Source organism: Corynebacterium sp. HMSC068G04 (genome assembly GCF_001814885.1).
Taxonomy (GTDB): domain Bacteria; phylum Actinomycetota; class Actinomycetes; order Mycobacteriales; family Mycobacteriaceae; genus Corynebacterium; species Corynebacterium hiratae.
Window position 1 is genome coordinate 56,120 of the sequence record NZ_KV818333.1, and the last position, 115,022, is coordinate 171,141.

Genomic DNA, 115,022 nt, shown 5'->3' on the forward strand with positions numbered 1-115,022 from the left:
TCCTCTTGTTCGAGTTCTTTCAAACGATCCATCTTGTTAGCCGAGCGCTCCAGAATCTCCCGGTTCTGGGTGTCGCGTCCCAGCGTGGAGAAAGCGTGGTCAATGGTGTTGTCATCCACCGGCTCAACAACATCCGTGTCGTCGTTCGCGCCCATCGCTGCCATGGTCAGCAGGATGGTCGAGGTAGCCATGGAAATCACCACGGCGGTCAGCACAAAGGCCTGCGGCAGCGGGTCCGCCATCTGGTCCATGCCCACCTGCGATGGAAAGGACTCCCCGCGGTAGGAGTACACGCCGGTGGCCAGGAGCATGAGGTTGGCACCGTGGCCGAAGGCCATCATGCCCAGCACGATGTGCACAAGGCCGCGCTGCTGGATGAGGTAGACGGCGCTACCGATGAGCAAAGCAATGGTCAGTGCGAGGATCATGAGTTCTTCTCCTCTTGAGCCGAGATTCGGTGGGACGAGGACGCACGGTGGCGTGCCTCGGAGTCATTGAGCAACGCCGTTGGGTCCGAAGACGGGTTGATGGACTCGGGATACGGGTCGTCGACATCCTCCATGACCACGCGCGGGGTATTCGGCAGCGCGGAATCATCGTCATGAACCCACGGCAAGTAGTCCCGCTCGGTGCCCGGGCGCAGGTAGCCACCCAAGGCGTTGATGGCCATGGTGAGCATGCCCAACACCGCGAGGTAAATGCCGAGGTCGAAGATGAGCGACGTCGTCCAGTGCTGCCCCAGGGCGTGGCCATGGATGGCGGTGAGGAAACCACCGGAGCTATGCGACGTCGGGATGTAGCCGATGAAGCCTGCCACCAGCGCCACGATAATGCCCACGCCGGTGAGGTGAATCGGAGTCATGCGCCCGAAGACAATCTCATCGGTACCGCGGGACAGATAGGTCAGGCCGATGGCAGCACCCATGATGAGCGCCGCTGGGAAGCCGCCGCCGGAAGCCTGGTGGCCGCGGTAGAAGACAATGAAGGACATGACCACCAGGATTGGGATGGCCACGGCAATGCCCTTGCGCAGCGGCACCGAGTTGAGCTGCGACTGACCGAACGGAGCCGGGCGTGTGCCGGAGGTGAACGGGAAGCGCGGCAGCGTCGAGGTGACCGCTGCGATAACCACGGCGGCCATGCCCAACACCGAAAGCTCGCCCAGGGTATCGAGTGCACGGAACTCCACGATGATGGTGGCCACCACGTTGTCGCCACCAGTGATATCCGGGGCGTTGTTGAGGTACCACATGGCCAGATCCGAGCGCTCGTGACGGCCCATCAGCGCCCACACGCCCAGGAATGCGGTGAGCCCAGCGAGCACGGCCACCACAATGGAACCCACCTTGCGGTTGTTGTTTTGTACTGGGTGGAATTTCTCCGGCAGGTAGCGCAGGACCATCATCATGACGATGACGGACAGCGCCTCCACCGTGAACTGCGTCAGGGCCACGTCGGGTGCGCCGAGCAAGAACATCTGCAAGGTCACGCCGGTTCCCGCGGTACCAATCATGACCGCACCGGTGAGGCGGTTGCGTGTACGCACCAGACCAAACATGGACAGCGCCACGATGCCCAGCGGCAACAGGTCCCACGGATTATCAAGGCCATCCACGCGCGGGTTGAGAGCCACACCGTCGACACCCGTGGACACCAGAGTGGAGCCCGCAAGGATGATGACTAGGAGGATGATCGGCAGGATCAGCTTCGACGGGTTGTGGGTATCGGACATGCGGCCAACGAAACGGCCGAAGGCTGCGCACACATCCTGGATCCACTTCAGAATCTGGTTACCGGTGCGCGGCAGGAGCTGGCGCTCCTCCATCGCGGTCCACAGCGGCCCGCGGAAGAACAACGCGATGATGCCAGCGATCAGCACCACCACAGAAATAAGCAGCGGGACGTTCAGCCCGTGCCACAGCGCGAGGTGGGAATGGCCCTCCATACCGATGGCCGCCACGATGTTATCGAGCGGCTTATCGAGCGCTCCCATGACGAAAATGATCGGCACCGACATCACACCCGGCAGAGCCGCGGGCAGCCACAACCGCACCGGTGCCTCATGGACATGCGACATGTTGCGCGGGCCATCGAAAAAGGCGCCGAAGATGATCTTGGCGGAGTAAGTAAACGTGAAGAACGCACCCACGCTGGCGACGATGAGCAGCAGCGCCTGGCCGGTAGAACCAATTGGTGCCTCCTCGAAGGCGGTGAGCATTCCTTCCTTCGACACGAATCCGAACAGCGGCGGGACCGCCGCCATCGAGGCAGCACCGATAAGCATGGAGCCAAAGGTCCACGGCATCTTGTTCCACAGCACGCCGAGGCGGCGGATGTCACGTGAACCAGCCTCATGGTCGATAACACCAATGAGCATGAAGATGGAGGACTTAAACAGCGCGTGCGCCAGCGTGTGCACGAGCGCCGCCGCAATGGCGAAAGGCGTGCCCACACCAATCGTGGCCACGATCCATCCCAGGTGGGACACGGTGGAATAAGCCGTGAGCTTTTTCAGGTCCGTCTTCTGCACCGCAAAGACCGCCGACATCACGGCGGTACCCATACCGGCGATAATGAGCAGCCAATTCCACACGGCAACATCGTGGAAGATGGTGGAGAAACGAATCAAGAGGTAGACACCGGCCTTGACCACTGCTGCCGCGTGCAGGAAGGCCGAGACCGGCGTCGCGGCCGCCATGGCTTCCGGCAGCCAGAAGTGGAAGGGGAACTGTGCAGACTTGGTAAATGCCGATACCGCAATGAGCACGGCAACCCCGGCGGTCAGGCCTGGGCGCTCCGCCCACACGTCGGAGGCCAAGATGCCCTCAAGGTTCGTCGTCCCCGCTGCGGTTGCAGCAATCGCCACGCCCGATAGCAGAGTGAGGCCGCCAACGAAGGTAAGGATCAACGTGCGCTGCGAACCCGCCTCACCTGACTTACCGCTGCGCGCAATGAGCATGAACGACGCCAGCGATACCAGCTCCCAGGCAAGGAAGAGCACCACGACGTCGTTAGCGAGCACGAGCAGGAGGATCGACAGCGTAAACGCGGTCATCAGGACATAAAAACTGACGTTTCCTTTTCCTTTAGGCAAGTAAGCCGCAGAATAAGTAAACACCACCGCACCGATGACGAGAGCCAGCATGGCGAAGAAGATGCCGAGTGCATCGCCGCGGAAGGCGAGGTTGACATCAACACCGGGCGCGATCACATCGCGCACCCACGTCACGGAATAGGTCAGTTCTTCGCCACGGGCAAGCGCCGGAAATTCTTTAGCCAACAGTGCCGCGGCGACAATAAAAATGCCGGCTAGCGGGTAGCCGGCTGCGCGATCAGCAACCTTGACGGCTACTGGTGCAAGCGCCACTGCGACAGCTGCGAGGAGGACAACATACAGGAGTGTCACGGAAGAGTAGCCTCACGAACCGTTGTTAGGGCTGTTTAATCAGCCTCACATAGACAGGACTTTCCCAGAGTATCATTGTGACCTCCCCCAAAGCACATCTTTAATGGGACGAAAACGACGAAAGCGCCCCACAAAGGAGGCGCTACGTCTCGAAAGAACTTAGGTCTAGCCCAGGGATCTATAAGGACTTACTTCTCCCCCAGCAAGGCATCAACAAATCCTTCAACCTCAAACGGCGCGAGGTCATCTGCACCCTCGCCGAGGCCCACGAGCTTGACCGGCACGCCCAGTTCCTCCTGCACCTGGAAGACGATGCCGCCCTTGGCGGTGCCATCCAGCTTCGTGAGGACAACGCCGGTGATATCAACAACATCACGGAAGATACGGGCCTGGGTCAGGCCGTTCTGCCCCACCGTCGCATCCAGTACAAGCAGGACCTCATCAACCTCGGTCTTCTTCTCCACCACGCGCTTGACCTTGCCCAGCTGGTCCATGAGGTCCACGGAGGTGTGCAGACGGCCAGCGGTGTCAACGAGAACAACGTCGACGCCCTGGTCAACGCCAGCGGCCACGGCATCAAAGGCCACGGAGGCCGGGTCCGCGCCTTCCTTGCCGCGGACAGTCGTAGCGCCCACGCGACGGCCCCAGGTCTCCAGCTGGTCCGCAGCCGCTGCACGGAAAGTATCCGCCGCGCCGAGCAAGACGTTGTGCCCCATGGACACGAGCACGCGGGCCAGCTTGCCGGTCGTGGTGGTCTTGCCGGTGCCGTTGACGCCGACGACCATAATGACGGCCGGCTTGCCTTCATTCGGCATGGCCTTGATAGAACGGTCCATCTCCGGGTGGCCCACCTCGATGAGGGCCTCGCGCAGCATCGCACGCGCTTCGGCCTCAGAACTGACTCCGCGCTCTGCAATCTTGTCACGCAGGGAGTCGGTAACTTGCATGGTGGACTTCGTACCCAGATCCGCCATGATGAGGGTGTCTTCGATTTCCTCCCAGGCATCATCATCAAGGTCACCAGCAGAAAGAATGCCCATGAGGCCTTGGCCAATGGCGTTCTGCGAGCGCGACAGACGCCCGCGCAGCTTGCCCAAGCGGCCGGCAGCCGGCGCAATGTCCTCCTGCGGCTGGGCTGCCGGGGCCTCGACAACCTCGGCGTCGTCGGATACTTCGAGCTCCTCCGGCTCAGCCTCGAGTGCCGCGCTTGCCGACGCCGCCTGCGCCCCCGCTGCCGCGGCGGCCTCCTCTGCTTCGGCTTCCTTAGACTCGGCCGGTGCTTCTGGTTCAGGCTGTGCTTCTACCTCTACCGCTGCCTCTTCTTCGGCTTCAAACTGAGCAGAAGGCTCCTCCTCGGCCGGAGCCTCAGGTACCTCCGGTTCCTCCTCTACCTTCGGAGTTTCAACTACCGGCTCCGGTTCAGCAATCTCTTGTTCGGTGGCCGGGACATCCTCTTCCGTGTCCTCGTCATCCTTGTCAACAGCAGCGGCGCCGGATACGGCAGCACCAGCGGCGGCAGCGCCCGCAGCTCCTGCAGCGGCTACACCAGCGGAAGAATCCTTATCCTCGTCTTCCTTTGCCGGTTCGTTCTGCGCAGCCGGTTCCGGCTCGCTCACCGGCTTCGCGTCTGCGACGGGTTCCGGCTTGGGCTCTGCCTGAGGCTTCGGTTCCGCCGCAGGCTTCGCTGCCTTCGGGGTCTCCTCGTCACCCTTGAGCTGAGCATTCGCCAGCTCAGTGGCATCACGCTGCTCCGCCTGCGGCTCAGGCTTGGGCTCAGCCGGGGCCTGCGCGGGCTGCTCGGCAACTGGCTGCTGCGGCGCCGGCTGCTCGGGCTTCGAGGCGGTGACAGGCTCCTTAGCTGCACCGCCGCCAGCAGGGGCAAAGTTAAAGCCAGACTTGGCTTGGTAGTTGCCGGATTTCTGCTGCTGGGTCAGCTCCTTCGGCTCCTCCACGGGCTTTTCAAAGGAGACCTTCTTTGATTCGCCGCGCTTCTTGCCTAGGACAACGAACAAGACCACGAGCAGAATCAGGACGATGACTGCTATCGCAATCCACATAAAAGTAGTATTCATGCCTTCCATAGTGCCAGGGTTGTCCACGTACGGCACGACAAGGAGGATGAAAAGTGCTGGGCGCAAGCCCTACCCTAGCGCGCGGCATCGACGCCGAGGCGCGTGGCATCCTCCGCCGCCTGTGCTGTGCCCGGCGCCTCACCGGCGCGGGACATGCGCTGCGAAATCACGCGCGTCACACCATCGCCGCGCATCGTGACGCCATAGAGCACGTTGGCCACGTCCATCGTCGGCTTCTGGTGGGTGATGACGATGAGCTGAGAATCCTTACGCAGCTCCTCGAAAAGGGCGATGAGACGGCGCAGGTTGACGTCGTCAAGCGCGGCTTCCACCTCGTCCATGACGTAGAACGGTGAGGGGCGCGCGCGGAAAATCGCCACGAGCATGGCCAGGGCTGTCAAGGACTTCTCGCCGCCAGACAACAGCGACAAGCGCTTCACCTTCTTACCCGGCGGGCGGGCCTCCACCTCGATGCCGGTGGCCAGCATGTCATCCGGCTCCGTGAGGATGAGGCGACCCTCGCCTCCGGGGAACAGCGTCTGGAAGACCTTGGGAAACTCCGCTTCCACGTCGTGCCAGGCATCCGTGAACAGCTGCAGGATCTGCGCGTCCACATCTTCGATAACGCCAGTCAGATCCTTGCGCGCTTGGATGACATCGTCCAGCTGCGTGGACAGGAAGCTGTAGCGCTCCTCCAGTGCCTTGTACTCCTCCAAGGCCAGCGGGTTGACCTTACCCAGGGAGTTGAGGTCCTTCTCGGCTTGCTTCAACCGCTTAGTTTCGGCGGAACGATCGAAATCCTCCCCCGGGGTGTAGTCCTTGAGCAGGTCGGGAATCGCAATGCCGAGCTGCTCCACGATTTTTTCCTCGGCCTCATCCACGCGCACCTGCGCTTGGCTGCGGGCGATCTCGGAGTTATGCGCGGAGTCGGTCAGGCGATCCAGCTGCTGGCGGGTCGAGGAGACCGCTTGCTTCGCCGATTGTGCACGGCCTTGCAGCACGCCGCGCTGGGTGACCAGCTCATCGCGTTCCTCGGCGGCCCGCTCGAGTGCCTGCGCGGTCCGGGCGGCCAAATCTTGGGCATGCTTGTCGACGGCCCCCGCCAACCTCGCCTGCGCTTGCCGGCGGGCCATGGCCTGATCGTGGCGAGCTTTGGCCTGGCGCTCGTGCTGGGCTTGGCGCCGCAGAGCCTCTCCCCTACCCGCTGCCTGGCCAACCTTCTCTTCGGCGCTGCGGGCCGCCAGCTGGGCCTCCACTTCCATGGCCTTGACCTGTTCCAGGGCCGTCGAGGCAGCATCGCGTTCCACCGAGGAGGGTTCATCAGCCTGCTCTTCAGCGTCTACGCGCGACAAGCGGTCACGCGCCTCCGCCAATTCTTCGCGCAGGCGGGCCAACTGCACCTCGATATCCGTGGCGCGGGCGGCGGCCTTTTCGTGCTCAGCCTTGTTCGCCTCGTATTGCTTGAGCAAGCGCTGGTGATCGCGCTTCCACGCCTCTAACTCGTGATCGTGTTCCCGTAGCGCGGCCTTGGCGCTCGCCGCACCCACGCGCGCATCGTCCGCCGCCAGCTTCGCGCCTTCCAGCGTGCCGGATAGTTCTTCCAGCTCATGGGTGGCGGTCTCCAGCTGTTGCTCGGCCTCCGCAATCTGGCCGCTCACCTCCACCGTCGAGGCAGCTCCAGTTCCGGCCTCTACCCAACCTTCGCCGACGAGCAGGCCCTCAGGGGTCACAGCTCGCAGGCGCGGATCCTCCGCGATGAGCTCGCGGGCTGCGGCATAGTCATCGACGAGGACCACGTCGGAGAGCAAGCGCGTCACCGCCGCTGAGACTTCTGGAACCAAGACCATCTGGTCTAGCAGCCAGCTCGCCCCGGAGGGCAAGTCCGCGTCAAGGCGCCAGGCTGAACCGGTGGGTTCCGCGGCGACGTCGATAAGCGGCGTGCGGCTCGCCGCAGCGAGTTCGCGCACGATGTCCCCGCTCACCGCGCCGGCTTGGGCTTCGGCAAAGGAGCCGAGTGCTGCCGCAACGGCCGTCTCATAACGCGTGGAGATGAACTCCGCGAGAGGTTTAAAGCCCTCACCGAGATCCAGTGCTTCTGGAACGGTCTGGCCCAGGGTATCGATCCGAGCGCGCAAACTGTACACGCTGCGCTCGTGTTGCCGCTGTGCGTCACGCAGCTGTTCCAAGCGTTTATCGGCCGCTGCAGATTCGCTGGCCGCGCGCACATGCGCTTCCTCCAGTGGCTCACGCTCGGCGGCCAGGTGCTCCAGCTTGTCCGCCACCTCATCAGCTTCCGCCTGTGCCCCCCTGGTACGGGATTTAGTGTTCGCCAGCGTCTCTTCCTGTCGCGCCAACTCGGACTCCGCGGAACTTACTTGACCGGCTAAGTTCTCCTCAGCGGCGATGAGGCGAACCACGCCTTCGCGGCGATCCGCAATGGCGCGCAGCTGCGCCATGTGTTCCTTATCGGCGGCCTCGAAGGCTTCCCGGCGCTCAGCCACTTCCTCCCGGATCGATTCCAGACGCTCCGCCGCCTCCTCGGCCGCGGCCAGCAACTCATCATGCTCCTCGTCGGCCCGCTGGGCGCGTGCCTCCAACTCATCCGGATCCTGGCCCGCGTAGGCGACCTGTGAGCCAACGTTGCTGGCGCGCTCGGCCGCGATGCGCTGCGTGGCGGAGATACGCTCCGACAGCGTCGAGAGCTCGAACCACAGCTTCTGCGCGGCCTCCGCGCGCGGAGTGACATCCCCCAACTCGGCTTCTACCTCGAGCTGGATTTCGGTCGCCTCTTCCAGCTGGGCTGTCATTTCCTCGACCTGCTCGGCGAGCACCGCCGCGCGCTTTTCAGCGTCGTCGAATGTCGCGCGCAACCGCACTACGCGGTCGCCGGCAAGACGCAGGCGGGCATCCCGCAAATCCGCCTGCACGGTTGCTGCGCGCTGGGCGGCCTCCGCTTGGCGCGCCAAGGGCTTGAGTTGTTTGCCCAGCTCATCGGTCAAGTCCTGCAGGCGATCCAGGTTGGCCTGCATGCCGGTCAGCTTGCGCTGCGCTTTTTCCTTGCGGCGGCGGTGTTTCAGCACGCCCGCGGCTTCTTCGATATAGGCGCGGCGATCCTCCGGGCGGGATTCCAGAATCTCCGCCAGCTTTCCCTGGCCCACGATGATGTGCATCTCCCGGCCAATGCCGGAATCAGACAGCAGCTCTTGAATATCCATGAGGCGCGCCTTCGCCCCGTTGATCTCATATTCGCTCGCGCCATCCCGGAACATGCGGCGGGTGACGGAGACCTCCGAATACTCGATGGGCAAGGCGCCATCGGAATTGTCAATCGTCAGCGTAACCTCGGCGCGGCCGAGGGCCTTGCGGTCCCCGGCGCCGGCAAAGATGACGTCCTGCATCTTGCCGCCGCGCAGCGTCTTGGCGCTGCCTTCACCCATGACCCACGCGAGCGCATCGACGACGTTCGATTTACCCGAGCCATTTGGGCCCACCACGGCGCAGATGCCGGGCTCGAATTTCAGGTTCGTCGCGGACGCGAAGGACTTGAATCCTTTGAGCGTGAGCGATTTGAGGTGCATTCGGTTTAGTTTAGCGCTCGATGAAGCCCGACTCACCGCGCGGTGCGGCCCACTGCTCCACCACGGCGTTCACTACGCCTGGGCGGTGGGTGGTCGACGGTTCTTCACGCAGCAAGGCCAGCAGCTTCTCGCAATCAGCACGCGGCCCTTCAGCAACCACCTGGACGCGGCCATCCTGCAGGTTCGTCGCGTGTCCTGCCAGCCCTAGTTCGAGTGCCCGGGAACGCGTCCACCAGCGAAAGCCCACGCCTTGGACGTGGCCATGGACGAAAGCCGTGAGCCGCTCATTCCCTGTGGCCGCTGCCTGCTGCGTCATCTAGTACTCCCTCAAGTTCGTGCGGTCACCCAAGTCGTGCTCGTGCTTGAGACGGCGGCGGTCCTCCGCGCTGCGGCGGGTTACCGGATCCGTGCCATCCCAGCACTCGACGTTCTGCAGTTCCGGCAGCATATCACGGTGGAAGACCGGATCCAGGCCCTTGCGGCGCTGCTCGTTGTAGTTCTTCAACAGCTTGATGGCCACGCCCGACAGCGGCACGATGGCGCACACGTTGAGCAGAACCATGATGGCAGCGCCGGTATCGGCCAGGTCGAACACCGTGCCCAGCGGGGCCACTGCACCGTAGAAGACGAAGGCCAACACGATAAGACGGAAGATCCACAGCACCGACTTCTTCTCAGAGAGGTACTCCACGTTGGACTCGGCAAGGTAGTAGTTGCCCAGAATCGAGGAGAAGGCGAGGAAGAAGAGGATGAAGGTGACGAAGTGGATGCCCCACTCACCCACCACGCCGGAGAGCGCATTCTGGGTCAGGGTTACACCCTCAATCGCATCGGAACCGAAACGCTCGAAATCAGTACCCAGCAGGATGATGAAGGCGGTAATCGTACACACCACCAGGGTGTCGAAGTACACGCCGAGGGTCTGTACGAGGCCCTGCTTGACTGGGTGGGACACCGTCGCGGTAGCTGCTGCGTTCGGTGCAGAACCTTCACCCGCTTCGTTGGAGAACAAACCACGCTGGATACCCTTGAGCATCGCCATGCCCACGGTCGCACCGGCGGCCTCGCGGAAGCCGAACGCAGAGCCAATGATGTAGGCAAGCATGTCCGGCACCTTGTCAAAGTTCAGGACCACTACGATGATGCCCATGATGAGGTAAGCACCGGCCATGAAGGGCACGATGAACTGAGTCATCGAGGCGATGCGCTGCACGCCACCGATGATGATGAGACCGGACACTGCAACGACGGCGATGCCCACGCCTGCCTTGAAAGCACTGGAATCCTGCCCGAAGGAGGCCGCCAAGGAATCGGAGATAGCGTTGGTCTGGAAAGCGTTGTAGAACCAGCCAAAAGTAATGGCGATGGCGACGGAGAAGATGGTCGCCAGAGGCTTCCAGCCCAAGCCGCGGGACATGTAGTAGGCGGGGCCACCACGGTAGGTATCCCCTTCACGCATCTTCCATAGCTGCGCCAAAGTGGACTCGACGAATGCAGTCGCACCACCAAGGATGGCGATGAGCCACATCCAGAACACCGCACCGGGTCCGCCCACGGAGATGGCCACGGCCACGCCCGCGACGTTGCCGGTGCCCACGCGGGAGGCTGCCGAAATGGTGAATGCCTTGAAGGCGGAGATTCCGCCATAGTCGGCATCCTCATCGGCGCCGACGCCCTTGGGCTTTTCGACGACCGCCTTGAACATGTCCGGCACCATACGGATCTGCACCAAGACGGTGCGGATGCCGAAGAAGAGGCCCGCGGCAATGAGCAGCCATGGCAGGACATAAGACCACAGACTGTCGTTAATGACACCGATCACGGTGCTGAAGATTTCTTGCATGCGTTACACATTAATAACTCACACCAGAATCGTCCTAGTTGGCCGCGGGCAGCCTCCCCTCTCCGCGGCGCTGACAGGACGGGCAGTAGTGGGTCCCACGCCCACCAAGCACGGTTCTCACGATTTCCTCACCGCAGCGATCGCAGGGCTGGCCACCCCTGCCATAGGCATGTAAGGAACGGTCAAAATATCCGGATTCACCGTTGACGTTGACGTACAACGCGTCAAAGCTAGTTCCGCCAACGGCAAGCGCCGCGCGCATGACATCACCGGCCGCGGATATCACCGCGACGGCATCGCGCTGCCGCAGGGCGCTAGCCTTCTTGAGCGGAGAAATCTGGGCCGCCCACAACGCCTCATCGGCATAGATATTGCCCACCCCGCTGAGCACCGTTTGGTCGAGCAGAGCTACCTTGACCGCGGTGCGTTTCGCGCGCAGGCGCCGCCCTGCCGCTGTGAGATCGAAGTCTGTTTCGAGAGGATCGGGAGCGATATGCGCCATGGTCAGCCACGGCCCGAGACGCCAATAGCCGAAGGTGCGCTGGTCCACGAAGCTGAGGCGGGTGGCGTCGTCAAGCACGGCGGCGATACGCACATGCGGCGAATCTACCTCACCGATCCGCACCTGCCCCGACATACCGAGGTGGATGAAGAGCACATCGCGTGCCGGGTCAGTGTGGTCCTCGTCGGCGAACTCCAGCCACATGAACTTGCCGCGGCGCGCCACCGCGGCAATCTTCCTGCCCACCAGCAGCGCGGACAGCGGCACTTCCTGGCCCCGGTTAGCGCGCGGGTGGTGAACCTCTACTGCTGCGAAGGAGCGCCCCACAACATAGGGCTCGAGCCCGCGGCGGACGGACTCAACTTCGGGAAGTTCTGGCATCGAGTCCTCGTGTTTTAGCTTTCTTTGCCGGCGGTGCCCTGCACCAGCAACGGCGTCTCACGCAAGGTTTGGCACGCTTCCTCCGCCGCCTGCTGCTCAGCGAGCTTCTTGTTGTGGCCCGTCCCCCGGCCGACGGTCAAACCGGCCACGGTGGCCACGGCGTTGAAGGTTTGATCGTGCTCAGGACCCGTCGACGTGGCTGAATAGACCGGCATCGCGGCCTTCAACTCAGCGCACAGCTCCTGCAAGGTCGTCTTCCAGTCCATGTGCCGACCGGACACCACGGCGTTGTCGATCTTGGCGGCGAACAGCTTCAGCACCACCCCGCGGGCGACCTCGAAGCCATGTTGACGGTAAATAGCGCCCAGGATGGCCTCGGTGGTATCGGCCAAGATGGAATCCTTGTCGCGTCCTCCAGTGGCTTGCTCGCCTTTGCCCAACAAGATGTGGTCGCCCACGCCAATCTCACGGGCCACGTCAGACAACCCGTAGCGCGACACGATGGACGCGCGCATCTTGGAAATATCCGACTCGGGGCGCGAGGGGTACTTGTCGTAGAGCTTGGCCGCGACGGACAAGCCCAAGACCGCGTCCCCCAGGAACTCCAAGCGCTCATTGTTGGGAAGGTGCCCGTTCTCATTAGCAAAGGAGCGGTGTGTCAGCGCCAAACACAGCAGCTCATCGCTGAGCTCCACGCCGAGTGCTTTCAGCAACGGGGCGTGGTCTACCTCCGCGAATGCTGCGGCAAGGGCCTGCTCACCGGTCAGTTTCTTCTTCTTGCTCATAGGAATTTCTCCAGCCCGGACCACCGCGGATCAACGCGTTCTTCTTCCCCGGATACCCCCGTGGTCACACCTTCGGGCACGTCCACCTCGCAGCCGCCTTCGCACGTTGGGGCAAACGGAAGGGACAAACCTGCCTCATCGATCACGGTCTGCAGGAGGTCAAGAATCCCGTCCTGAATCTCGGGTACCTCATCGCCCGAACCGCGATCCTCCTCCTCGATCTCATCCCCGCCGACGAAGGATTCGTCTGCGGAAAACACCTGGGACACGTGGAGATCCATCTCTGGGTGTAGCTCAGCCAAGCAGCGTGCGCATTCGCCGCTGAGGGTGCCGGTGACATCAGCGTCCACCAACACGCCGGAGCCCAACGGGGTCAAGGTGGCTTCCACCGTGACTTCAGCGCCTTCCGGGATGCCGATCATTTCCACGCCGATGCGCTCTGGCGCGGGTCCGGTCTGCACGCGGTGCTCAGGCAGCGCCTCGGTTCCTTGGCTGCGGAGCAATTCCGTCACGTCGAACTTCAATGGTGATTTCATAGCGCCCACCAGCTTACCCTGTGCTGCCCCCTGTGCCCTAGACTGGCAAGGACCTGAACGCAGGGTCATAGCCACTTAAGCACTTGCGCAAAAGCCTCGATTCTTCTGCTTCAGGCTTTTAGCCTAAAGGCCCATGAGCTACACCGCTACGGGCACGGCGCCTCTGGCCGCCACGGCACGCGACCTCGCACTCAGCTTTCCGCTACAGTGCCTTGTCCCCGCCGTAGCACTGGCCGTTGCCGGGGTGGCGTGCCGCCACGTCATCACTCGACACCGCCCCAGCATCTTTGGCGATGCCGGCCTTTCCTTGCACCGCGTGGCTCTCGCCAGTGCCCTCGCAGGTGTGATCGTCGGCGCCGTGTCTCTTCTCCCCCTGCACTTTGGGCCAATTGTCATTATTTCTTCAGCGCTGTTCTCGCTTTTTGCTGCGCTCATCGCGTGGGGCGCGCGGGAGTCCTTTTCGGCCGCCAGCATGGGGATTGGATTGATGATGCTCACCGTCGGGGCGGTGGATGTGTTGCTGATGCTTGCCGACGCCGCCTGGGGCCCTCTCTCAGAACCCCACGCCGTAGACACGAATTTCGGCATCATGTGGCTGCTCTATGCACTCCCAGGCCTCATCTCCGCCGGACTTGCCGCGGCACTGAGCACCATGTCAGCTAAGGAAGCCGCCCGTATCCGCCGCGCGGAGGAGGCACGCGCGTTAGTTCACGTTAGTAGTCGCGCGGCGCGCGGGGTGCACGGCGCCCCGGCTCGCGGTGTTCGCGCGCACTAGTGCGCCCCTCGCCGCGGGACTCCCCGCGGGAGCGCACACCGGCGCCTCGCCGCAGGGCAGAGCGATCGTTGTTGACGGTGCGCAGGAGATCCGACAAGGTGGTTTCGAATTCCGCCAGCTTGGCGTCGACGAATTCATCGCACTCGGTGCGCAGTCGGTTGGATTCGGAGTGGGCGGATTCCACGATGCGGTGCGCTTCGTCGTCGGCGCGGCGCACAACTTCGGATTCAGAGACCAAACGGTCCTGCTCAGCTTGGCCCGCAGCAACGGTGCGCTGGTACTCCTCATCTGCCTGGGCGCGGGTGCGCTCGGCATCAGAGCGCGCGTTTTCTACGAGGTTGGTGGCCTCATCTTCTGCCTGGGCCACCATGGTGGTGGCGCGGTGCTGGGCGTCAGCCAGCATGGCGTCGGAGTCCTCGCGCGCACGGGTAACGGTGTCATCGGCTTCTGCGTTGGCATCGGAGATGATTTGGTTCGCGCGTTCCTCGGCACCCTGCAGGATCTCATCCTGCTTGTCCAGAACATCTTGGGCATCATCCATTTCAACGGGGAGGGCGTTGCGGAGATCGTCGAGAAGCGCCAGCATCTCGTGGCGCGGAACCATGCAATTGGAGGTCATGGGAACGGCATAGGCCTGTTCCAGGTTGCGAACAAGTTCATCGAGGGACTCAAATACGCGGTACATGGCACCAGACTATCCAAGCAAGAGCGCACCACCACGTATCCCACGCGGGCAAAACGGCGAAAACCTCCCCGCTAGGCGGGGAGGCTCAACCTGGCAATAGAGGACAGGAGCGGGGCTAGATAACGCCCTGTGCCAGCATGGCGTCGGCCACCTTCTTGAAGCCTGCGATGTTGGCGCCGGCAACGTAGTCGCCCTCCAAGCCATATTCCTTGGAGGTCTTGTCAATGTTGCGGAAGATGTTGGACATGATCTCGTGCAGGCGCTGGTCGGTGTATTCGAAGGACCAGGAGTCACGGGACGCATTCTGCTGCATCTCTAGCGCGGAGGTCGCCACGCCGCCCGCATTCGCGGCCTTACCCGGCGCGAAGGCGATGCCGCTTTCCACAAAGTAGTGCGCTGCCTCCGGGGTACAGGGCATGTTCGCGCCTTCGGCAACATAGCGGACCTGATTCTTCACCAGAAGCTTGGCATCGTCACCGTCAAGTTCGTTTTGGGTAGCGCACGGCAGGGCAACGTCGGCGCTCACCTCCCATACGTTGCCGCCTTCGTGGTACTCCACGCCCGCACCCGCTTCGCCGGCGTAGGTGGAAATACGCTCGCGGCGGACTTCTTTAATCTCCTTGAGCAGCTCCAGGTCCACACCGTTCGGGGTGGTGATGTAGCCGGAGGAGTCAGACATCGCGACGACGGTACCGCCGAGCTGTTGCACCTTTTCAGCAGCGTAGATGGCGACGTTGCCGGAGCCGGAGACAATAACCTTGGCACCGTCGAAGGACTCACCATGGGTCTTCATCATTTCCGAGGTCAGATACACCAGGCCGTAACCGGTAGCCTCGGTACGCACGAGGGAGCCACCCCAGGACAGACCCTTGCCGGTAAGAACGCCAGACTCATGCTTGCCTTCCAGCCGGCGGTACTGCCCGAACAGGAAACCGATTTCGCGGCCGCCCACGCCGATATCGCCGGCCGGGACATCGCGGTATTCGCCGATGTGGTTGTGTAGCTCCGTCATGAAGGACTGGCAGAAGCGCATGACCTCGGCATCGGACTTACCCTTCGGGTCGAAGTCGGAACCGCCCTTGCCACCACCGATAGGCAGGCCGGTCAGGGAGTTCTTAAAAATCTGCTCGAAGCCGAGGAACTTGATGATGCCCAAGTTCACACTCGGGTGGAAGCGCAGGCCGCCCTTGTAGGGGCCGAGGGCGGAGTTAAACTGCACGCGGAAGCCACGGTTAACCTGAATCTGGCCGCTGTCATCTACCCATGGAACGCGGAAGATGAGCTGGCGCTCGGGTTCGCATAGACGCTCGACCAGGCCGTAATCAGCATAGTGCGGGTCCTTGTTGAGGACGATCTTCAGGGAGTCAAGCACCTCAGCGAGCGCCTGGTGGAATTCCGGTTCGCCCGCATTACGCTTGAGGAGCTTGCTGTAATAGTCGGAGATTTGCTGGTCGATGGACATGGCTATCCTTTCATTCGACACCGTGCCTCGCGGTCGGTGCGTCATCCATTGAACAAACGATAGTTTTCTATCAATTGACCTAAATTGCAAGACGTCCGTACTGCGGCGCGCCTTAAAGGCTGGTCAGAGCGCGAAAATTTTTTCTCACATCTCTGCCATATACTCGTGAACATGCGCATTCTTGTTGCCCCCGATTCCTTTAAAGGCACCGCCACCGCCGCCGAAGCCGCTGCTGCCATTGCACTCGGCGCGCGCCGCGCGCTGAGCTCCTCCCCGTATGCCGACACGGCGAAGGTACATGCCCTTCCCACGGCCGATGGTGGCGAGGGAACCGCGGAGGTTCTCGCTAGTGCCGCCGTGGCTCGCCACGGCACTGCGGGCCAGACCATTACGCTGCCAACTACCGATGCTGTTGGACGCCTCACCGAGGCCAGCTATCAGCTCGTCGGCGATACAGCCTTCATCGACGTCGCCGCCGCCACTGGGCTGCCTGCTGTCTCCGATGCCCTCGACCCGCTGCATGCGGACTCCTATGGCACGGGCGTGTTGGTGGCCGATGCCGAATCGCGCGGCGCCAAGCACATCGTTCTCGGCCTCGGCGGTAGCGCCAGCATCGACGGCGGGCTCGGCATCCTCGCCGCACTCGGCGCCGCCGCACACGATGCCCGCGGCTATGCCCTCCCCAAAGGGGGTGCTCCGCTGGTCAACCTCGACCACATCGACACGGCGCAACTAAACATGAAGGCGGCCATGTTGGACTACACTTTGGTCACCGATACCCGCGCCGTGCCCATCCAGGCCGCAACAATGTATGGGCCGCAGAAGGGGGCCAAGGGCGACCAGGTCGCGCTCCTGGCCGGCGCGATGCTGCGATTGTGCGAGGTCACGGACACCGATCCGGAGGCCGAGTTCTTTGGTGCCGCCGGCGGTATCCCCATCGCCCTGAGCTGGCTTTCGCGCACACTCTGGGGCACCTCGGAGCACTGCCGCATCGTGCCGGGCGGCCGCTATGTAGCTGAGGCCCTCGATCTTCCCGCCCGCATCGCCGAGGCGGACCTCGTCCTGACCGGCGAAGGCCGCTTCGACGAACAATCACTCACCGGAAAGGTGGTAGGCACGCTGGCCGAGCTCACTGGACCGCCCACTCTCGGCATCATCGCCGGCTCCGCTACCGCCCCGGCACCGCAGGGAACGCTACTCGAAGAGCTCGACGGCGACACGCACGCTAGCGTGGCCGAGCAACTTAGCGCCGCGGCCGAGCGCCTAGTGCTGAACTTCCTCCAGAATTAGAGCTTTCTGCGGGACTAAGGGGCGACCTGCACCGCCCACGGGAAGATAGCCGGGCGCTCGTGGGCGAGCTCATCTTCCAGCAACACATGATCCTTCGGCAGCACCGCATGCGGGGTCAGCAGGCGCGCGAGGACCATCGTCAGCTGGTTAACAGACCCCGTCACGCCATCGACGGCGATGGCGTAGCGATACACGCTCGCCCCCTCTAGGTCCCGCTCTTCGTGCTCCTCACGGTAAGTCTGGCGCAGCTGCTCTTCCAACCCCTCTGGGAATACAGCCTCAGGCACACGAGTAACCTCTGCAGAGGCCAGCGAGTTGTTTTCCACCAACTTACGGGTGGCAGTGCTAAAGATTTCGGCCACACGCTCCGCTTGGGCATCCGGCACCAGAACATCAAAGTGAATCATTGGCATGTAGGTAACCCTACCCAAACTTCAAGGACGGTAACTATGGCAGATCCCACACTTTCCACGCTGACTGCACTCCTTTCGGAGGACGCCGTTGATCTCAGCTGGCAACGCGCCTTCTACGAAGATCTGCATGCCCATCCAGAGCTGTCCCACGAAGAGGAACGCACCGCCGGGCGTATCCTCGACCAACTAGAGAACTACAACTGCGAGCTCGTCACCGGCATCGGCGGCCACGGCATCGTCGCCATTTTTCGCAATGGCGACGGCCCCACCGCCCTCATGCGTGCCGACTTTGATGCCCTCCCCGTGGCCGAGGAAACCGGCGTGCCCTTCGCCGCCACCAACGGGGCAATGCACGCGTGCGGGCACGATGTACACGCCACCGCACTGCTCGGTGCGTGCGCGATTCTCGACGCCCACCGTGCGGCCTGGCGCGGCACCTTCCTAGCACTATTCCAGCCGGCGGAGGAATCATCCATGGGCGCCAAGTACATGATTGCTGACGGACTCACCGACCGAGTCCCCACCCCGGATGTTTGCCTAGGACAACACGTCATGCCCGGTCCCGCCGGCCAAGTGCAGTCCACCGCCGGCCCCATCCTGGCCGGTTGCGACTCCCTCCGCATCCGCATCACGGGGCGCTCCGCGCACGCCTCCATGCCGCATGAGGCCATCGATCCGTCCTACGTGGCCGCCATGGTGGTGACCCGCCTGCAAGCCATCGTCGGCCGCGAAGTACCTCCCCATGACTTCTTCGTCATCTCGGTAGGCGAGCTGCACTCGGGCGATAAGAACAACATCATTCCGGGCAGCGCCGAGCTGGTGCTCAACACCCGTTACTACAAGCCGGAGTTGGCCAAGCGAGTCTACGCCTCCCTCGAGCGCATGGTGCGCGCTGAATGTGAAGCAAGCGGATGCCCCGCTGAACCTACCTTCGAGTATTTCGCCCACGGCGAAGTCACCGACAACGACGCCGCCGCACATGAAACCGTTCGCTCGGCCTTCGACGCGGTCTTCGGTGATCTCTCCGTCACTGCCACGCCCTCCACCGTGTCCGAGGATTTCTGCTACCTCCCGCAGGCCTGGGGCGTGCCGTACTACTTCTGGTTCATCGGTTCCACGCCGGAGGACCTCCTAGGCAACCCGCCGGTCAACCATCAGTCCACGTTCCTCCCGGACTATGAGCCCACCATGCGCTCAGCTACCCGCGCTGGGGCTGCCTCCGTGCTGTCTTTCCTTGGGCACTAGTTTTCCGTACTCAACGCGGTCTGCGAGTGAGTACGGAACTGGTTAAGCTTGGGAGTTGGTATTTTTCCGCATTTTTTATGCCTAAGGTGAAGGATTCTCATGAGTCAACCCCAGCACTCCGATTTTCAGACCGCAGTTCCCGGACACGTCCGCGCCGCCGCCGGCGTCTCCCCCACCGCTGCCACCAACCGCAAGTTCTGGTCCGGCCTGTCCTCCTCGGTAATGGAGCAGATTGCGGACAACTGGGAAGCCACCCGCAGCGCCTACGCCGCCATCCGCCAGCAGCACTACTTCTCGGCTGAATTCCTGCAGGGTCGAGCCCTGCTCAACAACCTCACCAACATCGGCCTCGTCGACGAGGCCCGCGCCGCCACCCAGGCCACCGGCCACGAATTGGTCGATGTCCTCGAGGCCGAGCACGATGCCGCGCTAGGAAACGGCGGTTTGGGCCGCCTGGCTGCCTGCTTCCTCGACTCCGCTGTCACCCAAGACTTCCCCGTCACCGGCTACGGTCTGCTCTACCGCTACGGCCTGTTCCGTCAGTCCTTTGACAACGGCTTCCAGCGCGAAGAGCCGGATGCGTGGATGGAGAATGGCTATGACTTCATCATTCGCCGCGCCTCCGAGCAGCGCCTGGTCCATTTCGATGACATGGATGTCCGCGCTATCCCCTATGACATGCCGATTACCGGCTATGGAACCGACAACGTGGGCACGCTGCGCTTGTGGAAGTCCGAACCCATCGATGAGTTCGATTACGACGCCTTCAACTCGCAGCGCTTCACCGAGGCCATCGTGGAGCGCGAGCGAGTCATGGATATCTGCCGTGTCCTCTACCCCAACGACACCACCTACGAGGGCAAGGTTCTGCGCGTTCGCCAGCAGTACTTCTTCGTGTCCGCCTCGCTGCAGCAGATGATCGACAATTACATCGAACACCACGGCGAGGATCTCACCGGCTTCGCCGAGTACAACTGCATCCAGCTCAATGACACCCACCCGGTGCTTGCCATTCCAGAGCTGCTCCGCCTGCTTCTCGACGAACACGGAATGGGCTGGGACGAGGCATGGAAGGTCGTCACCGAGACCTTTGCCTACACCAACCACACGGTGCTGGCAGAGGCCCTGGAAAGCTGGGAGATCTCCATCTTCCAGAAGCTCTTCTGGCGCATCTGGGAGCTCGTGGAAGAGATTGACCGCCGTTTCCGCGAGGACATGGCCCAGCGTGGCCTCGACCAGGGCCGCATCGATTACATGGCCCCGGTGTCCGACGGTCACGTCCACATGGCATGGATTGCTTGCTACGCCGCTTACTCCATCAACGGCGTGGCGGCGCTGCACACCGAGATCATCAAGGCAGACACGCTGTCTGAGTGGTACGAACTGTGGCCGGAGAAGTTCAACAACAAGACCAACGGCGTCACCCCGCGCCGCTGGCTGCGCATGTGCAACCCGCGCCTGTCCGACCTGCTCACTGAGCAGGCTGGTTCCGATGCCTGGGTCACCGATCTGACTGAGCTGGCCAAACTGGATTCCTTGGCCGAGGACGAGAAGGTGCTGCGCCAGCTCATCAACATCAAGCGCGCTAACAAGCAGGACTTTGCCGCATGGATCGAAGCACACCAAGGCGCCACGGTGGATCCGGATTCGATCTTCGACGTCCAGATCAAGCGCCTGCACGAGTACAAGCGCCAGCTGATGAACGCTCTGTACATTCTGGACCTGTACTTCCGTATCAAGGTCGACGGCGAAACCGTTCCGAAGCGCACCTTCATTTTCGGCGCGAAGGCCGCCCCGGGCTACGTTCGCGCAAAGGCCATCATCAAGCTCATCAACACCATCGGTGACTTGGTCAACAACGACCCGGCCACTAAGGACGTGCTCAACGTGGTCTTTGTGGAGAACTACAACGTCTCCCCTGCCGAGCACATCATCCCTGCCGCCGATGTCTCCGAGCAGATCTCCGTGGCCGGCAAGGAAGCCTCCGGCACCTCCAACATGAAGTTCATGATGAACGGTGCACTGACCCTGGGCACGATGGATGGCGCCAACGTCGAGATCGTCGAGGCAGTGGGCGAAGAGAATGCCTACATCTTCGGCGCCCGCAACGAGGAGATCCCGCAGCTTCGCGCCGAGTACAACCCGGGCGAGCTCTACAACACTGTTCCGGGCCTGTCCCGCGTCCTCGATGCCTTTACCGATGGCACGTTGGGCTCTGAAAATGCCGGGATGTTTGGGGATCTGCGCTCCTCACTGCTCGATGGCTTTGGTGAGCACGCTCAGGACACCTACTACGTCCTCGGAGATTTCGCAGACTACCGCGAGACCCGTGACCGCATGGCTGCCGACTATGACGCTGACGAGATGGCATGGGCCAAGAAGGCTTGGCTCAACATCTGCTACTCTGGCCGCTTCTCTTCCGACCGCACCATCGCTGACTATGCCAACGAGGTGTGGAAGCTGGCTCCGACCCCCATTTCCAACGTCTAGACAAAAACGTCTAGACAAAAAAGGGGTTAATAGACGCACTGTTGCCTATTAACCCTCGACGGGCTTTCCTCACAGACAAAGCGCCGCCTCACCACCGTTCCTCCTTCCCACTTAGTGGGTAAGGAAGCAACCGGGGTGAGGCGGCGCTGTCTGCTTATCTGCGACAGTATTACTTATCGCGCAGGGTCTGACCCAGTTCGTGGACCTGAATCATATTCGTGTTACCGGAGATTCCAGGAGGGGTACCGGCGATGACGATGATCATATCGCCCTCCTTGTACTTATCCATTCCCAGCAGCGCCCCATCGATGGCGGCCATCATGTCATCGGTGGACTCAACCGCGTCACTCAAGAAGGTCTCCGCGCCCCACGTCAAGGCCAGCTGCGAGCGCACCGCCGGGTGCGGGGTAAAGGCCAAGAGCGGCAACGGGGAGTGCAGACGAGCCACGCGCTTAGCGGTATCACCGGACGTCGTAAAGGCCACGATAGCCTTCGCGTTAAGGCGCTCAGCAATATCGCGTGCGGAGTAAGACACAACACCGCGCTTGGTGCGCGGGACGTGCGTCAGCGGAGGAACCTGGCCGCCCTGCTCAGCATTCATCACGATCCGGGACATCGTGCGCACAACATTGTGGGGGTCGATGCCGACGGAGGTCTCACCGGAGAGCATGACCGCATCGGCGCCATCGAGCACTGCGTTGGCAACGTCGGAGGCCTCCGCACGAGTCGGGCGCAGGTTGGAGATCATGGAATCGAGCATCTGCGTTGCCACGATCACCGGCTTGGCATTCTCACGAGCGATCTGGATAGCGCGCTTCTGGAACAGCGGAACCTGTTCCAGCGGAACCTCGACGCCGAGGTCACCGCGGGCGATCATGATCGCATCGAAGGCTAGGACGATGGACTCGAGGGCGTCGACTGCCTCCGGCTTCTCGAGCTTGGCGATGACCGGAACGCGGCGGCCTTCCTCATCCATGATCTCGTGGACCTTGTCCACGTCAGCCGGGGAGCGCACGAAGGACAAGGCGACCATGTCTACGCCGAGCTTCAAGGCGAAGCGAAGATCTGCGATGTCCTTTTCCGACAGCGCCGGAACAGAAATGTCCATTCCCGGCAGGGACACGCCCTTGTTATTCGAGACCGGTCCGCCCTCGGTAACCTCGCAGACAACGTCGTTGCCGTCGACTTCCTTGCACACGACGGCGACCTTGCCATCGTCGATCAGCAGGCGGTCACCCGGCTTCGCGTCCTGTGCCAGGTTCTTGTAGGTGGTGGACACGCGGTCGTGTGTGCCTTCGACGTCATCAACGGTGATGCGGACGATTTCGCCGTCCTTCCACATCTCTTCACCGTTGACGAAACGGCCTAGGCGAATCTTCGGGCCTTGCAGGTCCGCCAAGACGCCGACTGCGTGGCCGGTCTCATCGGTGGCCTCGCGAACCCAGCGGTAGTTCGCCTCGTGGTCCGCATGCTCGCCGTGGGACATGTTCAGACGCGCCACGTTCATGCCTGCTTCAACAAGCCCAAGGATTCCTTCCTTGCTTGCGACTGCAGGACCCAACGTACAAACGATTTTGGTTCTTCTATCCAACATGGAGTGCCTTATTCACATCGGGAGTTTCTAACGGTTCCTAAACTACCCCCGTTTACTGGTCTCGGCCACCACGAACGAAGCTCATGCCGGGTTTTCGACCCGTAACGCCGGTATTCCAAGCGGAAAATGCGACGCCCACATTGCAGCTACAAACGGTAATAACCGGGCACATCCGGGCATTTCAGTTCCGCCGCACCGGTCTTTAGGTTGCCGTGTTAGGCACCGCAAAAGCCACGTGTGATCCCGGCTACTCCACAGAATCTCAGGGCTTTGCTCCGGTGGGCACTACCCGCACCGTCACCATTTAGACTCACCGGGGGCTACCCTCGGCAGCACTGCCCACCGCAGTCTCGGTGGTGCGGGTGGGATCGACTTCCTCCGGCGATTCCTGCCCGCGCGGCAACCGGAAATACACGATAAGCGCCACGACAAAGCAGACCACGGAAACGATGACGTTGACCCGGAGGCCGAAGATGTGCGTGGCGTCGTCCGCACGCATGTTTTCCACGACGAAGCGGCCCGCGGTGTACCCGGCAACATACAGCGCGAAGACACGACCATGGCCAAGCTTGAACGCCTTGTGCGCCCAAAGCAGGAACACGCATACCGCCACGTTCCACACAAGCTCATAGAGAAAGGTCGGATGCACAGAGGCCACTACTTCCCCAGTCGAGCGGCCGCTGATGGGCGCATACTCACCGCTTTCATTAACTCGGTAGTAGATGTCGAGGGCCCACGGGACAGTGGTCTCACGGCCATACAGTTCCTGGTTAAACCAATTACCCAACCGGCCGATGGCCTGGGCCAAGATAAGCCCTGGGGCGACGGCATCAGCAAAGGGCCCCAACGGAATACCCTTAATCTGGAACATGATCCACAGAGCCACCGCCCCCAGTGCGACAGCTCCCCAGATACCGAGCCCCCCGTTGGTGATTTTCACTGCATCGATCGGATCACACGTGGAGCAAAAGTACTTATCGTAATCCGTAATCACGTGATAGAGGCGCCCGCCAATGATGCCCGCCGGGATCACCACCAGGGCAGCATCCCACACCACGTCAGGGTTGCCTCCGCGAGCGGTATAACGGCGCAGCGTCATCCACATCGCGACGAGAATGCCGACGATGATGCACATGGCATAAGCACGAATCGGGACCGGGCCGAGATGCCACACGCCTTGTGGCGGGGAAGGAATATTGGCGAGGGTGTAGATCTGCACGGGAAACAGTGTGCCTGAAAATGACGGCCGCTACAACGCGCTTAGCTTCTACGCGAAGGGCACGCAGGATGTTGGCCTGCGGCCACCAAGGAACGGGCCAGGGTCATCGGGTCCTGGGCAGCCATGATGGACTCACCAACGAGGATGGCATCAGCACCTTGCGAGGCATAAGACAGCACGTTGCGCGGGCTATTAACACCGCCCACCGCGATACGAGTGATGCTCTCAGGAAGACCGGGCGAAATAGCAGAAAAGGCCTCCCGATTAATAGCATCGGAGGCCAATGACCACGCGTTGATCGCCACGACAGTTCCCCCTGCCTTGATAACGCGATCCACCTCGGCACAGGTGCGGACTTCCAGGATGGCGGTCATCCCGAGGGATTCCACGCGATCGAGAAGTGACTCGAGGCGAGCTTGGCTGAGCAGCTCCACCTGCAAGGGAATCGCGTCTGCCCCATAGCACCGCGCCTCATGAATCTGATAGGGATCAACGATGGTGTCGCGGCACAGCATCGGTAAGTCGACGGCCGCGCGGGCGACCCGCATGTCCTCGAGTGACCCGTGGAAGCGGCGACGATCTGTCTGACAGGCCATCACATGAACCCCTGCTTCCTCCAGGCTATGTGCCAGTTCTGCCACCGACTTCGGGCTATCCAAGTGGGCAATTTCACCGCCATAGGGCACGGCGCGCTTGATTTCGGTGATGATAGAGCATCCCGGGCGCAGCAGAGCTTTCGCGGCATCGCGCGGAGCGTCCATGTCGCGGGACCTTGCTTTAATTTCCTTGAACGGGACACGGGCCTCCCGCGCGGCTACATCAGCCAGCACTCCGGCCACGAGATGATCGACGGCGATCGGGGTAGGCATGATTCCACCTCCCTTCCCCGAAGGAGACTCAAAGAAAGAAACAGGGGCGTTCGAGATCACATTTAGGCTAGCGCGCCCCCACCTCTAACTAGAAATCCGGGGCACCCGTTCCCCGCAACAGGGCCTTTCTCACCAGGCTCTCCGTCACTAGGCTCGCCATCACGCTGCGAGTGTTTAGGAGGAACGGGGAATTTAGGAGGAGCGGGGATCTGTGGGATCAATATCAGCATCCAGCGCGTCCCACATCACGCGGCCGGAATCTTGGGAGGTTTCGAGTTCTTCCTGCAGGCGCTCCTGCCGTACCGCCGGGGTTTCGTATTTGGCTGTGCGGGGTTTATCAGCACCCGGGTTGCTCGCCACCAGCACCGCCCCAAAGAGCGCCAGGGCGGCGCCGACGAGCGCGAGAACTGGGCCCGCAGTCGACGCGTCCGCGGTGAGGACGACGGCCCAATCGGAAATAGTCGTCGTATCCACGGAGGTATCGTTGGTCCCGCCTTGCAGAAGCTCCTGGGCACGCTCCGCCTCGGAGCCGGCGGTCAACAGCGCCACCGGACGCCATCCCGCAGCCGCAGCAGCGAGGGCGGTGATGACGGAGACGATGCGCCGGCCAGTCCGCCGGAGAGCGAAGGCAGCCACGCCACCGGCCAGGACCACCACGCTCAGCGCGATGAGCTCAAGGGACCATAAGGAGCCGGATAGCTCCACCACGCTCGATCCGGCCTTATCGTCTTCGACCGCCGCTTTCACCCACGTCATGCGGGAGGATAGCCACAACAAGATGGCGCCGACCAACATCAGTATGGGTCCGCCGCGCTTAGCCATGATCTTCCTCCCCAAGGAGGTTTCGAGCGTCGAAACAGGTCCGGTCGCCGGTATGGCATGCCCCGCCGCGCTGACGCACGGTGAGCAAAATAGTGTCACCATCGCAATCTAGGCGCGCACCCACTACCTCTTGGGTATTGCCGGACGTCAGCCCTTTAATCCAATACTCTTGACGCGAGCGTGAGTAGTAGGTCCCGCGGCGCGTCGCCAGCGTGTAAGCCAGCGCGTGGTCATCCATCCACGCCAGCATGAGTACCTCACCTCGTTCCGACTGCACGATAGCCGGGACTAGGCCCGCCTCATTGCGCTTGAGCTGCAGGGCAATGTCGTCGCTCAGCTCATAGTCCCCGACGTTCGTGGTGCTGGCGGAGTTAGTGCTGTCCTCTGTCATTGACGGACCTCCTTTCCTGCAGCAGCTAATGCCTGCTTGACCTCGGAAATCTCCACCTCGCCGAAGTGGAAGATACTAGCCGCGAGCACGGCATCCGCTCCGGCGTCGATAGCCGGTGGAAAGTGCTCGGCCTTCCCGGCCCCACCCGAGGCGATGATCGGCACCGAAACCGCTGCACGCACGGCCTCAATCAATTCGAGGTCGAAGCCTGCCTTGGTTCCGTCACCATCCATGGAGTTCAGTAGAATCTCGCCGACCCCCAATTCCTCGCCGCGCTTGGCCCATTCCACAGCGTCGATCCCCGCGGAGCGTGTGCCGCCATGCGTGGTGACCTCAAATCCGCTGGGAAAGCCCGCCGCACGGCGAGCATCGACGGACAACACGATGCACTGAGAACCAAACACATCCGCGAGCTCTCGCAACAACTCGGGGCGCGCAATGGCGGAAGAATTAACGGACACCTTATCGGCACCAGCCCGCAATAGCTCACGAACGTCCTCCACCGACCGCACGCCGCCGCCGACGGTTAGTGGGATGAACACCTGATCCGCCGTGCGGCGAACGACGTCGAGCATGGTGCCGCGGCCGTCCTTGGACGCGGAGACATCCAAGAATGTCAGCTCATCAGCGCCCAGCTGACCATAGCGAGCGGCCAGCTCCACTGGGTCGCCGGCATCACGCAGGTTTTCAAAGTTGACGCCTTTGACCACGCGGCCATTATCAACGTCCAGACACGGGATCACGCGCACGGCAAGCGCCATGGTGACAATCCTCCTCATAGCTAAAGGTGAGATAAACAGCAGTCCACTCGGGACCACCGAACGGTGATGAACATAGTAGGAAAACGGTAAAACGTTAAAGAATAAGTCCGGGATTCAGCGCCAGTGCTGAGCACCGGTTTCAGCCCCGGGACGGGGCCTATTTAGCGGTCCCCACGCGGATTTCGAGCAATGGCCTCCAAAATCGTGGCATGCACCTGCGGGGTCCCGCCCACGAAACCCTTCGAGTGTGCAGTCCACTCATTGCCCTCGGGGTCGCTCACACGGCCACCGGCAGCCTTAATGATGAGCGCGCCCGCCGCGTTATCCCACGGGTGCGGCGAGAAATTCACTGCACCGTCGAACACGCCCTGAGCGACAAAAGCGTTGTCCAGCCCCACCGACCCAGTCATGCGGGGCCGCAACCCGGTCTCCCGTAGGTCGTTGAATAGGCTCGTGGGCAGGTGCGAGGAGCAGCCCACGTGTCCGCGCGCTTCGTCGAATCCGAGAGCCTCCTCTCCTCCCCCGAACCCGGTCGCCGGGCCGCCGGTCGTACGCAGCGGCATCCCTTGCGCCGCAACAACACGGCGGTTCAACAATGGAAAGTCGGCGACGGCGACGACCGGCTTTGCATCGTGCAGGAGCGAAACAAGAATGCCGCAGCACGGATTCCCAGCCGAGTAGTTCGCGGTTCCGTCTACCGGATCCACAACCCACACCGTCTCCTCCAAGTTGCCACCGGACTCTTCACCGAACACCGGAATGCCGGTGAGCTGGCCCAATGTCTGGCGCAACTGCTGTTCGATGAGCAGATCCACCTCGGTAGCAAAGTCTCCTTCGCCTTTGAAACGCGCGGGTGCCGCGCCGAGGCCCCTGCGGAAGAGATCATCAACCTGGTCCACCGCGGCTTCCGCAAAGGCAACAAGTTCGCGCGGATCCGACGCTGAAGTTCCTGTCATCGGGGCCATAGGCCTACTTCTCCTCGATCGGGTCGATGTATTCCTCTCCCGGCAGCGGGGTAACCTCCGCAACGGCTGCAAGAGCCTCCTCCAAGGTGAAGCGCTCTTCGTAGAGTGCTTTACCGATGATGGCGGAATCGATCCCCTCGTTCTCGTAAAGAGCCAACTCGCGCAGATCGTCGAGAGTGGAAATGCCGCCGGAAGCAGTCACCTTGGCGTCCGTGGCGGCCGCCACCTCACGCAGCAGCTCGATATTGGGCCCCTGGAGCGTGCCATCCTTCGACACATCCGTCACCACGAAACGGGTGCAGCCAGCTGCGTCAAGGCGCTCGAGCACCTCCCAGAGGTCTCCGCCATCGGATACCCAGCCGTGACCGCGTGTGCGCCACTCACCATCCACCATCCGGACGGCGAGGTCCACTGCAATGCGGTCGCCATGCTCTGCGAGGACCTTGGCAATCCATTCTGGGTTTTCCAGCGCCGCGGTTCCAATATTGACGCGGCGGGCACCAGTGGCCAGTGCGCGCGCCAAGGAATCGTCGTCCCGGATGCCTCCGGTCAATTCCACGTCTAGGTCCACGCTCGTCGTAATTTCAGCGAGCAGCTCGTGATTGGAGCCACGACCGAAGGCGGCGTCCAAATCCACCGCGTGCAACCACTGCGCGCCTTGGGCCTGCCATTTGAGGGCGGCCTCCCGCGGCGATCCATAGGACTTTTCGGTTCCTGCTTCTCCTTGGTCGAGGCGTACTGCCTGACCATCAACGACGTCAACCGCGGGCAACAGTGTAAAGCTCATGGTGGGTAGTCTACCTTTCACGCGGGCTCTTTAAAGCGTTCCAATCCAGTTCTTTAGCAGCTGCGAGCCCACATCACCCGATTTCTCCGGATGGAACTGAGTGGCCCACAACGCACCGTTTTCTACCGCGGCGACAAAGCGGTCACCGCCATACTCAGACCACGCCACCTTCGGTGGCTCAGTAATCTCGGTCTCGAGCTCCCAGCTGCGCGCGGCATAGGAGTGCACGAAATAGAAGCGGTCATCCGCGCTCACGCCTTCAAACATGCAGCTACCGCTGGGAAGCTCCACGGTGTTCCATCCCATGTGGGGGAGGACGGGAGCCTGCAAGCGGGTGACCTCCCCGGGCCACTCGCCGCAACCTTCGGTGTGCACGCCGTGTTCAGTGCCTGACTCAAAAAGAATCTGCATACCCACACAGATTCCCAGGACGGGGCGCCCGCCAGCCAAGCGTTGGCCGATAATCCGTGGTCCCTGCGCGGCGCGCAGCCCCTCCATGCAGGCAGCGAAGGCGCCCACGCCGGGGACTAGGAGGCCATCGGCCTCCACGGCGGTCTTGGGGTCCGCGGTGACCGTCACGGTAGCGCCGACCCGCTCCAGCGCGCGCACTGCCGACCGGACATTGCCAGCGCCATAATCCAGGACTACTACGTCGTATGAGCTCATCGTGGCTCCTTTCCGGGCCTCCTCGGCCTTCTAATCATGCGCAGGCGAGTCTGAATATCATTCAGCTCGCTCACACGGGTCTTGCCCAAAGCGCGGTCAGCCACGGACATGAGCAGGCCAACCGCGATGATGGCGGCACCAGCCGCGAAGGCGCCATCGTATCCGGACATAGCCACGACGGCGCCGAGAACCGTCGAACCAAGTCCAGTTCCACCGTCGTAGAAGATATTCCACACCGCAGAACCTTCGGACAGGCGCTCGCGAGGGAGGCGGTCGAACATCGACAACAAAGCCTCGTTCTGGACGATGCCGAAACCCGCACCATAGATGACAGTGCCGAACACGAGCAGCCATACTGACCATTCTTGCCACAGCACGGCGGCGATTAGACCCACGCCAAAGACTGAGAAAGCCTGGGCTGGAATCATCAACGTGCCTGGCTGGCCCACGCGGTCCGCCACGACACCGGCGACATAGCGTGAAATCATGGCCGCGCCACCGATCACGGACAGCATGAGGCCACCCAGGACAGCGCCACGCTCAGGATCCAGCTCGCGCACCGCCGGGGAAATGAAATTGGAGGCGACGCCGTAGCTCACGGAGAAACTGGTCAAAGCGAGCGCTGGGACGAGCACAAGCTTCCACATTGGTGCCCGCGGAGTGGTATCCGTTGGGTCCGGCAACCCCACTGGAGCTGCCTTGATTTGCGGTACCAAAATGCAGGTAAAGAATCCCAGCAGGCCAAGGCCAGCGGCTAGGAGATACACCGTGTTGTAGTTAAAGGCTGAAGCCACTGCGAGACCCAAAGGCAAGAACGCCATCTGGGCTGCACCGATGAACAAACCGAAGATACCGGTGGCCTTGCCCAGCAAACGCCGCGGCGTAATTTCTGCGATGAGAGCGTTCTCCGCCACTGTGAGAGCGCCAAAACCGATGCCGCGCAGGGCGGAGAATCCCAGGGCGATCGGGGCGGCATCGCCCAGCATGTGCCCCAATGCCGGCAGCCCCAGCAACAGTGCCGAGGCCGCCATGATCGGACGGTACCCAAAGATGCGCAGCAGCATCGGAGTCGCCATCTGGGTAAGCACCGTCGCTAACATGAACACGCCGGTGGTGGCGCCAGCCAACGTGGCGGAGCCACCGGAGTCCAGCACGGCCAGGGGCACCACTGGAAGCAGGACCGACCAGGCACCGAAGGCGGAAACCACCGCGATCATGGTTTCCTTAAAGCCGGCGACCTTCCATACGCTCTGAGGGGTCTTTTCCGTCACTTCGCTGCCACCCCCGCTGAGAAGATGTCAAGCATCCAGGCCAGCGCCGCGATCGCGGAGACCGCCGCGAGCGCACCCGCGACCACGGTCATCAGCACCGAGCCATTCTGATACGCCGCCCACGCGCCGCCGACGAGCAAACCGGTGACCAGAAAGAGAATGAGAACCAACAAGTTCATAACGGCTTAGAGGGCTCCCTTCGTCGAAGGAACTCCGGTCACGCGCGGATCCCGCTCAGTAGCCTGGCGCAGGGCGCGGGCCACCGCCTTGTACTCAGCCTCCGTGATGTGGTGCGGATCGCGGCCGTACCGCACGTTGACATGCAGAGTCGTCGCCGAGTGCGTGGCAAAGGTTTCGAAGAAGTGACGGTTGATCACCGTGGCGTAGTGCCCGCCGATGACCTGCCACTCCATGTTTTCCGGTTCGCCATTCATCACGAAGTAGGGGCGCCCAGAAATGTCGACGACGGCCTCCACCAGTGCCTCATCCATGGGCAGCAGCTGGGACCCGAAACGGCGGATACCGGACTTGTCCCCCAATGCTTCCAGGAAGGCACGGCCGAGAACAATCGCGGTGTCTTCGACGGTGTGGTGGGCATCGATGTCGATATCGCCGTCGGCGTGGACGCGAAGGTCGAAGGAGCCGTGGGTGCACACAGCATTCAGCATGTGATCAAAGAACGGCAGCCCCGTCGAAATATCCGCTTGGCCGGTGCCATCGAGGTTGATTTCTACAGAGATTTTTGTCTCCCCAGTAACGCGCTCGGCGCGGCCAATGCGGTCGCCGCCATCGCGGCGTGCAGCTTCATCAGCGCTCATCGTCCCCACGCTCCTCCTTCAAATCGTGCCCCATAGGAGGGGCTCAGTTAATCATCTCTACTGTATCTGCCAAGTCCTCTGCGGCCGAAAGGAAGGCATCATTCTCTTCAGGCAGGCCAATCGTGGCGCGCAGGAGTCCCGGTACGCCGTTATCTCGGATCAAGACATCGCGGTCCAGGAACCCCTGCCACACCGCGTGCTGATCGGCAAAGCGTCCGAAGGACACGAAGTTGGATTCGCTCGGCACCACGTAGTACCCGAGCTCCTGGAGCCGTGCGACAACCCGGTCCCGCTCCGCCGACAGCTTCGCCACGGTGCCCAAAGTCTCCTCCTTGTGTGTCAGAGCCACGGTGGCCGCGATCTGGGAGAGGACAGAGAGGTGATAGGGCAGGCGGACGAGCATCACGGCTTCCACGAAAGCCGGATCGGCCACGAAGTAGCCCAAGCGTCCGCCGGCGAAATCGAAGGCCTTGGACATCGTGCGTGAGACCACGAGCTTGGTCGGATATTTCGCCAGCAGCGTGGTGGCAGAAGGTGAAGGCGAGAACTCCATGTAGGCCTCGTCCACGATGACGATGCCCGGCGCGGCCTGCACGATCTTCTCCACTAGGTCGATCGGGGTGACGTCACCGGTGGGATTGTTCGGGGTGGTAATAAAGACAACGTCGGGGCGGTGCTTGGCGACGGCCTCCAGCGCCTCCTTTTCCGCAATGCGGAAATCCTCGTTCCGCGGGCAGGAGATGAATTCGGTTTGGGTGCCCGCGCACAGGATGGGGTGCATGGAATAGCTCGGGGTAAATCCCAGCGCGCTGCGCCCCGGCCCTCCGAAGGCTTGGAGCAGCTGCTGCAGCACCTCGTTGGAACCATTGGCCGCCCACACGTTGTCCACGCTGACATTCACGCCGGTCTGCTCACTGACATACCCCGCCAGCGCCGTGCGCAGTTCGACGGCGTCGCGCTCTGGATAGCGGTTGAGCTCTCGGGCGTGCTTTTCGACGGCCGCCACGATGTCCTTGACCAGCGCCTCCGACGGCGGGTAGGGGTTCTCGTTGGTGTTGAGCTGGTTGGTCACCGTCAGCTGCGGGGCTCCATAGGCACTGGAGCCGCGCAATTCTTCGCGCAGGGGAAGATCCTTCAACTCAGCCATTACTTAAGCCTCTACTTTCTGGGTATCTGGGGCATCGGCGAATCGTGCAGCAATTGCTTCACCGTGGGCAGGCAGTGCCTCCGCGGTGGCAAAGGCAATCACATTCTCCGCCACCTCCCCGAGTGCTGCGCGGTCATACTCGATGAGGTTGACCGGGCGCAGGAAGGTGTGCGTCGACAGCCCAGCGCTAAACCGCGCGGTTCCCGAGGTGGGCAAGACGTGGTTGGAGCCAGCGGAGTAATCACCGAGCGGCACCGGCGAATAATCACCCACGAAAATGGCACCGGCGTGGCGGATACGCTCCGCTACTGCCCGGGCATTCTTCGTGTGAACCTCCAAGTGCTCAGCGGCATAGGCGTCCGCGACAGCAATGCCCGCTTCGAGGTCATCGACCAACACGATGCCGGACTGTTCGCCGCGCAAAGCCTCAGCTGCGCGCTCGGCGTTCGCGGTGGCGGTGTAGCGCTGAGCTACTTCCGCATTCACGGCGGCAGCAAGCTCCTCCGAGTCGGTGATGAGCACGGAGGCAGCCATCGGATCATGCTCCGCCTGAGAAATGAGGTCATAGGCCACGTAGACCGGGTTGGCGGTCTCGTCGGCCAGGATAACGATCTCGGTGGGGCCGGCTTCCGCATCGATACCCACCACGCCGTGTACCGCGCGCTTGGCAGCAGCAACAAAGACATTGCCGGGGCCGGTGATGATGTCCACGGGCTCAAGAGCATCCTCCCCCGTGGCGGGTTCATCGTCGCCGTAGGCCAGCAAGGCGATGGCTTGTCCACCACCGACTGCCCAGACATCGTCCACGCCGAGCATGTGGCACGTAGCCAGCACCGTCGGGTGCGGCAGGCCGCCGAATTCCTTCTGCGGCGGAGAAGCCACGACCATCGCTTCAGCGCCTGCTTCTTGGGCCGGGACGGCATTCATAATGACGGAGGATGGGTACACCGCCTTGCCTCCTGGCACATACAGTCCTACCCGCTCAATGGGTTGAAAAACCTCGGTAACCGTTGCACCTGGCGCCAGCGTTGTCGTGTGTGGGGCCGGCTTCTGGTCCGCGTGAACGGCGCGCACGCGGGCGATAGATTCTTCGATAGCTGCCCGGACCTGAGGGGCCAGTTCTTGGGCCGCCTTCTCGAGCTCCTCATGCGGGACCCGCACCGCGGCGGGGCGGATGCCATCGAATTTCTCACCAAAGTCGAGGGCCGCCGCAACACCACCTTCTCGCACCTTGTTCACCATGGGGATAACAATGTCCATGACTGAGGAAACATCGGTTCCGCCTCGCGGCAATACTCGGCGCAGGCGGGAGGTGGTGAGAGTCTCTCCGCGCAGGTCAATGGTTCGTAGCATGCTCAAGCCCTTTTCATAATATACAGCCGCATAATATGCAGCGGTTTCTATACCTTCCCATTACTATACCCGTGCCAAAAAGCCAGCGAGCTGGCAGGTGCAGGTTATAGAATGTGTCACTACTAACACGTTCCGGCACCCCGACTCGGCGAAGGGAGGCGGCGAGATGAGCAACGGCGCCGAAGGTAATGACAGCCACTCCACCTCGGATCTGCTTGCCCGTGTGGAGCACCTCGCGCACCGCGAAAGCCTCCACTGCATCCGGGTCAGCGCGCACGAACTCCTCTTCCCCCATCCGCCGCTCGGGGAGACCCGCGCCTTTATGGATACCGAGGGCGAGCCCATTTTACGTTTCTGCACCACCCACCACGGGGTCTTGGGCTTCGGCGATATCCCCGCGCTCAGCGAGTTCGTCAACGACTGGAACCACGATTGTCTTTCGCCGCAGCTCGTGCTCAATTATTCCTCCCCGACCGAGGTCGAGGTGTGGGGCCATTCCTTCCTCGTCGTGCACCAGAAACCCACGGCGGCCCAGCTCTCCGCCTCTGTCATCCCTGCGCTGCACAACGCGGCGGCCTGCCTTGAGGAATTAGCGGATTATTTCCCCGTCTTGACGCTTCCCCGCCCGGCGGCTCCGGAAGAACAGATAGAGCTCGACGGCCCCGTCGGCACAGTCGATACCGCTCGTCTCGGGGAGCTTTTACCCGCCCTCGGTATTACGCGTTTCCAAGCAGATGCGGAAGAGGCCGTCTACGCGTGGATAAACGATGTCCTCTTTGCCTTCGCTATCGACTCTGGGCCGAGCCTCATCATTAAAGGCCATTGGGATCCCAACCTCCCAGGCAGCGAATTCTCCAAAATTTTCCTCATCTGCAATGACTGGAACCGCACCAACCACTCGGCTTCTGCCTTCTGCCACTCCAACGTCGATGGCTTGCAGGTGCGCATTGACTACGCCGTTATGACGGGCGCTGGGCTTTCCGACGCCCAACTGATCACCGCCCTAGGCCGCGGCATCAAACACGTCCTCCACGGCATCGATGACATTTCACGCGATGCTGTGGGCTCCTCCCCCGTCGCTTGGCCCTAAGGAGCCTCTGCCTCAGCCGCCATTGCCTCCGCTTCTTCGTCGTCCACGGCACGAGGAGGATTGACAAATACTGCGGACCAGTACGTAAACATGGCCATGAACGGCCCCACGAGCCAGGCGATGCCGGGCGAGAATTTCGGCACGAACTCCACAATTTCCCCGGGATCGTCCGGGATACTCGTTGCGGTAGCTCCACCAAAGACGTAGAACGACGCCGCGCCAGCCAAGGAAGCCAGGGCTACCCACAGCAATACCCCGACGCCGCGGTAGCGCTCGCCGCGCCGATAGGCAATAAGCCCCAACGCCATACCCAGGGCACCGGTAATGAGTACAAAAGTGATGTAGGAATCAAACTGAACGTTAGCGACGTTGCGCAGGGCGTAGCCGCCATCATCAACCCGGTGCCCCTTCAGGGCAGGACGCCACAGCCCCCACGCGGCGCCGGCCACAGAAAACCCGAGGAGCGCTAACGCGAGCAACCCCGCACCAAATCCGATGGCGCGGGGTATGCGAAAGCTAGGTGCACGCAGTGCAGGCACGATATGTTCTAGCCGCAGAAGGTCCAGTTGCCGTTCTCACGCTTGAAGCGCATGGTGGAGCTGTCCATGCCCTTGCTGGTGTTGACGTTCACGGTTGCGGATGCATCGTCACCGTTGACCACGACATCGTTGATGGACTCAACACCGGTCTTGGACCAGTCAAAGCCTTCCATCTGCGAGGTGTCCTGGCCAGCTGCCGCCATCATGTCCTTGAGCTGGTCCATCGGAACATCCGGAACCTGGTTGTAGTCCACCTGGTCAAGGCCGGAGTTCGGGTCGTTGCGCACTTCAGCGCAGGTGTGCTCCGGGAGGTACTTCACGAAGGAACGCATGGTCTGCTGCTCGTACATGCCACGGACCAGACCATTGATGCCGTCAATGTCTTCCTGGCTTGCAGCCTCACCCTGGACCGGCTCAACCTTCGGCATGCTCTGGAACGGATCCACACCGTTCTCGAAGGGGTTAGCCATGGCCTGGTTTTCGCCGCCCTCGGGGTTCTCCCCTTCCGGCTTCGGATCGGCGTTCTCGCCGTCCTTATTCTCTTCGCCTTCCTTCTTTTCGTCTCCCTCCTTCTTTTCAGAATCCTTCTCCTTCGACTGCCCCTCGGAGGTCTTGTCCTTGGACTCCGTCGTGGTGGTGGTCTTCACCGCGGAGGAAGCGGTATCGGTAGCGTTCTCATCATCGGAACCGCAAGCAGCCAAGGAGAGCGGCGCGACGAGCGCAACAGCGACGAGGGACTTCTTGGCAGGTGTCAGAAAAGACAAGGGATAACTCCTAATATCTATAGAGAGCGATAGTAAAAACCACGCTGGGCGTGGCAGTTGCTCTTGGGCACTTCACATAACCCTAACAAGGCATGATTGTATAAACCCTACACTTCACCTTGAAGCTTCCTGTGAGCCACGCTTGGCGGTTCCTTCCGCCGCGTAGAGTAGTTTCCGTGCACCTTTCTCGCGACGCTATCGTTTCCACCGCCCTCGAGCTCTTGACACGCTACGGGCTCGCCGATGTCACCATGCGCCGTGTTGCCACCAACCTCGGCGTTGCTCCCGGCGCGCTGTACTGGCATGTGGCCAATAAGCAATCGCTCATCGCCGCAATGACCTCCGAGATCCTCTCCCCCGTTACAGGAGAGACCACAACGGAGCTGGTCAGCTCCCTTCATGGGGAACTCACGCGCTGGCGCGACGGCGCCGAAGTCGCCATAGCAGGTGCCGCCTTCCCCGAATCCTCAGCAAGTTCTGACTTGGAGAAGCTTTTCACCTCCGCGTTGAAGCGGGAAGCCCCCGGGGCATCACCGGAGGATAGAGGTGTCGCAGCCCGTGCTCTCATCCATTACGTCCTGGGAGCGACCTTCATGGAGCAATCCCGCGAACAGCTCAGTGGGGCGTCACCAAGCGCAGCTCCCTCAGCGTCGAATGCTGTGTCAGGCGTTGACACCTTGGTGCGCGCCGCAGAACTCATGGTCGCGGGTTTACGCACGCTGTGAACCGATCGCATGCAGCGGAATTGACTAAACTAAGCCTCATGACTGAGACCCGTGCTGATATAACGCCATCTCGCCAGGTGTGGCCTGGTTCCCCCTCCCCACTCGGCTCCACCTTCGATGGGGCCGGTACTAATTTTGCTATCTTTTCCGAAATCGCTGAGAAGGTCGAGCTCTGCCTCATCGATCACAACGGCAACGAAGAACGCATTGAACTGACCGAGATCACCGCCCACGTCTGGCATGCCTACCTTCCCAACGTGAGCCCGGGGCAGCGCTATGGCTACCGCATCCATGGCCCTTATGAACCAGAACATGGCCTGCGCTGCGATCCTTCAAAGCTTCTTGTCGATCCTTATGCTCGCGCCTTCGACGGTGATTTTGATGGCGATGCCTCTCTGTACTCCTACGATATCTTCGCGGACGAGCCCGGCACCGGACGCAACGACGATGATTCCCTAGGCCACACAATGCTGTCGGTGGTGATTAATCCCTTCTTCGAGTGGCACGGCGACAACCGCCCCCACACGCCGGATAACGAGACCATCATCTACGAAGCCCACGTCAAGGGCATGACGATGACGCACCCGGATGTTCCGGAGGAGCTGCGCGGAACCTATGCCGGCATGGCACACCCGGCCATCATCAACTACTTCAAGGACCTGGGTGTGACAGCCGTCGAGCTGCTGCCAGTCCACCAGTTCCTGCAGGATGATCGCCTGCGCCAGCTGGGGCTGCGCAACTACTGGGGCTATAACACCTTCGGCTTCTTCGCGCCCCATGCGGACTATGCCTACGCCAAGAAGCCCGGCGAGGTGGTCGCCGAGTTCAAGGCCATGGTTCGCGCCTACCACGAGGCCGGCATCGAAATCATCCTCGACGTTGTCTACAACCACACCGCCGAGGGCAACCACATGGGTCCGACCATTGCTTTCCGCGGCATTGATAACCACGCCTATTACCGGTTGGTTGATGACAATCCCGAGCACTACATGGACTACACCGGCACCGGTAACTCTCTTAATGTCCGCCACCCGCACTCCCTCCAGTTGATCATGGATTCGCTGCGCTACTGGGTAACGGAAATGCGCGTCGACGGCTTCCGCTTCGACCTGGCTTCCACCTTGGCGCGCGAGCTTGACGACGTCGACAAGCTGGCTACCTTCTTCGATCTAGTCCAGCAAGATCCGGTGGTTTCCAAGGTCAAGCTCATCGCCGAGCCCTGGGACGTGGGCCATAACGGCTACCAGGTTGGTAACTTCCCGCCCATTTGGAGCGAGTGGAACGGCAAGTACCGCGATACCGTCCGTGACTTTTGGCGCGGCGAGCCGTCGACGATGGGCGAGTTTGCCTCGCGCCTTACCGGATCTTCCGACCTCTACGCCAACAACGGCCGCCGCCCCACCGCGTCCATCAATTTCATCACCGCGCACGATGGCTTCACGCTGCGTGATTTGGTCTCCTACAACGAAAAGCACAATGCCGACAACGGGGAAGACAACCGCGACGGTGAATCCCACAACCGCTCCTGGAACCACGGTGTGGAGGGCCCCACTGACGACGAAGAGATTAAGAAGCTTCGCCGCCGCCAGGTGCGTAACTTCCTCACCACCCTTCTGCTGTCCCAGGGCACCCCGATGCTGTGCCACGGCGATGAGCTGGGCCGCACCCAGGGCGGCAACAACAATGTGTACTGCCAAGACAACGAGATTTCGTGGATCGATTGGTCGATGTTGGAGCAAGAGAAGAACATCGCCATGCACGGCTTTACCAAGCGCCTGATTAATATCCGCAAGAACCACCCGGTGTTCCGTCGCCAGCGTTTCTTGGCCGGCGGCCCCTTCGGTTCTGAGGTGAAAGACCGAGATATTGCGTGGCTGGTTCCCTCCGGCAAGCTGATGACCCCTGAAGACTGGGACTTTGAGTTCGGTAAGGCGCTTATGGTCTACCTCAACGGCAACGCGATTACGGAGACGACTGCCCGGGGTGAGCGCATCACGGATGATTCCTTCATCATGATCTTCAACGCTCACCACGAGGAGATCGAGTTCACTCTGCCGAAGAAGGACTTGGGTGCTAGCTGGCGCCTCATCGTGGATACGTCTGACTCCGGTGGCTACCCAGATGAAGAAAAGCTCATCGCGGCTGAGGGATCCATCGTGGTGCAACCGCGCACGTCGCTCATCCTCCGCCAGACCGAGCCGCCGGTTTTCGATGACAGCGATGAGTCCGCCGGAGCAGACGAGAACTAGACTGCTCCTTTACCACCTACGCTCTGCTCCCCTGTCCTGAAAGGAATCTGTGTCCTATACCGCCCATGGCGCTGTCATTGATGTCACCGCCGATGCCCTCACGTTCCGCCGCTCCCAGCTTGCTGCGTCCCTCGGCGCACCGGCCCACGAGGCTCTCTCGATGGCCGATGCCACGAGCGTGGAGTGCACGGCGCCAACGGCCACGGGCTTCGGGCAGGTCGTGGTGCGCGGCACGGTCGATGCTGCGGGGAATGCTGGGGACACGGTCATCCGCTTCGCCCCAGGCCAGGACGCGGAGGCCTTCGCTCAGGCGGTCAAGGCCGCCCTCCGCGGCGAAGCGCCGGCGACCAGCAGCCGAGTCGACGGACTGAATTTCACCGCTGTCGATGTGGAAACCGCTAACGACAACTGGGGTTCGGTCTGCCAAATCGGCGCGGTCCGCTTCCGCGATGGTGAAGAAACTGAGTCCCGCACGTGGCTGTGTACTCCCCCGCCGGGTCTGGAGCACTTCGACGATGTCAACATCAGTATCCACGGCATCACAGCAGACGACGTCGCCGGCGCTTCCCCCTTCGCGGACGCCGCTGCCGAGCTCTTCGAGTTCCTCGGTTCCGACACGTTGGTCGCCCACAACGCGCAATTCGATTCCACCGCTTTGCGCAGTGGCCTCCAGAAGGCGGCGGCTCCAGTCCCAGAAGTGCGCCTAGCATGTTCGCTAGCGCTGGCTCGCGACGCCTCCCGCGCCGGCGTTATCGACGTGGCCAACCATAAGCTTCCCACCGTTGCCTCCTACATTGGCGCCGAAGATTTTCAGCACCACGAGGCCACGGCGGATGCCCGCGCCGCTGGGGAAATTGTCAGCGCCTTGGCTCAACGTTTTGGCCACTCCGGTTCCATCGAGGAATTGTTCTCTACCCGCGAGTTTGCACTGGGAACCTTAAGCAAGGAGGCGGTTATCCCTGTCCTCCGCGCCAACACCGCGCCGCTTTCCGCAGCAGACCTAGGCGCGGGAACAGATTTCCGCGACAACACCCGCATGGCGGGTGCTACCTCAGGTGCTCAGAAGAAGCGCTCCTCCTCGCAGGAGCGCCGCGGGCCGGCCCCGTGGCAGTCCGTGTCCACCCCGGACACCATCCCGGATCCGAACCCCGATGCCGACCCGGAAGGCGCGTTGTTTGGCCAGAATGTCACCCTCACCGGTGACTTTGAGCCTTTCGACAAGGGCTTGTTGTGGTCCAAGATCGCTGAGCGCGGCGGCCAGGTAGGCAAAAACGTCACGAAGAAGACCACCATCCTCGTCGTGGGCCAGTGGGCCACCAAGACGTCGAAGGAAAAGCGTGCCGAAGAGCTGCAAAGCAACGGCCAGGACATCGCCATCTGGCAGTCCAACAAGCTTTTAGAGGAACTGCAGCTCGACGAAGCCCCACCGTTCTAGGCAGTAAAAGGCGCTAGGGCGCTAGGGCATCCAGGCTCTAGCGCGCGGTGAAATTTCTCTTCTCCGGTGGGAACCTGCGGGCGCAAGACACAGTCCAATAAAGGCAAGGAATCTGCACGAGCCTACCTTTCACGGAGACGAACACATGACCATCGCGCTGCCCACCTCGCTTCACGTCGATCACCTGCTCCCTTCACTCTGCCCGAGCGAAGAGCTCAACGGAATTAAGCTGTGCGATGATGGCTTCGGCGACTCGCCCGCGTGCATCCAGCTCTCGCGGACGCTATCGATGTCCATGGTGCACGGCACGGGTGCCGAAACCAAGCGCGTGAGCCAGCGTGCGTTGGACGATCTGGGCCTGACTACGCGCCAAGCGTGGGATACCGCAGCGCTCAATCTTCAACGCCGCGCGTTAACACAGCAGGGACTGCGTTTCTTTACCCGGCCAGCGGAGCAGAGTCTCAGCGGCGCTGAAGGCAGCCTCGAGGTGCGCGTGCACCGCTGCACCGTATCGTCGTGGTTGGCGCATCCGCAGGCCTTCGTTATCCTGGATAATCATCTGAAACGCTTGAGCCAAGCCACGAGTATTACCTACCTCGTTCCTGATGCGCACACCCTCTACGCGCTGCTGAACGTTTCCCCACAGCGAGCGACGGAACTGGCCTGCCGCGCGGCCGAGTTGCGCCCGCGCCATCGTCCCCCTCTGAGCCTGCAACCACTAGTATTGGCTAACGGCTTCCCTCTCGAGGTGTAGATACGCCTCACGTCATTCTTGCCGTGGCCGAAAGGAGTCACGTTCTTCACGATGCCTGAATCATCCATGTCCCGCCTAGGCAACCAGTACCACTCCTGGGTACGCGCGCACCCCACCGCGGCGCAAGACTTCCGCGACGCCATCGAGGACTTGCTGAACGACGCCGGAATTATCTTCGACCGCGTGGCCACCCGCATAAAACAATGGCCGTCGCTCAAGGCCAAGGCGAAGAAGCGTCGGGAGAACGGCGAGCTCATGTATCCCAACCCGTGGGAGGATATTCACGATGTCTTGGGCGTGCGGATTACTGTCTTCCACTCCACGATTATCCCAGAGGCCCTAGAGGTTTTAGGAGAGACCTTTACCGTGCTTCGCTCAGTGGATAAGGCAGCGGAGACGCGCATTTCTGGTGGCTTTGGTTATGGCTCCCATCACTTGGTACTGACGGTGTCTGAAGATAGCGCCGCCACGCTGGAGGAACTTGAGCCTTATATCGGCTGGACCTTCGAGATTCAGATTCGCACCGTGCTCCAGCACGCGTGGGCCGAGTTCGAACACGATATCCGCTACAAACAGGGTCCGAATCCGCCCTCCCCACAGGTCGATCGGCTCTTTACGCTCGCCGCAGGCCTCATTGAGCTGGCGGATCAGCAATTCGATGAAATCGCCGCGCTCAAGGCTCCCAGCTCTGAGGCGGACGATGACGTGGAAATCACGGCAGAGACCCTCCCCGGCGTCCTCGCCATCATTCTGGGTAACCGCTTTCCGCGTTCACGCTCGGAGCACTACCGCTTCCTGGCGGAGCTTTTAGAAAACAACGGCATCAATCGTCTAAGCCAGCTCAGGCAGCTACTCGATGATGACGACATCGCCCACGTTCACGACGCCATGCGCTACCGCTTCCGCCCGGGCCAGGTCAGGCTTATCGACGACCTGCTGCTCAACAAATTCGGCGCCCAGCACATCGAGGCCACCGCCGATGCCGGAGACCGCAGGGACCGCAAGCGCCGTTTGAATGCTCGACTTAAGGCCTTAAAGAACTTCCGGAATAATTAGCGGAATCCACCACGGAACTTCTCCATCTGCCGGCGCTCCTTCTTCGTGGGGCGGCCGGCACCGCGCGGGCGGACCGGGACGGAGGGCATGAACTCCTTCGGCGGTGGCGGCGGGGCATGGTCGATGTAACAGGTGCGCGCAATCGGGGCGCCGACGCGCTTGGACACGGTAGCAAGCACCTCAAGGTCATGCTCGTGATGGTTGCGCCACACGCGCACGCGGTCGCCGGGCACAACCTGCTGCGCGGGCTTGGTGGCGTTGCCGTTGAGTTTGACGTGCCCAGCGCGCACGGCAGTGGCGGCTTCCGAGCGCGTCTTGAACATGCGCACGGACCAGACCCAGGCATCAATGCGCACGGGCCGCCCGTCGGGCTGATTCACCATAGGTTCTTAAAAGTTGTGGTTCTCGTTCACGATCTTCTGGATTTTAATCCAGTTGTACCCTCCACCCACCACGGCAACGATGAGGCCAATCGCCATGAAAGTCCAGAAACCGGTGAGCGTCCAACCCAAGAGGACACCGCCGGCGACGCCGCCCACGACGCAGATAGCTCCGTTGCGGGCGTGGGTGCGCACGGCTTGCTTGCGTTGCTCAATGGGGTTGTTGGGGCGTCGCTGCATAGTCATGGGGCTTATTCTACATGGACAGAAGCTAGCGGCCTGAAAGCTCGACCCAGGCAGTTCCAGCTTCCTTCGGTTCTGCCTCGCCCTGGGTCAGCGCCGCGAGCGTCGCCGCGAGTTCCTCCTTGCCGCCGGGCTCCACAGACACGGTGAAGGTCACCGCCTGGCCGTAGGCGGTATCCACCATGTCCACGCCACGGTTGCGCAACTCCGCCTCCAGCCGCCCGGCCTCCGCATGGGAGACTTCGACTGTATAGAGCTCGCGCAAGGCACGCGTGACGGGCTCAACCTGCTCCATCGTCTCGCTGACGGCGCCGCCATAGGCGTGCACGAGCCCGCCCGCGCCCAGCTTGATACCGCCGAAGTAGCGCACCACGACCGCGCAAATATCGAGCAGTCCGGAGCCCTTCAGAACATCGAGCATCGGCTTGCCCGCCGTGCCGGAGGGCTCGCCATCATCAGAGGAGCGCTCCACTGGATTCGAGCCGTCAACGTGGTAGATGTAGGCCGAGCAGTGGTGGCGGGCGTCAGGGAAGCGGTCGCGGGCGCCGTCGATAAGCGTGCGTGCTTCCTCTTCCGTCGTAGCGCGGCCGATGAGGGTGATAAACCGCGAGCGCTTGATCTCAATCTCGTGCTCGACAATCTCACCGGCGGCGGGGCGCTGATAGCTCTCCAGCATTATGCGACGAGGAAGTCGTACTCAGGCGTGCCGGGCTGAAGCTGCTGGCAGTTGAGCTTCGATTTCTCCATTCGCTCCAGCAGTCCGTCGATACCTGCGGCACTCCCCAACTCGATACCCACCAGCGCGGCGCCGGTCTCGCGGTTGTTGCGCTTGAGGTACTCGAACAACGTGATGTCATCTTCAGGGCCGAGAACATCCTGCAGGAAGTGGCGCAGCTGGCCTGGCTCCTGCGGGAAGTTCACCAGGAAGTAGTGCTTGAGTCCGCGGTGCACCAGGGAGCGCTCCATGATTTCGGCATAGCGAAGCACGTCATTATTGCCGCCGGAAATCACGCAGACCACCGTTGAGCCCGGCTGCAGGTTGAGCGTGCGCAGACCGGTCACGCTCAGCGCGCCGGCAGGTTCGGCGATGATGCCCTCGTTTTGGTACAGCGCGAGCTGTTCCGTGCACACGGCGCCTTCCGAGACGATGTCATGGTGCAGGCGGCCCTGGTTGGCTTCCAGAATCTTGAAAGGCAGCTCGCCGATGCGCTTGACGGCAGCACCGTCGACGAAAGGATCGACGGTCTCCAGGGTCACCGGCTCACCGGCCGCAAACGCAGCGCTCAGCGACGCCGCCCCGGCCGGCTCAATGCCCACCACCGCGGTGCGCGGGGCCATATCGGCGAGGTAAGAGGTGATGCCGGAAATGAGTCCGCCGCCGCCCACGGGGACCACCACGGTATCCAAGGACTTGCCCATCGAGGACAGCTGGGACACGATTTCCGCGGCCACAGTTCCCTGACCGGTGACGGTATCGCGCGAGTCGAAAGGCTCGATGAAGAAGGCGCCGCGCTCGGCGGCATCCGCGTGCGCGGCAGCTGCTGCCTCGTCGAAGTTAGCGCCGGTGACCACCAACTCCACGAAATCACCACCGTGAACCAGGATGCGGTCGCGTTTTTGCTTCGGGGTAGGTTCCGGCACGTAGATCTTGCCGTGGATTCCCATGGTGCGGCAGGCGTAGGCGACGCCCTGGGCATGATTTCCCGCCGAGGCGGTAACTATCCCCTGCGTGCGCTGCTCTTCGCTGAGGTTTGACATGCCGTAAATAGCCCCGCGGATCTTGTAGGAGCGCACATCCTGCAGGTCTTCGCGCTTCAGGTACACCTCATAGCCTGTCTCTTGGGACAGGCGCGGGCAGTACTGCAGCGGAGTGGGGGCAATCTCCGAGCTAATTCGCGATTGGGCCAGTTGGATATCAGAGGCGTGGATAGGCTCGAAGTCTTGCGGGATGGTTGTCATGGTGGCTTATTTTAGCGCCCCGCCCTCCACGCGTCGCACATTACCTAGCAATCGACCGGTTCACCGAACGTTTACCCAGATCTCGCTTGGCCGCAACTTACTGTTCCCCAAAAGCTCTAGGGGCAAAACGTACGGTGGTGCGGAATCTTTTCGTCTCGCAACAAGGAGTCTTTCTGCATGTCTCGTTCTATCTCCCGCCGCTCCCTCACCCTGTGCGCTGCGACCGCCACGTGCCTTAGCCTGGCTGTACCGACTTCCTCGGCTGCGATTGTAGAGAATGTCATCGAACACTCTGCTGCCGACGCTAACCTCAAGGTCACCCCGATTGGCACCTATGAGTCTGGGGTCTACGAAGAGTCCGCCGCAGAGATCGTGGCCTTCCACCCGGCCTCCAAGCGCATTCTCACCGTCAACGCGCATGCGGGCCAGATTGATGTCCTCGATGCTTCGGATCCGACCAAGCTCACGCTCATCGGTTCCATTTCTGCTGGCGAGGGCAAGGAAATCAACTCCGTGGCCGTGCGCCCCGATGGCCTGGCTGTGGCCGCCGTCCAGCAAGCGGACAAGACCGAGGAGGGCGAAGCACTGTTCTTCAACGCCGCAGCCGAAGACCTGACGACCGCCGAATTAGGGCGCGTGATGGTGGGCGCTTTGCCGGATAACGTCCACATCACCGCCGATGGTGGCTACGCTCTCCTCGCCAATGAGGGCGAGCCCTCGAACGAGCTCAACGCCGAGGGCACCGATTACGTCACGGACCCGGAAGGTTCCGTCTCCGTCATTAAGCTGCCAGAGGGTGTTGAGGCTCCAACCCAAACGGATGCCCGTATCGCCGACTTCACTGCCTTCGACGGTCAGCCTTTGCCGGAGGGCGTGCGCGTCTTCGGCCCCTCCGGCCACGATTCCAAGCCCTCAATCGACTTCGAGCCGGAGTACATCACCTCCCAGGACGGCAAGGCCTTTGTAACGCTGCAGGAGGCCAACGCCATCGGTGTCATTGACATCGAGTCCGCCACCGTGGAAAAGATTCTGCCTGCACACATTGCGGATCACTCGACAGTCCCGCTGGACCCCTCGAACAAGGATGACAAGGCGGAGCTGCGCACCATCCCGGTTAAGGGTCTGTCCATGCCCGATTCCATCGGTGCCTTCACCGCTGGCGGCCAGACCTACTTCGCCACCGCGAACGAGGGCGACGCCCGCGAATGGGGCATGGAGGAGAAGGACGGCGGTTCCGGCGTTTACACCGATGAGGTGGAGCTCAAGGACGTGGTCGAGGATGGCAAGGTGTGCGAGGGCGCGCTTGGCGACGTCGACCTGGACAAGCTCGCCGACAAGAAGGAAGCCGGCAACCTGAAGCTGAGCAACGCCTCTGGCTGGAACGAAGAGAAGGGCTGCTTCGACGAGCTTTATGCTTACGGCTCCCGTTCCTTTAGCATCTACGACGCGGAGGGCAACGTTGTCTTCGACTCCGGTGCCGAGTTCGAAAAGATCACCGCCGAGCTCAACGAGCCGGGCGTGTTCCACCACAACGCCGATAATGAGAGCGCCGAGTTTGATGACCGCTCCGACAACAAGGGCCCCGAGCCCGAGGCTCTCACTATCGGCACCGTGGGAGACCGCACCTACGCCTTCATCGGCGCGGAGCGCGTCGGCGGCATCTTTGTCTACGACGTCACCGACCCTGCCAACTCTTCCTTCGTTACCTACGTCAACAACCGCGACTTCTCCACCGACGAGTTTGCCGCTGCCGGCGACCTAGGCCCGGAGGGCTTTGCCTTCGTCGACAAGGCGGACTCCCCTAACGGCGAGTACCTGCTCATCGTCGGCAACGAGGTATCCGGAACCACGACCGTCTACTCCGTGAAGGATCTCCTCGCCGGCGACAAGGACGACGAGGAGAAGCCGGACGAGAATCCGGATGAGAACCCTGGCGATGACTCGCAGGACCAGGACGACCAGAACAAGGACGGCCAGAGCTCCCGCCCGTCCACCGCGGCCCTCATCGCTGGTTCTGTCATCGGTGCCATCGCCGCCCTAGCCGCTGCCGTAGGCCTGCTGCGTGCCCCGGGTATCCGTGAAACGGTTCTCAGCCTGGCCCCTGCACTGCTGCGCGAGCAGCTGGAGAAGTTCCTCTAGCCCCTACCGCGCTCCTGGGGAGGGCTGCTACATTGAAATGGGCTTGCACCAAGCCCTCCCCCTTTTTCTCATCCCCTCGCATCCCTTCCCAAGGAGAACCCTCTGATTATGCGCCTTTCAACCTCCCTGATCGCAGTGTGCACCACGACCATGGCCCTGGTAACTCCGCTGGCTGCAGCCGACGACGCTTCTGGTAGCGCTCAGCCCGCCGCGCAGAGCCAGAGCGGACAGAACGGTCAGAGCTCCACTGGCGGAAGCTCGATGAACATCGGTCACACCAATACCTCCGGCCTCTCCGAGGAGTGCGCGGATGCGGTGCGCAAGGCGCGCGAGGAGCACGAAAACGCGGTGGCCGATGACACTGCGGGCTCGTCCTTCATGGGGCCGAAGGAGCTCGGACTCGGCATCCTTAACGGTTATGGTTCCTCCGGTATGCCGGAAGTGCCGGACTGCGTCCAGGAAGAAAAGGACGCTGAGCTGGAGAAGGAGTGGGACGAGATGCCGGACTGGGTACAGTCTGCACGGCCCAATGACACGGCCGAGGAGGTCTTTGCGTGGATCGGTGGCGCGGCTGCGTTACTCTCCGTCGGCATCAACCTGCTGGCCGCGGTCGCGCAGTCCAACCCGGCTGTCCTCAACGACCTGCGTGCCTTCCTCAAGAGCCACGGTTTCTACTGGGATAACACCAAGAAGAAGGAAGAGGCCGACGCGGCTGAGGAATAGTTCCTACCGCACGATCTCAAAGGCGCGAACCAAGTGTGGTTCGCGCCTATTTATTTCGCCCTCGGACGGGACCGCGCGCTAGAGCATTTGCGCGCCCCAGCCCCGGCGACGGGTTAGAACAGTTCCTCCGTGGCGATCTGTGCGCCTTCGACGAGGGACTCCAGCTTTGCCCACGCGATCTGGTGATGCAGGCGCCCGCCGAGGCCGCAGTCCGTCGACGCGATGACGTTCTCGGGGCCCACCAGCTCGGCGAAACGGATGATGCGATCCGCCACCAGGCGCGGGTGCTCCACGGCGTTCGTGGAGTGCGAAATCACGCCCGGGTAGATGACAGTGCCCTCCGGCAGTTTGTGGTCCTGCCACACACGCCACTCGTGCGCGTGGCGCGGCGAGGCGCCCTCAAAGGAGAAGCCGCCGACCTTGGCCTGCAGGATCTCTTCAATGATGTCCGCGAACGGAATATCCGTCACGTGCGGGCCGTGCCAGGAACCCCAGCAGATGTGCAGACGGGTCTGCTCGCGCGGGATGTCCTTGATGGACTCATTGAGGATGTCGATGCGCCCGCGCAGGAATGCCTGGAAGTCCTCTACGGTCGGCTCCGGAACCACCGAATCCCAAGCTTCGGCCAGATCTGGGGCATCGAACTGGACGGTCAGACCGGCATCGGTGATGGCCTTGTACTCCACCTTGAGCGCCTCACCACAGGCGCGAACAAGGTCGGTTTCATCCTCGTAGTACTTGTTGGGCAGACGCGCCGCAGCGCCCGGGGACAGGGCGGCGACGAAGCCTTCGGTGCCCTCGGGGAGGGCGTCGGCAAGCAGCTTTACGTCTGCTTCGACCTGCTCCTGGCCGATGTAGGTAACCGGGCCGGTGAACTCCGGGTTAGCTACCTTCTTGCGGCCGGTAAAGATACCCGAATCCGGATCGTTGTAAGCCTCGGCGAACAGTGCGCGGTCGCGGCGATCCTTCATCGAGGAAAGGCGAATCTTGCCCGGCTCGGAGCGGATCTTGTCACCGATTTCCCAGCGGTCCTTGTCCGTCATGGTCAAACCACCCAGGCGGGTAAAGGAGTAGTTCCACCAAGCGCCATAGTCCACAGCGCCGGAGGTGATGTGGCCGTACTCGCCCTCGTTGATGATGTCGATGCCGAGATCAACCTGGCGCTTGACCACGTCAGCGACCGAGCGCTGAAGAATCTCGTGGAACTTCTCATCGGAGATGGTGCCGGCAGAACGCTCGAGGTTAGCCTCCAGCAGCTCCTTGGTGCGTGGCAGTGAGCCGACGTGGGTGGTGCGGATCTTATTGACCATAGGAGGTACATTCCCTTTCAACTAGACTGTGCTGTCTAGCGTAACCCACGTACGAAGCACGGCCCGCTTCATTCTGTACTTTTATTCAGCACGCGGCCCCAACACGTGGGCTCACCCAAGGATGCCGGCGCCCATCGTCGCCTTGAGATCACCCATGAGGTTGCTGGAGCGCTCCACACGCAGATGTTCGCCGAGGACCATCATGGTGGACTCTTCGCCGTCGACAAGCGTGAGGTACACGTCGGACTCACCCTTGTTGTTGACCAAGACCTGCTTGAGCCGCGCAATGTTGTCCATCGTGCACTGATCCGTGCGCATGGTCAGTCGCAGCGGCAGCCCAGCACCGTTGCCCGGCCCCAAATCGGGAACGCGGATATCGGAGCAGAACAGGGACATGCGCTCATCGCGAATCTTCACCTGAACCTTGGCCAGGATGATGTTGTCTTCCGCAATCTGCGGGGCCACCAGCGAGTACACCTGGTTGAACACGAGGATATCCACTTGGGCGCCGTTATGGTCCTCGATGCTGACGATGGCCCAGGGCGAGCCATCGCGCTTGGAAAAGCGCCTGTCGACGCCCGAGATAATGCCGCCGATCACCAGCTCCTGCCCGTTGCCGACTTCACCGTTGAGGATCTTCGTAATCGGGGTGTCGGTCTGCGCGTTGAGGGCTTCCTCGAAGCCATCGAGCGGGTGGCCGGACACGTACAGGCCGAGCATCTCCCTCTCCAAGGCCAGCTCGTGCTTTCGATCCCAGTTCTCATCTGGGATATCGATGGCGAAGGCGGAGACAGAGTCGCCCTGTTCATCACCACCGCCAAAGCCAGCGAAGAGGTCAAATTGGCCTTTGTCGGCTGCTTTCTTGGTCGTTTGCACTGAATCGACGGCATCTTCATGGATGAGCATGAGGCCCTTGCGCGGATGTTCCAGGGAATCGAAGGCGCCGGCCTTGATGAGGGATTCGGTCACGCGCTTTGAACACGCCGCCAGCTCGATCTTTTCCAGGTAATCGGAGAAGGACGTAAAGGCGCCTTTCTCACGGCGGGTCTTTACGATGGAATCCACCACTTCCCCACCGACGTTGCGGATAGCGCCCATGCCGAAGCGGATATCCTCGCCCACGGCCTGGAAGGTTTCTTGGGACTCATTGACGTCCGGGGAGAGCACGCGGATGCCCAGGTGGCGGCAGTCGGCCAGGTAGATAGCGGACTTATCCTTCTTGTCACCCACCGAGGTCAGCAGCGCGGCCATGTACTCCGGCGCGTAATAGGCCTTCAGGTAGGCCGTCCAGAAGGACACCAACCCGTAACCGGCGGCGTGGGACTTGTTAAACGCGTAGGAGGCGAAGGGCTCAATGGTGCCCCACAGAGCGTCCATGGCTTCCTTGGAGTAGCCATTGTCCTTCATGCCGCCCCAGAACTTGTCATACTGCTGGGCCAGGACTTCCGGCTTCTTCTTACCCATGGCCTTACGGAAGCCATCTGCCTCGCCGGCGGTGTAGTTAGCCACCTTCTGCGAGATACGCATGATCTGCTCCTGGTACACGATAAGACCGTAGGTCTCATCGAGGATCTCCTTGAGCGGCTCCTCCAGCTCGGGGTGAATTGGGGTAATTTCCTTGCGGCCGTTCTTGCGGTCCGCGTAATCCCAGTGCGCATTCACACCCATCGGGCCCGGACGGTAGAGCGCCAGCGACGCCACAATATCCTTAAAGCCCGTCGGCTTCATACGCTTGAGCAGCTCCTGCATGCCGCCCGAGTCGAGCTGGAACACGCCCAGAGTATCGCCGCGCGAGAGCAGGTCATAAACCTTCGAGGCATTCGGGTCGTCGGCATGGAGGTCCTCTAGGTGGACTTCCTCGCCGCGGTTCTTCTTGATGTTTTCCAGGCAGTCACCAATCACGGTGAGGTTGCGCAGACCCAGGAAGTCCATCTTCAGCAGGCCGATGGCCTCACAGGCCGGGTAGTCCCAGCCGGTGATGTAGGCGCCGTCGGCTGGGCGCTTCCACATCGGGATGTGGTCCATAAGCCGGACCGAGGCCATAATGACCGCGCAGGCATGCACGCCGGCCTGACGGACCACGCCCTCGAGGCCGCGAGCGGTCTCGTAGATCTTCTTGACGTCCGGGTCAGTCTCAATCATCTGCCGGACCTCGGTCGCCTCCGAGTAGCGCTCGTGCTCGGGGTCCATGATGCCGGCGAGCGGGATGTCCTTGGCCATGATGGCAGGCGGCAGCGCACCGTTAATGCGGTCCGCCATCTGGAAGCCCGGCTGGCCAAAGTGCACCTTAGCGGAGTCCTTAATGGCCTGCTTGGTCTTCACGGTGCCGAAGGTAATCACCTGGGCAACCTTGTCCTCGCCCCACCGCTCGGCGGCGTAAGTAATCATCTCGCCGCGGCGGCGATCATCGAAGTCGATATCGATATCCGGTGCGGACGGACGCTCCGGGTTCAAGAATCGCTCGAAGAGCAGGCCATGCTCGATAGGGTCAATGTTGGTAATCGTCAGCGCGTAGGCCACGAGCGCACCGGCCGCCGAACCACGGCCCGGACCAACGCGAATGCCGATGGAGCGCGCGTGCTTGATGAGCTCGGCCACGATGAGGAAGTAGGAAGGGTAGCCCTTCATATCGATGACGCTGATCTCGTACTCAGCACGGTCGATGTACTCCTGCGGCACATCCCCACCGTTGAAGCGATCCTTCAGTCCCTCCATCACCTCGTGGGTTAGCCAGGAGGTTGGGGTGTAGCCCTCGGGGACGTCGGCAATCGGCATGCGGTCATGGGTGTGCTCCTCCCAAATCGCGCCATAGTCCTGCACGCGCTCGGCAATCCACAGGGTGTTATCGCACGCCTCCGGCACCATGTGATCCCACAGCTCACGCATCTGTTGGGCGGTCTTGATGTAGTAGCCGGTGCCGTCGAACTTAAAGCGATCCGGGTCCATAAATGTCTTGCCCGTCTGCACGCAGAGCATGGCCTCGTGGGAAGGCGCCTGGGATTCCAGCACGTAGTGGCAGTCATTGGTCACCAGCGGCGGCAGGTCGAGCTTGCGACCGATCTCCAGCAGGCCGTCGCGCGTGCGCTTCTCGATGTCCAATCCATGGTCCATGAGCTCCAGGAAGAAATTGTCCTTACCATAGATGTCCTGCCACATGGCGGCTGCTTCCAGCGCTTCGTTGAACTGGCCCAGGCGCAGGCGGGTCTGCACGTCACCGGAAGGGCACCCGGTGGTCGCGATGATGCCTTCAGCATGCTCGGCAATCAGCTCCGCGTCCATGCGCGGCCACTTGCCCAACTGCCCCTCGTAGGAAGCCAAGGAGGAAAGCTTGAACAGGTTGCGCAGGCCGGTTTCGTTCTCCGCCAGCATGGTCTGGTGCAGATAGGCACCGGAAGCGGACACGTCATCGCGCTTCTGGTCCGGAGTTCCCCACAGCACGCGCTTCTTGTTGAAGCGCGATTCCGGTGCCAAATAAGCCTCGATGCCAATGATGGGTTTCACGCCAGCGCTGGTCATCCTTTGATAGAAGGCATTGGAGCCATACATGTTGCCATGGTCTGTCATACCGACGGCAGGCATACCTTGGCGAACCACCTCATCCGCCAACATATCCACCTTTGCCATGCCATCCAGCATGGAGAATTCGGTGTGGTTGTGAAGGTGAACGAAGGAGGAGTTTTTGGCCATGCGGCTCATCTTAGCGGGGACGTCAAACTTCGCCCGTAGGTCCTCGCTGAGGTACATTTTCTTAAATGTTCTACACCATTGCTGCCTATCTCATGTGGGGCTTCTTCCCAGCGTTCTTCCCGCTGCTGCGCCCCGCTAGCCCATTTGAGATTTTGGCCCACCGCATCGTGTGGACCGCCGTTCTCGTCACCGCAGTGTTGCTGGTGACAGGTGGCTGGCGCGAGCTGAAAGCGTTCAGCTCGCGCACTTGGGGGTGGATGTTCGCCTGTGGCGTGGCCATCACCATCAACTGGGGCACCTATGTCATCGCCATCAACAGCGATCACGTGGCCGATGCCGCACTGGGCTATTTCATCAACCCTCTCGTCTCCGTGGCCCTCGGCATTATTTTCCTCAAGGAGAAGCTGACGAAGGCGCAGGTGGCGTCGGTCAGCATCGCCTTCATCGCAGTGTTGTGGCTGACCTTCATGACCGGTCAGGCCCCCTATTATTCGCTGGCTTTGGCCTTCAGCTTCGGAATCTATGGTTTGCTCAAGAAACGCATCACGGTTTCCTCAATGGGCTCGGTGGCCGCGGAAACCTTGGTCATGCTCCCGTTCGCGCTGATCTACCTGGGCTACCTCCAGGCACAGGGCGAATCCACCTTCACTACCGAAGGGCCCGGGCACATCGCACTGCTGGTTACCTCCGGCCTCGTCACCGCCCTGCCGCTGTTGTGTTTCGCCCAGGGCGCTAAGCACCTGCGTCTGTCTACCCTCGGCATGCTGCAGTACATGACCCCCATCATGCAGATGCTCTGGGCATTGTTTGTCACCCAAGAGCACATGTCTACGGAACGCTGGATCGGTTTTGCCATCATCTGGGTTGCGGTGATCATCTACCTTGCAGACTTGGTGCGCATGGGCCGCGCTTCTCGACGCCGCGCCCGCCTCCACCCCGCAGAGAAAACAACCCCCAGCCGGGACTAGCGGCGCTTCAGCTCGTCGCGCGCCTCCCGAGCCCGGGCACGCCGGGCGGCTTCCTCGCGCGCGTTGAGCGCCCACCGCGGCATGAGGATGGCCATAGCGATGCAATAGATGGCCACCACAATGAGAATGCCGAAGGTGAGCTTGTCCGCTCCCCAGATTCCTTGCGCGATGGCGGCCCCAGAGGCGATGAACGCGCCCGCCCACATCAAGAGGTAGGCAAAGCGGTAGTTCGGCGGCCACTCGGTGGTGTTGGGAAACAGGCGCATGTCTTCTCCTCGGCTGTTCTAGCGGTTCTCATTCTGTCCGACGTTGGCGGGCGGGCGCACGCCGAAGGAGCCCCATGCGGCGTCAGCGGGCGCGACCTCCACGGTATCGACCCGCGGATCGTTAGCGAGGGCGCGCAGTTGACTCCCCCCGGAATAGACCACGACGGCATCGACCTTCGCTGGTGCATCCTCCGCCATGTCACGGGCATGGTCGGCCACGCGGGCCAAGACGGTATCGATAACGTCGGCGCGCGTGGCGCCGGCGACAGGCTCGGGGACCGCGATGGGCGCGGCCAGCCCGATCACGATGGCATCCATGCGCTCGATGGGCTGCAGGGCGTCGCTCACGTCCTGCGGACTCAGCGGCTCGCGAAAGCCCACCAGCGCGTAGGCCGGATCGGTTGCGTGCGCTAATGAGGTCTCCGCGCGCTCCCGATAATCGGCCGCGCTCTCCGAGCCATCAGGGCCAAGTTGGTCTCCCTGCACCGCCGTGCTGGGCTGCGTTCCGAAGAGCCCGAAGGCGACCACCACTGCCAAGGCGAGCACGGCCAACATCACCAGCGCCGCGGCACGGCGGCGCCGGTAGATGCGTTGGCTGGCGCGTCGCTGCGGGCTCATCCGCGCAAAACCTCCACGGCGTGCTTGAGATCGTCCGGGTAGGGTGCAGTGCACTCGAACCACTTGCCGGTTCCCGGGTGGGTAAAGCCGAGTTCGACCGCGTGCAGCCACTGGCGGTTAAGCCCCACACGCTTGGCCAGGTTCGGGTCACAGCCATACATCGGATCGCCGACACAGGGATGCCCGGTGGCGGACATGTGGACACGGATCTGGTGGGTTCGGCCGGTCTCCAAATGAACCTCGAGGAGGCTAGCCTCGCGGAAGGCCTCCAACAGCTTGTAATGTGTCACGGCCGGTTTGCCGTCATCGACGACCCCAAATTTCCAGCCCGCCGAAGGATGACGGCCAATGGGTGCATCAATGGTCCCCACGATGGGATCCGGCAGGCCCTGCACCACGGCGTGATAGGTCTTCTGCACGGTGCGCTCGCGGAAGGCGTTCTTGAGTTGGGAGTAGGCGCGCTCGCTGGCGGCCACCACCATGACGCCTGAGGTCCCCACGTCGAGACGGTGGACAATACCCTTGCGTTCGGTAGGGCCGGCGTCGGCAAGCGCATAGCCTGCTGCCCGCAGCCCGCCGATGACGGTGGGCCCATCCCAACCCAACGTGGGGTGCGCAGCCACACCCACGGGCTTGCACACGCAGATGATGTCCTCGTCCGCGTAGAGAACATCCATGCCCTCCACCAGCTCTTCTTTGGGGATGAGCGGTTCCTCCGGCGCTGGCATCATGACATCGATCCAGCCGCCAGCACTTAAGCGCTCGGACTTGCCCACGGCGGCACCATCGATTTCCACGTCTCCCGCCGCGCACAACTGGGCCACCCGGGCCCGCGAAATACCCAAGAGCTTGGCCAGGGCGGCATCCGCGCGCATGCCATCGAGGCCCTCGGGCACCGGCAACCTACGACTTTCGCGCATCAAGCTTCCCCCGCTTCCTGCTCTTGTGGCTTTTCTTTCATCTCTGCCCAGAACATCGCGCTGATAAAGACCACGACGCCACAGGTAATGGCCGCATCTGCAATATTGAAAACAGCGAAGCTGCCCACGGAGATGTAATCCACCACGTGCCCAAACCAAAACCCCGGCTCACGCACGAGGCGGTCGATGAAGTTGCCCAGGGCACCTCCGGCGATCATGGCCAGGCCTATCGCCTGCCACTTATCGTGAATGCGCGGGGCGGCGATGGCCACACCAATGATGAAGACCAATTGGATCGTGGTAAACAGCCACGTCGAGCCCTCCCCGCCCATAGAGAAGGCGGCGCCGGGGTTAAACAGAAGGTAGAAACGGAACCAATCACCAAAGACCGGTAGGGCTTCACCTTCAGTGAGGATGGACAGCATCAGCGCCTTCACGGCTTGGTCGACGGCAGCCACACCGAGCACCACCGCAACCATCACTCCGATATAACTCCTTGCTTTCACCCGTTCCATTCTAAACAGGCTCATCCGGTAATTTGGAATGCGTGTTTCGTGTGAGAGCTCTAGCAGTCCTGTCCGCCACCGTCCTGGGAGTCGCCGGCGCGCTCGCCGGCTGTTCCTATTCCCAGCCGGCCAAGCCCGTCGAGGAGCCAGTGGGGCTGGCCCTCGATGCCCCGCGCGTGACCCTCCTAGAACCAGGTGACGGCGCCGGTCAGGTCCTGGCTTTTAAGGACCTCGATGCTACGCAGGAGCTGACGTATGAGGTCGCCACGGGCTTCGACCAGCAACTGCGCAAGGACGGCAGTTCGGCCCCGTCACCGGAGGCTCAGGACAAGGTCACTCTTCCGCTGCAGGCCTCGGTGGAGGCTGCCACCGAGAATGTCGAAGGCCAACTTCCAGCAAGCCGCAACGCCTTCGTCACCGTCGGAAAGCCGGAGGCTGACGGCGCGGATGTCTCCTCCGCTGAGGGCTTCCAGTTTGGATGGCGCGGCACGGATACGGGCCAGATGAACTCGCTGCGCCTGGCCGCCCCGCAGGCGGCGACCGATCAGGCCCGCAGCACCGTCGAGCGCGCCATCACCAGCCTGACCTCACTGCCCATCGTCTTCCCTGATGAGGAAATCGGCCCGGGTGCTACGTGGGTGGTGGAATCGCGCGTCACTGGAGAATCCACGCTGTTGCAAACCACGACCTATACCTTGGACAAGCTGGACGGGGATATCGCTGAGCTCAGCGTGAAGATTGAGCAGCGGCCTTCCCTGGGCGCACTGTCCTTCGACGGCGCCGACGCCCCCGAAGAGCTACGTGGCAAGGAGCTGAAGGTTACGGACCACACGTCGACCTCGAAGGGCACGGTCACCGTTGATCTGACCAAGCCGCTCCCCACCGCCGGCGATGTCTCCGTGACCACCGCGATTTCTTATGGTGCGGAAGGCTCTGATCTTCGCGTGGTGCAAACCAGCGCCACCGAGATGGAGTTCACCACCGAGTAGCCTGCTTCGCGCCTCACCTTCCCGCGCGAGATCACCGCGAGACAGCCTCCGCACAAGGCAGCGCCCACCACCTGGCTGGCATGAGATCCAGCGAGTGGCGGGCGCTTAAGTAGCGAGTGGCGGGCGCTTAAGTTATGAAAACCTGGTTTTACTGGGCGGGAGCCTCAGCACCTTCTGCGGGGGCGTCGGCAGGCGCCTCAGCGCCTTCCTCGGCGCCAGCGCCTTCCGGCACGGAGTCCGCACACATCTCCGGGACCTCTTCCGGCGGGACGATGTTGGTGACCAAGACACAAGCCCAGGTCTTAGACAGCTTCCACGTGCCGCCCTCGTTGATGAACTCCACCTGGTCAGCGGTCTGCTGCTGGCCATCAGGGGTGTTGATGTGGACGGTAGCGAGCGCGGAATCCGGCACGAGGCCCGGGATGACCGGGGCCACAACCTCGAAGGTGGCACCGGATTCGGCCTGGGACTGCGACATGACGTCGAAAAGCTCCGGCGCCGTTTCGCTGCCCTGCACCAGCTGCACCTTCTCTTCCTGCGGCAGGTTCGGGTCGGCAGCCTTAGCCAAGATCTCGTTGAGTTCCTCCACGGAGGGCATCTCGGTGGAGACAACCTGCGAGGCGGAGGTTTCGCCCGAGGGCTTAGCGGCGGTGCTGTTCTCGGCCGCGCCATCGTCGGAAGACGAGCAGGCGGACAGGGCAGTCGCGGCGCCCAAAGCCAGGACGGCGGCGCTCAGCTTGAAGGATTTCACAAATACTCCTCACGTTGGGGATCGTGGTTCATCCCTTTTACTCTAGCGCCCGCGAGCTTCACCCTGGGTTTCCCGCGCAGGTGTGCGCCTGTAGTAGCCTGCTGGCATGACTTTTGCACTCATCGCCACCGGTGGCACCATCGCCTGCACGACGGTCCGTGACGGCTCCCTCGTCCCCACCGTCAGCGGCCAGCAGCTGGCCGCATCCCTAGGCACTGCGGGCAGCCCTCACGATATCGAGGTGGTGGAGTTCCGCGCCCTGGACTCCAGCTCGATTACTTTGGCAGACCTCGATGAGCTGCTGCTGTGCGTACGTGACCAGCTGGCCCGCCCGGACATCGACGGCGTACTCATCACGCATGGCACCGATTCCTTGGAAGAGACCGCCCTAGCGTTGTCTCTTTTCGACCTCGGTGCGGGCCCCATCGTGCTCACGGGCGCGCAGCGCGCCTTTGACCACCCGGATGGTGACGGACCGCGCAACCTGCGCGATGCTTATGAACTTCTGTGTTCTGGGAAGCCGGGTGTGTGGGTGCAGTTTGGCGGCCGCACCATCCCTGGGCGTGGCGCGCGCAAGTGGCACACGTCGCAGCTCAACGGCTTTGAGGAGCTGCCGGTGGGAGAAACCTCCTTAGAGCCCCTCCCCCTGGCGCCCTTGGCTGAGCACCCAGTGGAGATCATCGCGGCCTACCCGGGGGCCGGCGCCACGCTTGTCGACGCCTCCCTCCCCCACACCTCCGGCCTCGTCATCGAGGCAATGGGCTCCGGCAACATGGGCGCGGAGATGGGTGCCGGCGTAACCCGCGCGCTACAGGCGGGTGTGCCCGTGGTGATTAGCACCCGCACGCCCTATGGAGTGACAAAGCTGGCCTATGGCGGTGCAGGCGGTGGAGCCACCTTGGGCGAAATGGGCGCGGTGGCTTCCGGCGGATTCCGCGCAGGCCAAGCCCGCATCATGCTCGCCGCTGCCCTCGCCACGGGTACCCCGGTGGGCGAGATGTTTAGCTCGACCCCGCCTGCCACGACCTATACCGCGGGCTAGCTGTCCTCTCGTGGTGGGGCCTCTACCGCGTCCTCGGGGTCGGCGTCTTCATCCGGCGGGATGTCCTCCCACGCCAGTGAGTCCAGCGGGTCGGCGGGGCGGAGGTCTTCATCCTCAGCCGCGAAGGAGCGCACGAACCCCGGGCCCGTAGCGCGGGTTTCAAAACGCACGCTGACCACCCCGTGGCCCGCGCCCTGGATCCAGCCGTGGCCGAAGTCGGGGTGGTAGACGTCTTGGGTCGCGCGCCACCGGTGTCTCAGCGATTCTTCGGAATCCGCAGCTCCACCCGCCGGGGAAACACTCTCGGGGACAGATGGCGTCCCCGGCAGATAATCACTGACCCCGGTTTCGTAGTCCGTGTCCGGCGCCCGGCGCACAATCTCACGGTCCAGTTCCGGAAAGAGCACGTCTTGGCGGGCCTCTTCCAGCCCTGAGTAGCTCACGCCCACCAGCCTGATCGGTCCGAGCTCCTCCGGGTAGCGGGCCAAGCTCAGTGCTTTGGCTTCGAGCACCTTCAGGTCATCGGTGGCGTAGGGCAAGGTGGCTGAGCGTGACTCGATGTGAAAGTCCGCCATCCGCAGCTTCACCGTCACCGTGCGCGCGCCGCGCCCATCCTTGAGCAACCGAGAATGAGCACCGTGTGCTGCGCGAATCAGCGCCGCGTCTACCTCGGCTGCCGTGCGCAGATCCGTTGGGTAGGTGAATTCGGTGGAGATCTGTTTGGCAATCGCGCGCGGGGCGACGGGGCGCTCATCAATTCCCTGGGCAAGCTCCCACAGCTGCACCCCCACCACGCCGCCGAGTGAAATCTCGACTTCCTTGCGGCTCATCGCCGCCAACTGGCCGATGGTCTCCACTCCGATGGCGGCCAATTTCTGCTGCGTAACTGGGCCCGCTCCCCAGAGCTTGCCCACCGGCAGCGGGTGAATGAGCTCGTCGAAGCGCTCCTGCGGGACCACGAAGGTGCCATCCGGTTTAGCTTCCCCGGAGGCGATCTTCGCGCTCTGCTTTCCCGCACCCGCACCGATAGAACTGGGAAGGCCCGTCTCCGTTCGAATCACGCGGCGGAGGTTCTCTGCCCACTCGCGGACCTCGGCTGGTGAGGCACCGACGAGTGCCTCAGGCTCCATAAAGGCCTCATCGATAGATAGTTGTTCGATTACCCCGGCGTGCTGCGCAATAATCCCAAACACCCGGCGCGAGGCTGCCGAATAGACCGCCCGGCGCGGTTGCACCACCACGGCTCGATAACCCACAAGCTGCTGCGCGCGGAACATGGGCATGGCGGAATGCGCACCATAAGCGCGCGCTTCGTAGGACGCACCCGCGACGACCCCGCGGCCGGATGTCCCTCCCACCAACACCGGCCGGCCGCGCAGGGTGGGTCGGGTGAGCTGTTCCACCGAGGCAAAGAACGCATCCATGTCGATGTGAAGAACCCAGCGCTGCATAGCTACAAGTCTAAAACATATATTCGCATCCACAAGGAAGCCCTCGGCAGGCAAAGAGAACTAGCTCTCACACGCGGCATGAGTGATCTATGCCCCACGATTGGCGTGTGGTACTAGACACTAAGACCCACATGCATGCATCATGTATGCATGCAAAAAGACAAGGTACCGGCCGCAGAAAGGGCCTATGAGCACCTCAAGCGCCGCATCATCGATGACGAGGTCGATGACTCGGACATGCTCTCCGAAGCCGCCCTTGCCTCCGAGCTAGGAATGAGCCGCACCCCGGTGCGTGAGGCGTTCCTCCGGTTGGAGGTAGAAGGATTTTTGAAGCTCTACCCCAAACGCGGCGCGTTGGTCGTCCCCATCAGCCCCCGCGAGATCCGTGAGGTTTACGAAGCCCGCCTCCTCGTGGACGAGAATTCTGCCCGCCACATCTGCGATCTCCCCGCCGAAGAGCGTGGCCTTATCGCTGATGTCCTCGATGCCACGATCGAGGAACAGAAAGCCGCCCTCGACAACTCTGATCTGCGTACCTACACCCAACTGGACGCAAAGTTCCACCAGACCATCATGGACAACGGCGGCAACCGCCTCTTGGCGCACCTTGGCCACACGCTGCGCGAGCGTCAACAACGCTTCACTGCCACCGCCATTGGCCGCAGCGTCGAGAAGGCACGCGCCTTCGTGGCTCAACACGCCTTGCTTGCCGACGCCCTCCGCTCCGGCGACATCGACTCCTACCTCACCGAACTCCACTCCCACCTCAACTCCTCAAGGAAGCAACTGTGACTGTCTCTGCGCATTCGAACCCTGCTGTCGAGGCGCCCACCACCGAGCACGACGCCATTCTGGACACCGACGCTGCCGAAAGCCCCACCTCCTCGCGTTCGTCTATCCACTCGGACGGAACGCCGCTGTCGCCGCGCGCGTGGTTCCCCGTCGCCGGTTCCATGATCGCCGTGGCGTGGGGCGGAAACGAGTTCACCCCGCTGCTGGTGATGTACCGCGAGACCTCCAACTTTTCCCAGGTGACAGTCAACGGGCTCTTGGCCGCCTACGTCGTGGGCATCATCCCCGCCCTTCTGATCGGCGGCCCACTGTCCGATCTGCTGGGCCGCCGCCCCCTGTTACTCCCCGCAGCGCCACTGTCTTTGGCGGGGTCTTTCTTGCTGTCCATCGCGCCCAACGAGCCACTCATCATCGCGCTGGGGCGTGTCCTATGCGGCATGGCTTTGGGCTTGGTCATGGCCGTGGGCTCAACGTGGATTACGGAGCTCATCACGAGGGCTGGCGGTGACCCGGCGGCGGGCGCCCGCAAGGCTTCCTTGTGTTTGACTGCCGGCTTCCTCGTCGGCGCGGGCATCGCTTCGGTGCTCGCCCAGTGGGGTCCGTGGCCGACGCACACGGCTTATATCCTCCACATGCTGCTTACGTTGCTGACCGCCGTGTGGATCCTGCATACTCCGGAGACCCGCCAGCCCACCCGGGGCGACGTCAAGACCACCATCTTGGAGCTTCGGGTGCGCGACATGCTGGAGATGCTGCACATTCCCGCCGTTGCTCACAAGCGTTTCCTACGCGTCGTCGTCCCTGTGGCCCCGTGGGTATTCGGTTGCGCGGGAGCGGCCTATGCGCTCCTGCCACAGCTGTTGTCCGACTCGGCAGGCGATGCCCCCATCGCTTTCTCCGGCCTGATGACCGTTATCACCCTGGGGTGCGGTGTCGCTGTCCAGATGTTGGGCCGACTGGTGGATACCCATAAGTCTGCGCGCGCCTCGGCGCTGGCCATGTTCGTCATCACAGTCGGCGCCATCCTCGGAGCCTTCGCCGCCCACTCGCTCTCCCTGCCGCTCGGCATCGCCGCCGCCGCGACCATGGGCGCAGGATACGGCCTGGCACTCGTCGCCGGCTTGTCGGAGGTCCAACGCATCGCGGGCGAGCGTGAGCTCGCCGGCCTGACCGCCGTGTACTACTCCATTTCCTACACCGGTTTCTTCATCCCGATGGCTTTCAGCGCCCTCGCACCTTACCTTGGTTTCACCGCGTTGTTCAGCATCGGTAGCTTCTTGGCTCTGGTCTGCCTCATCAATGTCATCCTTGCTTGGCGCGCGCACCTGCCCGGCACTCGCCGCTAGCACCGGCCCCACCAGTCGGGCGCCCTCCCCTGGGCCGCACTGCGCTACCTGTGCACAGACGCTAAAAGCTCCGCCTCCCGGATCCGGGAGGCGGAGCTTTTTCTGCGACCGTTAACGTCGCTGTTGCCGTCTTAGGCCTTAGCCACCGTGGCGGTCACGCCCTTGAGAACGTCGTGGACGTTCTTGTCGGCACCAGCCTCGAGAGGCTGGGTCGTCACGGTGAAGTCGACGGCGAGTACCTCTGCCGCGATGTGCTCGCGGTGGCGGTTGGCCCACTCTTCCTTCTCCGCGGGGACAGACAGGGCCACGGTGATGCGGTCGGTGACCACGAAGTCCTCGGCCTTGCGGGCATCCTGCAGGCCGCGGATGACATCCGCGGCCCAGCCCTCAGCCTCCAGCTCTTCGGTGACGTTGGTATCCAACACCACTAGGCCATCCACGCCGTCCACGCGCGCCGTGGACTCCGGGTTCGCCGCCTTGAGACGTTCCGTGTACTCGTCCGGGGTCAGGCGGATATCGCCGTCGACGATAACCTCCTCGCCGTCGCGCTCGTAGTTGCCCGCCTTCAGGTTCTTGATGGCGCGCTGTACGTCCTTGCCCAAGCGAGGGCCCGCCACCTTGGCGTTGCAGACTACTTCGAAGGTGCCGACCTCATCGACATCATCGGTCAGCTCAACGTCCTTGACGTTGACCTCATCGCGGATGATGTCCTTGAAGTCGGCCAAGCGAGCCGAATCCGGCATCGCCACCGTCAGCTTCGGCAGCGGCAGGCGGTTACGCAGCTTATTGGACTTGCGCACAGACGACGCCGCCGAAGCCACCGCGCGGGTGGCATCCATAGCGGCCACCAGGTTCGCGTCAGCCGGGTAGTCCTCAGCCTTCGGGTAGGAAGCCAAGTGCACGGAACGCTCACCGGTCAGGCCGCGGTAGATGACCTCAGCCACGTGCGGTAGCAGCGGAGCCACCACGCGGGAGACGGTCTCCAGCACCGTGTAGAGGGTGTTGAAAGCCTCTGCGTGGGTCTCCTCGCCCTCCCAGAAACGGTCGCGGGAGCGGCGCACGTACCAGTTAGTCAAGGCATCCGCGAAGAGGCGAACCTCCTCGGTTGCCGTAGCAATATCGGTATTCGCCAACGCATCATTCGTGTTCTTTACCAAGTCATGCGTCTTGGCCAAGATGTAGCGGTCCAGCACGTTAGTGGAGCTGACATCGAACTTCGCGTCCTGGGAAGCGTAAAGCTGCAGGAAGGTGTAGGCATTCCAGATCGGCAGGATAGCCTGGCGCACGCCCTCACGGATGCCCTGTTCGGTGACGATGAGGTTGCCACCGCGCAAGATCGGCGAGGACATGAGGAACCAGCGCATGGCATCCGAACCATCGCGGTCAAAGACCTCGTTAACGTTCGGGTAATTGCCCTTGGACTTGGACATCTTCAGTCCGTCATTGCCCAGAACGATGCCGTGGGCCACAACCTTCTTGTAGGCCGGGCGGTCAAAGAGCGCAGTCGACAGCGCATGCATGACGTAGAACCAGCCGCGGGTCTGACCGGAGTACTCCACGATGAAGTCCGACGGCGAGTGGGTCTCAAACCACTCCTTGTTCTCGAACGGGTAGTGCTTCTGGGCAAACGGCATCGAGCCGGACTCAAACCAGCAATCCAACACATCCGGCACGCGGCGCATCGTGGACTTGCCCGTCGGATCATCCGGGTTCGGGCGGGTCAGCTCATCGATGTGCGGGCGGTGCAGGCTGGTGGGGCGCACGCCAAAGTCACGCTCCAGCTCATCCAAGGAGCCGTAGACATCCACGCGCGGGTACTCCGGATCATCGGAGATCCACGCCGGGATCGGAGCGCCCCAGTAGCGGGTGCGGGAAATATTCCAGTCGCGAGCGCCCTCCAGCCACTTGCCGAACTGGCCGTCGCGGATGTGCTCCGGCAGCCACTCGATCTCGTTGTGGTTGAGCTCCACCATGCGGTCACGGAACTCGGTCACCTTGACGAACCATGCCGGCAACGCCATGTAGATGAGCGGCTCGCCGGAGCGCCAGGAGTGCGGGTAGGAGTGCTCGATGGTCACGTGGCGCACCACGCGGCCGGCTTCCTTCAGGTCCTTGATGATGCCCTTGTTAGCGTCGAAGACCAGCTGGCCCTCGTAGGGCGGCACCTGCGAGGTGAACTTGCCGTCCTCGTCCACCGGGATGACCAACCCCACGCCGTACTTCTGGCAGGTGAGCATATCGTCCTCACCGAAGGCCGGAGCCTGGTGGACCACACCAGTACCGTCCTCAGTGGTGACGTAATCTGCGAGCAGCAGCTGGTAGGCGTTCTCGACATCTGGGAAGAAATCGAAGATGGGCTGGTACCTAAAGCCCTCGAGCTCAGCGCCCTTGAACGTCTTGAGAACTTCCGCCTCACCCAGCTCCTTGGCCAGGGTGCCGGTGAGCGCCTCGGCCATGATGAAGGTGCGGCCAGCAAAGTCGCCCTCGGTGGCCTTGAACAGGACGTAGTCGACCTCCGGGTGGACCGCCAAAGCCAGGTTGGACGGCAGGGTCCACGGGGTGGTGGTCCAGGCGAGGAAGGAGGCGTCGGCAAGCTCGGCGTTATCCGCCAACGTCTTCTCCGCCGCGCTTCCCTCCACAGCGCCCGCTACCGGGAAGGTCACCGTCAGGGTCGGATCCTGACGCATCTTGTAAGAATCATCCAGGCGCGTCTCCTGGTTCGACAGCGAGGTGTGCTCAGCCCAGGAGTACGGCAGAACCCTGAAGCCCTGGTAGATCAGGCCCTTGTCGTAGAGCTCCTTAAACGCCCACATCACGGACTCCATGTAGTTCAAGTCCATGGTCTTGTAACCGTTTTCAAAGTCCACCCAGCGAGCCTGGCGGTTGACGTACTCTTCCCACTCATCGGTGTACTCGAGGACGGACTTGGCGCAGTACTCGTTGAACTTCTCCAGGCCCATCTCCTCGATCTGGGCCTTGTCGGTGATGCCGAGCTGCTTTTCTGCTTCCAGCTCCGCCGGCAGGCCGTGGGTGTCCCAGCCGAAGACGCGCGGGACGTGGTTGCCGGCCATGGTGCGGTAGCGCGGGACGATGTCCTTGACGTAACCGGTCAACAGGTGGCCGTAGTGTGGCAGGCCGTTGGCAAAGGGAGGGCCATCATAAAAGACGTATTCGGGGCAGCCCTCGGTTTGCTCGAGGCTGGCTTTAAAGGTGTCGTCGGCCCTCCAGTACTTCTGGACCTCCTGCTCCATATCGGGGAAACGGGAAGACCCAGTAGTCATATCGACTTTGGGATAAACGCTGCCGACGTTCGCGGGGTTATTACTCATCTAAAAATTCCTTCACTCGTTCGCTGTGGCGGGGACGCGCCTTACGGCTCGCGGTACCACCCCGCTTGGGCGCCGAGGCGCCCCGCTTCGTTGATGTGAAGGAGATGACGGTCCCTACCCGCCCGGTTCTAATAATGCTCCGCTAAGCGCAAAGCACGTTCTTCCGGAATGCTCCCCGGTGATAGCCGGCTCACTGCATACGCCTAAAAGTATAGCGAGCCGGTCAAGTTTTCACAGGCGCAGGTTCCCGAAAGCCCCAAAATAGAAACGCCAGTACACGAAAGAGGCACCTGGGATAAGGTTTTCCACAGGAACATTTTTTCTAATGCGCGCAGGTCATAAGGTGTTTTAAGCTCCACTGTCATGAGCGCACTGCAGACTTTCCTTAACGCACTCGGGGCCGGCATCGATGTCGTCGCCGAGTGCGAAGGCATGTCTGAAGCAGACCTCATCGCCGCCGGCTCCCCAGACAAAACCGCCGCGGAGTTGGTGCGGCTGCATACGAGCTTCTTTGGCAAAACCGCCATGACGCGGATGCAACGCGACGCAGTGAAGGCAGCGCGCCAACGCAAGCATTCTTTGCCTACCTTGGAGGTCATCGACCGCTATGCCCGGAAAGCCAAAACACAAGCGTTGGGCTGGAAACTACGCCTAGAACTCTGCCGAACGAGCGCTGACACCCTCGCCATGGAGGCACTGGCGAAAAAGAAGCTCAAGGAGCACGCGGTTCTCCCCACGCCGAAGGAGGGCGTGACTGTCTACCGCCGCCGCAATGCACCGTGGACGATGGCGATCACGGGCCCCTCGCAACTGATTGCAGAGCTTAACGACGCCGTCGACCCAGCACGCCCCCTCGAGTCCATCCGCGAGGCCTTCTTCACAGGCGCTGCTCCGCGCCGCGGCTTGCAGACCAATATCCTTGTGCCGCTGGATGCAATGACGAAAATTCTCGACGGTGACGGCGAAGAAATCACCCTCCAGATGACCAATGGCGCCACGATGACCGGCGCGGAGTACCTCAACAAGGTCATCGCCGGTGAGATCGATAAAGACGGCGCGCTCGCGACTCTTTTCCATCCCTATCACGGGCCGGTCAACCTCTACTACGAGGAGCGCTCCGCCAGCATCAAGCAACGCATCATGGCCATGGCCGAGTTCCCAGTCTGTGCTTGGGATGACTGCCTGAAGCCGGCCGATGAATGTCAAGTTCATCACCTCATCGCGTGGAAGAACGGCGGGTACACCAACCAGGAAAACTTGGTGATGCTCTGCCCGTATCACAATGGGGTGAACCAGGACGATCCGAATGCGCCGCCGGGTCGCGGCCGCATGGCTCGGATCAGGGGTAAAGCGAAAAGAACGAACGGCCCTCCTCCGCCGCCCACGCCGCTGCAAGCGCCACCCGGGATATTCACAAACCCCGCGGAACGAGACGACTAGCGGCTTCACAAAAGTAGCCCTCCACCCAGAATTACCACTGGGCCGAGGGCTACTCGTCGTGCCTTAGCTGCGCGCATTACAGATTTTCGGCGAGACCGAGCTACTCGTCGTGCTTGCGGCGGAGTTTAATCACGGTGTCTGCGATGAACAGAACAATGCCCACCCCGGCGGAAGCGAAGAGCACGTACAAGGACCACTCAGCAGCGGTGAGGATGTAGTTCACGAACGCCAAGAAAGCAACAAAGGCCAGAAGCAATGCGCCGATGAGCATGTGCGTTCTCCTTTCCCACCAATGACGAAGAGCTCTGTGCTTACAAAGAATGTATACCTACGGACGTATACCTACAGAAAAGAATAACGGCGCCCCCGCAGGGACGCCGCTCATTCAGAGATTAATCGTTGGACTTTCCGGCCTCACCGTTGGGGGGCAGCGGTGCCGCGGGACTCCAACTCCTCAAGCTGGGACTGCAGCAGCGTCTTGAGGCGGGTACGGTACTCGCGCTCGAAGGGGCGCAGCTCGGAGATACGGGCCTCCAGAGCGGTCTGCTGCTGCTTGACCGTGTTCATGACCTCGGTGTGCTTCTTCTCGGCATCTGCCTGCAGGGCAGCTGCCTTCTCCTCAGCCTGGCGAATCTGTGCCTCGGCGCGGGACGTAGCGTCGGCCTCAGTCTGCTTTGCCTTGTTTTCGGCGTCAGCCACCAGCTTCTTGGAGCGGGTATCGGCTTCCTGCAGCTGCGCGTCGTAGCGCTTCTGAGCGTCAGCAAGCTGGGCCTTGGAGTGAGAGTCAGCGTCGGCAAGCTGCTTCTCTGCGGCCGTGCGGGCCTCCGCCAGCATGGACTCGGAATCGGCCTTGGCCTCGTTGGTAAGGCGGTCTGCCATCTCCTGCGCCAAGCCCAGAACGCGGGCTGCCTGCATATGCGTGTCCGGGGTGGCGAGATCCTGTGCGGTGGACTGTGCAGCACCTGCACCTGCTACGGCAGCAGCGGAAGATGAGGTGGTGGAGGTTGCGGAGTTCTTCTTTGCGGACTCCAGCTCCTTCTTGGTGCTCTCCAGTTCCTTCTTGGAGGCCTCGAGCTCACGCTTGGCAGCAGCAGCTTCCTCGCGAGCAGCCTTGAGCTCTGCGGAATTGTCCTGCGCCTGAGCGGCCGGCGCCTGGGAAGACTGCGCCTGAGCGGCCTTTGCCTGCTCCTGGGCGCGCTTGGTTTCTTCCTTGGCCTTGGCAATCTCGTTCTTGGAGTCAGCCAGCTTCGCCTCATACTCAGCGCGCAGCTTGGATTCGACTTCCTTGCGCACAGCGGCCTCGTCGACCTTAGCGGCAGCGGCGCCGCCGGCAGCGCCGGCCGGAGCCTGAGATTTCAGCTCCTCAACCTGGGCGTGGAGATCATCGTTCTCATCCTGCAGCTGAGCAAGAGCATCCTCAACGAGATCGAGGAACTGATCGACCTCGTCCTCGTTGTAGCCACGCTTGCCAATTGGCGGCTTGCTGAAAGCGACGTTGTGTACATCAGCTGGTGACAGTGGCATTGACTTCTCTTCCCCTTACGAATCGGTCAAACCTCTAGAGGGTCCAGAGGCCGGGTACATATGCGGTTAATAATACGGATTGTGGTAACTCATTGTATCCGAATCAACACATTATCTAACGCGGGCACGAGTCTCAACGTTAACAGGAGGGTTTAATACACCCGTTAGTTACACCGCAAGTCCGTTGGTACCGAAAAATAGCCACGCAATAAGTTGCGAAAGAACGGACAAAAGCAGGAACAAAACAATGATGGAAACATCGAGCGCGATGCCGCCCAATTGCAGCGGCGGAATCACCTTTCGCAGCGCCTTGACCGGCGGATCGGTGACCACGAAAAGCACCTCAGCAACCATCATGAACCAGCGGGGCGGGTTGAATTGGCGCGAAAAAGACTGGATCATTTCAATAACGATGCGCGCCAACAAAACCCACGAGTAAAGACTCACGGCGACGAGGAGAATTGAACCTAAAGCACTCACAATGCCTGAGCCTATCGGAATCACCCCCGCCAGCGGTACTCCCCTGCCCTAAGGTTCGCCCTCGGCGTACAGAGACGGCACCGCGGCAGCCATACCGCCGCCGAGAATGACTCTCCGATAAGGCCCCACGATGAAAACGACGAAACCGCCCCATCGCCTTCCGCCTCCCTTAAGCCAACACGGAGGAGAATAACGATGAAGCGGTTAAAGCCTGACGTCTCTAGCGCAGGTGCGCTGCTCGCTCCAGCTCCACGGTAGAGATATCAGCGCCCTTCGGCACAATGGCAAAAACCTTGCGGCTGGTGTCCATGCCCTTGGTCAGGTTCTTCATGCGGCCTTCCAACGCGAAGCAGAGGCCTGCGGCAAAGTCCACGAAGCGCTTGGCGGAGCCGCGGTCGGCGTCGGTGAGTTCGAAGACCACTGCGTCACCGTCACGGAAGGGGCCGCCAACCTTTGCTGCATCATCAAAGGAGACGAGGGAGAGAGCCACGATGGTCGGGACAAACTCCTCTTCCTGCTTCTCGTAGGAAGGTGCGTAGGCCGGAGCGTTGTAGCTGCGCTCGTCGGCGTAGTAGGCATCGTCGGCGTCCATGTCCATCGGGCCCAGCCCGAAGAACTCTTTAGTCCTATCAATCAGTGACATTCTGGGTCTCCCTCTGACCTAGTGTGTTCTGTTCATTTGCTGTCTTGTAATGCAGTTTTACAATGACAATTAACCTAGCGGGCGGGCTCCCATGATTCCGGTTCCGACACGCACGATATCCGTTCCAGATGCAATCGCTGCCTCCATATCGGCGCTCATGCCGGCGGACATTTTCAGGTCTCGCCCAAGCTTGGCCGCCACCTCATCCGTCAATGCCCTCACCTGGGTGAAAACCTCCGCCGGATCGCTCTCCAGCGGTGGAACCACCATGAAGCCACACAGCTGCAGGTTCTCCAGATCTTCGACCAGATCCACCAGAGCAGATACACCCTCTAGCGGGCAGCCGCCACGCGCGGTATCACCGTCGGCGGATACCTGGATATAGACCGGAAGCGTGTCCTCGCGCTGGCCGCGTTCCTGGGCAAGAGCCACGCCGCGGTCGAGTGCTCTGGCAAGTTTTTCTGAATCGAGCGAGTGAACACTATGCGCCCATCGGGCCACGTGGTTCGCCTTCTTGGTCTGAACCTGGCCAATCATGTGGAAACGCATCTCGGACAGGGCCTCCGCCTTGGCACGCGCTTCCTGCTCGCGATTTTCCGCCACATCTGTGATCCCCAACTCCGCTAGCAGCGCGATGTCTTCGGCCGGGTGAAACTTCGTCACCGGCAGCAGCTGCGGGGCGGGGCGGCCAGCGGCCTCAGCGAAACGGTGAATAGCAGCGCGGGTGCTCTCCAGGCCAGCCCTCAGCTCTTCACGGCGCACAGTATCGTTGTTCGTCATTAATCCTCCAACCAAATCACGCCGGCTTGGCGTCCGGTGACGCCCTCGCGGCGATAAGAAAAGAAATCTGTGTCCTCAATCGTGCAGCGCGGGTCCGATTCGATAGCCGTAACCCCCATCTCCATCAATTGACGAATCAGCCCAGCGCGCACGTCGACGCCCCAGGTACCCGACGACGTGCGGGTCTTGGAGCCGGGCAGATGCTTCTCGACGTCATCCGCCATCGCCTCCGGCACCTCATAGTTCCGCCCAGAAGCGGCCGGCCCCATGAGCACCTGAATCGAGGCGGGGCGGGCCCCTAACTCAACCATGGTATCGACGGTATTGCGGACGATTCCGTTGCGCGCGCCAAGGCGCCCGGCGTGGGCGGCGCCGATGACGCCCGCGGAGACGTCGACAAGCAGCACCGGCGTGCAGTCCGCCACGAGAACGCCTAGGCCCAAGCGCTTTTCGTTGGTTACCACGGCATCGGTGGCCGGCACGGGCTCCTCGACGCCGCGGCGCTCGGCCCCCACCACCGTCACGGTGTTGGTGTGGAGCTGTTCCATCCACACGATGTCCTCTAAGCCCGTGGCACGGCGGAGCCGCTCGCGATTGGCGGCCACTGCGGCGGGGTCATCGCCAACGTGATCGCCGAGATTAAAAGAGTCATAAGGCGACGACGACGCCCCGCCGGCACGGCTTGTAAAAACCATGCGGACGGGGCGTCGTGCTGCGTGTGCTTCCTCGTTTACTGGCATGCACTCCAGAGTAGCTGGCTGGAACTAGCGCATGAAGGATGGCACGTCGAGATCGTCATCGCCGTCATCGTCGAAGTCACGACCTCGACGCTCCGTGGGGCGCGAGAGACGGTACTCATCATCGCCGCCGCGGCGGTAGTCCTCACCGCGGAAGCGATCCGAGGTGGTAAATAGTCCGCTCGACGGGGCCGGCTCTGCCGGCTGCTCGCGCTCGTAGGAGTGACGCGGGGCGTACTCTTCACGCTCAATGCGCTGGGAGTCAGCGCGCTGCGGTTCTGCGCGGGTGTACTCCTCGCGCGGGGCCTCGGTGCGGGGCGCGGCGGGGCTCTCAGGCTGTGCCTCAGCGCGGTGCTCGAAGAGGGAACCCGGACGTGCAGCCGGGGTAGCCTCCGCACCGTGTTGCTGCGTCTGGCCAGGCTGTGCCGGCTGGGAGGTCATGTTGGCCTGAGCATCGAAGCCGGTGGCGATGATGGTGACGCGGACTTCGTCACCAAGGTTGTCATCGATGATGGTGCCGAAGATGATGTTGGCGTCCTCGTCGGCGCGCTCCTCCACCATGGAGGCAGCGGCATTGACCTCGTGGAGGCCCAAGTCAGAGCCACCGGCGATAGACAGCAGAACGCCCTTGGCGCCCTCCATGGTCGACTCCAGCAGCGGAGAGTTAATAGCCTGCTCGGCGGCGTTGAGCGCGCGGTTATCGCCGCGGGCAAAGCCGATGCCCATGAGGGCGGAACCAGCGTCGGACATGACGGAGCGAACGTCCGCAAAGTCGACGTTGATCATGCCCGGGATGGTGATCAGGTTGGTAATACCCTGCACACCGTTGTGCAGAACTTCGTCGGCGGCGCGGAAGGCTTCGACGATGGACAGCTCCTCGCCGCCCAGCTGCATGAGGCGATCATTCGGGATAACGATGAGGGTATCGCAGACCTCGCGCAACTCCTCAATGCCGGCCATGGCCTGACGGGTGCGGCGCGCGCCCTCGAACTTGAACGGGCGGGTAACGACACCGACGGTCAAAGCGCCCATCTTCTTCGCGATGGAGGCGACCACCGGAGCGGCGCCGGTACCGGTACCGCCGCCCTCGCCAGCCGTAACAAAGACCATGTCGGAGCCCTGGAGGGCGTCTTCAATTTCGGTCTTGTGATCCTCCGCGGAGGTCTTGCCTACCTCAGGGTTGGCGCCGGCGCCGAGGCCGCGGGTGGCCTCGCGACCGATGTCGAGCTTGGTATCCGCATCGGAGAAAATCAGCGCCTGGGAATCGGTGTTGATCGCCACGAACTGGACTCCCTTGAGCCCTTCTTCGATCATGCGGTTGACAGCGTTGACACCACCGCCGCCGACGCCGACGACCTTGATGTCCGCGAGGTTGTTGCTAGATGAGATCATACGAGGGTCTCTTGCCTTTCGAATAAGGTTTTAATGTAAACGAGGAGGCGCCCCTTTTTCTGAGAGGCGGTTACATCCATCTTTAACGACAACGGGGTAATTTCGGCGCACATTTTGCCGCGTGTCGGTACCCTCAACCTCTACTTTAGGGTTGCTGACATGCGGTTTTCTTAACAGGCGTCCCACCCGCCCCACTCGCGACGCGCTTAGCGACGAGTCACCAGCGACGGGTTCGAAATGTTCCAAGAATCGCCCTCGAGCTTGAGCACATCCTCAAAAGCAATGGCCTTGTTCGCGTTGTCTTCCGACGCACCCCAAAAGATGGTTTTGTCATCCTCCGTGCGGAAGGTCAGCGAATACCGGTCCTTAATTTCGAGGGCCGCGACCTTCTCCCGAATCGGCGCGGGGAGCGCAGCGACGGCGTCGACAGCCCCCTGCATCTCAGGCGAACCGGAGTCGGTGTGCCCTGTCAGCTCTACGGCTTCGGGTGGCGCTTCGTCCTCCACGAATTCCTTACCGTGGTTGTCCACCAAAATCGTCCTATCGCCCTGTCGTACATAAGCTACCGCCTCGTGCTCGACGAGCTCGATGTGGACGGTTGACGGGAAGGCCCGCGACACCGTCGCGCTCTCTACCCACGGCAGGGAGGCCACGCCGTGCGCGGCTTCGCGCGCATCCAGCCGCGCCAAATTAGAGCCCTTCACGACGCCACTGGCCTGCTCGACCTCCTCTGCCTCAACGTGATCATTTCCCACGACTTCGAAGGATGTCACCTTCAGGATGGGAAAAAGCCACACCGCCGCGGCAGCAACCGCCACTACGAGAAGCACCGCGCCTAGCGCGAGCGCCCCAGTCTTTTTAGACATTCGGTTCCTTCGGTTCCTCCGCGCCGCTCGCATTCTCAAGCGCCGACAAGATTTCACCCGCCACGTAGGTAACAGTTCCCGCGCCGATGGTAAGGACGATATCTCCGGGCTGCGCCAGGGAAATGACGTCGCCGGCAGCCTCAGAGAAATCCGGCTCGAAAATGACCGGCATGTCTTCGGGCATCTTGTCGGTGATAATGCGGGAGGTAATTCCTTCTACCGGCTTCTCGCGGGCGCCGTAGATGTCGAGGACGACGGCGGCGTCGGCAAGCGCCAAGGCCTGAGCAAACTCGGCGTCAAACTCCATGGTCCGGGAGTACAGGTGCGGCTGGAAGCAGGCGATCACGCGCGCACCCTCGCCCTCGGCGTCCGCCTTCGCGCGCGCCGCGGTAAGCACCGCAGACACCTCCGTGGGGTGGTGGGCGTAGTCATCGAAGACGCGGATCCCCTGGGCGCTGCCGCGGTACTCGAAGCGCCGGCGCACGCCCGTAAAGTCGGTCAAACCCGCGGCCAGTTCCGCCGGGTCCCCGCCAGCCAGCACACCGGCCAGCAGGGCCGCCGCCGAGTTGAGCACCATGTGATGGCCCGGGACATGCAGGTCATAGGACAGCTCCTGTGGCGCCTGACCCGGCAAGGTCAGGCGAACGCGGACGTGCGCGCCGGCGGCGGAGACGGTTTCTTCTAGGATCTCCGCTGCCAGCGGCACGGAAGAATCCGCGGCTACCTCGCTGCGCGTGCCGTAGCCCAGCACCTGAATCCCGCGCTGAGCCGCCCGCTCACCCGTGGCGGCCGCATGCTCATCCTCGAGGCACACGACGAGGTAGCCGCCCTCAACCACGCGGTCGGCGAAATCATCAAAGACCCGATAGTAGCTCTCTGCCGTGCCGAAATAGTCGAGGTGATCAGGCTCGATGTTGGTGATGACTGCCACGAAGGGGCTGTAGCGCAGGAGGGAGGCATCGGATTCATCGGCTTCTGCCACGAAGGCGTCGCCAGTGCCGCCGTGCGCGTTGGTCCCAGCTCGGTTGAGTTGCCCGCCGATGGCGAAGGAAGGATCCATCCCCGCCTGCTGGAGCGCGGTGACCGCCATAGAGGTCGTCGAGGTCTTTCCGTGCGTGCCGGCGAGCAGCACCTGACGGTGGCCTTCCATGAGCTCAGCCAGCAGGTCCGAGCGACGGATCACTGGAATCCCGGCTTCCCGTGCCGCAACCAGCTCCGGGTTGTCCTGCGGGATGGCGGCGAAGGAGGTGACGACTACCGTCGGCTTGTCCCCAGCCAGATCGAGGTTCTCAGCCACGTGGCCGACGGCGACGTGCGCACCCATCGCGCGGAGGACGTCAACGGCCGTCGACTTCTTAACGTCCGAGCCGGTGACGACCGCGCCACGGCTAACCAGGATGCGCGCGAGGCCGGACATTCCGGAACCGCCGATGCCGACAAAGTGGACGCGGGACAGGTCCGTGGTGGCGGGGGTATCAGTCATGGTGAAAATTTCCTTCTTTAATAAACCTGTACTGTGCGCCTAGCCGCGGGTGTCGGCGGCGACGCGGTGCGCGATTCGGTCAGCGATCACCGCGGCGGCATCGCCGGCAGTGCTGGCGTCAGCAGCAGCACGCATGGCCGAAAGGGCGTCGGGATGGTCAAGGATAGCGCGAACTTCGGCGACAAGGCGCCCCGGAGTAAGCTCCGCGTCCGGTATCTGGACCGCGGCTCCCGCTTCCACCAGAGCCCGGGAGTTCAACGCTTGCTCGCCGTTGCCGTGCGGCAGTGGCACATAGATAGCGGGCAGGCCGGCCGCAGACACCTCAGCCACGGTCATCGCGCCGGAGCGGCAGACCATCACATCAGCAACGGCGAGCGCGCCGGCCATGTCATCGATATAGGGCACGGCCGTGTAGTGCTCGTGCTCAGTCGGCACCGTGTTCTTCTTGCCGTAGGCATGCAGCACTTGGAAGTCTCGGCACAGGTCCTCGAGCGCTCCGGCGACGGCGGTGTTAATGCTCACCGCTCCCTGCGAACCGCCGGTAACCACGATGGTCGGGCGGCCTTCATCCAGGTTCCAGTTCTGGCGCGCAGCAGAGGCCTTCGCACCATCCGGGTCCTCGCCCAAGCCCGGACGTACCGGAATGCCCAGGACCTCGCCCGGCATGCCAGATCCCTTTTGGGCATTGATTCCCGTGCCGCCAAGACGCACGCCCAGCTTATTAGCCATACCGGCCAAAGCATTCGTCTCGAGAACGAAGAACGGAATGCCCAAGGACTTCGCCGCCAGGTAAGCCGGCGCCGCAACGTAACCACCGGTGCCAAACACAGCATTGGCCCCGACGTCCTTAAGCACCGCGCGAGTTTCCCGAACGGACTTGAAAATCCGCCAAGGCAGCTTCACCGCGTCAATGTTGATCTTTCGCGGAACAGGGACCGGAGTGATCATGCGGAGATCGACACCGCGCGCCGGCACGATGTCGCTTTCCAGACCCCGCGGCGTACCCAAGGCGGTGACCCGCGCCCCGTGGCGTTGGCGTAGCTCCTCCCCCACCGCAAGCGCGGGCTCAATGTGTCCGGCGGTGCCGCCACCTGCGATGACGACGGAAATCGGCGTGTCATTCATGCACTACACGCTACCAGCGCCGCACTGCGCTACCGGCGCTCGCCGCGCCGATACTCCCGCCGCCCCTCCGCGCGCGGCGCCTGCGACCGCTGAGAGCGCCCCGTCACCGCGCGCCCAAAACGTTCCTCGCGGCTGCGCTCCACGTGGCGTTGGGAGCGCTCGCGGTGTGGGCGCTGGGAACGCCGAGCATCTGCGCGCTCGCGCGGGGCACGGTGCGCCCCGCCGCGCCGCTCATTGGGCGGGGTCGGCTCTGGAATAAAGAAGATACGGTCGAAGAGCGGGCGTCCAAAGTTCTGCATCGCGGACACCTGCAGCGGCTCGTGGCGCGCCACATTGCACAACAGGCCCATCGAGCCAATGGTGATAACCGCAGCCGTACCACCCGCAGAAATCATCGGGAGCTGAATACCCGTCACCGGCAGCACACCGATGACGTAGCCGATGTTGATGAAGGCCTGCACGACAACACCCACCGACAGCGTGGCGGCCAGCAAGGACTGGAACTGGTCCTGCGCACGGGTTGCGGTACGCAACCCAAAGTAGCCCAGCACGGCGAAAAGCACGATGACGAGCGCACCGCCCCAGAGGCCTAGCTCCTCACCGATAATGGCGAAGACGAAGTCGTTCTTCGCCTCTGGGAGGTAGAACCACTTGGCGCGTGATTGGCCGAGGCCAACGCCCCAGAAGCCGCCGTCGGCAAGCGAAAGGAAGCCTTGGTAAGCCTGGAAACCGGTACCTTGTGTGTCCTCAATATTGCCGCGCAGCGCATCGAAGTAGGTGTGGAAACGGTGCGAACGGAAACCACCGGCCAGGAAAACAGTGATCATACCGATGGCGCCAAAGACGCCGACGACGACGGGCACACGCCAGTTCACGCCGGCGAATACGAGGGTGAAGACCACAATCAGGGCGAAGGACACGCCCATGCCCAAGTCACCTTGGGCCACGATGAGCACGAACATGATGCCGGCGATGATGGAATACATCATGAACGGATCAGTCAAGCGCATCGAACGGTGTGTTTTATCCGCCAGCGCCGAGGCGCCATACATACCCACCGCGACGCGAGCGAACTCAGAGGGCTGGAAGGCCACGCCACCCGGCAACATGATCCACGACTGTGAACCGACCTCCGCGCGGCCGGTACCGATACCGGGCACAAGCACGAGGATAAGCAGCAGGATGGATAGCCCCAAGAACCACGGCACGAGCGCCCGCAACGTGCGCGGCGAGATGCGCAGGCCGATCCAGAACACGATGAGGCCGGCGGCGACCAATACGCACTGGCGCAAGGCTGCCGACCACGGGCTATCGGTCTCCGACAGGGACGTCGCCATCGACGAAGAGAAGGCCATGAGCACGCCGATGCCGATGAGGGAGAAAATCGCGATGCGCAGCATCAGGTAGTCAAACCCCGGGTAGGCGCGCAGGCGCTCGCGAAGATCACGCAGGCGATGGCCCAGCGTGCGGTGTGGCTTCTGGGTGCTGGTGGCAGTCACGGCTTCTGGGTGCTCCTAGCTAGCGGGCGAGGCGGCGGGCAGCGGCGGCAAACATGTCGCCGCGTTGGCTCATTCCGGTGTACATGTCCAACGATGCCGCAGCGGGCGCCAAAAGTACGGTATCGCCGGCTTCGGCGTGTTGCACAGCGGCGCTCACGGCTTGGTCCATCGCCGTCTGAGGGTCGTGACTGTCCACGATGACGAGAGGCACGTGGGGTGCCGCCTTGACCAGGGCCTGGGCCAGCACGTGCTTGTCGACGCCCACCAGAACCGCCGCCTTCAGCCGCGCGGCGTGGGTACGCAGGAGGTCCGAGACATCTGCGCCTTTGAGCTGACCACCGGCGACCCACACCACGGAGTCAAGACCACGCATGGCAACCTCCGCGGCGTGCGGATTCGTCGCCTTGGAATTGTCGATGTAGGTCACGCCACTATGACGGTGGACAACCTCACCGCGGTGCCCGGCCACCACGTAGGCGTCGAGGCCCTCCGCGATGGACTCAGGCTGAGCGCCGGCAAGCGCGGCAACCGCCGCGGCAGCAGCGGCATCCAGCACCCCAGCAAGACCTGCGGGCTGGATGGTGGTGACATCCTCCACCACGGCCGCGTGCAGTCCGGCGACCTCATTGACCACGAGGCTGCCGGCACTCACGCCGACTTCGCCCGGGGCGGGCTCGGCGTGGGTAAAGGCGGTAGCGCCGGATAGAGAGGCGGCAAGCGCGCGAACGTGCTCGTCGTCCTTTCCATAAACGGCGTGCGTACCGCGCAAAATCTTCGCCTTATCCGCCGCGTAGGCCTCGAAGGAGCCGTGCCAATCGAGGTGGTCATCGGCGAGGTTGAGCAGCGCTCCCACATCCGGGCGCAGCTGGGAGGCCCAGTGCAGCTGGAACGAGGACAGTTCCGCGACGAGGATATCCACGCGGGGCTCGGCGGCCAAGGCATCAAAAGACGAGACCCCGATATTTCCTACAGCCTGCGCGCGCTGGCCGGATCGCTGCTCGTCAGCGGCCATGATGGCAGCGAGCATCCCCGTCGTTGTGGTCTTGCCGTTGGTACCTGTGATCGCGAGCCAGCGGCGGGAGGGCCCAAATACCTCTGCCTGGTCAAGGCGGTAGGCCAGCTCCACGTCACCGATGACCTCAAGGCCGCGGGAAGCTGCGGCGGCGAGCAACGGCGAATCCGGGCGCCACCCCGGCGAGGTCACGACGAGGGAGTAATCCGACAGGTCTACTGCTGCTGTGTCCACGGTGGCAACGTCGAGCTCGGCGGCGAGGCGAGCGCGGGATTCCTGGTTTCCATCAGCCACCGTGACGTCCACGCCTAGGTGGTCCAGGACCGCAGCACAGCCGCGGCCGGAAACGCCGGCACCGGCGATGAGGACCCGGCCAGAGAGGAAGTCGGGGCGCGTCATGCGCCGACACCTATACCTGTGGAGGTCAGCCATTCACCGTAGAAGATGGCCACGCCGGCCATCGCCGCCATCGCGGCCAGCAACCAGAAACGGACAACCACAGCAGTCTCCGCCCAACCGCCGTTTTCAAAGTGGTGATGGATCGGGGCCATGCGGAAGAAGCGCTTGCCGGTGGAATGGAAGACCACGATCTGAATGACAACGGACACCGTCTCGATAACGAACAGGGCGCCGATAATCACCATGAGAAGCTCGGTACGGCTGGTGACCGAAATGCCGGCAACCAATCCGCCGAGCGCCAGGGAGCCGGTGTCTCCCATGAAGATCTTGGCGGGCGCGGCATTCCACCATAAAAAGCCGAGGCAGGCACCGAGGCCCGCCGCCGCGAGCACGGCGAGATCGAGGGGATCGCGCACCTGGTAGCAGCCTGCCGCAAAGTTGGTGGCGCAGGAATAGCGGAACTGCCAGAAGGTCATCAGCGAGTAGGAGCCCATGACAATCGCCGTCACTCCTGCGGCAAGACCGTCGAGGCCGTCGGTGAGGTTGACCGCGTTCGACCACGCCGCAATGAGGAAGTACATGAAGATCAAGAACACGATGGTTCCGATCACAACGCCGCCAACCGCAAAGTCGAAAGTTTTCAAATCGCGGATGAACGACAGCTTGGTGGAGCCAGGAGTCAGGCCCGCATCATTGGGGAAACGCAGCACAAGAAAGCCAAAGAGGAGGGCCAGTACCAGCTGGCTGACCAGCTTCGCGGTCTTGTTGAGACCTAGGTTGCGCTTCCGGAAGAGTTTGATGAAGTCATCCGCAAAGCCCACCGCGCCCAAGCCCAGCGTCAGTCCGAGGACGAGCAGACCCGAAGCAGTAAACCCCCCGTGGCCCGTCAGCATGCCATAAAAACCAACCACGAGATAAGCCACCAAGATACCGGCCAGAATAGCCAGGCCGCCCATCGTCGGCGTACCCCGCTTCCGCAGGTGGGACTTGGGACCGTCCTCGCGGATCTCTTGACCGCGACCGGAGTCGGAAAAGTATCGGATGAGAACCGGGGTGGTAAAGATCGCCACGAGGAAGCTAACCGCACCAGCGATGATGATCTGAGTCACGAGCTTGAAGTCCTTTCTAGCGGCTAGCTGTGGTTCAGCTGCTCCGCGACCAACCAGAGGCGCTGGGCATTGGAGGCCTTAATCAAGACCACGTCCTTAACGCTACGGCTAGCCCAATCATCGACCCCTGCCGGGGCCGCGCGCAGAATGCCGTCGACCGCCCGAGCGGCAGCCGCGGCATCGGCGCACACCATTGTATTTATACCTTGCTGTGCAGCCGCCTCAGTCATTGCCCGGCAGTTGGGGTTCTCCCCCACCGCGACGAGGTGCTCCACGTGGTATTTGGCCAATATCTCCCCGAGCTGGCGGTGCGATTGTTCGGCATCGCTGCCGAGCTCTCCCATCTCACCAAGCACCGCGATGGAGCGGGCATCGGGGCGTGCTGCTGCGGTATAGGCCAAGGCGGCAATCGCCGCGCGCATCGAATCCGGGTTGGCGTTGTAGGAATCATCAATGATGGTGACGCCATCGCGGCGCGTGCGCACGTCCATGCGGTGCTCGGAGGCTAGGCGGTGCCCAGACAGCGCAGCCGCTACCGTGGCTACCGATACCCCCAGCTCGATGGCTGCCGCTGCCGCGGCCAGTGCATTAGACACCTGGTGGGAACCAAATACCTGCAGCTTCACTTCGACTGGCTCAGCGTTGGGGCTGTGGAGGACAAAGGAGGGGCGGGCCACGTCATCGAGCTCGATGTTGGTGGCATAGTACTGTGCCGCCGGTGCGCCGCCGCGGCGGTTATCCGTGGAGTAGTACACCACCTTGGCCCCCGTGCGTGTCGCCATTGCGGCGACGAAAGGATCGTCGGCGTTGAGGACGGCCACACCGCCCGCTTCCGCGCTCGGCAGTGCTTCCACCAACTCTCCCTTGGCCTGCGCGATATTCTCGCGCGAGCCAAATTCGCCGAGGTGCGCGGAGCCGACGTTGAGGACCACGCCGACGCGCGGCGCGGTGATTTGGGTGAGGTGGCGGATGTGTCCGATACCGCGGGCCGACATCTCCGCCACGAGGTAGCGCGAGTGCTCATCACAGCGCAGAGCCGTATACGGAAGCCCAATTTCATTGTTGAAGGAGCCGGGCGGGGCGACGGTCTCCCCCACCTCGCGGAAGATGGTGGCGATGAGGTCCTTGGTCGAGGTCTTGCCCGCCGATCCCGTCACTCCCACGATGGTCAAATCCTGCTCTGTCGCCAGCCGCTGCGTTACTGCGCGGGCCAGCGCGGACAACGCCTCGACGACAGCGGCGGCGGAGCCATCGACATCGTTGGCATAGATATCGGCGTTGGCTCCGTCACCTTCTACGCGTCCGCGCGGCTCCACGACGATGGCGGGTACACCCACCGGCCGGGCAGCCAAGACGGCGACGGCTCCCTTCTCCACCGCGGTGTGGGCGTAATCGTGGCCATCGACGCGGGCTCCGGGCAGTGCCACAAAGAGTCCACCCGGAGTGACCTTGCGAGAATCGAACTCAACAAAGCCGGTCACTGGGGTCTCTGGCTCGTCGACGCTATCCAGGCGGCCGCCCGTGATCTGAGCTATCTCAGCGAGGCTTAACGCAATCATGCTTGCTCCTTGGATTCTTCGGTACTCAGGGTAGTCGCTGTCATCGCGGCATCAAGTGCACGCGCCATCTCCTCGCGGTCGTCGAAGTGGTGGACGGTATCACCAATCAGCTGTCCTACTTCGTGGCCCTTGCCGACGACGATGACGGCATCGCCCGGCTGTGCCCACGCCACGACCTCGTCGATGGCTTTGGCACGGGAGCCGACCTCCCGGATATCGGCCTCCGGGTTCGCTTCGCGCGCTCCCGCGAGCACTGCCGCGCGGATAGCTGCTGGGTCCTCGGTGCGGGGGTTGTCATCGGTGATCACGACCATATCGGCGCCCTTCGCAGCAGCCGCCCCCATGAGCGGGCGCTTGGAAGAATCGCGGTCACCTCCCGCGCCGACGACAATGCCGATCCGGCCGCTGCTGCCTTCCAGCTGCGCACGCAGGGTATCGAGGACCGCGGCGACCGCAGCTGGCTTGTGCGCATAATCGACCACGGCGACAAACTGCTGGCCGCGGTCGATGCGTTCCATGCGGCCCGGGACCGCCACCTTTTCTACGCCTTCCAAGAAGACGCGCGGCTCGATGCCACTGGCTGCGGCCATGCCGGTGGCCAAGGCCGCATTGGCGATGTTGAAAGTGCCCGGCATGGGCAGCCGGAATTCATAGGAACCAGCGTGCTCTCCGGTGGACACCGTCAGCTCCACCTGCTGTGCGCCGGTGGCCTCAGTGCTGAGTTGGCGGGCGGTGATGTCCGCCTCGGTGGCCTCCGCGCTCGTGGACACTGTCATGACCGGACGCGCCGCGGCGCGCTGCGCCATGCGTCGCCCCCACTCGTCGTCGACACAAACAACGGAGCGGTCGGCGGCCTGGGGACCGTCGAAAAGCATGGCCTTCGCCTCGAAGTAATCCTCCATCGTAGGGTGGAAGTCGAGGTGGTCCTGGCTCAAGTTAGTGAATCCGCCAACGGCAAAGCGCGTTCCCTGGACGCGGCCCAGGGAAAGCGCGTGAGAGGACACCTCCATGACCACGTGCGTTACCCCTTCGTCCACCATGCGGGCGAAGAGCTCTTGCAATGTGGGGGCCTCTGGAGTCGTCAGCGAGGTAGGCACCGGCTCCCGGTTAATGCGAGTGCCCGTGGTGCCGATCAGGCCCACCGACAAGCCCGCGTGCAAAAGCCCCGCTTCCAGCAGGTAACTCGTCGTAGTTTTACCGGACGTACCCGTCACGCCAAGAATGGTGAGCTTTTCAGTGGGGTGCCCATAGATCTCCGCGGAAACGTGTCCGAGGATGGCGCGGATATCCTCGACCACGAGAAGTGGGCGTGTTTCTCCCGCTTCGGCAAGGATGCGTTGGCCTTCCGGGTCGGTCAGAATCGCGGCTGCTGCGGTGTCTGCGGCATAGCGTGCGCCATGAACGCGCGTTCCCGGAAGCGCAGCGAAGAGTCCACCAGGTGGCAGGGTTGCAGAGTTTAGTCCGCAGGAGCCCACGGTGGTCGAGGCATCCCCGATCACGGTGCCCGAAGAAATTTCTGCTAAACGATCAAGGCTGATGCTGCTGGTCACGGTGCGTCCTCTTCTCTATCTCTGTAGGTTATTCGCGGCCGGAGCTATCTATTCGGCACGCAAGGTCAGGTGCGGTGCTGGTGGGGAAGGCGGAATATTGTCACGATCAAGCAGCCAGGATGCGATATCACTGAACACAGGCGCTGCAGACTGGCCGCCGGAGCCATCGTCGTTGACACCGGATTCGGGCTCGTCCAGCATGACTGCGACGACAAAGCGGGGATCGTCGGCAGGCGCGATGCCCGCGAACGTGATCCAGTACTTGGAGTTCGAGTATGCTCCCGTCTCCTCGTCGACCTTTTGCGCGGTACCAGTCTTGCCGGAGAGCTGATAGCCCTCGATCTGCGCGTTGCCGGCTGTACCGTTGTTCAGCCCCTGCGGATCCTCCTGGAAGACCGCACGGAACATGTCCACGACAGTGCGCGCAGTTTCGGGACTGACCACGCGGGTGGTCTCGGGCTTCTCTAGTTCTTCCTTAGTCCCGTCAGGCGCGGTGATCGAATCAATGATGCGCGGCTCAATGCGCTCACCGTCGTTGGCCAGGGTCTGATAGATGGAGGCCAACTGCAGGGCAGTCCATGACTGGCCCTGGCCGATGGGCAGGTTAGCGAAGGTACCGCCGGACCACTGCGAACGGTCAGGTACGAGGCCTGGAGACTCGTTGGGCAGCTCAATGCCGGAAGTCTGGCCGAGGCCGAACTTCTTGAGGTAGTCAGCGTATTTATCCTGGCCAAGACGATCTGCCAACATCAACGTTCCCACGTTCGATGACTTACCGAAGACGCCCGTCGTGGTGTAGGGCTCAACGCCGTGCGGCCAGGCATCGTTCACAGTCACCCCAGCCATGTCGATGGAGCCGGGAACCTGGAGGACCTCATCGGGGTTGGTGAGGCCCTCCTCAATGGTTGCCGCGGCGGTGATGATCTTTGCCACCGAACCCGGCTCAAAGGGGTGGGATACGGCGAGGTTGTCGAAGGTCTTATCCTTCTCCAGCTGCTTTTCGATGTCCTTGTTCGGGTCGATGGTGCCGGTATTCGCCATAGCCAGAACCTGACCCGTGGCGGCATCCAGAACGACTGCCTCGGCGCTCTTTGCCTTCGAATTAGCCTTGGCCTTTTCCAGCTTCTGCTGAACGTAGGTCTGCAGATCCAGATCGAGCGTCAACGTGACGTTCTTGCCGTCGGTGGTGGGCACCTGATCGCGAAGGGTACCGGGAATGACCTGACCGCTGGCTGAAACGTCTTCGGTGGAGCTGCCGTCAATACCCGTCAGTGTGGTATCGCCGGAGGCCTCAAAGCCGAACTGGCCTTGGCCGTCCATGGATACCTTGCCGATGACGTTCTCTGCGATAGCACCATTGGGGTACTGGCGGATCTGCTGCTCATCAGCGGCGAGACCGTGGTAGTCCTCGGAGATGGCCACCGCGACATCCGGATCGACGTTGCGCACGAGGACCTCATATTGAGTATCGGCACGGAGCTTGTCCATGATTTGCTCCGAATCCACGTCCCCGGCATCGATGCCGGCTTCCTTCAGTTTGTTCGGGATGCCCTCCGACATGTCAGTGAGCCGCTCTGTCACCTTGTCGTCGAGGAAAGCCTCTTTGGCATCGGGTGCCAACGACTCAAAGTGAGCCTCGCCGGCGGCCTTTTGCTCTTCCTGTTCACGGAGCTCATCTCGCAGGCGCGTAGGTGACACGGTCAAGGATCGGGCGCGCATCGTGTAGGCCAACCGCTGGCCGTCGCGCGCGAGGATCTCGCCGCGCCCGGCCGTATCGACATAGACGCGGGTTCTCTGCGCAGCGGCCTTCGCCGCCAAGTCAGGTCCCCACACTATCTGGACCCACGCGAGGCGCCCCATCCACGCCAGCATCACCACGAGCAGCAAAGCCGCGATGACGTGTACACGACGGCGCATCGTCTTCTGCTGGCTCATGAAGGGCTTGCCGGTGCGCGGATTCCGTGAACGGGTCGCGGGAACGACGCGGTCGGCGTCGTAACGCTGCCGTGGTTGGTGAGAGGTACCGCGCGGTTGGGCGGCACGGGCGGCGGAAGCGCGCCTCGGGCGCGGGCCACCGGAGTGTGGTGGGGTCACACGTCACCTTTCTGTCTGCAGCGAAGATGGGTCAATAATCAGTGGTTCATCCCGAATTGTGCCCTATTATCGCCGCCCGCCCACGCAGGCACGCGCGGAGCGGGGATGGAATCTACCCGCGGGCGGCGTAGGGAGCCTGGGCCGGGATGTCCGGCAGTTCTACGTTCCCTTCGGCCGGCTGTCCGTCATTGGTGGATTCACCGCTGTCTGGGTGGCTGTCCGAACGAGACGCACCCGACTCGGCGCCTTCGCGCTCGCGGTTCCTCTCGCTCAGCGTCGGACGGGCGTTCAGGTTATCGGATACGTTCGCCGTCGCGTGTGGGTCACTCGAGGCCTGACCCGGGCGGACCGGTTCGCCGTTTACGTCGATGACAGATTCCATATCCGGGGTGGCTTCGCGCTTCTGTTCCACGTTTCCGTCTGCGTCGACTTCCACTACGCCAGGCTGAACCGGGACGCCCATCTTGGCCTCGTGGGCGCGGCGGGCGACGTCCGACGCCGAACGCACGTTCTCCAAGTCTCGGTTCAGAGTCTCCAGCTGGTTATCGAGCGTGGATTCGTGGGCAGTAAGCTCCTGAATCTTAAAGGTCTGGGACGTCGACAGGCCAGAGAGCCACATCGCCGCAGCCACACCAGTGATGAGCAGGCCAATGGCGATGAAAGAAAGGCGAGCGAAAAGGCCAGTAACCCGCGTGGGCTGTACGACGCGGCGCCCACGATTGCTCACTACCTGCTTCGAACCGAGGCGGTTTCCTCGCAGACCCGTTCCGACCCGGCGGGCGGGCACAGTACTGCGATGCGGCGTGCGACTGGGCAACGGGGTGGTGCGGCGCCCCCGCTCCAGCAGCGCGGTTCCCTGACCGGAGAAATCAGATCCGGTGGTGAAATCGCGGCTAGCTCCCATGGTGTGGGTCCTCTCGTGGTCGCGGTGGTACGTTGCCTGTGCGGTTCGGTCTCTCAGCGTCATGGCCTGCCTCCCGGTTCATGAAAAGACGGACTGCCCTCGAGGCGCTCGAGTGCGCGTACCCGGACGGACGCTGCCCGGGGGTTCTCTGCAATCTCCTCCTCGCTCGCCTTCTCCGCGCCACGCGTCACGATGGAATAGTGCGCTGCCGTGCCCGGAAGGTCCATGGGAAGCCCCGGCGGAGTCGTCGAGGTGCTGAGCTTGGTGAAGGCATGCTTGACGATGCGATCTTCGAGCGACTGGTAGCTCATGAACACCGCGCGGCTGCCGACGGACAGGGCATCCGTAATCACGGGAATGACCTGTTCGACCGCCTCAAGCTCGCGGTTGACCTCAACGCGCAGCGCCTGGAAGGTGCGCTTCGCGGGGTGGCCACCGGTGCGACGCGTCGCTGCGGGAATCGTGGCGTACAACAGCTCAACCAAGCGGGCTGAGGTAGTAAAAGGTTCCTTTTGCCTTTCCTTTATTACTGCCGAAGCAATCTTGCCGGCAAAGCGCTCATCGCCATAGGTTTTGAGGATGCGGGCGAGGTCACCGTGGCTATAGGTGTTGAGTACGTCGGCGGCAGTCATTCCCTGGCGCGGGTCCATGCGCATATCCAGCGGGGCGTCGGTCTTGTACGCAAACCCACGCTCCACCTGGTCAAGCTGCATGGAGGACACACCCAGATCAAACAATGCCCCTGCAATGCCGTGTTCTCGCGCGATAGAAAAAATCTCATGGTCCCCCTGCGCAATGGCACGACCGACCTCATCGAAGCGAGCGTTGACGCCGACGAAGCGGTCGGCGAAGGGGGTGAGACGTCGAGAAGCACTGCTCAACGAGGCGGAGTCACGGTCCACACCGAGGATTCGCGCGTTAGGAAAGCTGTTGAGGAAGTATTCGCTGTGGCCACCAGCCCCCAGGGTGCCGTCCACGATGACGGCGTGCTCCCCCGCTGCTTCGACGGCCGGAGCAAGCAGCTGAGCCATACGCGCACGCATAACAGGGACATGGCCGTGGTTGTCATTCACGTCATAGGTAATGGTGCCGTTGTGGTCCACAGTTGCTGTCCCCCTTTCCATTCAGGCGCCTGAGGCCGCTATCAGATCTGTTCGATAAAAAATCGAGTGCGTATAGGGCCCTGTCCGAGGAAGGGTTCTGATGTCGGGGAAGTACACCAGCTCATCCTCCTCGGGCAGAGTCCATACACGCACTCTCTGTGTGCCAGGAAGCTCTACAGCAGCCCGGCAAGTACGTCATCGGCGTCTGCCGCCGAATAAGCGTCTTCAGTTTGCGCCTGGTATTCAGCCCACGCGGCTGCGTCCCAGATTTCGAGGAAGTCAACCGAGCCCACAACTACGCATTCCTTCGTCAGGTTTGCGTACTCACGGTGCCCTGCGGACAGCGTGATACGTCCGTGCCCATCGGGGCGCTGCTCGTCCGCACTCGCTGCCAAGTTACGGATGAACGCACGCGCTTCTGGGTTGGTGCGTGACACGGCCGCTGCTTTCCTAGCTCGCGCCGCGAACTCCTCCCGCGGGTATACCGCGAGCGAATGATCCTGACCTTTGGTGACCATGAGGCCGCCAGCCAGTTCTTCGCGAAACTTTGCCGGAAGCGTGAGCCGTCCTTTGTCATCGAGCTTGGGAGTGTAGGTGCCGAGAAACATCCCCGGGTCCACCTTCCTGTCACTCGAAAACTCCGGATTCCTCTCGCGACAAGAGAGCAACTCTCCTCCGCTACGCCCCACTCTACCCCACTTTCCCCCACCTCCCACACCTTTATCACCGCAACAATCTGCGTGTCGCAAAAACATTGCAGGTAAAAGGCAGTTTTTCCAGTGGGAAGTTTTCCCAGACTCCCCTTGACACACCCCCTTAAACAGGCCAATTTCCACGTATTCACTCACGCAACTTTGACCTCTTAGCATGTAATTTTCCCCACCACCCCCATATTCCTGACGTTTACACCTTCCCACCACGCCCCAAAGAGCCCTCGGGCCGACATTTTCCGACCGGCGAGCAGCACAGGTGGGGCAAAGTGGGGAAAATCGGGAAATCGCACGAAAAGTCTCCCCTCCCCACGCAAGATGCCCGCACAAGTTTTTAGAAACATTGCGTCGCCATGATAGAAACATCATGTTGCCATCTTGCGGCACGCAGGGTGACACGCCAACCTACTTTCACCCCACACACTAGGAAGTTCCTTCATGTATCTAGCTTGGCGCGAGATGCTCTTCGCGCGTACCCGATTCCTCCTCATGGGCGTCGTCCTTGCACTCATGTCCATGCTCGTCGTTATCATCTCCGGTCTCACAGCAGGCTTGGTCAACGACGGCGTCTCCGGCCTCAAGGCGATGGAGAGCAACGTCATCGCTTTCGCCGATGGCACGCAGAAAGACTCTGCATTCACCCGCTCGGTTGTCGATGCCTCCGATGCCGAGTCCTTCTCTCAACTAGAGGGCGTGGACCAAGCCACCCCCTTGGGCCTGACCATTGCTAACGCCCACAACCAGGACGCCACGGCGGTGGACCTCACACTCTTCGGAGTAGAACCTGACTCCTTCATCGCACCGGCAGGCTTGCCCCCAATCGACACCGCCCGGACAGATGGCAAGCCCAGCAACACGAAACACGACATCATCCTGTCCTCCACCCTGCAGGACGAGGGGATCGAGGTGGGCGACACCATCACCCTCGACCGCTTGGATATCCCCCTCAACGTCATCGGGTTCACCGACAACCAGCGAACCTTCGGCCACGTCGACGTGGCCTACCTGCCGCTCGATATCTGGCAAGAGGTTCACGCCGGCGGGCGCCACGGCGAAGCTGTCACCCCAGAGGCCTATGAGGAAGCATCTGTCATCGTCGCTCGCACGGCGGATAAGCCCGATACCGATGCTCTCACCGAGCGCTCCGGCCTCGACGTTCGAACTCTCAAAGAGAGCTTCGACTCCTCCCCCGGCTACACCGCCGAAATGATGACCCTTTCCATGATCACCTGGTTCCTCTATGTCATTGCCGCGCTCGTTACCGGCGCCTTCTTCCTCGTGTGGACCATCCAGCGCGCCGGCAATATCGCCACCCTTCGCGCAATGGGCGCCACCAAGAGCTTCCTGCTGCGCGATAGCCTCGGCCAAGCGGTGGTCATCCTCCTCGTATCAATCCTCGCCGGCGCACTCATCGCCGTTGGCCTGGGCAGCCTCCTAGAGAAAACGGCTATGCCCTACGCCACCGAATTCAGCGCTGTCATCAATGGCGGTCTCATTCTCTTCGTCGCCGGACTGCTCGGCGCCTTCATTGCCGTCGTCCGCGTTACCCGAACCAACCCCCTCGCAGCCCTAGGAGAAAACCGATGAGCCACGCTTTGGAACTGAAAGACGTCACCATCAGCTACAGCGACGGAGATTCACACGTTAAGGCACTGAATTCCGTCGATCTCACCGTTGAGGCAGGCGAATTCGTTGCCGTGGTTGGCCCCTCCGGTTCCGGAAAGTCCACACTGCTCGCGGTCGCGGGCGCTTTGACGACGCCCGATTCCGGCCAAGTCCTCGTCGCGGGCGAGGACATCGTGCCGCTGGGTGACTCCGAACTGGCGCAGATCCGCCGCAACCACATCGGCTTCGTCTTCCAGTCCTCTGGCAATCTCCCGTCTGCACTGACGGCGGAGGAGCAGATCGAATTGGCCAGCAAGGTCATCGGCAAGACTGGGCGCTACTCCAGCGCCGAGCTGCTGGAGAAGGTCGGCATGGCGCATCGCGCGAAGCACCGGCCCGGCAGCCTTTCCGGCGGTGAGCGCCAGCGCGTCGGTATCGCGCGCGCACTCGTAGGCGATCCACAGGTGCTGCTCGTCGACGAACCCACTGCCGCCCTCGATCGCGCACGCTCCCAGGAGATCGTTGCGCTCTTGGCACAAGAGTGCCATGACTTCAACGTCGCGGGCGTTATGGTCACTCACGACTACGAGGTTCTCGATCACTGCGACAAGGTCTATGAGATGGTCGACGGCCGCTTAACACCGGCCACCACCTCCGCCCAGCGATAAGCAAAGAATGCGCAGCTTAACGTAGACTCACACGCATGCCAAAGATCACTGAAACGACAGTAGCCGAGCACCGCGCCGTCCAGCACCGCGCGGTGCTCGAGGCTGCCGAAAAGCTGATCATCACAAGCCATGGTGCAGTCCCCACCTTGGCCGAAGTCGCCGCGGAGGTCGGTCTTGCCCGACCCAGCGTCTATCGATACGTATCATCCCAGCACGATTTACTGGTGCAGCTGCTAATTCAGGCCACCCAATCGTGGAATGAGCAGCTCGAGTCTGCCATGGCGGTAGCCTCCCCGGAGCCTAAGAAGCGTATCCACGCCTATGTCGACGCTACGCTCGAGCTCTTTATTCATAGTGCGCACGGCCATTTGATGACCGCCGCGCAGCACTTCCCCCAGGCTTTTGCGGATGAGGCAGTGCAGCAGTCACATGGTGGGTTTGCCTCGATCGTTAACGAGTTTTGCCCTGGCGTTTCCAGAGCGGATATCTCGCTGCTCAACGCCGCCATCGTTCGCGCATCAGAATTGGCAAACCGCTCGCCCGAGCAGCTCCCGGGCATAACGCAAACCCTGTACGCCATGGCCGATGCCATCGTGCCACAGCCCTCCGACTCACAATAGAGCGAAGGGCTGCTGGGATGCTTCTAGCGCTTAGTTTCCTTCGAAACGGCGGCGGAAGTTATCTTCAAGGCGGTTTCCAACGTCACTGCCAGCCTTCTTGGACTGCTTGTTGCGCCGCTTAGCGGATGCTGGTGCGCCGGCGGCAACCAGAGAATCTTCCGAATTTCCGCGCAGCATCCACACGCCGGATCCAAACATGACCAAAAAGCCAAGTACGGAGAGGATAACGAACCACAGGGACTGCTGGGCCAATGCGATTCCGCCCACCATCATGCACAGACCGACAACGATTAAGGCCACCCCACGGAGGGTGATGGCACCCGAGTTGCCGCCGAAAGAAGTTTCACCGGACACAGACGCGCCAAAATCAGGATCGTTGGCCAGCAACGACTGTTCAATTTCACGCAGCGCTTGCTGTTCGTGCTCAGAAAGGGCCACAGCGTCCTCCGTAATGATTTGGGTTTAGGTAGTGGAACTGGGAACTATGATTACTACCTCTATAACGTCAACAATAGCGAGATAGTTCCCACAAAGACAGTCCATAGTTTTTGGACATCCCTGCACCCCCACTACCGGAACGCTTACGCCCACACTAGGCGGCCAGCCCACCGAAGCCCAGCTCAGACTCGGTCGCGTCCACGTAACGTGTGGCAAGCGCCAAGTACTGGTAGACCGTATCCGCAGCGGGCACCGGATCCATTCCGGAGGCCACGCGCGAGCGCACGCGGGAATAGTCTGTGAATTCTGCGGCCCATTGAGCATCCGCCGGACCGATAAGAGCCACCTGCTCCCATGCAGAGGTAGGCAAGCGCCGACGGCGCGACACTGCAGACGCCGCCACGCGCGCTCCCACAGCACGCAGCGAGGCGCGGTACGCCATTTCAAGAGCGTCCTCGAACCGCCCCTCCGCAGCGCTACGGCGCGCATCCACCAACAGATCCAACGCTTGACCGAGGAAGCGGTCACGGCGCACGCGCTGCATCGCCTCCCTGTTCCGGCCCCGAGCCGCTGCCGTTGCTGAAATTACCTGTGCCATGACCTCTCCTCCTTGGGCTGCTTCCTGAGCTTGTCAATGAAGACTGTGCTGTTGACTTTCTGCTGCTGTTCGCTGATGAGACTCACCGTAAAACCACCTTCGTACATCCACCTCTGATTTTAGTTCATGTGTTCGATTTAAACAATAGGGATGGGCGATATTTCTTCCCTTTTCGAACACGTACTCCGACTCCTCGGCGGTTGGATGTGCAGAAGATAGTTTCTCTGTGCGCTTTCACATGCCTGAAGAATCTGCTGTTATTAGAGATGTGAGTTACACGCTGCGCCGCCTAAGCCCCCAAGAGTTCGCCATTGCTGTCCCGCGCTTGGTGGATATCTACATCGCGGCAATGGGCTACAGCCAGTCAGTGCGCGACGTCTCCATCTCGCGGTGGCGCGCAGATCTCATACGCCCAGGGTTTTCCTGCGTCGTGGCCACCACCGACTACGGCATTGCAGGCTTTGCCTACGGCTTCCTTGGCTCTCCGGACACGTGGTGGGACAAACAGCTTCGCCGAGCGCTCACCGCCAGTGGCGGACCAACCCCGGAACAAGAAGACATTCTCCACAACTATTTCGAGCTGGCGGAGATTCACGTGCTGCCTGGAGAACAGGGGCGCGGCTTAGGGCGCGCACTGCTCGAAGCCTTAGCGTGGAATCTACCCGCGCGCTACATCCTGCTTTCCACTCCGGAAGTTCCCAACGAGGCAAACTCCGCCTTCGGCCTCTACCGCAAAATGGGGTTTAGTGATTTCCTTCGCCAGCTCTACTACCCCGCCGATGCGCGCCCCTTCGCCATCCTGCAATCGACGGTGCCGCTGACACCAGCCGACACCGCTTAACCTGGCGGCAATCCGGCATAGCTACCCAGGTAAAGTAGCAGGCGTGACTACACCGCAGATACCTTCCTTGAACGACATCCCCGCAGCCGTGCGCGAGGAGCTTAAGCTTTTCTTGGACAGTCAGCGCGACGCCATCGCGGCCATCGGCTCTCCGGTGGCCGACGCGATCTCCTATTTGGATTCCTTCGTCCTGGACGGCGGCAAGCGCATTCGCCCCCTCTACGCGTGGGCAGGTTTTGTCGGTGCGCACGGGCTCGACGGCACTGAGTCCCCGCAGGCAATGCTCCGCGCTGCCTCGTCCTTGGAGTTCGTTCAGGCCTGTGCACTTATCCACGACGACATCGTGGATGCTTCCGATACCCGGCGCGGCAACCCCACTGTCCATCGCGGCGTTGCTGCGCACCACCGCGAGCTCGGGCTCAGCGGCGACGCTGATTTCTTCGGGCAATCGCTGGCCATCCTCATCGGTGACATGGCCCTGGTCTGGGCGGAAGACATGCTTCAAGATTCCGGCTTGAGCCCCGAGGCGCTGGCGCGCGCCCGCGCACCATGGCGGGCAATGCGCCGCGAAGTCATCGGCGGCCAGATTCTGGACATCTCTCTGGAAGCCGCCGGCTCCGAGGACGCCACGTTGGCGGACTCGGTGAACCGGTTCAAGACTGCCGCGTACACCATCGAGCGCCCCCTCCATCTGGGCGCCGTTATAGCGGGCGCACCCGAAAAACTCGTTGCTGCCTTCCGCGGTTACGGCCAGGACATCGGCGTCGCCTTCCAGCTGCGCGATGATTTGCTCGGCGTCTTCGGTGACCCGGCTATCACCGGCAAGCCCGCCGGAGACGATCTGCGCGAAGGCAAGCGCACGGTTCTGTTGTCCCTGGCCCTGCAGCGCGCGGACGCCACCGAGCCCGCAGCCGCCGCTGAGCTTCGCCGCCTCATCGGGCAGACGGAGGACCCCGCAGACATTGCCCGCATGGCGCAGATCATTGCTGATTCCGGTGCGCCGGACGTCGTCGAGCAGCGCATCCGCGATCTCACGCGTTCCGGCCTCGATCATCTGCACAACGCGCAGGTTGACCCCGAGGTCACGGCGGTCTTGGAAGAACTTGCTCACAAGTCCACGGCCCGCCGGATGTAGCATGGCCCGCTCCGCATCCACGCGCGTGCCCCTGCGCATTCCCCACCCTCTGCCTCTAGGCATCGGCTCCGCGATCGTCCTTGCGCTCGCCTCCTTCTCCGGCGGCGCGACCCGGAATCGCGGAGGTTTTCTTGAGGCGCTCAACATCAGCTTCCTTGCCTATGGCCACGGCCGCAACATTGGCATGGTCCTCTACTGGGTTGGCCTGTTTGGCCTCGTCGCCGCATGGGTGTTGGCGGGCCGCCACTTCATCGCCCCACAGCTCAAGAACCCGCAACCAGACGGCGCATTGGCAGACATCCGCCGGATGTTGATCTGCTGGGTCACCCCGCTGCTGTGCGCCGCACCGCTGGCTTCCCGGGACGTGTACTCCTACCTGATGCAAGGCGCGATGGTGCGCGATGGTTTCGACCCCTACGTCGAGGGCGCGGCCGTTAACCCCGGTCCCTTCCTGCTCGAGGTCTCTCACGACTGGCGCAACACCACTACGCCCTATGGGCCGCTACACCTGTGGATGGGCAACGGGGTAACCCACCTGGTGGGCGATAACGTTGCTGCGGGCATCATCGTCTACAAGGCAATTTCCGTCCTTGGTTTTGCAGCCATCGCCTGGTCAATTCCACGCCTAGCCCGAAGCATTGGCGGCGATCCCGCCCTAGCACTCTGGTTGGGAGTGGCGAATCCGGTGATGATTTTGCACCTCATCGGCGGCATGCACAACGAATCAGTCATGGTGGGGCTGGTATCGCTGGGCCTTCTCGCTGCTGTGCACCACAAGTTCCACCTCAGCCTCATACTCGTTGGCGTGGCAGTGTCCCTCAAGGCCACCGCCGTCTTCGCCGCGCCGTTTATCGTGTGGCTCATGCTGCACCATTGGGCGCCGAAGGGAACGAAGCCGCTCAAGCGCGTCGGGTTCTTTCTACTATCCGGCGTTATCGCCGTGGCGGAGGTCGCGTTGGCGGTGGCGGCGATCACGTGGGCGTCGGGAAGCTCGTGGGGTTGGCTGTCTCAGATCAGTGGCAACTCGAAGGTCATCAACCCCTTGGCCGGCCCCACCCTGCTCGCTGACATACTCGTGCCGCTCATCCAGGTCTTCTCCCCCGACACCACCTATAACGGTGTGCTCACCGTGCTGCGCTCGGCCGCGATGCTTCTGATGCTCCTGGGCCTTGTCCTTGTGTGGTGGTGGGGGCGCACGGGCGTGCGCCGCGCCATTGCCGCCACGGCCGCGGCCTACCAGGTGGCGTTCGTCTTCAACTCTGTGACGCTGCCGTGGTACTACGCCTCAGTACTCACGCTCATGGGAACCTTTCGCCCACCACTACCGCTCATCAAGCTCACCACCGGCGCAGCTCTCTTTATTGGTGTAGCCTTCGCCGGCGACGGCAATCACCAGCTCTACAACTGGTTCTGGGTGATTGCGATGGTGGTCGTGGCATGGTTGGCCACACAATGGATTTTCGACGGTGTTCCACGCACCACCGCTGAACCGAATGCGGCAGGTGCGACGACAGCGCCTAAAACGCCGAAGCCTGCGCGCGCCGAATAACCTCCCGCGCGAGGTGGCCGTGCAGCGCGTCGATGGGGCGGCCCGGTAGGGACTCGTCCTCGGTAAAAAGATGCGCCAGGATCTCGTTGTCACCCCAGCCGTTGTCCGAAAGAACAGTGATGACGCCGGACACGTGCTTGGAAATGACGCCCTTGGCATTGAAAAACGCTTCCGGGACGAGGCGCTGGCCTTCGGCGTCCCGCCACGCGATGAACTTCCGGGCATTGAGCAGATCGAAGACGCGAGTAATGGGCAGATCGAGTTTTTCAGCTACCTCTTTAAGCGTCAGCAGCTTCTCTCCGGCGAGAAGTTGCGGAAGCTCAGGGTGGGAATTCTCAACGGTGTTCTCAGAATTAGTCACGGACACAACTGTAGCCGGATCACACTTTCGGGCGCCGATCAGCCATACTGGAATCCATGACAAGGCTGAACGTGGGCGACATTCTTGAAGGACGCTACCGCATTGATCAGCCGATCGCTCGCGGCGGCATGTCCACTGTGTATCGCTGCGTGGACATGCGTTTGGGCCGCGCAGTAGCTGCCAAGGTGATGGATGAGCGCTATCACGACGACCCCGTCTTCGTCACCCGCTTTAAGCGCGAGGCCCGCGCGATGGCGCAGCTGAGCCACCCCAATCTCGTCGCCGTGCATGACTTTTCCGCGGATGGTTTGCCCATCTATCTCATCATGGAGCTCATCACCGGCGGCACGTTGCGCGAGCTCCTTGCGGAACGCGGACCCATGCCGCCGCACGCTGCGGCCGGCGTGATGCACTCGGTCTTGGCCGGGCTCACCGAAGTCCACCGCGCAGGCCTCGTGCACCGCGATATCAAGCCGGATAACGTTCTCATCACCGATAACCACCGAGTCAAGGTGGGTGACTTCGGCTTGGTGCGCTCCGCAAAGGCGGAGCATGATAGCTCCGGCCAGATCGTCGGTACCGTCAGCTACCTCTCCCCCGAGCAAGTCACTGGCGCGGATATCACGCCGGCTTCCGATGTCTACTCGGCTGGAATCGTCCTGTTCGAGTTGCTGACGGGCACAGTCCCCTTCCACGGTGATACCCCGCTTGCGCACGCCACCGCGCGCGTGCACGCGGATGTGGTGGCACCATCTTCACGCATTGAGGGGGTGCCGATGCTTTTCGACGCCCTCGTGGCCACCGCCACCGCACGTAACCCAGCCGAACGCTTTGCAGACGCGGGTGAATTCCTCGATGCTTTGGATGACGTTTCCCGGGAGCTGCAACTGCCACAGTTCACGGTCCCCGTCCCGCGAAACTCGGCCGCCGCACGTACCGCTGCAGTGCCTACAGACTTTTCGGGAACAGACAATACGCGTGTCTTCGAAGCAACCTCTGCAATCCCCTCGCCCGATTCCCCCACGCGTGAAACACGGGCGGAAACCCGCGAGGACGCTTTCCCCCTGCCTGCCGCACCGGTAGACACCCCGGCGCCCTCCCCCGCCGTGCCAGAACCATATGCGGCCGGGGCCGAAGAGGAGCCGGAGGAACGTCCGTTGAGCAACCGCAGCACGGTCGGGCTCATCGGGTTCCTCGTCCTCGTCGGCCTCGCCACCTTGGCTGTCGCCGTGGCCGCCTGGTGGTTTGGATCCGGAGAATACGGCACCTGGCCGATTCTCTGGAGGCCGTACTAGTCTGCGCAGCTAGACGCTGCGCAGACTCTAGTTGCGCAGCATTTCTGCGATGAGGAAGGACAGCTCCAGCGATTGCTGGGTGTTCAGGCGCGGGTCCACGGCAGACTCGTAGCGACCCGGCAGGTCCACGTCCGTGATGTCCTCAGCGCCGCCGAGGCACTCGGTGACGTCCTCACCGGTGAACTCCAGGTGCACGCCGCCCGGGTGGGTGCCCAACTCGCGGTGTACCTCGAAGAAGCCCTGGACCTCGTCGACGATCTTGTCGAAGTGGCGGGTCTTGTAACCGTTCGACGCCGTGAAGGTGTTTCCGTGCATCGGATCGGACTGCCACACCACCTTGTGGCCGGAGTCCTCCACTGCCTTGATGATCGGGGGCAGCACGGAGCGCACCTTATCGTGGCCCATGCGCGCGATCATGGTGAGGCGGCCCGGCTCACGGTTCGGGTCAAGCTTCTCCGCGTACTCCACTGCCTGCTCCGGCGTCACGCCGGGGCCAAGCTTGATTCCCACGGGGTTGCCGATGATGGAAGCAAACGCTACGTGGAAGTCGTCGAGACCACGGGTACGCTCACCAATCCACAGCTGGTGCGCGGACAGGTCATAAAGCTTGGTCTCGCCGTTAGAGTCCGTACCCAAGCGCAGCATGGAACGCTCGTAATCCTTCAACAGGGCTTCGTGAGAGCAGTAGATCTCCGCCGAGCGCAAGGTTTCATCGGACACGCCACAGGCATTCATGAACGCCAGGCCGTTTTCAATCTCATCGGCCAAAGCCTGGTAGCGAGCACCCGCCGGGGAGTTGGCCACGAATTCGCGGTTCCACTCGTGGAGGCGGTAAAGGTCCGCGGTTCCAGAATGCGTCAGCGCGCGGACCAGATTCATAGCCGCCGAGGAGTTTGCGTAGGCGCGAATCATGCGGGCGGGATCGTGACGGCGGGATTCCTCGTTGGCCTCCACTCCATTGACGATGTCACCGCGGTAGTTGTACAGACCGTTCGAGTCCAAATCAGAGGAGCGCGGCTTCGCGTACTGGCCGGCGATACGGCCCAGCTTCACCACTGGGGTGGACGCGCCGTAAGTCAACACCACGGCCATCTGTAGCAGCGTCTTGATGTTGCCGCGGATGTGCGGCTCAGTGTTGGATTCGAAGGTCTCCGCGCAATCGCCGCCCTGGAGAAGGAAGGCTTTGCCCAAGGCGACGTCGGCAAGCTTGCGCTTGAGATCCTCAACCTCCGGGGCCACGACGATAGGCGGTACGGATTCAAGAATCTTGCGGACGTTATCAGCCTGCAGCTGATCCCAGCCCGGCTGCTGCTTCGCCTCGCGGGAAATGGCGTCCTGGAACTTCTCATTGATCCCCTCCGGCAGCGGCGGCAGATCAGGAAGCACTTCTTTGGGAATATCTACTGTCCAACTCACACCCAGTATTTAACCATCTTGGGCCTGTCACGCGTTAGTTAATGGTCTTTTCGGCTGCGGTATTAATTCACGTTTAATGTACGCGGTTGCCCCTCGTCAGCGGCAAATGCTGCTCGCAGACTCGAAACTTGGCCAGGTTATGGCGGGCGTCGACCAACGCATCATGGTTGCCATTGGGCACTGGAGGTAGTTTAGGGCGGCCGGCAAACTCCCAATACTGCTTCAGCTCCCGGGTATATCGCGGCATCCCCTTGGGCAAGCTGGCCATGTCTCCCCATAGTTGCGCGAGAACAACGTGGTCATAGGCTCCTACCCAAGCCCACAGCTCGATAGGCGTGGAATGCCGGCCCAAGAATTTCAAGAGCTCTTCGCGGATGGTCTCGCGCGATTTCCAGACTGGGTCTGCGGGGCTTGGTAATTTATCCAAGACGTTCTCCCGCACCCACGCATTAGCCTTCGCAGGATCGAAATCTGTGGATACCGCGTAGTACTCGCTTCCGTCTTCCCCGACAATTCCGATGGAGACCAGCTCAATGGTCGATCCGTCCTCAATGAATTCGGTGTCGTAGAAGTAGCGCACGCCCCGTATCCTAGTCTGCCGCCTATAGTCGCCTTAGCACTGGGGCCTATACTCAGCAGCGTGAAGAAAGCCCTTTCCTCTCCCCTTCTCCCCTTGTTCATAGTAGGGCTGGCCTCCGTGGCATGGATTATTCAGCCTGCGGCGTTGTTCAGCAGTGGCAGCATTGTGCCTTCCTACCACATTGACCTCGATGTTTATCGTGAGGGAGGACGCGCGCTGCTACACGGAGAGAATCTGTACGCCCAAAGCTATGTCCTCGACAACGGTTTTTCGCTGCCGTTCACGTACCCGCCTTTTGCCGCAGCGCTTTTCGCCATGGTGTCATGGCTACCGTTGTGGCCACTGTCCATTCTTCTCACTGCGGCATCGGTGGCAGCGCTCTGGGTCTGCCTCTACGCCGTCCTCTCTCGAAGCTGCACCACTCACAGGCCCGGTTGGTGGTCCTCGTGGGCATTGTGCGCCTGCTTGCTGACGGAGCCGATTACTGAGACACTCAGCTTCGGTCAAGTAAACCTCCTGTTGACCGCGGCAGTCATTGTGGATTGCCTGATACTGAGGCCCCGCAACCCATGGCGTGGAATTCTGACAGGCGCAGCTATCGCTATCAAGCTCACCCCCGCGGTCTTCCTCGCCGTGTTTTTCGTTCGCCGCGACTGGCACGCTCTTGCCACGGCGGTGGGGGCTTTTGTTGCCTGCGGCGTGGTGGGCTACCTCGCCTCCCCAGCGAGCTCCGCGGTGTATTGGACCGATACCATCCGGGATTCCTCCCGCATCGGTGGGCTGGCCTACTCGAGCAATCAATCACTCCGGGGCGTGCTCAGCCGCGTCATTCCTGAGCAGACAACAGCCCTCTGGATTATCGGGTGCCTCATCATCGTGGCGACGTTGTGGTGGGTCATGGAGCGCACATCCTCAGAGATTGAGCTTCTGCTGCTGGCCTCGTCGGCAGCGCTGCTGTGTTCACCTGTCTCGTGGTCGCACCACTTCACGTGGCTGTGCTTGGCAGCGGTGTATCTGACTGCCCGCCGCCGCTGGTTCATTGCCGGCCTCACATGGCTGGTTCTGGTAGCGCGCGGTCACTGGCTTGTCCCCCACGGCGAGCAACTGGAACTGACGTGGTCGTGGTGGCAGCAGATTCCGGGCAATGACTACTTCTTGCTTGTCGTATTCTTCGTTGCGTTGAGCTGCTGGCTCAAGCTCACGCCTGCGGAGAAAGGTTCCTTCTTCCGCCGACTGGCACCGATCGGCGGTGGGGTCAGCGTCCAGCCCAAGACGGGCACCTTGCCTAGGGCCCATAGAGCCAAGGACGCAACAGCGCAATAGAGCACGCACATGCTGAGCCAAAACCAGGTGTTTTCCAGTGGCCATTGACCCGCCAGGGTGACCTCCCGCGGGTGGAGCGCCATGGGGTAACTATAAAGAACCGTCAAGCCAATGGGGTGCCCCAGGTAGATGGGCAGCGTGTGCGAACCGATAAAACGCAGGCCAGTGGACAGGACCGGAATATAAGACACCGCTACCGCCACCGCGATTCCAAGCGGAACCTCGAAGAACTGCTCTACCATGCGGACGAGGATGTGAACGTCATCCCGCACCAGCGCCTCCGCGCCAGGTAGCAGCCAGGTGACATCGACTTCCCCTGCGTAGTTATCCCACGCGCGGCGGATGAAAAATCCGATGGCATAGGCCACGGTCATCCCGGAATATGCCCAGAAGCTACGGTGATCCCACGTTCCCCTAAACGGTGCCTCGATGGCGGCGGCGAATGCGGCAATGGCATCCCGGAAATAAGCAGCACCAACGAATACTGGGAGGAACATGATGGCTTTTGCAATCGAGGTGTACTGCGCCTGCCAAGCGATGAACAGAATCGGGGTAAAGCTCAACGCCATCGCTGCCCACCCGGGCAGCTTGCGTACGCACCAGAGGAAGATATTGAACAGAATCAGCGCGTGCAGGAACCAAGCCATGGAATGCCCCACTAGGAGGCTCGCGGCCATCTGATCAACATCGAAAATAGGATCCCCGAATACCCAGTGATACTCCACGCGCTTAGTCTGCTGCTCCACGAGCACCCACACCACATAAGGCACGAGGAAGTACCACAGGCGGCGCGTGAAAAGCTCCGCAAAGCTGAAGCGAAACACCTTTTGCGCGAAGAAGCCGCTCACCAAAAAGAACAAAGGCAAGCGCAAGGGGTCCAGCCACACGTTAAAGGCAGCCAGCCACGTGTCCTTGGATTCCGGAACCGTGAGCGTAATGTGCAACAGCACGACGCCCAGGATGGAGATCCCCTTTGCTACATCGGGCCAAGCTAATCGCTGTTTGGGGGAGGAAGTCACTGATTACCGCGCCTCCGAACCGGGCTCGGCCCCTTCCGGGTAGCCGTGTCCGGCTTGCAGAGAAGCCTTGACATCAGAGGCGTAGACGTCGACATAAGGTTCGCCCGTCAACTCCGAGAGTTGCTTCATCACGTAATCCGTAAAGGCCCGCGCGGTGGCGTGATCCTGCGGGTCGAGGTTGCGCTCAGCGGCCCATACTCGGGGGTCGATGGGCTCTCCCACGCGCATGCCGACGCGAACCGGGCGCGGAATCCACGAACCGATCGGGTTGGCCTTCCGAGTATTGATCATGGCGATGGGAATGACCTTCTCACCCGTAGTCAGCGCGATGCGCGCCATGCCGGTGCGCCCCTTGTAGATACGCCCATCAGGTGAGCGAGTTCCCTCCGGGTAGATGCCAAAAAGATCTCCGCGGCCGATAATGCGCTCCGCGCTCGCCAGCATCGCGTCACTGGCTTCCTTGTTGACGCGGTCAATCGGCACCTGCCCAACCGAGCTAAAGAACCACTTTTGCAGGCGGCCGACGAAGCCGGGGGTGGTGAAATACTCGCTCTTTGCCAAGAAGGTAATCTGCCGCGGGCACAGAAGCGGGAAGTAGAAAGAGTCCATCACCGCTTGGTGGGAGGAGGCCAAGATAGCCGAGCCGGACTCCGGGATGCGATCCATTCCTTCGGACCATGGGCGGTTCCACACTCGTAGGGCCGGGCCGAAAAAGATGTGCTTGAAGGCCCAGTACCACTTGTTTCGCATCGCTTATAGTCCTATCTGTATGTGCCGAACAGGCGGTGCTGCCCGGTGAAAGAAAAATGTGCGGTGTTAACCTCGGTGCTCCTGGCGGGCGAGATCAGCGACTCCGATCATACCTGCCGCAGAACCCAACTTCGCAGTTGCGACTCGGGCCAGGGGCCTGTGACCGGCCCCGACAATCTGGCTAGCCATAGATTCCCGCGCCCGATCCAGGTAAAGATCCGCGTCCTGGGACACCCCGCCGCCGATCACAATCAGCTCTGGATCGAGTACATCCGCCACCATGGACAGCCCCCGCCCGAGCCACTGGCCGAAGTTCTCCATGACGGCCAAGCCCAGTGGATCACCCTGCCGAGCCGCAGCAGTGATCTCCTCGCCGGAGGGGTTTAGGGGAAGGGCGGTGTCATAGTCACCGCGCAAATCCGCGCAGGTATCCGGCAATGCGGTGCCGGAGGCGTAACGCTCGAGGCAACCACGCTTGCCGCAGGAGCACAGGCGCCCACCCGGTGACACAACAAGGTGCCCAAACTCTGGTGCGGTACCGAAAGCTCCTCGGTAGATTGTGCCGTCAGTAAAAAGCGTGGCACCAATGCCGGTTCCCACGGCAAAAAAGACCCAGTCCTTCGCACCGCGCCCAGCGCCAAAGCGCCATTCGCCCCACGCGGCTGAATTGGCGTCATGCTCAAGGCGGACCGGCACGTCCAAACGCCTGCTGAGGATCTCGCGTACTGGGGCGTTACGCCACGGCAAATGCGGGGCGAAGCGGACAACTTCACACTCGGGATCCAAAAAGCCCGCGAGGGCAAGGCCCACGGCCTCGATGTCATGGGATGCTGCCAAGTTGTCTACGCAGCGCACGATGTCATCTTCGAGTGTCTGCGCTTCCCTGGCCGTGGGGACGCTTGTCGAATCCACAATCTCTCCGGCGGGATTAATCACCGCGGCCCGCAAGTTGGTTCCACCAATATCGAACCCGATGGTGAGGCCGCTGTGGCCACCGTCAGCGGAGGAAGTGTGTTCAAGCATGACTAGTAGGATATACCCCGGCCTGCCCACGATCACATTCCAGAACCTCACGCAATCGTGCGCCCATGATTTCCCACGTCCAGTGCTCCTCCACGTGACGGCGCCCTGCCGCCCCCATGCGGCGGGCCCCGGGGACGTCGCCAAGCAACGTGCACAAGGCCTGCTCAAGTTCCAGAACTGAGGAGCCGCGCACGACGATGCCGGTCTCGGACGTTACTGTTTCCGGTGCACCACCGGAGTCACCCGCAATGACCGGCAACCCCGCCGCTTGTGCTTCTAGGTAAACGATGCCGAGGCCCTCGACGTCGAGTCCCCCACCCCGCGTGCGCGCCGGCATGGCAAACACATCGGCAGCATGAAGCGCCAACTGCAATTCTTCGGTGTCCCGCGCCTCCTGCAACACCGCGTCGGGGCAGTACAGACGCGCTAGCTCGCGCAGTGTCTGCTCATAGCGTCCGCGACCGATGATGAGTACCTGGGCGTCCGGGAAGCGTGCCCGTACCGCCGGCATCGCCCGCAAGAGCTGGTCCTGGCCTTTGCGGGGAACCAAGCGGGAGATGCACACGATGACGGGCCCTGGGCCGAGTCCAAAGCGCTCCCGCGCGCTCTGCTTTTCTCCCTCCGTGGCCGGAGTGAAGTCTTCCAGATTAACCGCAGAAGGCAAGTGCACCCAGCGCGCATGGGTACCAAACGCGGGTTCCAACCTGGTACGCGTGTAGTCCGAGATATACGTGATGACATCGGCATGCTGACCAATGCGACGCAGGGCCTGCCGGGCTATGGGAAGCATGGACCAGCCCACCTCGTGACCGTGCGTCGTGGCAACGATCCGGCGAGCGCCCGCCGCCCGGGCCTCCGGCGCCATAAGGGCAAGCGGGGCTGCCGCCCCAAACCACACGGTCTCGATATCGTATTCACGAATCAGACTCTGCATCCGGCGCGCGGTGGCTGGTGTCGGAAGCATGATGGTGCGTGGCCAGCGAACCACGGTATACGGCAGCGTCGCGTCATACTCGGCAGCGGCGTCACCATCTTGGGTCGAGGCGAAGACGACGACGTCCTCCGGGTTGAGGGTTGCCAGAAAATCTCGAAGATAAGACTGAATCCCGCCGATGGTGGGCGGGAAATCATTCGTTACTAGGAGTGTGCGCGCCATGGCCTAGTAGCGGACGGCGCCTTGAACGGGCATGGAATGAAGCGGCACCACTGCCACGGGAACGCCATAGGTGGAGGCGTGAACCACCTGACCGTCGCCGATATACATTCCCACGTGGGTAATGCCGGCGTAATAGCCCACAATGTCTCCGGGCTGTAGTTCATCGATCGGTACTGGGGTGCCGCCGGCAATCTGCGCCTGCGAGGTGCGCGGGATACTCTTCCCCATCTGCTGATAGCTCCACACCATCAGGCCGGAACAATCGAACACATCAGGGCCCGTTGCTCCCCAGCCATACGGGGCACCAATGCGGGTGAGTGCTGCTTGGACAGCGGCGGACCCCGAACCATCGGCCAACGCAGCTAGGTCAAGGTCGGCAGAGCCGCCAAAGTGCTCAACCCATGCCTGGCGCGCCTCGGGGCTCAAGCCATCAACCTTGGTTTCGAGCTCCTTCTGCTGCTCTTCCAGGTCAGCCTGCTCCTTGAGAACCGCATCGCGCTGTGCCTGCAGCTCGTCGCGCTTGAGGCGCGCTTCCTCAGTAGCATCGACTGCCTGCTGATGCGCCTCGTCGGCCGCGGCGGCGGCAGCCACCATGGCTTCCTCTTCACGCTTGGCAGCCCTCGTCAAAGCCCCCAGGTACCCCATGCGCTCGACCGCACTGGCTACGTCGTTGGCATCAAGGGCTGCCGACACTGGCGTTGCCGCGCTTCGGCGGTAGCGCGATTGCGCCAGGGAATCGATCCGCTGCTGTTGCTCAGCGACAACCACGGAGGCGTCTTCGGAATTGCGCTGCGCCTCCTCAGCCTTGCGTTCCAGCTCGCCGATCTCCTTCTCCGATTCTGCGAGCTCATCCTCAAGCCCCTTGACTTCCTCACCCTTGGCAGAAACCCGCTGGGCGACGTCCGCCATGCGCTCAATGAGATCGCTCAGATCCTCGGGTGCCTGCTCCCCTGCCGCTTCTTGCGGTTGCTCCTGGAGGAACTCTTGAGCCACTGCAGATTGCGACAGGACGACCACCGGAGCCGCACCCACAACGATTGCAGCGACGGCACACGCAATGCCACGACGCGACATGAATACCCCCGAAACTAAGAGAAGGTTAATAGATGACTGAATTATACCCTCAGTCAAGGAAAAGCATAACGGCTTCTAGAATAGCCGAACCCCTTCCCCACCCTCGCCATCAACATGGCAAGAGCAGCGGAAGGGGTTAGCCAAACCGCCAGGTTCGCTTAGAAGCGAACAGCGGAGTGAATCGGCATGTAGTTCAGGGAGCGCTCGCCGACCGGGGTGCCGGAGTTCAGCGCGTCAATGATGGTGCCGTGGCCGGTGTAGATACCAACGTGGGATGCACCGGAGTAGTAGACGATGATGTCGCCCGGCTGCAGGGCATCGAGGGACACCGGGGTACCCGCAGAAGCCTGCGCCTGGGAGGTGCGCGGAATGGACACGCCAGCCTGGCGATAAGCCCACGAGGTCAGACCAGAGCAGTCAAAAGCGCTCGGGCCGTTGGCACCATAGACGTACGGGGAACCGACGGCGGAGCGAGCAGCCTCGAGAACCTTCTCGCCCACGGACTGAACCGGTGCCGGCGCCGGAGCCTCAGCTACCGGAGCCTCCACAGCAGCGGCGTAACCCGCGCCCTGATCAGCCTTGAAGGCCGGGATGTAACGGTCAATGTTCGGCAGCTGCTTGATATTCGGGACGTTCTCCAGACCAGCAACCTCGAAGCGGATATCGGTCTCCGGGACGACAACCTCAGCCGCATTAGCAGCGGCAGGGACGGTAACAGCTGCGGTAGCAGCAACAGCAGCAGTGGATGCGATGCGACGGGTGTTCAGGTTGCCCTGACGACGGTGCTTAGCCACGAATTTAAACTCCAAATCTTCCTGCGCGCCTACTTTCGCTCACTAGGAGAAGGCAATCCATATGACTACTCTCCACATGACGCGAACAAAAGCTCTGACCCAAGGGCGGGCCTAGCGTTCGACGATGACCCGTTCCTGTAGGGCCATCTCCGCTCGGCCCCCGGATGTTTAGGAGGGGCCAGACGCGGCGCTTAAATCTTCAGTTCGTATTGAGCACCGGTGATGTGTACACCGTGGCGGTAACTCAATGTCTCGAATAGGTTACGAAATCATCACGAGCGATGTCGAGTCAGAAACGTAAAACCGGCTTCGTTACCGTCCCGTTATCAAATGGAAACCTAAACGACACGGCGCCCAACGACCCCAGTTCATTACACAAGCACGACAGGCAGATACTTGCCCTCACCTGCAATAACCCAGAGGGGTTTTCACTTCACACCGCTAGACCTTAACACCGACCTAAAGCCCCAAAGAGCGTCCAAAAGTATACGATGTAACCTTCATCACACTCGTGTAACTCGGCGTCACATCGACCCCATTTGACCCACTACCCTCTCCTGAAACCATGCAACAAAGTGGTTCTCTCCTGCGGTTTTTATGTCGACCGCGTCACTCTCCCGAGCAAATGAGAGACCTCCGCATCGCCGTATCGCTCCTCGATTCCCGAAAATCAGACAAACTACAAGGAGGTTAACTGTGGGTTAACACCTTGGCAGGCAAGCAACCCAAAACTTACGAGCCCGCTCTCCCACCCAGCTCGGCGCCCGCAGACCGCTCCTCTGACAGCGGGTACGTAGACGGCCTTACAACTACCCTAAAGCACACGCTCTAGAGGCCTAGGCATGAAAGAACGCTGTATCTAACGAACTCCCCTGGGACGCCCTTCGCGCTCACCTAGCGTGCTCGCGGCGGGGTCTAATGCTTCTTCAACCAAGACAGCTCCAACCTGACGTAGGCCAATTAAGTGCGAAGAAATCCCGCCCCACCGCCGAACAACACTGGGCAATACTGCCAAGAGTGACGTCAAGGTTTACTCACCCACCCATGACCCAGGTCGGTTCACGACGACCTTTCCGTAGTGCACTGCCCATCTCTTCGCGAAACGGATTACCTTCTTTGAGCTCCTCCAACGCCCAACGTCTGGGGGCCTTTATTGACACGCCTGAGGCATCTGACAAAAGGCGTCTGGCAAAAGGCATCAGTCGTAAGGCGTTCTGACGGCTAAAAACGCTATTTACTCATGGCAGATGGCGTCTTCAGACCCAAAAATGCCTTTTGTCAGATGCCTTGTGCAAGTACGCCCTCCTGACTTAGCTCAGCTTCCGAAATGAACAAATGAACCAGGCCGGCTCCAAGCGCCCAGTTCGAAGCCCCGCGACAAAAGGAAATGAGAACGCAAAAGCCCGTTCCTATTCTCCTGTGTGATGGAGAAAGGAACGGGCTCTGTGAGCGTGTTTCAGCGAGTGATGGCGCTAGATGCGGCCATTCTCCTCGTCTTCGCGGCGGTTAGCCTCGTTGAGCTGACGGAACATCTCCGCCTCCTCAGCGTGGTTCTCGTGGCGAATTTCGTTGACTCGGGAGACGATAGCGGAGTCATCGGAAGAGAAGATGCCCTGAGTCTCGGAGTCGGCCAGACCAAGCTGGTTGAGCTGCTTCGGAACCGGAGCGCCGGCGTACTCGAGCGGAACCGGGTGGCCGTGCTCGTCCACCGGACCAAGCGGTTGGTGAACCTCGATGAAGGCACCGTTCGGCAGCTGCTTAATGACACCGGTCTCGATACCGTGCTCCAGCACCTCACGGTCGGAGCGCTGCAGACCAACGCAGATGCGGTAGGTCATGAAGTATGCAATCGGCGGCAGGACAATCAGACCGATACGGCCAACCCAGGTCATCGCATTCAGCGAGATCTGGAAGAAGTGTGCCACGTGGTCATTACCACCAGACAGCGTTACCAGCAGGAAGAAGACGATGGCAGCTGCACCGATAGCGGAGCGAACCGGAACGTCACGCGGGCGCTGCAGGAGGTTGTGGTGAGCGTCGTCGCCAGTCAACTTCTTCTCAATGAAGGGGTAGGCGAAGAGCAGAACGACCATCAGGCCACAGAGCAGTGCAACCCAGAACGCAGACGGGATGGTGTAGTTACCGATGTAGAGCTCCCATGCAGGCATGACACGAGCAACACCGTCAGTCCACAGCATGTAGATATCCGGCTGGGAACCAGCGGAGACCTGGGACGGGTTGTACGGGCCAAGGTTCCAGATGGCGTTAATCGTCATGAGACCGGAGATGAGCGCCAGGACACCGGCAACCATCATGCCCATGCCGATTGCCTTGGTGGCGAAGACCGGCATAATACGGACACCCACGACGTTGTTCTCAGCGCGACCCGGTCCAGGGAACTGGGTGTGCTTCTGGAACCACACCATGATGAGGTGTGCTGCGATAAGGCCCAGGATGATGCCCGGGATAACCAGCACGTGCAGGATGTAGAAACGGTCCAGCATGAGGTCGGACGGGAAGTCGCCACCGAAGATGGCCCAGTGCAGCCAGGTACCGATGATCGGCAGACCCAGGATGATGGCGGACATGATTCGCAGACCAACACCGGAGAGCAGGTCATCCGGAAGGGAGTAGCCGAGGAAGCCCTCGACCATGCCCAGAAGGATAAGCGCGCAACCGATAATCCAGTTAGCCTCACGCGGGCGACGGAATGCGCCGGTGAAGAAAATACGCAGCATGTGGGCAATCATGGACATCATGAACATGAGTGCTGCCCAGTGGTGCATCTGGCGCACAAACAGACCGCCGCGGACCTCAAAGGAGATATCGAGTGCCGTTGCGTAGGCGCGAGACATCTCCACGCCGTTCAGCGGGGTGTATCCGCCGTCGTAGATGACCTTCGTAATTGAAGGATCGAAGAACAGCGCGAGGTAGATACCGGTCAGCAACAGGATGATGAAGCTGTACAGTGCCATCTCACCGAGCATGAAGGACCAGTGAGTGGGAAAGACTTTGTTGAGCTGGGTACGCAGGACGCCGGCAGCGGAATACCGCTCGTCCATGTTGTTACCCATCTGTGCAAGTTTGTTACTCATTATGACTTACGCTCCCAGAATGCAGGTCCGACGGGCTCGATGAAGTTGCCCTTAGCAATGAGGTAGCCCTCATCGTCCACATCAATCGGCAGCTGCGGCAGTGCACGGGCTGCCGGGCCGAAGACCGGCTTACCGTAGTGCAACGCGTCGAACTGCGACTGGTGGCACGGGCAGAGAATGCGGTTGGTCTGTGCCTCGTACAGCGAGGTCGGGCAACCAATGTGGGTACAGATCTTGGAGTAGGCGTAGTAATCGCCGTAGTGGAAGTCTTCCTGACCCTTGCGCTCGATAGCCTTCTTGGCGTCATCGTTGCGCAGGCGGATGAGCATCACAGCGTTGCGGTTACCGTGGATCGAGTGCATGTGGTTCTCGTAGACGTCCTTGTCCTCGGAGTACTCTGCACCGTCGTTGACATCCTCCGCAGCCAGCGGGAAGACAGTCTCCATACCGCCTGCAGCCAGATCCTCCGGACGCACGCGCACCAGGCGGGTGACGCCACGGGTGGTGTAGTGCGAGCCGGACTCGCCTTCGTGCATTTCGGCGATAGTACCGGTATCGCGAGCGAGGTAGAGCTTGACGCCCTTCTCGTGCAGAGTCCAACCGGAGGTCCACAGGGTGCCGTCACCCATGTAGTTCAACTCGTGGCGCTTCTTCCACGGGTTGTTGATGGCACCACCCAGCGGAGCAATCACGGTCAAGCCGAACAGAACGCTGGCACCGCCAAGCAGTCCCTTGATGGTGGAACGGCGACCCAGAGTCGAGGTGTTCCAGGAGTCGTTCAGAAGCGCGGTCAGCGTGCGGCGGTCGACTTCATCGGAAGGACCGTCGTGGCGGCGCTGAACCGAGATCTCCTCGGGGAGGATCTTCTTGACGTACTGAACGATGGCAAAGCCCAAGCCCAAGATGCACAGACCAGAGGTCAGGCCCAGCAACGGCGTGTAGAGGGTGTGCCACCACAGGCCGTCCTCGCCCAGCATCTTGTACTCCCACGGCCAGAAGAGGTAGACGGCCAGGAAGGCAATGCCCATCAGGACGGAAATGATGAGCCAGAAGGTGACGTTTGCAGCGGCACGCTTCTCGGCGGGATCGCCCTCTACCGGGAAGCGCTCCTTACGGAACGCAACGGTAACATCGTCCAGCTCGGTACCGAGGGCTGCGAGCTCGTCGTTGCTCATAGCATCGAGCTCTTTGCGAGAGTAATTCTTCTTTACGTTGCTCATGAGCGAGATCCAATCCACATAGCGGCAACGCACAGAAGGCTGATGCCGATGATCCACATTGCCAGGCCCTCAGCCACCGGGCCGAGGCCGCCGAGCGACCAACCAGCCGGAGACGGGGTTTCCTTCGCAGACTTGAGGTAGGCGATGATGTCCTTCTTCTCATCTGCGGTCAGCTGACGGTCGGAGAACTTCGGCATGTTCTGCGGGCCGGTCAGCATTGCCTGGTAGATCTCCTGCTCGTTAGCCGGGTCTAGCGGCGGAGCGAACTTACCGGAGGAAAGGGCGCCTCCCCTACCGGTGAAGTTGTGGCAGGACGCGCAGTTCATGCGGAAGAGCTCGGAGCCCTTGGCGACGTCCTCGGCCTGAATCTGGCCGTTGTAGTTAGCACCACGCAGGGACTCCTGCGCAACGGAGCCATCCTCGTCGTAGACGATGTCAGCGCCGCCACCGTTGGCAGCAACATAGGCGGCAAGCGCCAACGTCTGCTGCTCGGTGTAACGCGGGGTCTTGCGCTCAGCCTGTGCGTCGTTCGACATCATCGGCATACGGCCGGAGTGAACCTGGAAGTACACGGAGCCGGCGCCAATACCAACGAGGGACGGGCCGCGGTCCTGGATACCCTGCAGGTTGGCACCGTGGCAGGTGATGCAAGCGACTTCGTAGATGTCCTTGCCCTCTTGAACGAGTGCCTGGTCATCCTTTGCGGCGGTAGCCACCTGCGCGTCAGGGGTCAGGGCGGAAGCCAAGACACCTGCGCCGGTAAGACCGATGCTCAGTGCAAAGACGCCAGCAAGCGTGCGCTTCGCCTTGCGGCGACGGCGGGTCTTCTTAGCCGCGGCAGTGGCGTCCTCCACTGCGGCGGGCTGCTGGATGTTATCCATCATTTTCCTTTAGATAACTCGTACATGGAGATGAATGATTGTAGGCCGGCTATTCTCCGGCGACTACGGCCTACTGAACTAGGTAGATGACTACGAACACGCCGATCCACACAACGTCAACGAAGTGCCAGTAGTAAGACACTGCCATTGCCGCGGTGGCCTGTGCAGGCGTGAACTTGGAGCGGGCGATGCGCGCCAAGATAATTCCGAAGGCGATCAGACCCGCAGTCACGTGTGCCGCGTGGAACCCGGTCAGGATGTAGAAGACCGAACCAAAGACACTGGACTGAACAGTGAGACCTGCCATGATCAACTCTGTCCACTCGAACGCCATGATGCCCAAGAAGACAACACCCAACGCGATGGTTACCGAGTACCAGAGTCGGAGCTTGTAAACGTCACCCCTTTCTGCTGCGAAAACGCCGAACTGAGAGGTCACGGAGGAAAGGACCAGGACACTCGTAATGAGGAAGCCCATGGGCACGTTGATGTGCGCCGTGTGCTCTGCCCAGTCACCCTCCTGGCCGTTCGCACGCGAGGTGAACCACATCGCGAACAGTCCAGCAAAGAACATCAATTCCTGAGACAGGAACACGATGGTGCCGACGCTGACCATGTTGGGTCGGTTCAGCGCGGCAACACGTGGTGCTGCCATACCTTGGTTAGAAACTACGCTCGTCACGCATAACAGTATGGCTGGTCTGACCGCATAAGTCATGTCATTTCCCCCCGATTTTTTTGAGGCCACGACCTAGACCTTCACAGTTTTCACCCCAGGCACGAACCATAGAGCTCCAAGGAAGTAGTCGGGAACTTTTTAGCGCGCTTTACGACGCCCCATCCCTGCAGGTAGTGAGACTTGGCAACGCCAGTTGTGAAGCCAGCAACAGGTCAAGAAGAGGTACGTTTTGCCCGCAATCCGAAACCGCTCGAACCAACGCCAATGAGATAAATCACACCCGCCCCCGCGGGCGAAAGTGCAGGACTGCAACTTTCGGATGACCCCCGTAAAAATGGCCGTTAACGTGCTGGAATTCTAAGCACAGACCTAGAGTTACACACTTTCGGCAAGCCACCCGCTCCCCCAGCACTCCACCCAAATCAAAATTTTTTCTCCCTTTTGGGAACTTTCCGCAACGCACTACGACGCAGTCTTCTCAACGACAAAGCCTCCGCCACGAGGTGTGGCGGAGGCGTGAGAAGTCGTGACGCTAGAAAGCGCGGCAGAAAAGGTTAAGCCTTAGTGCTTTTCCTTCGGAAGGCCATACTGCAGGGACAGGCCAGTCACGGAGGTGACGAGCAGGACTGCGCCCAGGATAATCATCCAGAAGTAGAGGAAGATGATGCCAAGACCCAGCACTGCGATGGAGCCGGTCATGCACAGCGGCCAGATGGAGCTCGGAGAGAAGAAGCCAAGGATACCGGCTGCGTCTTCAGTCTCCGCCTCTTCCCAATCCTCCGGCGCGATGTCGGAGCGGTTATCGGTGAAGTGCAGGTAGCCGCCCAGCATGAGGCAGAGCAGCATAGCGAGGACCAAGCCCACGATGCCGACCCACTCGGTGCCGTACATGTAGCCATCATCCTTGACGTAGTTAACGCCAATGACGTAGACGATGAGCGACACGAAGAGGTAGGTCGCGATGGAATAAAAGACCTTAGATGTTGCACGCATTTTCTATCAGTTCCTTTTCTTATGCCGCTTCAGCGGTGTCGACAAAGTTGTCGGCATCGCGGGTGTCGCGCAGAGAGTTGAACGGAGCGGTGGTAACTGCGTAGGGCTCTTCACCGATGTGCTCGAGAGCCTCGGCGTTGGTTGCCTGCGGGTTCTCCTCACGGAACTTGAGGTACTCGTTGAAGTCTGCGCGGTCAACGACGCGAATCTCAAAGTTCATCATGGCGTGGTAGGTACCGCACATCTCAGCACAGCGACCAACGAAGGCGCCCTTTTCCTCAATCTTCTCTACCTGGAAGCGACGCTCCTGGGAGTTGTTCTCCGGGTGGGAGTAAGCATCGCGCTTAAACAGGAACTCCGGAACCCAGAAGGAGTGGGAAACATCGCCGGAGGCGAGACGGAACTCGATCGGGGTGTCAACCGGGAGAACCAGAACCGGAACCTCTTCGGTGGTACCAACAGTCTCAATCTTGTTGAAGTTGAGGTAGGAGATGTCACCGGTGGACTTACCGTGAATCGGATTCGGGTTCGGGGTGCCTTCCGGGTCGAGGGAGGATTCCTCGGCAAGCTTCTGACGCTCAGCATCGGCGCCATCGTAGTTCTCGCCATCAACCTTGTTCTCGGCGTAACCGAACTTCCAGTTCCACTGGAAGGCGGTAACGTCCACGGTCACCTCAGGGTTCTTGTCCAGCGCCGTAACCTTCTGCTGAGCCTGAACAGTGAAGAAGAACAGGCCCATGATGATCAGAATCGGGATAATGGTCAGAGCCATCTCCAGCGGCACGTTGTACTGCAGCTGCTTCGGGAACTCGCCCTTGCCGGCCTTCTCAGCCTTCTTCGCATTCCAGCGGAAGATAGCGGTGAGGAACAGGCCCCACATGATGAAACCGATGATCCATGCAGCAACCCAGACCCAGATCCAGAAGTTGTACATCGAGGTCGCTTCAGGGGTAACACCCTTCGGCCAACCCATGCCTAGGAGGTTCTCAACTGCCGTCGGCGCTGCGACGTCACAACCCGCAAGGGCTAGACCGCCCAGAGCGATGACGCCCGCTAGGCCTGCCTTACGGCCGAGGTTGCGCTGCTTACGCTGTCCCACGTGTGTTCTGCCTTTCTGTGCACACAAGCTTCTCGAATACTCACAGAGCATTCCTACCCAATCAGGATAGAGCATCCTGCCTGATTTTCAGGCCTTTTCGCTGGACTGTTTGGGCGTTGGACCTGCCCTATAAGTAGTGAACGTACGGAATGTTACCGGCCCACCTGCACAAGATCACGCCAGCTCCCCCAGCCCCCCCCTCCCGGCTATGACCCAATTCACAAGCCGCACACCCCTGCATCAT

102 protein-coding genes and 1 pseudogene (1 of these 103 cut by a window edge) are annotated in these 115,022 nt (G+C 61.8%); 26 read left to right on the forward strand and 77 right to left on the reverse strand.

Features of this window, described 5'->3' with window-relative positions:
• From HMPREF2993_RS07390 to HMPREF2993_RS07430, 9 genes are all read right to left on the reverse strand, one after another.
• Window positions 1-428, reverse strand: partial view of a cation:proton antiporter subunit C gene (locus tag HMPREF2993_RS07390; RefSeq protein ID WP_010190439.1) — the 5' portion only. It extends 10 nt beyond the left edge of the window; 428 of the gene's 438 nt are visible here — the first part of the coding sequence; its start codon is at window positions 426-428; its stop codon lies off the left edge, out of view.
• Entirely contained in the window at window positions 425-3,406 is a 2,982-nt protein-coding gene (locus tag HMPREF2993_RS07395; RefSeq protein ID WP_070701746.1) for a DUF4040 family protein, read from the reverse strand. The genes HMPREF2993_RS07390 and HMPREF2993_RS07395 overlap by 4 nt, the downstream gene beginning before the upstream one ends.
• 188 nt (window positions 3,407-3,594) lie before the next feature.
• Window positions 3,595-5,478: a signal recognition particle-docking protein FtsY gene (gene ftsY / locus HMPREF2993_RS07400; RefSeq protein WP_070701748.1), complete on the reverse strand. Its 1,884-nt coding sequence runs from the start codon at window positions 5,476-5,478 to the stop codon at window positions 3,595-3,597.
• Between the two features lie 74 nt (window positions 5,479-5,552).
• Window positions 5,553-9,056 carry a chromosome segregation protein SMC gene (smc, locus tag HMPREF2993_RS07405; RefSeq protein WP_070701750.1) on the reverse strand — a complete coding sequence of 1,168 codons (3,504 nt, stop codon included), beginning with the start codon at window positions 9,054-9,056 and terminating at the stop codon, window positions 5,553-5,555.
• A gap of 10 nt (window positions 9,057-9,066) precedes the next feature.
• Window positions 9,067-9,372, reverse strand: a complete 306-nt coding sequence (locus HMPREF2993_RS07410) for an acylphosphatase (protein WP_046648019.1) — start codon at window positions 9,370-9,372, stop codon at window positions 9,067-9,069.
• Entirely contained in the window at window positions 9,373-10,899 is a 1,527-nt protein-coding gene (locus HMPREF2993_RS07415) for an alanine/glycine:cation symporter family protein (RefSeq protein WP_070545728.1), read from the reverse strand.
• A gap of 34 nt (window positions 10,900-10,933) precedes the next feature.
• Entirely contained in the window at window positions 10,934-11,782 is an 849-nt protein-coding gene (gene mutM / locus HMPREF2993_RS07420; RefSeq protein WP_070701752.1) for a bifunctional DNA-formamidopyrimidine glycosylase/DNA-(apurinic or apyrimidinic site) lyase, read from the reverse strand.
• A 14-nt stretch (window positions 11,783-11,796) separates the two neighbouring features.
• Window positions 11,797-12,567, reverse strand: a complete 771-nt coding sequence (rnc, locus tag HMPREF2993_RS07425) for a ribonuclease III (protein ID WP_070545719.1) — start codon at window positions 12,565-12,567, stop codon at window positions 11,797-11,799.
• Window positions 12,564-13,103 carry a YceD family protein gene (locus HMPREF2993_RS07430; protein WP_070545716.1) on the reverse strand — a complete coding sequence of 180 codons (540 nt, stop codon included), beginning with the start codon at window positions 13,101-13,103 and terminating at the stop codon, window positions 12,564-12,566. Before HMPREF2993_RS07430 ends, rnc begins: the two co-directional genes overlap by 4 nt.
• Window positions 13,104-13,236: 133 nt before the next feature.
• Here HMPREF2993_RS07430 and HMPREF2993_RS07435 point away from each other — a divergent pair, with 133 nt between their 5' ends.
• Entirely contained in the window at window positions 13,237-13,878 is a 642-nt protein-coding gene (locus HMPREF2993_RS07435; RefSeq protein ID WP_230308876.1) for a hypothetical protein, read from the forward strand.
• Here HMPREF2993_RS07435 and HMPREF2993_RS07440 read toward each other — a convergent pair.
• Window positions 13,817-14,563: a DivIVA domain-containing protein gene (locus HMPREF2993_RS07440; protein WP_046648014.1), complete on the reverse strand. Its 747-nt coding sequence runs from the start codon at window positions 14,561-14,563 to the stop codon at window positions 13,817-13,819. The two genes, HMPREF2993_RS07435 and HMPREF2993_RS07440, sit on opposite strands and share 62 nt — an antisense overlap.
• A gap of 115 nt (window positions 14,564-14,678) precedes the next feature.
• Window positions 14,679-16,025 carry an NADP-specific glutamate dehydrogenase gene (gene gdhA, locus HMPREF2993_RS07445; protein ID WP_070512568.1) on the reverse strand — a complete coding sequence of 449 codons (1,347 nt, stop codon included), beginning with the start codon at window positions 16,023-16,025 and terminating at the stop codon, window positions 14,679-14,681.
• Window positions 16,026-16,196: 171 nt separating this feature from the next.
• Here gdhA and HMPREF2993_RS07450 point away from each other — a divergent pair, with 171 nt between their 5' ends.
• Window positions 16,197-17,315: a glycerate kinase gene (locus HMPREF2993_RS07450; RefSeq protein ID WP_070701818.1), complete on the forward strand. Its 1,119-nt coding sequence runs from the start codon at window positions 16,197-16,199 to the stop codon at window positions 17,313-17,315.
• Window positions 17,316-17,329: 14 nt separating this feature from the next.
• On the opposite strand, the gene HMPREF2993_RS07455 is transcribed toward HMPREF2993_RS07450, so the two are convergent.
• Complete coding sequence (locus tag HMPREF2993_RS07455) at window positions 17,330-17,728, reverse strand: hypothetical protein (RefSeq protein WP_070701754.1); 399 nt, start codon at window positions 17,726-17,728, stop codon at window positions 17,330-17,332.
• 36 nt (window positions 17,729-17,764) lie between these two features.
• Between HMPREF2993_RS07455 and HMPREF2993_RS07460 the strand changes: the two genes are divergently transcribed.
• Together HMPREF2993_RS07460 and HMPREF2993_RS07465 are read left to right on the forward strand one after the other, a co-directional pair.
• A complete protein-coding gene (locus HMPREF2993_RS07460; RefSeq protein WP_070701756.1) occupies window positions 17,765-18,973 on the forward strand; it encodes an amidohydrolase in 1,209 nt (402 codons plus the stop codon).
• A gap of 99 nt (window positions 18,974-19,072) precedes the next feature.
• On the forward strand, window positions 19,073-21,463 hold the full coding sequence (locus HMPREF2993_RS07465; protein ID WP_070701758.1) for a glycogen/starch/alpha-glucan phosphorylase: 2,391 nt from the start codon (window positions 19,073-19,075) through the stop codon (window positions 21,461-21,463).
• Window positions 21,464-21,632: 169 nt separating this feature from the next.
• Here HMPREF2993_RS07465 and pyk read toward each other — a convergent pair whose 3' ends face one another.
• The 14 genes from pyk to hisD all read right to left on the reverse strand — a co-directional run bounded on the left by pyk (window position 21,633) and on the right by hisD (window position 34,126).
• Entirely contained in the window at window positions 21,633-23,054 is a 1,422-nt protein-coding gene (pyk, locus tag HMPREF2993_RS07470; RefSeq protein WP_070512713.1) for a pyruvate kinase, read from the reverse strand.
• A 313-nt stretch (window positions 23,055-23,367) separates the two neighbouring features.
• Entirely contained in the window at window positions 23,368-24,276 is a 909-nt protein-coding gene (gene lgt / locus HMPREF2993_RS07475) for a prolipoprotein diacylglyceryl transferase (protein ID WP_070701760.1), read from the reverse strand.
• A 41-nt stretch (window positions 24,277-24,317) separates the two neighbouring features.
• Complete coding sequence (locus HMPREF2993_RS07480) at window positions 24,318-25,145, reverse strand: indole-3-glycerol phosphate synthase TrpC (RefSeq protein WP_070701762.1); 828 nt, start codon at window positions 25,143-25,145, stop codon at window positions 24,318-24,320.
• 192 nt (window positions 25,146-25,337) lie between these two features.
• Complete coding sequence (locus tag HMPREF2993_RS07485) at window positions 25,338-25,967, reverse strand: TIGR02234 family membrane protein (protein ID WP_070701764.1); 630 nt, start codon at window positions 25,965-25,967, stop codon at window positions 25,338-25,340.
• A complete protein-coding gene (hisI, locus tag HMPREF2993_RS07490) occupies window positions 25,960-26,358 on the reverse strand; it encodes a phosphoribosyl-AMP cyclohydrolase (RefSeq protein ID WP_070512551.1) in 399 nt (132 codons plus the stop codon). Before hisI ends, HMPREF2993_RS07485 begins: the two co-directional genes overlap by 8 nt.
• A complete protein-coding gene (gene hisF / locus HMPREF2993_RS07495) occupies window positions 26,355-27,119 on the reverse strand; it encodes an imidazole glycerol phosphate synthase subunit HisF (protein ID WP_046648005.1) in 765 nt (254 codons plus the stop codon). Before hisF ends, hisI begins: the two co-directional genes overlap by 4 nt.
• 161 nt (window positions 27,120-27,280) lie before the next feature.
• A complete protein-coding gene (locus HMPREF2993_RS07500; protein ID WP_070512542.1) occupies window positions 27,281-28,084 on the reverse strand; it encodes an inositol monophosphatase family protein in 804 nt (267 codons plus the stop codon).
• 4 nt (window positions 28,085-28,088) lie between these two features.
• Window positions 28,089-28,871 carry a bifunctional 1-(5-phosphoribosyl)-5-((5-phosphoribosylamino)methylideneamino)imidazole-4-carboxamide isomerase/phosphoribosylanthranilate isomerase PriA gene (priA, locus tag HMPREF2993_RS07505; protein WP_049155328.1) on the reverse strand — a complete coding sequence of 261 codons (783 nt, stop codon included), beginning with the start codon at window positions 28,869-28,871 and terminating at the stop codon, window positions 28,089-28,091.
• Between the two features lie 30 nt (window positions 28,872-28,901).
• Window positions 28,902-29,537: an imidazole glycerol phosphate synthase subunit HisH gene (gene hisH / locus HMPREF2993_RS07510; RefSeq protein WP_070512539.1), complete on the reverse strand. Its 636-nt coding sequence runs from the start codon at window positions 29,535-29,537 to the stop codon at window positions 28,902-28,904.
• Window positions 29,534-30,754 carry an MFS transporter gene (locus HMPREF2993_RS07515; protein ID WP_049155324.1) on the reverse strand — a complete coding sequence of 407 codons (1,221 nt, stop codon included), beginning with the start codon at window positions 30,752-30,754 and terminating at the stop codon, window positions 29,534-29,536. Before HMPREF2993_RS07515 ends, hisH begins: the two co-directional genes overlap by 4 nt.
• 50 nt (window positions 30,755-30,804) lie before the next feature.
• Window positions 30,805-30,987, reverse strand: coding sequence for a hypothetical protein (locus HMPREF2993_RS07520; protein ID WP_049155322.1), 183 nt, complete (start codon window positions 30,985-30,987; stop codon window positions 30,805-30,807).
• A 6-nt stretch (window positions 30,988-30,993) separates the two neighbouring features.
• Window positions 30,994-31,626 carry an imidazoleglycerol-phosphate dehydratase HisB gene (gene hisB / locus HMPREF2993_RS07525; protein WP_049155321.1) on the reverse strand — a complete coding sequence of 211 codons (633 nt, stop codon included), beginning with the start codon at window positions 31,624-31,626 and terminating at the stop codon, window positions 30,994-30,996.
• A gap of 43 nt (window positions 31,627-31,669) precedes the next feature.
• A complete protein-coding gene (locus HMPREF2993_RS07530; RefSeq protein ID WP_049155319.1) occupies window positions 31,670-32,773 on the reverse strand; it encodes a histidinol-phosphate transaminase in 1,104 nt (367 codons plus the stop codon).
• 3 nt (window positions 32,774-32,776) lie between these two features.
• Entirely contained in the window at window positions 32,777-34,126 is a 1,350-nt protein-coding gene (hisD, locus tag HMPREF2993_RS07535) for a histidinol dehydrogenase (RefSeq protein WP_046648001.1), read from the reverse strand.
• 166 nt (window positions 34,127-34,292) lie between these two features.
• Between hisD and HMPREF2993_RS07540 the strand changes: the two genes are divergently transcribed.
• Window positions 34,293-35,216 carry a YbjN domain-containing protein gene (locus tag HMPREF2993_RS07540; protein WP_046648000.1) on the forward strand — a complete coding sequence of 308 codons (924 nt, stop codon included), beginning with the start codon at window positions 34,293-34,295 and terminating at the stop codon, window positions 35,214-35,216.
• Here the strand turns inward: HMPREF2993_RS07540 and HMPREF2993_RS07545 are convergent.
• Together HMPREF2993_RS07545 and HMPREF2993_RS07550 are read right to left on the reverse strand one after the other, a co-directional pair.
• Complete coding sequence (locus HMPREF2993_RS07545) at window positions 35,213-35,755, reverse strand: hypothetical protein (protein ID WP_232745218.1); 543 nt, start codon at window positions 35,753-35,755, stop codon at window positions 35,213-35,215. The genes HMPREF2993_RS07540 and HMPREF2993_RS07545 overlap by 4 nt on opposite strands.
• A gap of 8 nt (window positions 35,756-35,763) precedes the next feature.
• The gene (locus HMPREF2993_RS07550; RefSeq protein ID WP_049155315.1) at window positions 35,764-36,519 is read right to left on the reverse strand and encodes a hypothetical protein; all 756 of its coding nucleotides are present in this window, start codon (window positions 36,517-36,519) and stop codon (window positions 35,764-35,766) included.
• A 176-nt stretch (window positions 36,520-36,695) separates the two neighbouring features.
• On the opposite strand from HMPREF2993_RS07550, the gene HMPREF2993_RS07555 reads away from it, so the two are divergent.
• From HMPREF2993_RS07555 to HMPREF2993_RS07575, 5 genes are all read left to right on the forward strand, one after another.
• On the forward strand, window positions 36,696-37,244 hold the full coding sequence (locus HMPREF2993_RS07555) for a TetR family transcriptional regulator (RefSeq protein WP_046647998.1): 549 nt from the start codon (window positions 36,696-36,698) through the stop codon (window positions 37,242-37,244).
• 38 nt (window positions 37,245-37,282) lie between these two features.
• The gene (gene glgX, locus HMPREF2993_RS07560; RefSeq protein ID WP_049155312.1) at window positions 37,283-39,493 is read left to right on the forward strand and encodes a glycogen debranching protein GlgX; all 2,211 of its coding nucleotides are present in this window, start codon (window positions 37,283-37,285) and stop codon (window positions 39,491-39,493) included.
• Window positions 39,494-39,542: 49 nt separating this feature from the next.
• Window positions 39,543-40,928: a 3'-5' exonuclease gene (locus HMPREF2993_RS07565; RefSeq protein WP_070701766.1), complete on the forward strand. Its 1,386-nt coding sequence runs from the start codon at window positions 39,543-39,545 to the stop codon at window positions 40,926-40,928.
• 145 nt (window positions 40,929-41,073) lie between these two features.
• Window positions 41,074-41,682 (forward strand): hypothetical protein, encoded by a 609-nt coding sequence (locus HMPREF2993_RS07570; RefSeq protein ID WP_049155309.1) that lies wholly within the window; start codon window positions 41,074-41,076, stop codon window positions 41,680-41,682.
• Between the two features lie 51 nt (window positions 41,683-41,733).
• Window positions 41,734-42,738: a GTP pyrophosphokinase gene (locus HMPREF2993_RS07575; protein ID WP_070701768.1), complete on the forward strand. Its 1,005-nt coding sequence runs from the start codon at window positions 41,734-41,736 to the stop codon at window positions 42,736-42,738.
• On the opposite strand, the gene HMPREF2993_RS07580 is transcribed toward HMPREF2993_RS07575, so the two are convergent.
• From HMPREF2993_RS07580 to ilvA, 4 genes are read right to left on the reverse strand one after another with little or no spacing between them, the layout of a single operon-like run.
• Window positions 42,735-43,121 carry an RNA-binding S4 domain-containing protein gene (locus HMPREF2993_RS07580; protein ID WP_010190494.1) on the reverse strand — a complete coding sequence of 129 codons (387 nt, stop codon included), beginning with the start codon at window positions 43,119-43,121 and terminating at the stop codon, window positions 42,735-42,737. The two genes, HMPREF2993_RS07575 and HMPREF2993_RS07580, sit on opposite strands and share 4 nt — an antisense overlap.
• Before the next feature lie 6 nt (window positions 43,122-43,127).
• Window positions 43,128-43,364, reverse strand: a complete 237-nt coding sequence (locus HMPREF2993_RS07585; protein ID WP_070515717.1) for a hypothetical protein — start codon at window positions 43,362-43,364, stop codon at window positions 43,128-43,130.
• Window positions 43,365-43,389: 25 nt separating this feature from the next.
• Entirely contained in the window at window positions 43,390-44,037 is a 648-nt protein-coding gene (locus HMPREF2993_RS07590) for a YigZ family protein (protein WP_046647993.1), read from the reverse strand.
• Window positions 44,037-45,320: a threonine ammonia-lyase IlvA gene (gene ilvA, locus HMPREF2993_RS07595; protein ID WP_070515721.1), complete on the reverse strand. Its 1,284-nt coding sequence runs from the start codon at window positions 45,318-45,320 to the stop codon at window positions 44,037-44,039. Before ilvA ends, HMPREF2993_RS07590 begins: the two co-directional genes overlap by 1 nt.
• 177 nt (window positions 45,321-45,497) lie before the next feature.
• Between ilvA and HMPREF2993_RS07600 the strand changes: the two genes are divergently transcribed.
• Entirely contained in the window at window positions 45,498-47,459 is a 1,962-nt protein-coding gene (locus HMPREF2993_RS07600) for a choice-of-anchor I family protein (protein ID WP_070701770.1), read from the forward strand.
• Window positions 47,460-47,567: 108 nt separating this feature from the next.
• Window positions 47,568-48,182, forward strand: a complete 615-nt coding sequence (locus HMPREF2993_RS07605) for a hypothetical protein (protein WP_070682100.1) — start codon at window positions 47,568-47,570, stop codon at window positions 48,180-48,182.
• A 113-nt stretch (window positions 48,183-48,295) separates the two neighbouring features.
• Here HMPREF2993_RS07605 and HMPREF2993_RS07610 read toward each other — a convergent pair whose 3' ends face one another.
• A complete protein-coding gene (locus HMPREF2993_RS07610) occupies window positions 48,296-49,492 on the reverse strand; it encodes a cobalamin-independent methionine synthase II family protein (protein ID WP_070512506.1) in 1,197 nt (398 codons plus the stop codon).
• Window positions 49,493-49,603: 111 nt separating this feature from the next.
• Entirely contained in the window at window positions 49,604-53,179 is a 3,576-nt protein-coding gene (gene dnaE / locus HMPREF2993_RS07615; RefSeq protein ID WP_070701820.1) for a DNA polymerase III subunit alpha, read from the reverse strand.
• A 65-nt stretch (window positions 53,180-53,244) separates the two neighbouring features.
• On the opposite strand from dnaE, the gene rarD reads away from it, so the two are divergent.
• The gene (rarD, locus tag HMPREF2993_RS07620) at window positions 53,245-54,147 is read left to right on the forward strand and encodes an EamA family transporter RarD (RefSeq protein WP_070701772.1); all 903 of its coding nucleotides are present in this window, start codon (window positions 53,245-53,247) and stop codon (window positions 54,145-54,147) included.
• Here the strand turns inward: rarD and HMPREF2993_RS07625 are convergent.
• From HMPREF2993_RS07625 to lspA, 4 genes are read right to left on the reverse strand one after another with little or no spacing between them, the layout of a single operon-like run.
• Window positions 54,144-54,413, reverse strand: a complete 270-nt coding sequence (locus HMPREF2993_RS07625) for a permease (protein ID WP_070701774.1) — start codon at window positions 54,411-54,413, stop codon at window positions 54,144-54,146. The two genes, rarD and HMPREF2993_RS07625, sit on opposite strands and share 4 nt — an antisense overlap.
• An 18-nt stretch (window positions 54,414-54,431) precedes the next feature.
• Entirely contained in the window at window positions 54,432-55,031 is a 600-nt protein-coding gene (locus HMPREF2993_RS07630; RefSeq protein ID WP_070701776.1) for a hypothetical protein, read from the reverse strand.
• Window positions 55,028-55,951 carry an RluA family pseudouridine synthase gene (locus tag HMPREF2993_RS07635; protein WP_070512496.1) on the reverse strand — a complete coding sequence of 308 codons (924 nt, stop codon included), beginning with the start codon at window positions 55,949-55,951 and terminating at the stop codon, window positions 55,028-55,030. Before HMPREF2993_RS07635 ends, HMPREF2993_RS07630 begins: the two co-directional genes overlap by 4 nt.
• Window positions 55,951-56,466, reverse strand: a complete 516-nt coding sequence (gene lspA / locus HMPREF2993_RS07640) for a signal peptidase II (RefSeq protein WP_070512491.1) — start codon at window positions 56,464-56,466, stop codon at window positions 55,951-55,953. The genes HMPREF2993_RS07635 and lspA overlap by 1 nt, the downstream gene beginning before the upstream one ends.
• Before the next feature lie 32 nt (window positions 56,467-56,498).
• Between lspA and HMPREF2993_RS07645 the strand changes: the two genes are divergently transcribed.
• A complete protein-coding gene (locus HMPREF2993_RS07645; protein WP_070701778.1) occupies window positions 56,499-57,446 on the forward strand; it encodes a DUF6263 family protein in 948 nt (315 codons plus the stop codon).
• Window positions 57,447-57,594: 148 nt separating this feature from the next.
• On the opposite strand, the gene HMPREF2993_RS07650 is transcribed toward HMPREF2993_RS07645, so the two are convergent.
• On the reverse strand, window positions 57,595-58,197 hold the full coding sequence (locus tag HMPREF2993_RS07650) for a WKL family lipoprotein (RefSeq protein WP_046647983.1): 603 nt from the start codon (window positions 58,195-58,197) through the stop codon (window positions 57,595-57,597).
• A 106-nt stretch (window positions 58,198-58,303) separates the two neighbouring features.
• Here HMPREF2993_RS07650 and HMPREF2993_RS07655 point away from each other — a divergent pair, with 106 nt between their 5' ends.
• Window positions 58,304-59,239 carry an asparaginase gene (locus HMPREF2993_RS07655; protein WP_070701780.1) on the forward strand — a complete coding sequence of 312 codons (936 nt, stop codon included), beginning with the start codon at window positions 58,304-58,306 and terminating at the stop codon, window positions 59,237-59,239.
• Here HMPREF2993_RS07655 and HMPREF2993_RS07660 read toward each other — a convergent pair.
• Complete coding sequence (locus HMPREF2993_RS07660) at window positions 59,236-60,690, reverse strand: DNA polymerase IV (RefSeq protein ID WP_049155282.1); 1,455 nt, start codon at window positions 60,688-60,690, stop codon at window positions 59,236-59,238. The two genes, HMPREF2993_RS07655 and HMPREF2993_RS07660, sit on opposite strands and share 4 nt — an antisense overlap.
• Window positions 60,691-60,840: 150 nt before the next feature.
• Here HMPREF2993_RS07660 and HMPREF2993_RS07665 point away from each other — a divergent pair, with 150 nt between their 5' ends.
• Both HMPREF2993_RS07665 and HMPREF2993_RS07670 read left to right on the forward strand, forming a co-directional pair.
• Entirely contained in the window at window positions 60,841-61,482 is a 642-nt protein-coding gene (locus tag HMPREF2993_RS07665) for a GntR family transcriptional regulator (protein WP_049155279.1), read from the forward strand.
• Entirely contained in the window at window positions 61,479-62,828 is a 1,350-nt protein-coding gene (locus tag HMPREF2993_RS07670; RefSeq protein WP_049155277.1) for an MFS transporter, read from the forward strand. Before HMPREF2993_RS07665 ends, HMPREF2993_RS07670 begins: the two co-directional genes overlap by 4 nt.
• 131 nt (window positions 62,829-62,959) lie before the next feature.
• Here HMPREF2993_RS07670 and ileS read toward each other — a convergent pair whose 3' ends face one another.
• Window positions 62,960-66,157, reverse strand: a complete 3,198-nt coding sequence (ileS, locus tag HMPREF2993_RS07675; RefSeq protein ID WP_070701782.1) for an isoleucine--tRNA ligase — start codon at window positions 66,155-66,157, stop codon at window positions 62,960-62,962.
• A gap of 363 nt (window positions 66,158-66,520) precedes the next feature.
• Here ileS and HMPREF2993_RS07680 point away from each other — a divergent pair, with 363 nt between their 5' ends.
• A complete protein-coding gene (locus tag HMPREF2993_RS07680; protein ID WP_070515737.1) occupies window positions 66,521-67,597 on the forward strand; it encodes an HNH endonuclease signature motif containing protein in 1,077 nt (358 codons plus the stop codon).
• A 100-nt stretch (window positions 67,598-67,697) separates the two neighbouring features.
• On the opposite strand, the gene HMPREF2993_RS13630 is transcribed toward HMPREF2993_RS07680, so the two are convergent.
• The 19 genes from HMPREF2993_RS13630 to mraZ all read right to left on the reverse strand — a co-directional run bounded on the left by HMPREF2993_RS13630 (window position 67,698) and on the right by mraZ (window position 88,464).
• Window positions 67,698-67,868 (reverse strand): hypothetical protein, encoded by a 171-nt coding sequence (locus tag HMPREF2993_RS13630; RefSeq protein ID WP_046647978.1) that lies wholly within the window; start codon window positions 67,866-67,868, stop codon window positions 67,698-67,700.
• A gap of 143 nt (window positions 67,869-68,011) precedes the next feature.
• Window positions 68,012-69,121: a DivIVA domain-containing protein gene (locus tag HMPREF2993_RS07685; protein WP_141758278.1), complete on the reverse strand. Its 1,110-nt coding sequence runs from the start codon at window positions 69,119-69,121 to the stop codon at window positions 68,012-68,014.
• Window positions 69,122-69,289: 168 nt separating this feature from the next.
• Window positions 69,290-69,601: a YggT family protein gene (locus tag HMPREF2993_RS07690; protein WP_046647976.1), complete on the reverse strand. Its 312-nt coding sequence runs from the start codon at window positions 69,599-69,601 to the stop codon at window positions 69,290-69,292.
• 220 nt (window positions 69,602-69,821) lie between these two features.
• The gene (locus tag HMPREF2993_RS07695) at window positions 69,822-70,244 is read right to left on the reverse strand and encodes a cell division protein SepF (RefSeq protein ID WP_046647975.1); all 423 of its coding nucleotides are present in this window, start codon (window positions 70,242-70,244) and stop codon (window positions 69,822-69,824) included.
• A gap of 69 nt (window positions 70,245-70,313) precedes the next feature.
• Window positions 70,314-71,024, reverse strand: a complete 711-nt coding sequence (locus HMPREF2993_RS07700) for a YggS family pyridoxal phosphate-dependent enzyme (protein ID WP_070515741.1) — start codon at window positions 71,022-71,024, stop codon at window positions 70,314-70,316.
• Window positions 71,024-71,764 carry a peptidoglycan editing factor PgeF gene (gene pgeF / locus HMPREF2993_RS07705; protein WP_046647973.1) on the reverse strand — a complete coding sequence of 247 codons (741 nt, stop codon included), beginning with the start codon at window positions 71,762-71,764 and terminating at the stop codon, window positions 71,024-71,026. The genes HMPREF2993_RS07700 and pgeF overlap by 1 nt, the downstream gene beginning before the upstream one ends.
• Window positions 71,765-71,788: 24 nt before the next feature.
• A complete protein-coding gene (ftsZ, locus tag HMPREF2993_RS07710) occupies window positions 71,789-73,153 on the reverse strand; it encodes a cell division protein FtsZ (RefSeq protein ID WP_049155264.1) in 1,365 nt (454 codons plus the stop codon).
• 206 nt (window positions 73,154-73,359) lie between these two features.
• Window positions 73,360-74,019: a cell division protein FtsQ/DivIB gene (locus tag HMPREF2993_RS07715; RefSeq protein ID WP_082254447.1), complete on the reverse strand. Its 660-nt coding sequence runs from the start codon at window positions 74,017-74,019 to the stop codon at window positions 73,360-73,362.
• A complete protein-coding gene (murC, locus tag HMPREF2993_RS07720; protein WP_070701784.1) occupies window positions 74,012-75,502 on the reverse strand; it encodes a UDP-N-acetylmuramate--L-alanine ligase in 1,491 nt (496 codons plus the stop codon). The genes HMPREF2993_RS07715 and murC overlap by 8 nt, the downstream gene beginning before the upstream one ends.
• Before the next feature lie 39 nt (window positions 75,503-75,541).
• Window positions 75,542-76,627 carry an undecaprenyldiphospho-muramoylpentapeptide beta-N-acetylglucosaminyltransferase gene (murG, locus tag HMPREF2993_RS07725; protein WP_070701786.1) on the reverse strand — a complete coding sequence of 362 codons (1,086 nt, stop codon included), beginning with the start codon at window positions 76,625-76,627 and terminating at the stop codon, window positions 75,542-75,544.
• A 29-nt stretch (window positions 76,628-76,656) separates the two neighbouring features.
• Window positions 76,657-78,126 (reverse strand): FtsW/RodA/SpoVE family cell cycle protein, encoded by a 1,470-nt coding sequence (locus HMPREF2993_RS07730; RefSeq protein WP_070515752.1) that lies wholly within the window; start codon window positions 78,124-78,126, stop codon window positions 76,657-76,659.
• A gap of 19 nt (window positions 78,127-78,145) precedes the next feature.
• Window positions 78,146-79,537 carry a UDP-N-acetylmuramoyl-L-alanine--D-glutamate ligase gene (murD, locus tag HMPREF2993_RS07735; RefSeq protein ID WP_070701788.1) on the reverse strand — a complete coding sequence of 464 codons (1,392 nt, stop codon included), beginning with the start codon at window positions 79,535-79,537 and terminating at the stop codon, window positions 78,146-78,148.
• A complete protein-coding gene (gene mraY / locus HMPREF2993_RS07740) occupies window positions 79,534-80,646 on the reverse strand; it encodes a phospho-N-acetylmuramoyl-pentapeptide-transferase (RefSeq protein ID WP_049155252.1) in 1,113 nt (370 codons plus the stop codon). Before mraY ends, murD begins: the two co-directional genes overlap by 4 nt.
• A 23-nt stretch (window positions 80,647-80,669) precedes the next feature.
• Window positions 80,670-82,205, reverse strand: a complete 1,536-nt coding sequence (murF, locus tag HMPREF2993_RS07745) for a UDP-N-acetylmuramoyl-tripeptide--D-alanyl-D-alanine ligase (RefSeq protein WP_070701790.1) — start codon at window positions 82,203-82,205, stop codon at window positions 80,670-80,672.
• Window positions 82,202-83,755, reverse strand: a complete 1,554-nt coding sequence (locus HMPREF2993_RS07750) for a UDP-N-acetylmuramoyl-L-alanyl-D-glutamate--2,6-diaminopimelate ligase (RefSeq protein ID WP_049155248.1) — start codon at window positions 83,753-83,755, stop codon at window positions 82,202-82,204. Before HMPREF2993_RS07750 ends, murF begins: the two co-directional genes overlap by 4 nt.
• Before the next feature lie 48 nt (window positions 83,756-83,803).
• Window positions 83,804-85,672: a peptidoglycan D,D-transpeptidase FtsI family protein gene (locus HMPREF2993_RS07755; RefSeq protein WP_049155442.1), complete on the reverse strand. Its 1,869-nt coding sequence runs from the start codon at window positions 85,670-85,672 to the stop codon at window positions 83,804-83,806.
• A gap of 289 nt (window positions 85,673-85,961) precedes the next feature.
• Complete coding sequence (locus tag HMPREF2993_RS07760; RefSeq protein ID WP_049155246.1) at window positions 85,962-86,816, reverse strand: cell division protein FtsL; 855 nt, start codon at window positions 86,814-86,816, stop codon at window positions 85,962-85,964.
• A complete protein-coding gene (rsmH, locus tag HMPREF2993_RS07765) occupies window positions 86,813-87,856 on the reverse strand; it encodes a 16S rRNA (cytosine(1402)-N(4))-methyltransferase RsmH (RefSeq protein WP_070701792.1) in 1,044 nt (347 codons plus the stop codon). The genes HMPREF2993_RS07760 and rsmH overlap by 4 nt, the downstream gene beginning before the upstream one ends.
• Before the next feature lie 173 nt (window positions 87,857-88,029).
• On the reverse strand, window positions 88,030-88,464 hold the full coding sequence (gene mraZ, locus HMPREF2993_RS07770; protein ID WP_046647963.1) for a division/cell wall cluster transcriptional repressor MraZ: 435 nt from the start codon (window positions 88,462-88,464) through the stop codon (window positions 88,030-88,032).
• Window positions 88,465-89,004: 540 nt separating this feature from the next.
• Here mraZ and HMPREF2993_RS07775 point away from each other — a divergent pair.
• The 3 genes from HMPREF2993_RS07775 to HMPREF2993_RS07785 are packed head-to-tail and all read left to right on the forward strand — an operon-like array spanning window position 89,005 to window position 91,459.
• Entirely contained in the window at window positions 89,005-90,153 is a 1,149-nt protein-coding gene (locus HMPREF2993_RS07775) for an ABC transporter permease (RefSeq protein WP_070546873.1), read from the forward strand.
• Window positions 90,150-90,839: an ABC transporter ATP-binding protein gene (locus HMPREF2993_RS07780; RefSeq protein WP_046647961.1), complete on the forward strand. Its 690-nt coding sequence runs from the start codon at window positions 90,150-90,152 to the stop codon at window positions 90,837-90,839. Before HMPREF2993_RS07775 ends, HMPREF2993_RS07780 begins: the two co-directional genes overlap by 4 nt.
• Before the next feature lie 35 nt (window positions 90,840-90,874).
• A complete protein-coding gene (locus HMPREF2993_RS07785) occupies window positions 90,875-91,459 on the forward strand; it encodes a TetR/AcrR family transcriptional regulator (RefSeq protein WP_046647960.1) in 585 nt (194 codons plus the stop codon).
• Window positions 91,460-91,489: 30 nt separating this feature from the next.
• On the opposite strand, the gene HMPREF2993_RS07790 is transcribed toward HMPREF2993_RS07785, so the two are convergent.
• Together HMPREF2993_RS07790 and HMPREF2993_RS07795 are read right to left on the reverse strand one after the other, a co-directional pair.
• Window positions 91,490-91,897, reverse strand: coding sequence for a DUF3040 domain-containing protein (locus HMPREF2993_RS07790; protein WP_046647959.1), 408 nt, complete (start codon window positions 91,895-91,897; stop codon window positions 91,490-91,492).
• A gap of 154 nt (window positions 91,898-92,051) precedes the next feature.
• The gene (locus tag HMPREF2993_RS07795; RefSeq protein WP_070701794.1) at window positions 92,052-92,495 is read right to left on the reverse strand and encodes an SAV_6107 family HEPN domain-containing protein; all 444 of its coding nucleotides are present in this window, start codon (window positions 92,493-92,495) and stop codon (window positions 92,052-92,054) included.
• A gap of 268 nt (window positions 92,496-92,763) precedes the next feature.
• On the opposite strand from HMPREF2993_RS07795, the gene HMPREF2993_RS07800 reads away from it, so the two are divergent.
• From HMPREF2993_RS07800 to HMPREF2993_RS07810, 3 genes are read left to right on the forward strand one after another with little or no spacing between them, the layout of a single operon-like run.
• Window positions 92,764-93,336, forward strand: a complete 573-nt coding sequence (locus tag HMPREF2993_RS07800; protein WP_046647957.1) for a GNAT family N-acetyltransferase — start codon at window positions 92,764-92,766, stop codon at window positions 93,334-93,336.
• 43 nt (window positions 93,337-93,379) lie between these two features.
• Window positions 93,380-94,471, forward strand: coding sequence for a polyprenyl synthetase family protein (locus HMPREF2993_RS07805; protein WP_070701796.1), 1,092 nt, complete (start codon window positions 93,380-93,382; stop codon window positions 94,469-94,471).
• Between the two features lies 1 nt (window position 94,472).
• Window positions 94,473-96,020, forward strand: a complete 1,548-nt coding sequence (locus HMPREF2993_RS07810; protein WP_070701798.1) for an alpha-(1->6)-mannopyranosyltransferase A — start codon at window positions 94,473-94,475, stop codon at window positions 96,018-96,020.
• On the opposite strand, the gene HMPREF2993_RS07815 is transcribed toward HMPREF2993_RS07810, so the two are convergent.
• A complete protein-coding gene (locus tag HMPREF2993_RS07815) occupies window positions 95,989-96,387 on the reverse strand; it encodes an Rv2175c family DNA-binding protein (protein ID WP_046647954.1) in 399 nt (132 codons plus the stop codon). The genes HMPREF2993_RS07810 and HMPREF2993_RS07815 overlap by 32 nt on opposite strands.
• 50 nt (window positions 96,388-96,437) lie before the next feature.
• Here HMPREF2993_RS07815 and HMPREF2993_RS07820 point away from each other — a divergent pair, with 50 nt between their 5' ends.
• Window positions 96,438-97,676 (forward strand): protein kinase domain-containing protein, encoded by a 1,239-nt coding sequence (locus tag HMPREF2993_RS07820; protein WP_070701800.1) that lies wholly within the window; start codon window positions 96,438-96,440, stop codon window positions 97,674-97,676.
• Window positions 97,677-97,703: 27 nt separating this feature from the next.
• On the opposite strand, the gene HMPREF2993_RS07825 is transcribed toward HMPREF2993_RS07820, so the two are convergent.
• Complete coding sequence (locus tag HMPREF2993_RS07825) at window positions 97,704-99,092, reverse strand: class II 3-deoxy-7-phosphoheptulonate synthase (protein WP_070701802.1); 1,389 nt, start codon at window positions 99,090-99,092, stop codon at window positions 97,704-97,706.
• 73 nt (window positions 99,093-99,165) lie between these two features.
• Complete coding sequence (locus HMPREF2993_RS07830; protein WP_010190562.1) at window positions 99,166-99,672, reverse strand: polyadenylate-specific 3'-exoribonuclease AS; 507 nt, start codon at window positions 99,670-99,672, stop codon at window positions 99,166-99,168.
• Between the two features lie 60 nt (window positions 99,673-99,732).
• Here HMPREF2993_RS07830 and HMPREF2993_RS14040 point away from each other — a divergent pair, with 60 nt between their 5' ends.
• Window positions 99,733-100,995 carry a glycosyltransferase 87 family protein gene (locus HMPREF2993_RS14040; RefSeq protein WP_141758280.1) on the forward strand — a complete coding sequence of 421 codons (1,263 nt, stop codon included), beginning with the start codon at window positions 99,733-99,735 and terminating at the stop codon, window positions 100,993-100,995.
• Between the two features lie 35 nt (window positions 100,996-101,030).
• Here the strand turns inward: HMPREF2993_RS14040 and HMPREF2993_RS07835 are convergent.
• The 12 genes and pseudogenes from HMPREF2993_RS07835 to HMPREF2993_RS07890 form a co-directional block, all read right to left on the reverse strand.
• A pseudogene (locus tag HMPREF2993_RS07835) lies at window positions 101,031-102,014 on the reverse strand (acyltransferase family protein); the annotation flags it as partial.
• Between the two features lie 3 nt (window positions 102,015-102,017).
• Window positions 102,018-102,764: a lysophospholipid acyltransferase family protein gene (locus tag HMPREF2993_RS07840; protein WP_010190567.1), complete on the reverse strand. Its 747-nt coding sequence runs from the start codon at window positions 102,762-102,764 to the stop codon at window positions 102,018-102,020.
• Window positions 102,765-102,830: 66 nt separating this feature from the next.
• Entirely contained in the window at window positions 102,831-103,787 is a 957-nt protein-coding gene (locus HMPREF2993_RS07845; protein WP_070701806.1) for an ROK family protein, read from the reverse strand.
• Window positions 103,780-104,943, reverse strand: coding sequence for a glycosyltransferase family 4 protein (locus tag HMPREF2993_RS07850; RefSeq protein WP_070515781.1), 1,164 nt, complete (start codon window positions 104,941-104,943; stop codon window positions 103,780-103,782). The genes HMPREF2993_RS07845 and HMPREF2993_RS07850 overlap by 8 nt, the downstream gene beginning before the upstream one ends.
• Before the next feature lie 3 nt (window positions 104,944-104,946).
• The gene (locus HMPREF2993_RS07855; protein WP_070512419.1) at window positions 104,947-106,017 is read right to left on the reverse strand and encodes a C40 family peptidase; all 1,071 of its coding nucleotides are present in this window, start codon (window positions 106,015-106,017) and stop codon (window positions 104,947-104,949) included.
• A gap of 158 nt (window positions 106,018-106,175) precedes the next feature.
• The gene (locus tag HMPREF2993_RS07860; RefSeq protein ID WP_046648126.1) at window positions 106,176-106,811 is read right to left on the reverse strand and encodes a C40 family peptidase; all 636 of its coding nucleotides are present in this window, start codon (window positions 106,809-106,811) and stop codon (window positions 106,176-106,178) included.
• Window positions 106,812-108,283: 1,472 nt separating this feature from the next.
• The gene (locus HMPREF2993_RS07865) at window positions 108,284-109,906 is read right to left on the reverse strand and encodes a cytochrome bc1 complex cytochrome b subunit (RefSeq protein WP_046647943.1); all 1,623 of its coding nucleotides are present in this window, start codon (window positions 109,904-109,906) and stop codon (window positions 108,284-108,286) included.
• Window positions 109,906-111,126, reverse strand: coding sequence for a cytochrome bc1 complex Rieske iron-sulfur subunit (locus tag HMPREF2993_RS07870; protein ID WP_070515785.1), 1,221 nt, complete (start codon window positions 111,124-111,126; stop codon window positions 109,906-109,908). Before HMPREF2993_RS07870 ends, HMPREF2993_RS07865 begins: the two co-directional genes overlap by 1 nt.
• On the reverse strand, window positions 111,123-112,010 hold the full coding sequence (locus tag HMPREF2993_RS07875; RefSeq protein ID WP_070701808.1) for a cytochrome bc1 complex diheme cytochrome c subunit: 888 nt from the start codon (window positions 112,008-112,010) through the stop codon (window positions 111,123-111,125). Before HMPREF2993_RS07875 ends, HMPREF2993_RS07870 begins: the two co-directional genes overlap by 4 nt.
• A gap of 67 nt (window positions 112,011-112,077) precedes the next feature.
• Entirely contained in the window at window positions 112,078-112,662 is a 585-nt protein-coding gene (locus tag HMPREF2993_RS07880) for an aa3-type cytochrome oxidase subunit III (RefSeq protein ID WP_010190575.1), read from the reverse strand.
• 585 nt (window positions 112,663-113,247) lie between these two features.
• Window positions 113,248-113,679: an aa3-type cytochrome oxidase subunit IV gene (locus HMPREF2993_RS07885; protein ID WP_046647941.1), complete on the reverse strand. Its 432-nt coding sequence runs from the start codon at window positions 113,677-113,679 to the stop codon at window positions 113,248-113,250.
• 19 nt (window positions 113,680-113,698) lie between these two features.
• Entirely contained in the window at window positions 113,699-114,778 is a 1,080-nt protein-coding gene (locus HMPREF2993_RS07890; RefSeq protein WP_070512410.1) for an aa3-type cytochrome oxidase subunit II, read from the reverse strand.
• Between the last annotated feature and the right edge of the window lie 244 nt (window positions 114,779-115,022).

What these genes read in the sequence shown, in the direction of transcription:
- ftsY (WP_070701748.1), bottom strand. Translation starts at nt 5,478, where the DNA reads ATGAATACTACTTTTATGTGGATTGCGATAGCAGTCATCGTCCTGATT.
- smc (WP_070701750.1), bottom strand. Translation starts at nt 9,056, where the DNA reads ATGCACCTCAAATCGCTCACGCTCAAAGGATTCAAGTCCTTCGCGTCC.
- HMPREF2993_RS07410 (WP_046648019.1), bottom strand. Translation starts at nt 9,372, where the DNA reads ATGACGCAGCAGGCAGCGGCCACAGGGAATGAGCGGCTCACGGCTTTC.
- HMPREF2993_RS07415 (WP_070545728.1), bottom strand. Translation starts at nt 10,899, where the DNA reads ATGCAAGAAATCTTCAGCACCGTGATCGGTGTCATTAACGACAGTCTG.
- mutM (WP_070701752.1), bottom strand. Translation starts at nt 11,782, where the DNA reads ATGCCAGAACTTCCCGAAGTTGAGTCCGTCCGCCGCGGGCTCGAGCCC.
- rnc (WP_070545719.1), bottom strand. Translation starts at nt 12,567, where the DNA reads ATGAGCAAGAAGAAGAAACTGACCGGTGAGCAGGCCCTTGCCGCAGCA.
- HMPREF2993_RS07430 (WP_070545716.1), bottom strand. Translation starts at nt 13,103, where the DNA reads ATGAAATCACCATTGAAGTTCGACGTGACGGAATTGCTCCGCAGCCAA.
- HMPREF2993_RS07435 (WP_230308876.1), top strand. Translation starts at nt 13,237, where the DNA reads ATGAGCTACACCGCTACGGGCACGGCGCCTCTGGCCGCCACGGCACGC.
- HMPREF2993_RS07440 (WP_046648014.1), bottom strand. Translation starts at nt 14,563, where the DNA reads ATGTACCGCGTATTTGAGTCCCTCGATGAACTTGTTCGCAACCTGGAA.
- gdhA (WP_070512568.1), bottom strand. Translation starts at nt 16,025, where the DNA reads ATGTCCATCGACCAGCAAATCTCCGACTATTACAGCAAGCTCCTCAAG.
- HMPREF2993_RS07450 (WP_070701818.1), top strand. Translation starts at nt 16,197, where the DNA reads ATGCGCATTCTTGTTGCCCCCGATTCCTTTAAAGGCACCGCCACCGCC.
- HMPREF2993_RS07455 (WP_070701754.1), bottom strand. Translation starts at nt 17,728, where the DNA reads ATGCCAATGATTCACTTTGATGTTCTGGTGCCGGATGCCCAAGCGGAG.
- HMPREF2993_RS07460 (WP_070701756.1), top strand. Translation starts at nt 17,765, where the DNA reads ATGGCAGATCCCACACTTTCCACGCTGACTGCACTCCTTTCGGAGGAC.
- HMPREF2993_RS07465 (WP_070701758.1), top strand. Translation starts at nt 19,073, where the DNA reads ATGAGTCAACCCCAGCACTCCGATTTTCAGACCGCAGTTCCCGGACAC.
- HMPREF2993_RS07480 (WP_070701762.1), bottom strand. Translation starts at nt 25,145, where the DNA reads ATGCCTACCCCGATCGCCGTCGATCATCTCGTGGCCGGAGTGCTGGCT.
- HMPREF2993_RS07485 (WP_070701764.1), bottom strand. Translation starts at nt 25,967, where the DNA reads ATGGCTAAGCGCGGCGGACCCATACTGATGTTGGTCGGCGCCATCTTG.
- hisI (WP_070512551.1), bottom strand. Translation starts at nt 26,358, where the DNA reads ATGACAGAGGACAGCACTAACTCCGCCAGCACCACGAACGTCGGGGAC.
- hisF (WP_046648005.1), bottom strand. Translation starts at nt 27,119, where the DNA reads ATGGCGCTTGCCGTGCGCGTGATCCCGTGTCTGGACGTTGATAATGGC.
- HMPREF2993_RS07500 (WP_070512542.1), bottom strand. Translation starts at nt 28,084, where the DNA reads ATGGCCCCGATGACAGGAACTTCAGCGTCGGATCCGCGCGAACTTGTT.
- priA (WP_049155328.1), bottom strand. Translation starts at nt 28,871, where the DNA reads ATGAGCTTTACACTGTTGCCCGCGGTTGACGTCGTTGATGGTCAGGCA.
- hisH (WP_070512539.1), bottom strand. Translation starts at nt 29,537, where the DNA reads ATGAGCTCATACGACGTAGTAGTCCTGGATTATGGCGCTGGCAATGTC.
- HMPREF2993_RS07515 (WP_049155324.1), bottom strand. Translation starts at nt 30,754, where the DNA reads ATGATCGCGGTGGTTTCCGCCTTCGGTGCCTGGTCGGTCCTGCTTCCA.
- HMPREF2993_RS07520 (WP_049155322.1), bottom strand. Translation starts at nt 30,987, where the DNA reads ATGAACTTGTTGGTTCTCATTCTCTTTCTGGTCACCGGTTTGCTCGTC.
- hisB (WP_049155321.1), bottom strand. Translation starts at nt 31,626, where the DNA reads ATGAGCGCTGATGAAGCTGCACGCCGCGATGGCGGCGACCGCATTGGC.
- HMPREF2993_RS07530 (WP_049155319.1), bottom strand. Translation starts at nt 32,773, where the DNA reads ATGGCTGAGTTGAAGGATCTTCCCCTGCGCGAAGAATTGCGCGGCTCC.
- hisD (WP_046648001.1), bottom strand. Translation starts at nt 34,126, where the DNA reads ATGCTACGAACCATTGACCTGCGCGGAGAGACTCTCACCACCTCCCGC.
- HMPREF2993_RS07540 (WP_046648000.1), top strand. Translation starts at nt 34,293, where the DNA reads ATGAGCAACGGCGCCGAAGGTAATGACAGCCACTCCACCTCGGATCTG.
- glgX (WP_049155312.1), top strand. Translation starts at nt 37,283, where the DNA reads ATGACTGAGACCCGTGCTGATATAACGCCATCTCGCCAGGTGTGGCCT.
- HMPREF2993_RS07570 (WP_049155309.1), top strand. Translation starts at nt 41,074, where the DNA reads ATGACCATCGCGCTGCCCACCTCGCTTCACGTCGATCACCTGCTCCCT.
- HMPREF2993_RS07575 (WP_070701768.1), top strand. Translation starts at nt 41,734, where the DNA reads ATGCCTGAATCATCCATGTCCCGCCTAGGCAACCAGTACCACTCCTGG.
- HMPREF2993_RS07580 (WP_010190494.1), bottom strand. Translation starts at nt 43,121, where the DNA reads ATGGTGAATCAGCCCGACGGGCGGCCCGTGCGCATTGATGCCTGGGTC.
- HMPREF2993_RS07585 (WP_070515717.1), bottom strand. Translation starts at nt 43,364, where the DNA reads ATGACTATGCAGCGACGCCCCAACAACCCCATTGAGCAACGCAAGCAA.
- HMPREF2993_RS07590 (WP_046647993.1), bottom strand. Translation starts at nt 44,037, where the DNA reads ATGCTGGAGAGCTATCAGCGCCCCGCCGCCGGTGAGATTGTCGAGCAC.
- ilvA (WP_070515721.1), bottom strand. Translation starts at nt 45,320, where the DNA reads ATGACAACCATCCCGCAAGACTTCGAGCCTATCCACGCCTCTGATATC.
- HMPREF2993_RS07600 (WP_070701770.1), top strand. Translation starts at nt 45,498, where the DNA reads ATGTCTCGTTCTATCTCCCGCCGCTCCCTCACCCTGTGCGCTGCGACC.
- HMPREF2993_RS07605 (WP_070682100.1), top strand. Translation starts at nt 47,568, where the DNA reads ATGCGCCTTTCAACCTCCCTGATCGCAGTGTGCACCACGACCATGGCC.
- HMPREF2993_RS07610 (WP_070512506.1), bottom strand. Translation starts at nt 49,492, where the DNA reads ATGGTCAATAAGATCCGCACCACCCACGTCGGCTCACTGCCACGCACC.
- dnaE (WP_070701820.1), bottom strand. Translation starts at nt 53,179, where the DNA reads ATGGCCAAAAACTCCTCCTTCGTTCACCTTCACAACCACACCGAATTC.
- rarD (WP_070701772.1), top strand. Translation starts at nt 53,245, where the DNA reads ATGTTCTACACCATTGCTGCCTATCTCATGTGGGGCTTCTTCCCAGCG.
- HMPREF2993_RS07625 (WP_070701774.1), bottom strand. Translation starts at nt 54,413, where the DNA reads ATGCGCCTGTTTCCCAACACCACCGAGTGGCCGCCGAACTACCGCTTT.
- HMPREF2993_RS07630 (WP_070701776.1), bottom strand. Translation starts at nt 55,031, where the DNA reads ATGAGCCCGCAGCGACGCGCCAGCCAACGCATCTACCGGCGCCGCCGT.
- HMPREF2993_RS07635 (WP_070512496.1), bottom strand. Translation starts at nt 55,951, where the DNA reads ATGCGCGAAAGTCGTAGGTTGCCGGTGCCCGAGGGCCTCGATGGCATG.
- lspA (WP_070512491.1), bottom strand. Translation starts at nt 56,466, where the DNA reads ATGGAACGGGTGAAAGCAAGGAGTTATATCGGAGTGATGGTTGCGGTG.
- HMPREF2993_RS07655 (WP_070701780.1), top strand. Translation starts at nt 58,304, where the DNA reads ATGACTTTTGCACTCATCGCCACCGGTGGCACCATCGCCTGCACGACG.
- HMPREF2993_RS07660 (WP_049155282.1), bottom strand. Translation starts at nt 60,690, where the DNA reads ATGCAGCGCTGGGTTCTTCACATCGACATGGATGCGTTCTTTGCCTCG.
- HMPREF2993_RS07665 (WP_049155279.1), top strand. Translation starts at nt 60,841, where the DNA reads ATGCAAAAAGACAAGGTACCGGCCGCAGAAAGGGCCTATGAGCACCTC.
- ileS (WP_070701782.1), bottom strand. Translation starts at nt 66,157, where the DNA reads ATGAGTAATAACCCCGCGAACGTCGGCAGCGTTTATCCCAAAGTCGAT.
- HMPREF2993_RS07680 (WP_070515737.1), top strand. Translation starts at nt 66,521, where the DNA reads ATGAGCGCACTGCAGACTTTCCTTAACGCACTCGGGGCCGGCATCGAT.
- HMPREF2993_RS13630 (WP_046647978.1), bottom strand. Translation starts at nt 67,868, where the DNA reads ATGCTCATCGGCGCATTGCTTCTGGCCTTTGTTGCTTTCTTGGCGTTC.
- HMPREF2993_RS07685 (WP_141758278.1), bottom strand. Translation starts at nt 69,121, where the DNA reads ATGCCACTGTCACCAGCTGATGTACACAACGTCGCTTTCAGCAAGCCG.
- HMPREF2993_RS07695 (WP_046647975.1), bottom strand. Translation starts at nt 70,244, where the DNA reads ATGTCACTGATTGATAGGACTAAAGAGTTCTTCGGGCTGGGCCCGATG.
- HMPREF2993_RS07700 (WP_070515741.1), bottom strand. Translation starts at nt 71,024, where the DNA reads ATGACGAACAACGATACTGTGCGCCGTGAAGAGCTGAGGGCTGGCCTG.
- pgeF (WP_046647973.1), bottom strand. Translation starts at nt 71,764, where the DNA reads ATGCCAGTAAACGAGGAAGCACACGCAGCACGACGCCCCGTCCGCATG.
- ftsZ (WP_049155264.1), bottom strand. Translation starts at nt 73,153, where the DNA reads ATGATCTCATCTAGCAACAACCTCGCGGACATCAAGGTCGTCGGCGTC.
- HMPREF2993_RS07715 (WP_082254447.1), bottom strand. Translation starts at nt 74,019, where the DNA reads ATGTCTAAAAAGACTGGGGCGCTCGCGCTAGGCGCGGTGCTTCTCGTA.
- murC (WP_070701784.1), bottom strand. Translation starts at nt 75,502, where the DNA reads ATGACTGATACCCCCGCCACCACGGACCTGTCCCGCGTCCACTTTGTC.
- murG (WP_070701786.1), bottom strand. Translation starts at nt 76,627, where the DNA reads ATGAATGACACGCCGATTTCCGTCGTCATCGCAGGTGGCGGCACCGCC.
- murD (WP_070701788.1), bottom strand. Translation starts at nt 79,537, where the DNA reads ATGACGCGCCCCGACTTCCTCTCTGGCCGGGTCCTCATCGCCGGTGCC.
- murF (WP_070701790.1), bottom strand. Translation starts at nt 82,205, where the DNA reads ATGATTGCGTTAAGCCTCGCTGAGATAGCTCAGATCACGGGCGGCCGC.
- HMPREF2993_RS07755 (WP_049155442.1), bottom strand. Translation starts at nt 85,672, where the DNA reads ATGCGCCGTCGTGTACACGTCATCGCGGCTTTGCTGCTCGTGGTGATG.
- HMPREF2993_RS07760 (WP_049155246.1), bottom strand. Translation starts at nt 86,816, where the DNA reads ATGACGCTGAGAGACCGAACCGCACAGGCAACGTACCACCGCGACCAC.
- mraZ (WP_046647963.1), bottom strand. Translation starts at nt 88,464, where the DNA reads ATGTTTCTCGGCACCTACACTCCCAAGCTCGATGACAAAGGACGGCTC.
- HMPREF2993_RS07775 (WP_070546873.1), top strand. Translation starts at nt 89,005, where the DNA reads ATGTATCTAGCTTGGCGCGAGATGCTCTTCGCGCGTACCCGATTCCTC.
- HMPREF2993_RS07780 (WP_046647961.1), top strand. Translation starts at nt 90,150, where the DNA reads ATGAGCCACGCTTTGGAACTGAAAGACGTCACCATCAGCTACAGCGAC.
- HMPREF2993_RS07785 (WP_046647960.1), top strand. Translation starts at nt 90,875, where the DNA reads ATGCCAAAGATCACTGAAACGACAGTAGCCGAGCACCGCGCCGTCCAG.
- HMPREF2993_RS07795 (WP_070701794.1), bottom strand. Translation starts at nt 92,495, where the DNA reads ATGGCACAGGTAATTTCAGCAACGGCAGCGGCTCGGGGCCGGAACAGG.
- HMPREF2993_RS07810 (WP_070701798.1), top strand. Translation starts at nt 94,473, where the DNA reads ATGGCCCGCTCCGCATCCACGCGCGTGCCCCTGCGCATTCCCCACCCT.
- HMPREF2993_RS07820 (WP_070701800.1), top strand. Translation starts at nt 96,438, where the DNA reads ATGACAAGGCTGAACGTGGGCGACATTCTTGAAGGACGCTACCGCATT.
- HMPREF2993_RS07840 (WP_010190567.1), bottom strand. Translation starts at nt 102,764, where the DNA reads ATGCGAAACAAGTGGTACTGGGCCTTCAAGCACATCTTTTTCGGCCCG.
- HMPREF2993_RS07845 (WP_070701806.1), bottom strand. Translation starts at nt 103,787, where the DNA reads ATGCTTGAACACACTTCCTCCGCTGACGGTGGCCACAGCGGCCTCACC.
- HMPREF2993_RS07850 (WP_070515781.1), bottom strand. Translation starts at nt 104,943, where the DNA reads ATGGCGCGCACACTCCTAGTAACGAATGATTTCCCGCCCACCATCGGC.
- HMPREF2993_RS07855 (WP_070512419.1), bottom strand. Translation starts at nt 106,017, where the DNA reads ATGTCGCGTCGTGGCATTGCGTGTGCCGTCGCTGCAATCGTTGTGGGT.
- HMPREF2993_RS07865 (WP_046647943.1), bottom strand. Translation starts at nt 109,906, where the DNA reads ATGAGTAACAAACTTGCACAGATGGGTAACAACATGGACGAGCGGTAT.
- HMPREF2993_RS07870 (WP_070515785.1), bottom strand. Translation starts at nt 111,126, where the DNA reads ATGAGCAACGTAAAGAAGAATTACTCTCGCAAAGAGCTCGATGCTATG.
- HMPREF2993_RS07875 (WP_070701808.1), bottom strand. Translation starts at nt 112,010, where the DNA reads ATGATGGATAACATCCAGCAGCCCGCCGCAGTGGAGGACGCCACTGCC.
- HMPREF2993_RS07880 (WP_010190575.1), bottom strand. Translation starts at nt 112,662, where the DNA reads ATGGCAGCACCACGTGTTGCCGCGCTGAACCGACCCAACATGGTCAGC.
- HMPREF2993_RS07885 (WP_046647941.1), bottom strand. Translation starts at nt 113,679, where the DNA reads ATGCGTGCAACATCTAAGGTCTTTTATTCCATCGCGACCTACCTCTTC.